Consider the following 115,343-nt stretch of genomic DNA (forward strand, 5'->3'; position numbering starts at 1 on the left):
ATAAAGCGGCAGGCTCTTTAATGCCTTAAATTGCGCTGCTATGGCCTTGCTTTGATATTTGCTGCAGGCTGCAACCGTTTGCTCGGCGGTAAATGCTGCCGAATCTGGAAGTTCTTTAATGGTCAGGCCAATGGTATCGCGGATGCCGCCATGAATCATGCGCCAGCGGTGATACTGGTTTTGATCGGCTTTGATTTCACCCTGCATTTTGCCGTTGATGCTGGTAAAGCGGTTTTCTGTAGCCCATGACGTCGGAATATCCAATTTTGAATAATCTTCCAAGGCATAGATGCACGGTGAGTCGGCAGTTGGCGTCAGCTTGGCATTGCAGTCTTCGCCGTATTGGATTTGCTGGAACAGCATAATTTTTTCATGATCATATTTTCCGCTGTTTTGGTTCTTCCACAAAATGTCAAAATCGCCGGTTTGCGTCAGTTTTCCATCAGCTACGGCAGGTTTGCGCTCTCCCTCAATAATCAAAGGGCCGGCCATGCCGCTGGACACTTGGATGGCTGTAGAACCGTGAACATGCGAGTGATACCAAAAAGTGCCGGCAGGGTGGTTCGGCTCAATTTTAAATTCGTAGTGAAAATCTTCATTCGGTTTCAGCATCAAAAAGACATTATCGCTATTGCCTTGCGGACTGATCCATAATCCATGCGTATGCAGATTGGTGGTATTGAAACAGTGGCCTTGATTGATATTGCTGATGCTCTCTGGACACGTTTCTGCAGATTCTTCCGGAAGATGATTGACCAAGTGGATTTTTAAGCTTTTGCCTTGTTTGGCGCGGATTTGAGGGCCCACCAACACATCACTGACGCTGTCATCTGCATTTTTGCTGTTCCATAATTCAGGCTTGGTCAAATAGCCGCGCAGATGCAGCGAATCATTTTCTCCCGTTTCCGGATCAAACAATTGCTGATTTTTGTAGGCGATAATTAATTCATGTTCACCTGCGGCATTGGCCTTTAGCCGTGGAGGGTTGGAAATCACAGCAGGTGAATCAATGTCTTCTTCTTGAATCAGGGTTTCTGCAGATTCTTGATTGCTGTCACCGCATGCATATAAGGCTAAGCAGCCCAGCAAGCCGGCTGAGCCAATCATGGTTTTAAATTTATTCATAATTTCCCTCCAAAATAAAATGACGCAGCGACAGCCGTTTTAGTTGTATTGAAGTCCGCTATCTTTGCGGTTTAAAACTTATGGCTCCATTTCAGCTGGAATATGCAAGCGCATTCCATGCCGGCTGCTTTTACGCCTTAAACCTTTTTTCTTTCAATTATTGTCGTTGCGTTTTTCTGATGAATTTTTTGTTCAGCTTATTATTGAAGAGTTTTAAAAACAGAAGATATCCCCAAAATGGGGGATAATTTGGGTAATGTGCTTCAATGTTTTAATTCTAAATGAGAATTGAGCCTCATTTTTTTCGGCTTGAATATATTGCATGTGAAACGCTCAATGACGCTCATCTGGGGACTGAATGATGAAACCCAGCAGCAGCGCGCTTTTGAGCGCCTTGGCTGATGAGGTGAAGCAAATTTAAGCGTGTTTCAAATGTCTTAGACTAAAGAATTAGCCTGATTTGCCGCTATTTTTCAAAAAAAATCATATTTAGAGCAAATATTCAGAAAGTAATGTAACTAGATATTTCAAAAACCCCTATTTTAGTATCTAAGCTTATGAAATATAAACGATTTGGGAAATGGGTTTTCGGCAGTGTAGTATTCAAAGCATTAGAGGCGCAGTACAAAATGATGCAAGAGGCACAAATTCAATGAATAACAATTACCGCAAACCGCTGCAAAATACCCAGCTCGAATACTTCGATGTGCGTCAAGCCGTAGAAGACATCCAGCCAGGCGCATATGCAAAACTTCCATACACGTCAAAAGTATTGGCTGAGCAGCTGGTACGCCGCTGTGATCCAGCCATTCTTGAACAATCTTTAAAAGAACTGATTAACCGCAAGCAAGATCATGACTTTCCTTGGTATCCAGCCCGTGTGGTGTGCCATGACATCTTAGGTCAAACAGCATTGGTTGACCTTGCTGGCCTGCGTGATGCCATTGCTGACCAAGGCGGCGACCCGTCAAAAGTCAATCCAGTGGTTCCAACCCAGCTGATTGTCGACCACTCATTGGCTGTAGAATTCGGCGGTTTTGACCCAGATGCGTTTGAGAAAAACCGTGCAATTGAAGACCGCCGCAATGAAGACCGTTTCCATTTTATTGAATGGACCAAAACAGCGTTTGAAAATGTCGATGTAATCCCTGCTGGCAACGGCATCATGCACCAAATCAACTTGGAGAAAATGTCTCCGGTGATACAAAACCGCGGCGGCATTGCCTATCCGGATACTTGCGTCGGCACAGATTCGCATACGCCGCATACCGATGCGCTCGGTGTGATTTCGATTGGTGTCGGCGGTTTAGAAGCTGAAAATGTCATGCTGGGCCGTGCGTCTTGGATGCGTCTGCCGGACATTATTGGTGTGGAATTTGTCGGTCAGCGTCAAGCAGGCATCACGGCAACAGATATCGTTTTAGCATTGACTGAATTCTTGCGTAAAGAACGTGTGGTTGGTGCATATTTAGAATTCTTCGGTGAAGGCGCAGACAGCATGTCAGTCGGTGACCGCGCGACGATTTCCAACATGACGCCTGAATATGGCGCAACCGCGGCGATGTTCTACATCGACCAAAACACCATTGATTATTTAACGCTGACTGGCCGCGAAGCCGATCAAATTAAATTGGTCGAAACTTATGCCAAAGAAATTGGTCTTTGGGCGTCTGACATGAAGCAAGCGGAATATCCACGCGTGTTGCGTTTCGATCTTTCTACGGTGACCCGTAACATTGCTGGCCCGTCAAACCCGCATGCACGTGTATCGACAGCTGACTTAAAAGCCAAAGGCATTGCAGGTAATTTAGAAGCAGCCCGTGCGCAAGAAGCTGAAGGTTTAATTCCTGATGGCGCAGTGATTATTGCGGCCATTACGTCTTGTACCAACACCTCTAACCCGCGTAATACTGTTGCGGCAGGTTTGTTGGCGCGTAAGGCGAATGAGCTTGGCTTAGTGCGTAAACCGTGGGTGAAATCATCATTTGCACCGGGTTCTAAAGCAGCGGCTTTATATCTTGAAGAAGCTGGGGTATTGCACGATTTAGAAAAACTCGGTTTTGGTATTGTGGCCTATGCATGCACGACCTGTAACGGCATGTCGGGCGCATTGGATCCCAAAATTCAGCAAGAAATTATTGACCGTGACCTGTATGCAACTGCAGTACTTTCAGGCAACCGTAACTTTGATGGCCGTATCCATCCTTATGCAAAACAGGCATTTTTGGCTTCGCCTCCGCTTGTCGTAGCGTATGCGATTGCAGGGACAATTCGTTTTGACATCGAAACTGATTCTTTGGGCAATGACAAAGACGGTAATCCAATTTACTTAAAAGACATTTGGCCGTCGGATGAAGAAATTGATGCATTGGTCAAAGTGGCTGTGAAGCCTGAACAATTCAAGAAAATTTATATCCCAATGTTTGATTTGGGTGTGAATGCGAAATCTGAAAGCCCGCTATATGACTGGCGTCCGCAAAGTACCTATATCCGCCGTCCGCCATATTGGGAAGGCGCACTTGCTGCACCGCGCACTTTAGCCAATATGCGTCCGCTTGCAATCTTGGGTGATAACATCACCACAGACCATTTATCTCCATCGAATGCGATTGTGTTGGATTCTGCTTCGGGTGAATATTTGAAGAAAATGGGCGTGCCTGAGGAAGACTTTAACTCTTACGCAACGCACCGTGGTGACCACTTAACTACGCAGCGTGCAACATTTGCCAACCCGAAATTGTTCAATGAAATGGTGGTGCGCTCTGACGGTACGATCAAGCAAGGTTCGAAAGCGCGTGTAGAGCCTGAAGGCGAAGTGATGCGTATGTGGGAAGCGATTGAAACCTACATGAACCGCAAGCAGCCACTGATCATTATTGCAGGTAAAGACTATGGTCAGGGTTCTAGCCGTGACTGGGCCGCTAAAGGTGTGCGCCTTGCTGGTGTAGAAGTGATTGTGGCGGAAGGTTTTGAGCGTATTCACCGGACTAACCTTGTGGGTATGGGCGTGCTGCCGCTTGAGTTTAAAGCGGGCACTGACCGTAAGACGTTAAAACTTGATGGTACTGAGTTGTATAGCGTGATTGGCAACATTGCACCGCGTTCGACCTTAACTTTAGTGATTGAACGTGCAACGGCTGACGGTAAAGAAGAAATTGTTAAAGTGCCAGTGACTTGCCGTTTGGATACTGAAGAAGAAGTGTCTGTATATGAAGCGGGCGGTGTATTGCAACGCTTTGCACAGGACTTTTTAGAAGGGAATGTGGCTTAAGTCTTTAAGTTAGAAATCTCCCCCTAACCCCTCTTTGAGAAAGAGGGGGAACTCCCTCCTTTAAAAAGGAGGGTTGGGGAGGATTAAAGTTATTGATATTGTTTAAAAAAGACCCTACATTTATGTGGGGTTTTTTTATTTGAGGTTAGTATGTGGAAACTATATTAAATAATAAGAAAAAAAGAAATTCCTAGTAGATATAAAAGTTTTGGGGCATTTAAAGCTGTAATTATTTTTGATTATAAGTTTATTTATGAAATAGTTGTTCCTGAATATAAAAAAAATTTATTAAATAATCATCAAGTAGATATTATTAAAACTTTTAAAGATAAAATAAAAAAAACTATTTTTTTATTGGAGCAGGAGTTAAAGCGTAGTGATGTGGATATTGAGATAAGGCGTCTATTTGAATACAAAATTGACCGTAAAAAAGGATTGTTGAATTATGACAAAGATGAAGAAATAGTTGAATATTGTAAGAAAGAATTTAGTTGTTTTTTTGGTGAATTTTTACTACAAAACTCTAATAAATATAATGAAATTATTGCTGTTATTGTTGATTTGTATTTTATTGAATTAGATTATTATGAGTATTTAGGTAAGTGTTCACGGGATAGAATTCTTAATAATTATCTTTATAATGATATTGTTAAAATATATGAAGAAAAAAACATTAAAATTATTGAAGAAGATTCGGAATTTTATAAATATAAAATTAACTCAATTAATGAAAATTTTTCAATAGTTTGCAATCAAGCTAATAAATATTTAGTGGATAAAAGACTAGATATAAACTTTTGTTTATCAATTCGTAGATTTTTATTGGAAACTCTATCGTACTATTACAAGAAAGGGGTTATTGAAAATCTTGCTTTTAGGGTTGATGGGGTGCGGAAAGGTTTTTTAATTTTTGATTCTATTGATCGTGGTGCTAAATTAAAAAATGAAATAAGTACCTTACCGAAAGTTTCAAAATTTTTTGATTTAAATAATTATGAAAATGCTTTATGGATACAACATAATCGGTTGAAAAGACATCTAATATTTGAGGAGATATGTGATGATTTTGAGTTGCTTAATGAGAATATTGTGACTCAACTTGTTCATTTGGAATATTTTATTGAGAATGATCAATATTTTATATCACATCTTGATCATGAGTATATAGTTTACTCTTTAGACGAATACTCTGAACGTTTAAAAAATTCTAATGTAAAAGGTCATCGAAAAGTTAAAACTTTTAAAATAGACAATTCTCGGATTCCTTTTTTTGATAAATTTAAAAACGAATATTTTTTGTTTATAGTTTTAAATAGTTACTTTAATCATAAAGAATTGTTAAAAGAGTATTTTGAAACAGTAAGTGATTTTGTTTGAAAAACATCCATAAAATACCTATCATAGGATATATATCAAAACTGATGGAGTAGCCCGATGACTACCGCAAAAGTTTTTATGACAGGACGCAGTCAAGCCATCCGCTTACCGAAAGAATTTCGTTTTGAAGGCAAAGAAGTTGAAATCTTCCGCCGTGGTGACGAAGTGATATTGCGCGAAAAACCAGTCACAGCAGAGCGTTTATTTAATGTCTTGGCGCAAATGCCAGATGACTTTTATGCAGAAACAAGAGTGGATGAACCACCGCAAGAACGAGAAGAGTTCTAATGCCAACACAATACCTATTAGATACCAATATTTGTATCTATATCACCAAACATCAGCCTGAAATTGTCCGTCAGCATTTTGAAAAACATTTACCTGACGGCAATATTTTTATTTCAGTCATCACTTTGGGGGAATTATGCTTTGGCGCAGAAAAAAGCCAATGGAAACACAAAGCCTTAAAAGTTATAGATGAATTAACCGCTATTATCCCAGTTATCGAATTAGATGAAACCGTTGCAGAACACTATGCGCAAATCCGAAAAGACTTAACGGCTAAAGGGCAAATTATAGGAAACAATGACTTATGGTTAGCCGCACATGCGCGAACAAATAACTGGGTGATGGTCACCAACAATGAAAAAGAATTTTTAAGAGTAGAGCAGCTGCAAGTTGAAAACTGGCTTACCAAAAGTTTATAAAGCTGTCAAATTCATTATAAAAATTATACTTCGCCCAACTGCCACTATCATTTGTCGAAATGACCAATAGATAATCATCATAAGAGGGATATACTGGTTCTACCATTTCTAAAAACACATGGAGAACAAAAATGGTTACTGCTGGCTCAAAACCCGGAACAGGCTTCTATTTTTGTGTTCAGTGCGGCAAACGCACATACTTAGAAATTGGTACAGACCGTTTACCCCCGTGTACCAAATGCCATGGCACTGAATTTAAAAAATAAATTTGCCAAAGCAATATGTTTTAAACAGATAACCCTGCTTTAAACATAAGCCCCGTCACAAGATGGGGCTTTTTATTGCCTTCTAAGCATGCTGTAATAAAAATAAGCAGCAAATTCATAAAATAACAAAAGTATCAAAAGGCAGAGGGGCATTATGGAAACAATCTTAGGGTTATGCATTGGCATTGGGTTAAGCGCCGCCTGCGGTTTTCGTGTATTTGTTCCTTTGCTGGTGATGAGCATTGCATCCTTAACCGGCCTGTTTGAACCCATGAAAGGCTTCGAATGGCTGGCAATGCCATCGGTCTGCATTGCATTAGGCTTTGCAACCGTCTGTGAAATTGCCGCTTACTACATTCCTTGGGTAGACAATGTTTTAGATACGATTGCAACCCCTGCATCCATGGTCGCGGGCACTTTGGCCACCATGGCGGTCAGCAGCGGTGAAATGTCGCAGTTTGCCAGCTGGGCGGCGGCCATTATTGTCGGCGGCGGAACGGCAGGCGTAGTGCAAATGAACACTGTCGCAGCGCGTGCAGTATCGACAGGTACAACAGGCGGCATCGCCAATCCGCTGATTTCAACAGGTGAATTGATCGGCGCCGTGCTGCTGTCGGTTTTGTCGTTTATTGTTCCTGTGCTGGTGGTGTTGCTGGTGATCATTGCTATGATTTTAATTGTGCGCTGGATACGCCGTAAACGGATGGAAAATATCCATACGCCTGCAGCCTAACTGGACTCAGTGGCTTTGGGTGTGCAGCGCTGTAATCCGTTTTGATATGATTCATGCGGTTTTTCGGAAGGCTGTGGATATTCAAGCATGTACTGCATATATAGAATAATAAGAAAAATTTATAAATAGCGGCTTGTTTTATATAAGAATAAAATAATTAAAAAATGAAAAACATACACAAAAACTGATTGATTTTCACTCAATAAAGGCATAATTTTATTATGGAATTAAAGCCATAATTTTTATATGGGTTTATTCATTGCCGAACTTAAAAAAATTAATATGGGGAATGCTGCATGATTAAATTTATTGTCGATGAAAACGCTTTGCCGAATGGTGTGCATAAAATTCATAATGCATCGGAAGGCTGCGAAGATCTGCCAAAATTTGATGACCAGATTTTAATTGGCTACTTTGCAGATTTTAAACTGGCGTACAAGCGGGCAAGAATGAATTGGCCGATGGAAAAAATCGACGGCTGCAGCAAATGCTGTGAACAGTGACGGACGCCGATGTGAATGCTGCAAGACAACTCTGCCATGGGGCAGAGTTTTTTTTTTAACAGCCATCGATTAGGCAGACTGCAGCCCATAATATGAAGCTTAAATATGGAATACTCAAATTTTAAGCCTAAATTTATCAAGCGCCGTATAAATAAGGAAATCAATAATGCGCAAAAAAATCAAAAAGCCAAGTTGGCCGCTGAAGGCTGGCTTATTGGCAGCGCTAGGGCTGAATGTATTTTCCTATGCTGAAACGCCCTCTGTTCAGCCCGTATCTGCAGAGCAACTGCAGCTGCAAAAAGATCAGCAGCAATATCAAGCGTATATTCCACAAAGCTTCGTACTGTATGAAGCGCTAAAGGGTGACTTGAATAAAGACGCTAAAGCGGATTTGGTGCTGATTGTCAAAAGTACAGATTCAAAAATGAACGAAGCCAATCAATTTGGCGAACAGGTCGACCGCAACCGCCGCGGCATTATTGTGCTGCTGTACGACGGCGGAAAATACAAAAAAGTTATGCAGAATCTGGCGGCCTTTTCATCTGAAAATGAAGACGGCGGGGTGTATTTTGCGCCAGAGCTTGTGCCATACATCGAAAAAGGATTATTGAAAATTCACTATGCGCATGGCCGCTATGGCTACTGGTCATATAGCTTTCGTTTAGAAGGCCAAGATCTGCGTTTGATTGGCTATGATGATTCCTCTAATCATGGGCCTTATATCGATAACAAAACCAGTATCAATTTTTTAAGTCAGAAAAAATTGTACAGAGATAATATCAATAAAAATAATGACGATGCAGAGCCGCGCTTTAAGGAAAGTTGGCGCCGAATACATGCGGCCCCCATCTATCTGTCGCAAATACACGATTTTGATGAACTGACGCTTTCAGCGCTTGAATAAAAAACGGCGGAAACCGCATAAAAAGCTTAAAATAAAAGCAACAGCCGGCAGCGGAGAAAGACCATGAATATCACACAGCTCAGTGACTTTCTGCTCTATTGCATGTTAATCAATTACATCATTTTAATGATTTGGTTTATCGCATTTATTTTTGCCAAAGATTGGATGAAACGTCTGCATGGTCAATGGTTTCAAATCAGCGATCAGCAATTTGATGCAATCCACTATGGCGGCATGGCCGTATATAAAATTGGAATTTTATTGCTGAATTTGACGCCCTATATTGCATTAAATATGTTGCATTAAAATTATGCTCGACAGTATGCTCAAGTCAAAGATGAGTGATTCAATGCAGCGGGGTTGGAATGAACGGAAAAACAGAATGCCGGACATGCTTGGTGTGCAAAAAAAGTTTTTCTTTGAAAACACTGATTCCAATCGGGACAGTGCGCAAGGTCATTACTAAAGAAATAGCCAAAGACTACCCAGATTGGACGGTGCAGGACTATATTTGCCAGTCCGATTTGACCAAGTACCGCATGCAGTATGTTCAGTCCATACTCAGCTCCGAGCAGGGCGAGGTATCGAATTTAGAATATGAGGTTCTGAACAGCATGCAGCTGCATGACCTGATCAGTAAAAATGTCGAAAACAAACTGGATCAACAGTGGAGTTTCGGCGAACGGCTGGCCGATAAAATTGCTACATTTGGCGGCAGCTGGGCGTTTTTAATTTGTTTTGGCTTGTTTCTAGCGTTGTGGATTATGGTGAATACCGTGATTATGGTGAAGCATCCCGCAGATCCGTATCCTTTTATTTTACTGAATTTGATGCTGTCCTGCCTGGCGGCCATTCAAGCGCCGATCATTATGATGAGTCAAAACCGTCAAGAAGCCAAAGACCGCATGCGTTCGGAAAATGACTATCAGGTGAATTTAAAGGCTGAGCTGGAAATCCGGAATTTGCATGAAAAAATTGACCACCTGCTGATGCATCAATGGGACAGGCTGGCAAAAATTCAGGAAATTCAGCTGGATTTACTGTCAGAAATGAGTAAAAAGAAAGATTAGCGCTGATTTAGAGCCTCATTTTATGCAATATGGCGCTTTATCGCAGAGAAAATATTTCTAATAAAGCATTTTTAGCGCAATAAAAATCTTAAAAAATGGGCTTAAAGGGAAAATATACTTTTATGATGTGGGAATGCGAAAAAAAATCCTAAAATGAATGAAAATTGCTGAATCTTCGGAAATTAATCCCTCAGTGCATTCGCTACTATAGATCTCAAGGGTGTGACAGAGATCGAAAAGAGCAGCATGCTGTGAGGGCGCAAAACGCGAGAGCAGTACTTACCCACAAGGTCTCGATTCGGCTTAGGACGCTATAAATCACAAGTTTATAGGCTATAAGATCATGACTTACCAAGTCAGGATAGTTGAAGTAAACAATTCAGTTTTCTCTTACACCGCCCTAAAAATTCGCAGCAAAGCACAAAACATTATAACAATCTCATTCAAATAGCACTTTGCATTCTTTTAGAACACTACCTGTATATTCTCAATTTTTTATTTAACTTTCTTATTCCGCTTTTGCATTTTTTCCTTTCTTGTCCTGCAAAATAGTTACGGCAATTGTGTGCTGAATGAATCCGGTTCATCCAGAATTTTGCTTAAAGGCACTGTAAATATCAAGCTGCAGTGTTGAAAGAATATGGCTTATTTCATTTTTTTAAATATTACTGTGCCGAAAGTCATTAAATCACCTTTTTTAAAGTGATGGGATTCATTTAAGCATTTAAAAACAAAATGATAGTGCCTTTTAAACTATTGGTAAAATTTAAGCAGAGTATAAAATCAGGCAGAATAACAATGACAACCTATGATTTAGAGATCCGGCATCCGCACCATCATTCAGATGATGAAGCAGAGTTTTTTGAAGAAATGTCTGCTGAAGAAATTATGGAAAAATTCAACGGAATGAACTGGAAACAGCTGCAGATTTTAATGCTCCAGATGCGGGGCGGAAAGGCTGTATTTACTGTGACTGACAATGAACAGAATCTTGCTGTACAGATCAGCTTAATTGAAATACCGGAGACGGGCGCTTTGGCATTTAATTTTGACAGTGATATTGAAGTTGAGGTTGAACGGTCAAATTTATTTGGCTTGCTGAAATACAGCACAGTCAAAGATGCCGCTTTTCAGCATTTAAATTTAACCGCTACGCGGGATTTGCTCGATGCATTTACACATGGTGAATTGGAGGCCATTCGGGCGCTGTATACAGAACAGCATGCATCTTTGGCAGAATAAGCCGCAAGTCTTGCGTTGCGCGGGCTATCTTCACATTCACGCTGTATGGGGCTGGATTTTTTTAAAAAAAACAGCCATTAGAAAATGTTGAATAGGCAAAAGCATTAGTGGCATTGTTGGGTTGAATAAAATTTCATTAATTGTGTTTTTATGCGCTGATAAATCCGTTTTTTGTTCTTATTGGAAATAATTTTTCAATATTTAGGATTAAGTGGAAAATTTTATTAAAAAATACAAAGATTTCGCACGTTCAGGGAAACAATCCCGCTGGCTATTGTCTACTATAGATCTCAAGGGTGTGACAGAGATCGAAAAGAGCAGCATGCTGTGAGGGCGCAAAACGCGAGAGCAGTACTTACCCACAAGGTCTCGATTCGGCTTAGGACGCTATAGATCACAAGTTTATAGGCTATAAGATCATGACTTACCAAGTCAGGATAGTTGAAGTAAACAATTCAGTTTTCTCTTACACCGCCCTAAAAATTCGCAGCAAAGCACAATAAAAAGATCAATCTATAAAAAATTAAAAAGTGCCTCGGCTTTTCATCCCAAATCCTCAAATTTAACTGGATTGATGCTCAATGATTCATGCCTGTCTTGAATACTGTTGCGCCAATTTAGAAGATTGACACACGAAAAGGCAGTTGCTATGTTGCGGCAAATTTTATCCCATGCTGCTGCGCTATGCCTTTAGACGAAAATTTTGTATATATGCCCCCGCAAGAACCGTTGATCATCGTCTATGAAGATGATGATCTGGTGGTGATTGATAAGCCGGCAGGGCTGCTGTCTGTGCCCGGACGCCTGCCTGAGCATCATGACAGCGCGTATTTGCGGGTGGTGGATGTTTACCCGAATGCCAAGATTACTCACCGCTTGGATATGGCGACCTCAGGAATACTGATGTTTGCAAAGCACCGTGACGCGGAAGTGGCAGTCAGCAAAATGTTTCAGGCGCGTACGGTCAAAAAAAATTATATTGCCTTGGTGCAAGGCCAGCTGCACGGCGAAGGCAGTGTTAATGAACCTTTAATTGCGGATTGGGAAAACCGCCCGCGCCAAATGGTGCATGATGAACTGGGCAAACCGGCGCAGACTTTATATCAGGGGCTGAACTACGATGAAACCCAAGACATTAGCCGTGTTTTATTAACGCCCATTACGGGCCGCTCGCATCAGCTTCGGGTGCATATGATGCATATTGGCCACCCCATTACCGGCGATAAAATTTATCATCCGAACGCGGCGCAAAGCCCTTTAAAGCGCATGGCGCTGCATGCCTGCTATTTGGCTTTTATCCAGCCTTTAAGCGGGGAGTCTGTTGAAATTAAGGGGAATGTTCCATTTTAATATGCATGCCGTTTTGCATGCAGCAGCGGCCTGCGTTGCAGCCGGCCGAACCGAAGCCTGTTGAATCTGGGGTGGCAAGTATTCAGCCGCAGATTTTCTGGGTATTGCCCAAACCGGCATAAATCCATTTTGCATTAAAAAAAGCGTAATACATTCAACACAATTAAAATGAAATTTTGAATTTTATGAATGGATTATAAAAAACAAATTGTTTTGCAAAAATCTTAAAGGCCGCGCGGTGAAAAACTTAAATCCTTTATCAACATAAGCTTTTAGAAACAGGATTGGCTGAATCTCCATTGATCATCTTTTATGAGCAAATGTTGCAACATGGTTCAAGATCGCCTATTCATAGTGAATAACATAAAAACTGCAGCGCTGGGCAAAAGCGGCATGCCGCAGCTTAAGCAGAGGAGCTGCAATGACACAGACGATTTTAATTACATTGCTTGCAATACTGAGTGCGGCGCTGCTGTTTGTCTGGCAAAAAAATCAGAAAAATAGCCGCTTGCTGCAGAATCTGCAGGATAATTTAAAGCATGCGCGCAATGAGCTGAGCGAGCAAGAGCAGCTGCGTGATGAGATGAATTATGAGATGACACAGCTGCGCATTCAGCTCAGCAGCCTGAAAGTGACGGTCAACCGGCTCAGCCAATATCAGCATGTGTCCGATATAGAACAGTATGTCTTGAACCGCAGGCTGCAGGTCGACAGTTGTATCGAGCTGACCAAAATGAATGCAGAAATTCTGCTGAATGAAATTCAAGAGAAAATTGCTCAGGTTAATGTTTTTCTAAATGAGCATCAGCGTAACACACAGGCGCTGACTGAGCAGAAGGCGCAGGAAAAACTGAGGGCATATTGGGCACACGCTCAGGCGCTGCAGGAACGCGATGATATTCTTCAAGCGCTTGAGCGTAAAATTAACGGTTATCAGCGGCATTATTTTGCGCCTATTCAGCAGCTGCAGCATCAGCTGATTGGCCGTTATGGCGCATCAGATGCCGCGCAGCATCTGCAACAGGTAAGAATGAAAATTGAGCAAGCCAATACTGCAGGGCAGGTTGCTGAATGCCATTATTTAGATGAAAACCGCAGGCTGGCCGCTATTGCACTGGTCACGCTGGTGTTTAATACCAAAGCGGAGCTGTATTTAGCGCTGCTGAATAGTGAAAATTTGGGCCAGCTGCTGCAGGAGCTGCGCGATGATTATCTGCTCATCAACTTTCACGGCAATCACTTCAGCAATGCGCAGCTGCATGAATCATATCTGAATTTAAGGCTGGAAGAGCTGAAGTTTATGGCCTTGATGCAGGCTGAGCCATTGACCAGCGGGATTGAGCCGGGGACGGCGCCGTGATAAAAAAAGTTGTGCAATAAATCTCCAAACAGCAGCAAATTTCGGCTAATCTAAAAGCGGTACAGCAAAAGCACAATAAGGATAATGTATGACACGCGATTACCAGCAATTTCCAGACGATGATAACGGCAATGTATTGTGGCAAATGCATGAAGACGGTGATGACCTGAGCGTGCCGCATGAAATTGAATATTCCATTGCTTTTCAGCACGAAGAAAAAGCGGACCAATGCGCCATTTACCTGCTGAAAGAAGAGCAGAAAATCAGCCTTTTTGAAGATGAGGAATCAGGGGAATGGATTATCACGATTTACGTCTACATGGAACCGGAGTATGCGGATATTGTTGATTTGGAAGAATGGTTTACTAAAATAGCAGGCCAGTTTTCGGGCGAATATGACGGCTGGGGCTGTATGGCTTACGTCTATGATGATGAGCCTGACGATGAAGCTGAAGACGATGCCGATGCGGATGGAAAGCCGAATTAAGCAAAGATAACGCAGTGCAAAAGCCTTGTGAAAAACACAGGGCTTTTTTTTTTGCAGTAAAAACACCGTATCGCAAGCATGGCCAAGCCAGTATTTGGCAGCCGGATATCAAATCAAAAAGGCGTTCATTTATCCTACAGAAAAGGCATAGATCATTTTAAGACAGCCTATTACATTCAGAATAATAGAACATGATCATGGAGAACAGCAATGAGCAATACCATACAGCTGCATCGTGTTTTCAGCGCCCCGCCAGAGCGGGTGTTCCGTGCATTTACCGACCCTGACGCCTTGGTGAAGTGGATGGCGCCGCATGGCTTTACGGCTCATGTTGAACATTCGGATGTCCGCACCGGCGGCAGTTACCGGATGTACTTTACTAATTTTTCAACGGGAACCAAGCATTCCTTTCATGGCGACTACCATCAGGTTGTGGACAATCAGCTGCTGCGCTATACAGACCAGTTTGATATGCCTGAATTGGCCGGTGAAATTGAAGTGACAATTGAGCTGAAAGCGGTCAGCGTTGGCACTGAAGTCAAAATCACTCAAGCGGGCTTGCCGGATGTGATTCCCCCCGAGGCATGCTATTTAGGCTGGCAAGAGTCGCTGCAGCTGCTTTCACTGCTGGTTAACCCCGCCATTCCAGATGAGTGAAGTCGGTATATGGATATCAAAATTAAACGGATTTATGATCAAGCCGATGCTGCAGACGGCAAACGCATCTTAGTCGACCGCTTATGGCCCAGAGGCATAAAAAAGGAAGATGCCCAGCTGGATGGATGGGCCAAAGCGCTGACCCCATCAAATGAGCTGCGCAAGTGGTATCACCAAGATATTGAACAGCGCTGGAGCGAATTTCAGCAGCGCTATGCAGCAGAACTGGCCGCGCAGAATGAAGCGCTGCAGCAGCTGCGTGATTTGGCGCAGAGTGAAAAAATTACGTTGCTTACAGCCGCTAAAAATGCTGGTAAAAGCCATGCAGATGTGCTGAAACGCCTGTTAGAGCAATAAGTATTTACTATGAATCATGTTTTAGATTTTAAGGGGTTATCCCAGTATTGGATTTGCTCAATTCAATAGGAAATTTATGGAAGGCAGATGATTCAAATCGGCTGATCCTAAATGGCAGATGGGCTGCCTTGATAAGTGATAAGCCATAAACTTTTTATGTGATTAAAGCGCTTGAAAAATTAAAATGCTATAGTGCTTGTTTTGAGCAGCATGCAGGCTCATTTTTACTTTGTTTTTTTATTTTTTGAGGTCGCTATGTCTTTACCCCAATGCCCAAAATGTCAGTCAGAATATACCTACGAAGATGGGGACTTGCTGATTTGCCCTGAATGTTCTCATGAATGGAAAGAAGGCGATGCGGCTGCAGAAGATGCGCAAAGCGTCATTAAGGATGCCAACGGCAATATTTTGGCGGATGGCGATACGGTCAGTGTAATTAAAGATTTAAAAATTAAAGGCTCTTCTTCCGTGGTCAAAGTCGGCACCAAAGTCAAGAATATCCGCTTGCTGACAGATGCCGCGGATGGCCATGATATTGACTGCAAGATTGATGGTATTGGCGCGATGAAATTAAAATCGGAATATGTCAAAAAAGCCTAAGCTTAAATTGAATTTATTGCGTGACGAATGCGCTGTTTGATGCAAATCATTCAGCGCATTTTTACGAGACAAGGCATAATAGCTGAAAACGTTTAAGATGATTGTGACTATGCCGCATATCCACTTGGAATATTCTGAAAACCTTCAGCCTCTTGATGTCAAAGGTACGCTTACCGCATTAAACCGCGCTTTTTTTGAATCAGGCTATGTTTCCGATATCAACGATATTAAAAGCCGCGCAGTGTGCCAGCAAAACTATGTCATTGGTTTAGGCGAAGCCAGCGGTGAGGCTTATTTGCATGTAAAAGTATCGCTCTTGTCGGGCCGGAGTACTGCCGTACAGCAGGAAATTTCAGCGCTGTTGCTGAATGTGCTGCAGCAGCAAGTGCCGCCTCATGCTGGCTTGCGCATTCAAATGTGTGTAGAAATGCTTGAAATGAATAAAGAAACTTACAGCAAGCAGGTTGTCAAATAAGGCCAGCAGCTAAAAGATACGGCAAGCGCCGTATTTTTTTGACTTAATTTTTAAATTAACATTATGAAAAATAATAAAATTTAATAAGTGTTTTTAAAGCAGATAAAATGGCTAAAAGCTGTAATAAAAAAATATTGTTTTCTTTGATAAATTTCAATTATATTCATAAAAATAGAATAAATTTTAGACAATATGCATTCTATCAACGACAAACTTTATAATGAGAAGAGGTGTAGGATGGCGGGGTGGTATGAAATTAGTCAGGCCAGTGATGGCCAATACCGTTTTGTATTAAAAGCGGGCAATGGTGAAATTATTTTGACCAGCGAACTGTATAAAGCAAAAGCTTCGGCGCACAATGGCATTGAATCTGTACAGAAGAACAGCGCAGATGATAGCCGTTATGAGCGTTTGGAAGCAAAAAATGGCAAGCCGTATTTCAATTTGAAGGCGGCCAATCATCAAATTATTGGCACCAGTCAATTTTATGGCAGTGAACAGTCGCGGGATAAAGGCATTGAATCTGTTAAAAATAACGGCAGCAGTGAAACGGTTAAAGATTTAATCGGCTAGTTTGACGCTGCATCATTCTATCGTTGAGTGAAGCTTGATGTATCTAGCGGCAGTACGCGGAAAAAAAGCATGCCACGGCATGCTTTTTTTCACCGCAGATCGGGTGTTCTTGAAATGTTTTTGGCAGGCAAGAGGCCCTTGAAAAGATGAAAGCTTTAAAAATCTTACTGGCCGGCATGGCAGTTCTCAGCTTGCTGATATTTGCTGCTTCTCCTTATTGGGCGCTGTATCAAATCAATCAGGCCTATCAGCATAATGACGCTGCCCGCATGTCTCAATATATTAATTTTGCAGAAGTTAAAGCCAGTTTAAAACCGCAAATCCAGCAAAAAATGAATGCTGCTGCAGGGCTGGAGCATTTGCCTGAAGGATTGCAGCAATGGGGCGCTGAGTTGAGTCATTCCATCAGCTCTCATGCTGTGGATGCCGCTGTAAATGAGCAAACCATATTTTTATTGATGCAGGGGAAAGGGCTGAAAGAATCGATCCAGCTAAGCCTGTCAAAAAACCGTGAAGAATTGTCCAAATCACTTTTGAAGTCAACAGTGCTACCTGACATGCATGGTGATGAAAGAGCAATGAATACTCCGCCAAAAATGCGGGAAATGGCTGATGTGCAGCCGGAATCTTCGTCAGGCGCCCAGCATCCATCAGCAAAAGCCAAACCGCACATGCATGCACATTATACCGGGTGGAACAGTTTTGAAATTGCCGTGCCGAATGACTCCGGTTCTATGACGCGTTTTAAAATGCAGCGTTCACAGCTCAGCTGGAAAATCACAGCCATTGAATTGCCAAATTCAAAATAGTCCGGCAGCCGGTGTAATCAAAGGTTTTCGGCTGTACATTGAGTTTTTAGTTAATTCGGTGTTAAGCCATAGGATGAGACAATAAAAAGAATCATCTAAAGAACAGCCATCTCTCTGTATGAAAAATAAAATAGTCAATGTACATATTGCTTGCTGGTTTAGGCCCTTTGACTCAGCGGCAAGCATCAGAAAAGATTTGGCCTGATCACGTGAAGGGGGAACTAGCGCTTAATTCAAATATTGTCGCAGCGCTTTGACTTGAGCAGAACAGAATTAGTCAAAGTTATTTTAATTCTGTGAGTCCAGCGCTTGTACAGCTGGAGCTGTTCAACAGTAAACACGCAAGCAGTAAAGTTATGCCGGCTGGTGGCATAAAATTCTATAAATTTACTCAAGTCGTTTATAGGCCATGATGATTGTGCATAGTTCGATTTTTAGCCTATATTAAAGAAGGGCTTAATGCATGTGTTTTGAACATTGATTCATGCTGGCAGCGCTGTATTTTTCATAAATAGACAATATAACTATGAATAGATAATAACTTTTGAAGGATGTATGCCATGAATAAACAACGTCAGCATCTGCAAAAATATTTGGTATTGGGCTTTATGTTTTTCAGCCCATTCAGCGTTGCTGAAACTATACAGGGAATCCATTTTGTGCATAAGGACTGGGAGCTGGCCTGTGACAATACCGGGACATGCCGTGCCGCAGGCTATCAGGCAGATGACCATTTAGACCGGCCAGTTTCGGTGCTGTTGCAACGGGCCGCAGGATCAAACCCGCCAGTCACCGCACGGCTGAAAATAGATTCAGATCATTTGCCGGCACAGCGTAAAAACGTGAATGTCAGTATGCTGGGACGCAGCTACGGCACTGTGGCTATTCATGAGCAGACCGGAGAAGGCACGCTGAGCGGACAGCAAACTCAAGCGCTGCTCAGGGCTGTACAAGGTTCAGCGCCTATTATTTTTACAGCCGATCAGGTTGAATGGGCGTTGTCCACAGAAGGCGCCAGCGCGGTACTGCTGAAAATGGATGATTTTCAAAAAAGGATTGGCACTGCATCTGCTTTGCTCCGCAAAGGCAAGCTGTCCAATGCCGGGGTATTAAAAATACAGCCTTTGCCTTTAATTCAGATCAAAGGTTATAGCCGAGGCATCGCCAAGCGTTTGGATGTAAATACAGCGCCAGCCAAGCAGCTGGCGGAACAGCTGAAAAAGTCAGTCAATAAAGACCAATGCTGGACGCTCTATGAACAGAATTATCTGCCGGATGATCAAATGGCTATTTATCCGCTAAACCGAAATCATGTGGTCGTTGAAGCGCCATGCTGGCGCGGCGCTTACAATTACGGCTACGGTTATTGGGTGATGGATAAAGCTTTGAAGCAAACGCGGCAGCTGGTAACGGCATCCGGTTCCAGCTTCAGTGAAGGGCAGATTTTTGCTTCGCAAAAAGGAAGGGGCATTGCTGATTGCGGCTCGCAAGAAGAATGGGCATGGAACGGCAGCCGATTTGTGCAAACTTACCGGGCGATGCAGGCGCAATGCAAAGGCTTTGCTGGCGGCGCTTGGCAAATGCCGATCTTCATTTCAAAAGTACATGCTGCGCAGTAAAAAGCGTCCGGCAGGACGCTTTTTTTGATTCCAGACGGCATTCACTCTGCTTGAGGCTAAAAGCGTTTAGGGATTTTCTGTCCGTTTGGCACAGGGGTTTCTGCATTTTTCAGCACGCCAAAAAGCCATATTTCTGCATGATGCACGGCTGTTTTTACATCATCGCCCAAGGCCAAGCGTCCAGCAATATAACTGGCCAGTGAGCAGCCTGATCCGTGATATTCACCAGCCAATCTTGGACATTGTGTCTCGGAAATCAACTCGCCCTGAATATATAAAGCATTGCGGATAAAATCTGGTGTATCTTCATGACCGCCTTTGACCAATACGGCTTGTGCGCCCATAGCAAACAGCTTTTGGGTTGCCAGATTCAGATCTTGCTCGCCGGTTAAGGCCTTTAACTCAACGGTGTTGGGAGTAATCAGGCTGGCCAGAGGAATCAGCTCAGCAAATGCTTGAACTAAGGTGGCCTGATTGCCCAATGAACCGCCGCTGTTGGCCACTAAAACCGGGTCTAAGACATATAGATATTGCGGCTGTTCACGCAGAAACTCTGCCAGCGCCGCAATATTGTCTGTTGTCCCCAGCATGCCGGACTTTACACATTGAATAGGCAAATCATTCACCACGGCGTGAGCCTGCGCCAGCAGCAGTTCTTTAGATGTGGCGCTGAAACCAAAAACTTGCTGTGAGTTTTGAATGGTCAGGGCTGTACAGGCGATGGCGGCATGCGCGCCGCTTTGGCCAATAGCTTCAATATCAGCTTGCAGGCCAGCGCCGCCAGAGGGGTCTAAACCGGAAAAGCACAGTACGGTCGGTCGCACAATGGTGTCCTTCTTATGCAAAATTTGAGTTAGTATAGGCAAGTTTCAGGCAACACTCGAGTGCATTTTGCGGAGTGGCGAATAAGGTGCGGCGCGTGATTAAGAATATTTTGATTGATTTGGATGGAACATTGACCGACCCTAAGGTCGGCATCACGGCATCGGCGCGCTATGGGCTGGAAAAAGTAGGTCATCCAATTAATGAACATATCAATATTGACTGGATTATTGGCCCGCCGCTCAAAGCTTCTTTGGCCAAAATTCTGAATGTGGCCGTTGACGATGATTTAGCCGAACAGGCTTTACTGGGCTATCGAGAACGTTTTTCGGTGACGGGCCTGTTTGAAAATCAGGTCTATCCGCATGTACCTGAAACCTTAGAGGCCTTAACGCAGCAAGGCCTTAAACTGTATGTCGCGACTGCCAAGCCGACGATCTATGCCAAGCAAATTTTAGAGCATTTTAAATTGGCGCCGTATTTCAGCAAGATTTACGGCAGTGAGCTGTCGGGTGAGCGCACCAATAAGGCGGAGCTGATTGCCTATATTATAGATCAGGAACAGCTGGCTGCCGCAGAATGCCTGATGGTTGGCGACCGTGAATATGATATTTTAGGCGCGCGCCATAATGGCATTGACAGTATTGCTGTGACCTATGGTTACGGCACAGCAGAAGAACTGGCGCATGCGCAGCCCAAAAAACAGATTGAATCTTTTGCAGATTTGGCTGAGGTTATTCCATCGCTTTGCAGCCAGCCGGCTTAAAGCGACGGGCTCGCTTTTTCAAGCGACAGTACGGCCGCCAGCGCAATCAGATACAGCACAATGAGGCCAATCATCAGAAGGCGAAAAGTATGTGAAGCCTGAGCGGGCAATTTCTCATGCTCGATGGCTTCGCCATCTTTTAAAAAGATTTGCACGATGCGTGCATTGGCGCTGAGCGCCATCTCCCGAATGGCTTGAATTTCAATCCCGTCTGACCGCATTTCGGTACGGTCCATAAGCTGAATAAAGACAATGGGCTGCCCAAAGTCGTGCCATTTTAAATTGGCCTGCTGTAAAAGCTGAGCAAAATGCTGTTCTGCAAGGGGATAATTCAGCGCAAAACTGTCCGAATAGTCAAAAGAAATAGGGCAGATTTCTTGCGCAAGAATGTCGTGGCTTGATGAACGCAACAGCATTTGCTGCTGTGTGATTTGCACCCAAAGGGCTTGAGGATAAATGCTTAAATAATCTTGAATCATTGATTTTTCTGTTTTTTTTATTTTTAGATAAACAGTATCTCACTGAATTTATAATAAATGAAGCCATTTAAAGTAAAAATTATTTCTGCTGGTTTTAGATCTGCGGCCTCAAGCCTTATGTGAAGGCTATGGCCATTATTTGCAGTACAGCCCTGCGCGCATTTTATTTTGTAAGTTGGCTTGTGTCTTCAGATCTAATTTGAAAAAATTTGGCTGAATCCATGAAAATTTAGAAAAAACAAATGCCAAACTCATTTTTATCTGCTCATGCATGGCTCAGGCCGCTTGCGCCGCGCGACCCGCATGAAAAGCACCGCGTCGCCACTTCCTTAGAGCTGCTGTTTGATCTAATTTTTGTGGTCGCAATTGCGACGGCGGGACAGCAGCTGCATCATGCCATTGTTGAAAACCATTTAGCGCACGGCTTAACGCTTTATGGCATGGTGTTTTTCGCGCTGTGGTGGGCATGGATGAATTTCAGCTGGTTTGCCTCTGCTTATGATAATGATGATGCGCTGTACCGGATTTTAACGTTTATACAGATTATTGGCTCATTGGTTATTGCGGCTGGCATTCCTAGCGCATTTCAGCAGCAGGACTTTGATATCATTATTATCGGCTACGCCATTATGCGCCTGAGTCTGGTCACGCAATGGCTCCGTGTTGCAAAACATGATGCTGAACGGCGCAAAACAGCGCTGCGTTATGCCTTCGGTATTATTCTGGTGCAATGCGGCTGGCTGCTGTTTCACTTTTCACCTATCCACTTTACGGTTTATTTATTTGTGCTGCTGGCGGCGGCTGAGCTGTGTGTGCCTGTTTTTGCAGAGGCTGCCAGCAGAACACCGTGGCATGCGCATCATATTGCAGAGCGCTATTCACTGCTGACAATTATTGTTCTGGGTGAATCGATTGTCGGCTGTTCAATTGCAATTACGGATGCGCTGAACAATCAGCGCTTCAGTACCGAGCTGATTTTTCTGATGATTGGCGGCTTGCTGATGATGTTTACCATGTGGTGGGCCTATTTTGACAGTGAAATTGCAGAAAGGCTGAACAGCCGTAAGATGGCTTTTGCATGGGGCTATGGCCATTTTTTTGTTTTTATCAGTATTGCGTCTATTGGCGCAGGCTTGGCGGCGGCTGTTGATGTGGTATCGCATAAGGCGCTGATCAGCTCAGTTCAAGAAAGCTATTTTGTGGCAGTCAGTTTAGTGCTGTATACGGCAAGCCTTTATGTGCTGCACGAGGCGCACCATCAGCATGGGTTAAAAAAATGGATTTACCCGCTGACAGTGGCAATTGTTCTATGTATACCCGCTGTGATTGAGCCTGTGGGCTATGCGATTTTTGCCATGGCTGTGGTCTATGCGCTAAGGCTGATTTTTACAAAATCTTGTTCAGTAAGGGCATAATTTTTATAGCCAATATTTTAAAGCGAATCAAAAAATTAGCATGAGCGTAAACAGAATTTTGCTGTAAAAACGGCCGATTCAGCAGAAGGTGGGTGAATTTGTAAGATCTTCTTTATGGATGAAATGGTTCTTGCTGCTAAACAACTGAATCTGGCGGGCACTGGCATTGTATTTCATGTCTGGTCGTGCCCGCTGTTCAATACAGGTCAATCCATTTTCAAAACCCCGCTGTTCAAGCGGGGTTTTGAATTGCGCCATGCGGCAGAACCCATGTTTTTTGGATGGTGTAATGGCCTAGCCTGTAGAATATTTTAAAACTGATAATATTCAGAGCGGCCATTGAGCTTTTAGCTTCAGTTCCAGTCTGTCTAGGGTGCATTATTTATAACTGCTTAATGTATCCAGTATTCAAAAATGCCATTCAAAGAACACAGGCCAAGGCTGCTCAATTTTCAGCTTTAGACTAAATTTTGAGCCTGTCCCAGCATATTTTTATTGACGTTATCTTCTAAAATAGAAAATAAGCGTTCCTGAGCTTCATCTGTGGCCCAGGCAATATGCGCTGTGAGCATGACATTCGGATGATTCGTCTTCAGCAGGATGTGGTCTTTAGCGGGCGGCTCCTGATCCAGCACATCTGCGCCAAATCCAGCGAGCTGATGATTTTCTAAAGCATGAAGAATATCCTGATTATTAACCAGGCCGCCGCGGCCGACATTGATCAGGATACTGTCTTTTTTCATCCGTTTCAGAATACTCTGATCAATCATTTCACGAGTTTCATTGTTCAAGGCGCAATGCAATGACAGAATGTCGGCCTGCTCAATTGCCTGATCAAAAGAGACATAGCCTTCACGGCAATCTGCCGCATTTTTGCGCTCACTGAAAATAACATTCATGCCAAAGGCCTGCGCTTTGACGGCTAAAGCTGCGCCAATTTCACCTTTGCCTAAAATCACCAAGGTTTTGCCTTTTAATTCACGTATCGGTGACGCCAAATAAAAGGACAAGGGGCCTTCAGACCATGAACCGTTTTGCACGGCATTAAGCTGGGCGCCAAAATTTTTGATTAAATTCATCATGAGAATAAAAGCATGTTCCGCGACAGCATCGCCTGCATAACCGCGAATATTGCAAACTTTGATGTTTTTAGCTTTAAGCAAATCCAGATTGACATGATCATAGCCCGTAGAGCATAAGGCCAGCAGCTTAAGGTTCGGGTTGTTCGCTAAAATCTGTTCATCTACTTTTAAGTCACTGATGATAATCACATCTTGGTCATGGACTTGAGTATAAAATTCCTGCTGGCTGAGCTGTTCGTATTCTGTGTATTCTGCTGGAAAATCAAAATTAAACGCTTTATTGATTAACACGCCTTTTTCAGCACAAGTAATTTTTAAAGTTTTCATAAATCCATATCTAAATGAAAGAGTAGAGGGGAGAGCGACTTATTTTTTGATCAAATTGTAAGCCATTTTTGTGTCGTCCAATTGCACTAAAGACGCATGCCTTGCCGACAGAGGATCTTTGTTTTCAATGGCCGTTAAAATAGCTTTATGCCGTGGCAGTGAATGGCCTTGCAAATTGGGCCGGAGGCTGGTCACTTGAATCGACTGCTGCAGCGGTAAAACCAGCATTTTTGACATATAGGCGAGCAGATCGTTATGAGTCGCTTTGGCAATTGCAAGATGGAAATCGATGTCGGGCTGTATAAAATCTTCTACGGTCGCTGCTTTTTCCATGCCGTCGTATGCTTTTTTAATTTGTACGATATCTTCTTCAGTTGCCGTACTGGCCGCTATATAAGCCAACTCAGGTTCTAAAACTCGGCGAACAGTTGAAAGCGTTTTAAAAAATTCATTTTCAGGTGTGGATTGGATGAGCCAAAAAAGCACATCAGGGTCTAATAAATACCATTCATCTTTGGGGCGAACGACGGTGCCAATTTTAGGGCGTGAATAAGTCAAGCCTTTGGCATTAAGTACCCGTATTGCTTCACGAAAAACTGGACGACTAACCTGAAATTCCTCACATAGCTCTGCCTCAGAAGGAATCTTTTCATTTTCGGCAATTTCGCCGGAAACGATTTTCAGACCCAATTGCTGCACAATAAGCGCATGCTGGCTTTTACTTGGAACGGGGTTTTTATAGTCGGCGTTACTCATATTCTGCAATTAATCATATTTGACCATAGTATGGTATAGATGACCCTGCGAATTAACAAGATCATCTATTTTTTAGCCACTTAGTGTGAATGACGCGGGACTTCTGAACCTCGGCAACCGACAAGAAAGTCAAAGTCACAGCCTTCATCAGCCTGAAGCACATGATTCACATACAGCTGACGGTATCCGCCAATAAAGTTAGGCTTAGGCGGCTCTGATAAATTGGCCAGACGATGCTGCAATTCTTCATCGCTGATATCTAAATGCAGTCTGCCTGCATAAGCATCAAGTTCGATAAAGTCGCCATTTTGCACAGCGCCTAATGGGCCGCCTGCCATCGCTTCAGGTGCAACGTGCAGCACAACGGTGCCGTAAGCTGTTCCGCTCATGCGGGCATCGGAAATACGGACCATATCGGTGATGCCTTTTTCAAGAATCTTTGGAGGCAAGCCCATATTGCCGACTTCGGCCATGCCCGGATAGCCTTTGGGCCCAGCATTTTTCAGTACAAGGATGCAGCTTTCATCGACATCTAGATCAGGATCAGCAATACGCGCTTTATAGTCGTCAAAGTTTTCAAATACCACCGTGCGGCCGCGATGTTTCATTAATTCCGGTGAAGCCGCGGAAGGTTTTAACACCGCGCCTTTAGGTGCAAGATTGCCGCGCAAGATGCACATTCCGCCATCTTTGCGCAGCGGGTTATCTATTTGACGGATCACTTCATCATTGTAAATCGGTGAGTTTTGACAGTTGTCCCAGATGCTTTCACCGTTGACGGTCAGCGCTTGCGGATGCGGCAATAAATTATGTTCACCCATGCGGCGGATGACTGCAGGCAAGCCGCCGCTATAATAAAATTCTTCCATCAGGAAACGGCCTGAAGGCTGTAAATCGACAATGGTTGGCATGCCGCGGCCGACACGGTTCCAATCATCCAGTTCTAAATCTACCCCAATACGTCCAGCGATGGCTTTTAAATGAATCACTGCATTGGTCGAACCGCCAATGGCTGCATTTACTTTAATGGCATTTTCAAACGCTTCTTTGGTTAACACTTTAGACAGCGTCAAATCTTCTTTGACCATGTCTACAATCCGCATGCCGGATAAATGCGCCAAAACATAACGGCGTGAATCTACCGCAGGAATCGCCGCATTGTGCGGCAATGAAGTGCCTAAGGCTTCAGCCATGCACGCCATTGTCGATGCCGTGCCCATGGTATTGCATGTGCCTGCTGAACGCGACATGCCCGCTTCTGCAGACAGGAATTCATTCAGGTCAATTTTGCCGGCTTTTAATTCTTCGTGCATTTGCCAAACAATAGTCCCTGCGCCGATGTCTTTGCCTTTATGTTTTCCGTTAAGCATCGGGCCGCCAGTCACCACAATTGCCGGAACATCACAGCTTGCAGCGCCCATCAGCAGTGCAGGGGTGGTTTTATCACAGCCTGTAAGCAGCACAACGCCATCCATTGGGTTGCCGCGAATGGCTTCTTCTACATCCATACTGGCCAAATTGCGTGTCAGCATAGCGGTCGGGCGTAAGTTGGATTCGCCATTCGAAAAAACTGGGAACTCTACGGGATAGCCGCCCGCTTCTAAAATCCCTTTTTTTACATGTTCGGCAATCTTACGGAAATGCGCATTGCACGGGGTCAGCTCTGACCACGTATTGCAAATGCCAATAATTGGGCGTCCATCAAATTCATGATCTGGAATCCCTTGGTTTTTCATCCAGCTGCGGTACATAAATCCGTTTTTATCTGTCGTTCCGAACCAGGCGGTTGAGCGTAAAGGTTTCTTTTCTGACATCTCAATATCCTTATATAGTATTACTATTTAAATAATATAAAGCAAAATACACTAAAAAAAATCTTTTTAAAAGGGTTTGAAATTTAAATAGTAATACTATATTTTAAATTATAGAGATTTTCCTTTGGCATGATGCCTAAGAATAAATATATGAAAGGTGGAGTCGAATATGGATTTCGAAAAGGATGTTATACGGACGGTGACATATAAGCTGATCCCTGCATTAGTCATACTTTATCTTGTCGCCTATATCGACCGGGCGGCGGTCGGCTTTGCTCATTTACATATGGGCGCAGATGTCGGCATTGGTGACGCGGCCTATGGGCTGGGCGCTGGCCTGTTTTTCATTGGTTATTTTCTGTTTGAAGTTCCCAGCAATTTACTGTTGGATAAATTCGGTGCGCGCAAGTGGTTCACGCGAATTTTATTGACATGGGGCTTAATCACCATGGCAATGGCGCTGATTGAAGGCCCGAAAAGCTTTTATGCGCTCAGATTTTTACTTGGTGTGGCTGAAGCCGGATTCTTTCCAGGTGTCTTATATTTAATTACCCAGTGGTATCCGGTACGGCACCGCGGAAAAATCATGGGCATGTTTGTCTTGTCTCAGCCGATTGCAATGATGATTGCAGGCCCATTGGCAGGCGCATTGCTTGGCATGGACGGGGTAGCGAATCTGCATGGATGGCAATGGCTGTTTATTGCTGTCGGTTTACCAGCGGTTATTCTTGCTTTGCCTACCTATTTGTACTTGCCGGATGATATCAATAAAGTTAAATGGTTAAGCGATCAGCAGAAAATCTGGCTCAAAAATGAGTTGGTTAAAGATGAATCTGAATATGATCAAACACGGCATGCCAATCCGCTGCATGCATTAAAAGATAAACGCGTATTAACCCTTGCGCTTTACTATCTTCCCGTCACCTTAAGTATTTACGGCCTAAATCTATGGCTGCCGACCATTATTAAACAGTTTGGCGGCGGAACAGATCTGCAAGTGGGCTTTTTGTCCAGCATTCCTTATGTGTTCGGCATTATCGGCTTGCTGATTATTCCACGCAGCACCGACCGTTTAAACGACCGTTACGGGCATCTCAGTTTTCTGTATGCCACAGGCGCCTGTGCGATGTTCTTGAGCGCGTGGTTAAGCTCGCCTGTCTTGCAGCTAGCTGCACTGTCTGTTGTCGCTTTTTGCCTATTCTCCTCGACTGCGGTTTTCTGGACTTTACCGGGACGTTTTTTAACAGGGGCAAGTGCTGCTGCCGGCATTGCATTAATTAATTCAGTCGGCAATTTAGGCGGCTATCTTGGGCCTTATGGCATCGGGTTATTAAAGGAATATACAGGCAACATGGCTGCAGGCTTGTATTTCCTCTCTATCGTTATGGTCTTCGGCCTGATTTTGACTTATTTCGTTTACTCAAAATTGGAAAGAAACAAATCTCAAAAATTGAATGTTAATAAACAAGCGTAAAGGGAATTCCGAATGAATGTTATTCAGTTTGAAAATCAGCATGATCAGCGCGCTGTCGGTATTGTGGAAAATAATACGGTTAAATGTGTGAACGGCGTAGAGAGCGTGCGCGATTTAGCTTTAATGGCCATTAAGAATCAGTTCAGTTTGGAACAGCAAGTGCAGCAGCTTGGCTATAGTGATGAAAGCTATGACTATTCATTTTTATTGGCAGAATTAAAAGTCCTTCCGCCTTTAGATCATCCTGATACGGCGCATTGCTTTATATCCGGTACAGGCTTGACCCATTTGGGTTCAGCATCTACGCGCGACAAAATGCATCAGCAGAATTTAAATGATGCTGCATCAGTGACCGACACCATGCGCATGTTTCAGTGGGGCGTTGAAAAAGGCAAGCCTGCCGCAGGTGATGTCGGCGCGCAGCCTGAATGGTTCTATAAGGGGGATGGCTCTATTGTTGTTCGCCCCGGTACAGATTTGCCGTTGCCTCCATTTGCAGAAGATGGGGGAGAGGAGCCAGAAATTGCAGGCTTATATGTGATCGGTCCAGATTCAAAACCGTACCGCATCGGTTTTGCGCTGGGGAATGAATATTCCGATCACGTTATGGAACGCCGCAACTATTTATATCTTGCGCATTCTAAATTACGTTTTTGCAGTTATGGGCCAGAGCTGCGCACAGGTGAACTTCCCAACCATTTAGTCGGCACAAGCCGTTTGCGCCGCGATGGAGAAGTCATCTGGGAAAAAGAGTTCTTATCAGGTGAAGACAATATGTGTCACAGCCTAAGCAATCTCGAATATCACCATTTTAAATATCAGCAATTTTTAAAACCTGGGGATGTGCACATTCATTACTTCGGTACTGCGACGCTGTCATTTGCAGACGGTATGCAGGCGCAAGTAGGCGATGAATTTGAAATTGAAATGAAAGAATTCGGCCATCCGCTGAAAAATAAGCTTGCACATACTCAGCCTGAATTACCAATTGGTTCGGTTATTACACTTTAAGGACACCGCGATGATTATGGGAAAAAACTTTATTGCAGGCCAGCGCAGCGCGCTGGGAAGTGAAATCCTGCACAGCATCAATGCCTCAACAGGCGAAGCGCTGGCCTATGAATTCCATCAGGCCACAGAGCAGGAAGTCAGCCAGGCCTGTGAAGCCGCCAGCCAAGCGTTTAAAAGCTACCGCCGCACTTCGCCTGAACAGCGCGCTCAGTTTCTTGAAGCGATAGCCGATGAACTGGATGCGCTGGGGTCGGATTTCCTTGATACCGTTTCCCAAGAAACAGCCTTGCCGATTGCCCGCCTGCAAGGCGAACGCGGCCGGACCAGCGGCCAAATGCGCTTATTTGCCAAAGTCTTGCGCCGCGGGGATTTCCTCGGAGCGCGCATTGATACGGCATTGCCTGAGCGCCAGCCCATGCCGCGTGCCGATCTGCGTCAAATTAAAATTGGCGTGGGCCCCATTGCGGTCTTTGGCGCCAGCAACTTCCCGCTGGCATTTTCAACCGCCGGCGGTGATACCGCTTCCGCTTTAGCCGCGGGCTGCCCCGTGGTGGTCAAAGCGCACAGCGGCCACATGGCCACGGCAGATTTGGTGGCGCAAGCCATTGAGCGGGCGGCAGAAAAAACCCAGATGCCTAAAGGCGTATTCAACATGGTCTATGGCAACGGTGTGGGCGCATCGCTGGTCAAGCATCCGCTGATTCAAGCGGTCGGCTTTACCGGCTCCCTGAAAGGCGGCCGGGCGCTGTGCGATATGGCCGCGGCCCGCCCGCAGCCCATCCCTGTCTTTGCAGAAATGAGCAGCATCAATCCAATGCTGATGCTGCCTGCCGCGCTTAAAAGCCGCGGAGCGCAAATCGCTCAGGATCTGGCTGATTCTGTGGTAATGGGCTGCGGTCAGTTCTGCACCAGCCCGGGCTTGGTGATTGGGATCAAATCACCAGAATATGGCCAGATGATAGAAGCCTTGGCTGATATTCTGAATGCCAAGCCAGCACAGACCATGCTGAATGCCGGCACATTAAAAAGTTATGCTTCAGGTCTGGAGCATTTAGCGGCGCATGACGGCATTCAGTATTTAGCCGGTCAGGCGCAGCAAGGGAATCAGGCGCAGCCTCAGCTGTTTAAAGCTGATGTGCAGCTATTGCTGGCAGCGGATCAGCTGCTGCAGGAAGAAATCTTTGGCCCGGCGACCATCGTGATTGAAGTGGAAGATCAGGCGCAGCTGATTCAGGCGCTCGACAGCATGAACGGCCAGCTAACGGCCTCGCTGATTGCGGATGAAGCGGATTTAGCTGAGTTTGCAGAAGTCGTGCCAGTACTGGAAGAAAAAGCTGGACGTTTATTGCTGAACGGCTATCCAACCGGCGTGGAAGTGTGCGATGCCATGGTGCATGGCGGACCGTATCCGGCAACATCAGATGCGCGGGGCACGTCTGTCGGTACGCTGGCCATCGAGCGCTATCTGCGCCCGGTGTGCTATCAGAACTATCCGCAAAGCTTATTGCCGGAAGCCTTGCGTGATGAGAATCCGCTGAATCTGCTGAGACTGGTCAACGGCGAGATGACCCGGAACGCAATCTAAAAAAAGAGAGGCCCTATTCGGGCCTCTTTTCAATCACAAGGATGAGAAAATGAAAATAAATACATTTAAACAATTAGGCCTGCTGTCTGGAATTGTATTGGCGATGAACTGCTATGCGGACTCACTGCCATCAGCCGAGAATAAGCAGCAGGAATTTTATATAGGCACGTGGACCGCAAGCGCTCCAGATGGGCTTGGTGCTTTAAAATCAGATTTTCCAAGCCAAGGCATTTATAAGGTCCGTTTAAATGCAGACGGGACTTTATTGCCGGTAAATTATGTTGAAGCGGATAATCCATCATGGCTGGTCATTGATAAAAAGAACCAATATCTTTATGCAACAAATGAAGACAATGCCGATGCTGACGGCTCTGTTTCAGCATTTAAAATAGATCAGGAGGGCAATTTAACCTTCCTGAATGCAGTCAATAGCTTGGGGCAACAGCCGACACATGCTGAAATTTCGCCGGATAATCATTTTCTGTTTGTCGCGAATTATTCTGCCCGGCCTGCTCATGCAGGTGTTGCTGTATTTGCAATTCTTGACAATGGTTCATTGGGGCCGGCAGTACAGAACATTCCTTTCTTGAAGGGAAGCAAAGCCTTGCCTGAGCGCCAAATAGATGGTCATGCGCATTCCATTACCTTCGATCCAGAGGGTAAAAAAGTCTATTTAGCAGATTTAGGAAGCGATCTGATTCAGGCATATGACTATCTTCCTAAAGCAAAGCATCCCTTAAAAAGAAATGAAACGTCAGATTTGCATTTTCCGGCATGCAGCGGGCCCCGTCATTTGAGATTTAGTAAAAATGGCGATTACGCATATGCTTCCACAGAAATGGGCGCTCAGGTTGTAGTCTTTAAAAGAGCAGATGGAAAATATACCAAGATTCAGCAAGAAAATTTAACTGAGCAGAACAGTGCGGATTTTAAGGGCGGCGCGGGGCTGCTTCTGTCTCCAGACCAACGGTTTTTATATGTGGGAAATCGGCGTAAAAGCAATGAAATTGCAGCCTATTCAGTTGACCAAGAAACAGGACGGTTAACTTTGGTTGGACGTTATTCGAGCGGCGGTATTGAGCCGCGCGCATTCGATATTGATGCAACCGGTCAGTATTTAATTGTAGCCAACGTTTTTAGCAACACGGTGAGCCAATTCAAACGCAATATAGAAACAGGGGCATTAACTCCAACACGTATGGCTTTACAGATTGGCTTGCCCACAGATATTAAATTTATTTCGAAATAAACGGGTATTAGGAAAAAAAGAGAGGCCCTATCCGGGCCTCTTTTTTTTAGATTGTGTTTCGGGTCATCTCGCCGTTGACCAGTCTCAGCAGATTCAGCGGATTCTCATCACGCAAGGCTTCCGGCAATAAGCTTTGCGGATAGTGATGTGCAGATGTTATTGGGTTAAGAATAGAGTTTCCTTAATTTTTTGGCATTAAGATAGTCTGTGGAATAATAATATCAACTTGAAATTATGCAAATTAGGGTCTTCTCTATCTTTATATTTAACGGTTATTTAAAGTTTTATATTATTGCAAAATGAATTACATTATTTTTTTGTTTTGAACATAAAAAAACCGCCATTCATGGCGGTTTTTTTATGATATTTTATGCGTTGCATGATGTTTAAAAGTAAAAATTTACCTTTAAAATCAATATGTTACCAGCTTAATGCGCCGCCGGTTTGGTAGTCTGTTACGCGAGTTTCGAAGAAATTCTTCTCTTTGCGCAAGTCCATCATTTCTGACATCCACTGGAATGGATTATTTACGCCAGCAAATTGTTCAGGCAAGCCCAGCTGAGCTAAACGGCGGTTACAGATGAATTTTAAGTATTCTTCCATCATTGCTGCATTCATGCCCAATACGCCGCGCGGCATAGTGTCGCGTGCGTATTCAATTTCAAGCATTGTGCCTTCCAAAATCATTTGAATGATTTCTTGCTGGAATTCGGCTGTCCATAAACCTGGGTTTTCGATTTTGATCTGGTTGATCATATCGATACCGAAGTTCAAATGCATAGACTCATCACGCAAAATGTACTGGAACTGCTCAGCAACACCATTCATTTTATTACGGCGACCCATCGACAAGATTTGGCTGAAACCGCAATAGAAGAAGATGCCTTCAAGCACGCAATAGAATGCAATTAAGTTGCGAAGCAAGATTTGATCGTTCTCAGGCGTACCGGTTTGGAAAGTCGGGTCGCTTAAAGACTGAGTATATTTCAGGCCCCACGCTGCTTTACGCGCAACAGACGGCACTTCGCGGTACATGTTGAAGACTTCGCCTTCATCCATACCCAAAGATTCGATACAGTATTGGTAAGCATGTGTGTGAATCGCTTCTTCAAATGCTTGGCGCAAGATGTATTGACGGCATTCAGGGTTGGTGATGTGGCGGTAAATCGCTAATACCAAGTTATTCGCCACCAAAGAATCGGCAGTCGAGAAGAAACCTAAAGAACGCATTACAATCGTACGCTCATCTTCAGTTAAGCCGTTTTCAGACTTCCAAAGCGCGATGTCATGGTTCATGTTGACTTCTTGCGGCATCCAGTGGTTTGCGCATCCGTCTAGATATTTTTGCCAAGCCCATTCGTATTTGAACGGTACCAGCTGGTTTAAGTCAGCGCGGCAGTTGATCATTGCTTTGTCGTCAACCTGTACACGCTGTGCGCCCATTTCAAGCTCTTCCAAGCCAGGCGCGGCATCAAGTTGCTCTAGGGCAGCAGATGCTCTTTCCATTGAATCGGTTGGATTTGATCCGCGACTTCCAGCGGTTCGAGCGGGTTGTGCAGCTGCCACATGCGACGATGATTGGAGTGCATCAGATACCACTTGCGAATCAGCCGTTTTTTTCGGCTCGACGGGCGCAGGCTGGTGAGCTTGTGCAGCTTGTTTCGGTTCATCATCTTCGAAATCGTCCCAACTTAGGATAGACATAACAATTCTCTCTTCGTTGCTTTATATCTTTTATAAGACATCCAGCTGTTGAAGCTAAGACATCCTACTATACGCTCATTCTGTGTAAGCAAAATTAAGTTTTGTCGATGGATGCTCTAATTTTATTCGGAAGAGCAAATATCCCCACTACTTATTTTGATTGCGCTGCTGTTCCCGAATTTTGACCCATGCGTAAGTCAATGGAACATAAAAACAAACAATGAAGGAAACCACCAAGGCAATAAGGCCTAACAGATAGTTATGCGTCATATGGGGCATAGCGGGTTCCTTCATTTATCTTTTATTCTGAAATCCTCCCTAACCCTCCTTTGAAAAAGCAGGGAACTCCAACCATCGAAAGTATGGAAGTCCCCCTTTGGGAAAGGGGGATTCAGGAAGGATGTGAAACCTGTCAGATTACTGACAAGCCTCACAATCAGGATTATCAATTGAACATGCCATCGGCACTGGTGCAGCTTGGCCAAAACCGTCGTCTTCAACAGATGCTTCAGGTTTTTTCGCTTCAACTGCTGGAGCTGCTGCAACCACAGGCGCTGCGGCTGCAGTCGCTTTGACTGCATTCAATGCGCCAGTATTAATAGTCGATTTTTCTGCAGAAGTTGCACCCAATGCACGAAGGTAATACGTGGTTTTCAGACCGCGCAGCCATGCCATTTTGTAAGTCATGTCCAGTTTCTTGCCGTTTGCACCTGAGATGTAAAGGTTCAGAGACTGAGCTTGATCGATCCATTTTTGACGGCGTGATGCAGCGTCCACAATCCAGCGCGGTTCAACTTCAAACGCAGTCGCGAAGATTGCTTTCAGCTCTTCAGGAATGCGTGAGATTTTTTGAACAGAACCTTCAAAATGTTTCAGGTCGTTGACCATAACAGAATCCCAAAGGCCCCGGTCTTTCAACGCACGTACCAAGTACGGGTTGATCACTGTGAATTCACCAGAAAGGTTGGATTTCACATACAGGTTTTGGAATGTCGGTTCAATCGATTGCGAAACACCGCAAATGTTTGAAATGGTTGCTGTTGGTGCAATTGCCATTACGTTCGAGTTGCGCATGCCGTCTTTTTGAACTTTTGCGCGTAATGTATCCCAGTCCAAACGCTGCGTGCGGTCTACTTCAAACATGCGTTCAGGGCGCGACTTAGCAACTAGATCTAAAGAGTCGATCGGCAGGATGCCTTGATCCCACAATGAACCTTTAAATGTTTCGTATGTACCGCGTTCAACGGCTAAATCGCTTGATGTCGCAATTGCGTAGTAGCTGATCACTTCCATAGATTCGTCAGCAAAATCAACAGCTGCATCTGAACCATAAGCCAGTTTCATTTCATATAAAGCATCTTGGAAGCCCATGATGCCCATGCCGACTGGACGGTGTTTCAAGTTCGAATTGCGCGCTTGCGGCACAGCGTAATAGTTGATGTCAATCACGTTGTCGAGCATACGCACCGCAGTTTTCACTGTGCGCGCCAGTTTTTCACGGTCCAGCACACCGCCTTGAACGTGCTGTACAAGGTTAATTGAGCCTAAGTTGCAGACTGCAATTTCATCGGCATTGGTGTTCAGCGTAATTTCTGTACACAAGTTAGATGAGTGAACTACGCCCACATGCTGCTGCGGAGAACGCAAGTTGCAGACATCTTTAAATGTGATCCAAGGATGGCCTGTTTCAAACAGCATAGACAGCATTTTGCGCCACAAATCTTTTGCACGGATTTTTTTGTGCAGCATATTTGTTTCTTTCGCAATCGCTTCGTAGTGCGCATAGCGCTCAGCAAATTCTGCGCCAGTTAAATCATGCAGGTCCGGTGTTTCAGACGGCGTGAACAGTGTCCATTCAGCATCTTCAAATACACGCTGCATGAACAGGTCTGGAACCCAGTTTGCAGTATTCATGTCGTGCGTACGGCGGCGGTCATCACCTGTGTTTTTACGCAGCTCAAGGAATTCTTCAATGTCCAAGTGCCAAGTTTCAAGGTATGCACAGACTGCGCCCTTGCGCTTGCCGCCTTGGTTGACTGCTACAGCGGTATCGTTCGCTACTTTCAGGAACGGAACAACACCCTGTGATTTGCCGTTTGTGCCTTTGATATAAGAGTTCAAGGCGCGAACAGGCGTCCAGTCATTGCCTAAGCCGCCAGCCCATTTAGACAGCATTGCGTTATCACGCATTGCGCCATAAATGTTGTACAGGTCATCGCCGATTGTTGTTAAGTAGCAGCTCGACAATTGCGGACGGAGCGTGCCTGAGTTGAACAGTGTCGGCGTAGAAGCCATGTAATCGAAGCTGGACAACAAGTTGTAGAATTCGATTGCGCGGTCTTCACGGTTTTCTTCATTGAGCGATAGGCCCATTGAAACACGCATGAAGAACAATTGGGGCAATTCAAAGCGTACGCCATCTGAATGGATGAAGTAACGGTCAAATAAGGTTTGCAGGCCGAGGTAGGTAAATTGGTTTGAGCGTTCAGGCTGAATCGCAGCGGCCAATTTAGCCAAGTCAAAGTTAAGCAGTTCAGCTGAAAGCAGATCAAGCTCAATCCCTTTTTTCAGGAATATCTCTAAAGCATCGCCTTCGTCAGTATCTGTAGCCAGACCCAAGAATTCCAAACCAGTCGCAACAAGGTTGTCACGCAGCAGGCGCGCAGTCACGTAAGTATAGTTAGGTTCTTGCTCAATGCGGGTACGGGTCGCCATCATCATCGTGGTTGCGATGTCTGATTCTTTTACGCCGTTATATAGGTTTTTAACGGTTTCATCGATAATGGCTTGAACATCAATGCCTTCCAAGCCTTCAGCCGCTTTGGCAATATGGGCTTCAAGCGCGCTGAGATCCAGCGGGCGAAGCTGGCCATCAGCAGTGGTGACTTGCAGTGTAGGGTGATGATTTGCGCCAGTCAGCTTGCGCGCTTCAGCACGCTGGTCGCGGTAGATCACATAAGAACGCGCAACTTTTTGTTCACCTGTGCGCATCAGCGCCAGTTCAACTTGGTCTTGAATTTCTTCAATGTGGATCGTGCCGCCAGAGGGTAAACGGCGGTTAAACGTATTCAATACCATCTCGGTAAGTTGAGAAATACGGTCGTGGATACGGCTAGAGTCAGCACTCTGCTGGCCTTCAACAGCCAAGAACGCTTTGCCGATCGCTACAGAAATTTTTTCCGCATCAAAAACGGCAACATCACCGGTGCGCTTGATCACCTGCAATTGGCCTGGGGTAGACGTGATTACGCTCATGTCAGCATAGCTCCATTGTCATCTATTGTTATGTTTATAGACCGTTTGAACCGGGCAAAAACTATGCCACAGTGTTTGAGGTTTAAACACAAGACTTAGTGGTTTAAAAATGAATTGGACACAAGATACGGGAAAATTTAGGTCAGATCAATATTGACATTTTATTAAATATTTTGATCTGTTTCGATGAAAATCCTTCTCGAAAAAATCCCTATTTTTTATCTTTCTTGTTTAAGCCTTATTGGACAAGGGCATAGCATAGCAAAGCTGGGTTTAAGTGCTTATAGATAACCTTGTGGATAAGTTGAAAAGCTAAAAACTTATTGAATCTTTATTCATCTGATTGCTGTAAATATAGGCGTTGGCTGTTTTTTATTCTTTTTGTAACTGAATGTTTGCGACAAAGCCTCTAAAAAGGGCATTTCAGAAAAATATAGCGAATTCAATGCTTAAAACTTTTAACAAATTGCAGCCTTGATGTATCAGTTTCGTGAACAGCATCTTGTTTACAATGTAAACGTGTGTATATTGCAAAATATATTGAATTGTATCTCTTGGATTTTTAAGGGATACATCCAGTCAGATAAAGGGGCACTCTATGAGCCAAGAAGAAAAGTTACCTAAAATTTTAATCGTTGAAGACGATGAGCGCCTTGCTCGCTTAACTCAAGAATACCTTATCCGCAATGGGCTTGAAGTAGGGGTTGAGCCAGACGGAAACCGCGCAATCCGCCGCATTATCGCAGAACAGCCGGACATGGTGGTTTTGGATGTCATGCTGCCGGGTGCGGATGGCCTAACCATTTGCCGTGAAGTGCGTCCGCATTATCATCAGCCTATTTTGATGCTGACTGCGCGTACGGAAGACATGGATCAGGTGCTCGGCCTTGAAATGGGTGCAGATGACTATGTTGCTAAGCCTGTACAGCCGCGCGTATTGCTGGCGCGTATCCGCGCCTTGCTGCGCCGGACAGATAAAGTGCCTGAAGATGAAGTGGCGCAGCGTATCGAGTTTGATGATCTGGTGATTGATAATGGCGGCCGTTCAGTGACATTGAACGGTGAGCTGGTTGACTTTACCAGCGCTGAATATGATTTGCTGTGGCTGCTGGCGTCAAATGCCGGCCGCATTCTTTCGCGTGAAGATATTTTTGAGCGTCTGCGCGGTATTGAATATGACGGTCAGGACCGTTCAATTGATGTGCGCATTTCCCGCATCCGTCCAAAAATCGGCGATGATCCGGAAAATCCGAAACGCATTAAGACTGTACGCAGCAAGGGCTATCTGTTTGTAAAAGAAACCGGCGGCATTTAATTCATGCCGTCCTTTTGGGCTCAAACAGGACACATTTAAGTGTTGAAGCACAGTATTTTTTTGCGCATCTATGCAGGACTGGTCATTTTGGTGGTCTTGGTGGCTTTGTTCGGCTATTTGCTGGTACAGATCATCAATTATCAGCGTGCGCAGGAATACCGCGAATCCCTGACGGATGGCATGGCCTATATCATCAGTGAAGGCATTGCCCGTCAGCCCAATGAGCAGCAGCGCATGGATTGGATCTCTGATGCATCCAATCTGCTGGAATTGCCCATTTATTATGTCAAAGCCAATAAAGTTGATTTAACCCGCGCTGAATCCAGACGGATTGAAGAGCGCAAGGCAGTGGTGCGCTGGGATGCGCAAACCAATGTGGCCTATATTATTATTGGCCTCAAAGATGATGCGAATCACCTGCTGTATATTAAAGCGGAAAATATCACTGAACGGCAAATGAAAGCCTTGCCTGTCTTTGTGCTGGATTATTTGGTTTATTATCCGGGACAGGAAAAAGAATATTTAGCGCGCATTCAGCATTATTTCTCATATCCAATGGAAATTGTGGATGTCAAAAGCCTGCCTTTGGATTCTGAGCAAATTGGCCGCTTAAGGCTGGATCACAGCATTATTCTCTACCGTGACAGCGCAACAGTTCGCGGCACCACTATTTCTATTGTTTCGCCTATTCCAAGTTCAACGTCAGAAGTGCTGATGATGGGCCCTGTGCCTTTGTTCAATTGGATGCCTTTTCAGCTGGCTGCCGGCATTACCTTGCTCAGCTTATTTGTATTGAGCCTTGGCGTATATGGCTTGCTGGTGCCCATGCAGCGTAAGCTGCGCGCTGTCAACTATGCGTTGAATAAGATGAAAACAGGCGATATGTCTGTGCGCCTGCCGGTCGAAAGCACCGATGAAGTGGGTTCATTGGCGTCCAGCTATAACTCTATGTCAGACCATATTCAGCGTTTGATTGAAGCGCAGCGCGAGCTGATGCGTGCGGTATCGCATGAATTGCGCACACCTGTTGCGCGGATCCGTTTTGGCATGGAGATGCTGGCGGACGAAGATGACTATGAATACCGGCAGCAACAAGTTGAGCAGATTGATAAGGATATTGAAGCGTTAAACACTTTAATTGATGAGATCATGACCTATGCCAAGCTGGAGCAGGGTACACCGTCATTAGATTTTGAGCAGATTGTACTGTTTGAAGTGCTGGATCAGGTGATTATTGAAACTGAAGCGCTGAAAACTGGCAAAATTTTAGAACTTCAGGCGCCGCCATTGGCGGTCGTTGTAGATGCTGAACGCCGTTATTTGCACCGTGTTGTGCAGAATCTGGTGGGCAATGCGGTACGTTATTGTGATGACCGCGTTCTGATCAGCGGGGGCTTGAATGAAAATGGCATGGCCTATATCAGTGTTGAAGATGACGGCCCCGGTATTCCTGAAGATGAGCGTTCGCGGGTTTTTGATGCTTTTGCGCGGTTGGATAACAGCCGTACCCGGGCGTCAGGCGGTTACGGATTAGGTTTATCGATTGTCAGCCGGATTGCCTATTGGTTTGGCGGGACAATTACGATTGATGAAAGTCCGAGCTTGGGCGGCGCGCGTTTTATCATGACGTGGCCGGCAACGCGTTTTAAAGACAGCAAGCGTAAAGCGGGGGATGCATCTAAAGATCTGGATGCAGAAAGTTAGCATGTTGCTGAATTACCGATAGAACGAAGATCAATCTGCAGTGCTAGGAAGCTTCGTTTTTTAAAGATGAAAAACCTGTAAAAAAAGCCATTCAGATGAATGGCTTTTTTATTTGAACACTATTTTTTAGCTGCAGGTTCTGTCAGTAAAATAATTTTTTGAATGAACCGGATGGCTGATTGAATTCACGCTATTCATGAAGCGTTGCGTCAGGCGCAATAATTTGTTTACCGTTTTTTAAGCCGGCCAATGCATTGGTGTTGAAATCAATCAGCAGTGAATTGTTTTTAGCATCAATCGCATAGCGGCTAATCAGCCTTTCATCGCCATTGAGCGTTTCAACCTTGTATTCGTCAGCAATGTTCATGATGCCGTCTAGATTTGTTGTTGCGGAGGCCTTGTCTTGGCGGAACAATTCATAGATATCACGCAAATCAAAAATGGCATTATCAGCGTCTGGATGCTTTTCTACATAATTTTCAATGTGACGGATAATCAGCTGGGCAAACAAAAAATAGTCAGGCTTATGCGTAAACTCTAGGTTCATGTATTGCTCCTTTTTGTAGTGATTTGAATGTTTTATATAGAAATAGCACAAAAAATTTAAATGCGGACATTTAGTTTGGATTTGTTGCAAAAAAATACAAATGGGCTGGGGAAATGCCTGCCTGTATGCTGCCGATGTGATGGATCAGCTGCAGCTCGGGATATCAATATCGGCAGGTAGGTGAAAAGTAGGGGAGGAAGACTGCGTTGATTTTTATTATTTAGTTAAATTATTGCATTGTGAGAATTTTATTGAAAATATCAATAGTATGGCTGATTGGTGTGTTGGTTTGATTGGCTTTTTGATATTGCATTTAATTTACTGTGAAATATCTTCTTTAACGTGGATGAAATAGAAAATTTGTAAAAATAATCATAACTTGAAAGTTTATTTAATAAAGCGATAAGTCGTTGTGAAATACTGCTTTAGTCGAGCAATAAACTGAAAATGCCTAAAAAATCATCCCAAAGACTAAGGCTTATAAGCTAGCAAGATACATCATCAATCAGGTACAATTGGCGGGATTAATTTTGTGTTTGGTGTATTTGAAGGCCAATACATGCATTCTTTGTTAATAAATTAGGCCTGCCAGGAGTTATCCCCGCATGAGTGCCATTACTCCATACGATTGGGCAATTATTGCCTTCGTGATCGGCGTTACATTTCTATGCGTCTTTATGCTCACTGTCCCGTTACTCCTAGGGGGTAAATCATGGGGCCGTGCTAAGCAAGAGCAGTTTGAGTCTGGTGTAGTAGGTGCAGGCGGAGCGCGTATCCGCTTGTCTGCAAAGTTCTATTTAGTTGCAATTTTCTTCGTTGTATTTGATATCGAAGCGCTGTATCTCTATGCATGGTCTACGTCTGTGCGTGAAGCAGGCTGGTTCGGCTTTACGACGGTAGTCATTTTTGTAGTCGATTTATTGATTGCATTGATTTATGCGGTGAAAGTGGGCGCGTTGAATTGGGCGCCAACCGACCGTCGGAAAACTGCAGCTAGAGAAATGAAAATTGGCTCACCAGCCATGAACATTGCTGAAATTACCCGCTTTAACTCAATTGAAGAATTGGTAATTGACCCTACTGGTCAAATCCCAGCTCAATCCTCTGGCCGTGTGAAAAAATCAGCGGCTGCATCGTCTGACAAGGAGTAACCCGGGAATGAAATATACATTAACCCGTGCGAATCCGGATGCTGATCAATATCCGCTTCAAGAGCGTCAAATCGTTACAGATCCGCTTGAAGAAGAAGTGAATAAAAATGTATTCATGACCCGTTTAGAGGACTTGATGCATACAGCAGTAAACTGGGGCCGTAAAAACTCAGTTTGGCCGTTCAACTTTGGTACATCTTGCTGCTATGTAGAATATGCAACAACCTTAACCGGCGTGCATGACTTGTCACGTTTCGGTGCTGAAGTTATCCGTGCTTCACCGCGTCAGGCCGATGTGATGATTATTGCAGGGACCTGCTTCATGAAAATGGCGCCGGTTATTCAGCGTTTGTACGAGCAAATGCTTGAGCCGAAATGGGTTATTTCCATGGGTGCATGTGCAAACTCAGGCGGTATGTACGACATTTACTCTGTTGTGCAAGGCGTGGATAAAATCATTCCTGTGGATGTGTACATTCCAGGTTGCCCGCCGCGCCCTGAAGCGTTAATTCAGGCATTGATGCTATTGCAAGACCAAATTCAACTGGAGCGCCGCCCTTTGTCTGCGGTTATCGGTGATGATCTTCAGCCAGTGTATAAGCCAAAGATGCAGCCCGAACGTGACCGCAAGCAAGCACAGCGCATTGCTGTGAAAAATCTGCGCTCTATGGATGAAATTAAATAATTTAGACGATAAATGTTTGATGCACCCGGTCTGGGTGTAATTGTCGTTTAGGTTGACTGAATTTGTATTAAATAGGAAGCCAAGCCAATGGCTGAAACTGACATTGCTATGCCAGAATCGACTCCAGTCGATTCACGCCCTGCATTTGCAATTGTAGAAGAGCTCAAAACCAAATTTGGTGAGAACTTCTGCGTGCAAACGACTTTTGAAGACTTTCCAACAGTCTGGGTTGAGCGCGCACGTGTACAAGACGTTTTAATGTTCTTGCGTACAGTGTCACGTCCATACGTGATGCTGTTTGACTTGTCTGCTGTAGACGAGCGTTTGCGTACTCACCGTGACGGTTTGCCTGCGTCAGACTTCACAGTGTTCTATCACTTGCTGTCGCTTGAGCGCAACTCGGATATCCGGATTAAAGTTGCGCTGTCTGAAAATGATGTAAATCTTCCGACTGCAACCAATATTTGGCCAAATGCCAACTGGTACGAACGTGAAGCTTACGACATGTTCGGCATCAATTTCGAAGGGCATCCAATGCTCCGCCGTATTTTGCTGCCGACTTACTGGGAAGGTCACCCGCTTCGTAAAGAATATTCTGCGCGCGCGACTGAATATACGCCGTACATGCAGAACCAGGCAAAACAGGATTTCGAACAGGAGCACCTGCGTTTCGTACCTGAAGATTGGGGTCTAAAGCGCGGCAATGCTGACGAAGACTTTATGTTCCTGAACTTGGGTCCGAACCATCCATCTGCGCACGGTGCGTTCCGTGTAATTCTGCAGCTGGACGGTGAAGAAGTGAAAGACTGTGTGCCAGATATCGGTTATCACCACCGCGGTGTGGAAAAGATGGCTGAACGTCAAACTTGGCATTCATTCATTCCGTATACAGACCGTGTCGATTACTTGGGCGGCTGTGCGCAAAATATGCCTTATGTCATGGGCGTAGAGCAAATGGCCGGCATTACTGTGCCTGACCGTGCGCAATGTATCCGTGTCATGATGTCTGAATTGTTCCGTATCAATAACCATTTATTGTTCATTGGTACAGCCATTCAGGATGCCGGCGGTATGACGCCTGTATTCTATATGTTCGCGGACCGTCAAAAAATCTATGACGCAATCGAAGCGATCACTGGCTACCGCATGCACCCAGCATGGTTCCGTATTGGCGGTACAGCGCATGACCTGCCAAATGGCTGGGAAAAGCTGATCCGTGAAATTTTGGACTGGATGCCGGGCCGTTTGAAAGAGTACTACACCGCAGCATTGAAAAACTCAGTGTTCATCGGCCGTACACGCAATGTCGCTCAGTATGATGCGAAATCTGCATTGGCTTGGGGTGTGACAGGTACTGGCCTTCGCGCTACAGGCATCGACTTTGACGTGCGTAAATACCGCCCTTACAGCGGTTATGAAAATTACGACTTTGAAGTGCCTTTAGAGTATGAAGGCGATGCGTATGCGCGTGTGATTGTTCACTTCCGTGAAATTGAAGAATCACTGAAAATTATCAAGCAGTGCTTGGACAATATGCCTTCTGGCGCATACAAAGCAGACCATCCGCTGGCTGTTCCACCGCCAAAAGACAAAACATTGCAAGATATTGAAACTTTGATTACGCACTTCTTGAGCGTGTCATGGGGTCCTGTAATGCCGGCAGGCGAAAGCTCTGTAATGGCGGAAGTGGTAAAAGGCGCGTCGAACTACTACTTGACTTCAGACAAGTCAACAATGAGTTACCGTACCCGTATCCGTACACCGACTTTCACCCATTTACAGCAAATGCCTTCTGTGATTAACGGCAGCTTAATGTCTGACTTAATCATTTATTTAGCGACAATTGACGTCGTAATGGCTGACGTGGATCGCTAAGGGGTAATCGCATTATGATGATTTTGACAGATAAAAAACCGCGTGTGAATGTTGAAGGAATTTTGACTTCGGACGAAATTCACGAAATCGAACATCACATTGGTCACTATCCGTACCCGCGCGCCGCATGTTTAGATGCGCTGAAGTGTGTACAGCGCCGTAATGGCTGGGTAGATGATGCGCAAATGAATGCAATTGCTCAGCTGTTAAGCATGAGCGTTGCAGATTTAGAAGGCGTTGCGACTTTCTATAACCGTATTTACCGTCAGCCGGTTGGCCGTCACGTAATTTTGTTATGTGATTCGATTGCTTGCTTCTTGATGGGTGCGGAAACTTTGGCAGAAGCATTCCAGCGTGAATTAGGCATTCAATTTGGTCAAACGACTGCAGACGGCCGTTTTACATTATTGCCAATCTGCTGTTTGGGGAACTGCGATAAAGGTCCAACCCTAATGATTGACCAAGATACGCATGGTTTGGTTGAAGTAACTTCAATTAAACAGTTGCTGGAGAAGTATCTATGAATACTGAACCAAAACCGATTTATGGCGACGGTAACCCGGAAACTCACCCATTAACATGGCGCTTGAGCAAACAGGAACATGTTCGCAGCGCAGATGACTATGAAGCGCTTGAAGGCTATGCCGGCTTTAAAAAAGCGATCGGCATGCAGCCGAAAGATGTGTTGGATGTAATTAAAGCAGCGACTGTAAAAGGCCGCGGCGGTGCAGGTTTCCCAGCTGGTATTAAATGGTCATTGATGGCGCCGAATGACGGCGGCCCTCGTTACCTGATTTGTAATGCTGATGAAATGGAACCGGGCACTTTCAAAGACCGTTTGCTGATGGAACAGCTTCCACATCAATTGATCGAAGGTATGTTGATTGCAGGTTATACCTTAGAGGCAACTCAAGGTTATATCTTCATCCGTGGTGAATACATCGAAGCTGCTCAATACTTAAATGAAGCATTAGAGCAGATCCGCGCTAAAGGCTACTTGGGTGAAAACATCCTCGGAACTGGCTGGAACTTTGATTTGCATGTGCATACCGGTGCAGGCCGTTATATTTGCGGTGAAGAAACTGCATTGATTAACTCGCTTGAAGGCCGCCGCGCAAACCCGCGTACCAAACCGCCGTTCCCGCAAGTGGCAGGCGCTTGGGGCCGTCCGACAATTGTCAATAACGTAGAAACCTACAACAACTTACCGGCAATCATGCTCCGCGGTCCAGAATGGTACGTGGGCTTGTCTGAAGGCAAGTCAAAAGACCCAGGCACAAAAATTTACGGCGCTTCAGGCAAAGTAAAATTCCCAGGTCTTTGGGAACTGCCATTCGGTACAACTGCGCGTGAAGTGATTGAAGATCATGCTGGCGGTATGCGCGATGGCCTAACGCTGAAAGCGTGGCTGCCGGGCGGCGCATCAACAGACTTCTTGGCTGCTGAGCACATTGACCTTCCTATGGATGCCGAAAGCATCATGAAAGCCGGTTCACGTTTAGGTACGTGCCTGCTGATGGTGGTAGATGAAACGCAGTGCATGGTATCTGCAACACGTAACTTAGAAGAATTCTTTGCACGTGAATCATGCGGTTTCTGTACGCCGTGCCGTGATGGCCTGCCTTGGGCGGTAAAAGCGCTGAAAGCGCTTGAAGACGGTACCGGTAAGAAAGAAGATATCGATCACTTACAAGAACTGACGCGTAAGTTATGGATTGGTAAAACTTTCTGTGCCCACGCACCGGGTGCAATGGAACCGCTTATGGGCGCACTCAAACATTTCCGTGGCGAGTTTGAAGCGAAAGTAGTGAATGCTGCCGCTCAAGCTGGCACCGCCGAACAAGTTTAAGGAATTCGACTATGGCTACAATTCATGTCGATGGAAAAGACTACGAAGTAAATGGCTCGGAAAACCTGCTGCAAGCATGTTTGAGCCTGGGTATTGATATCCCTTACTTTTGTTGGCATCCATCCTTAGGTTCTGTCGGTTCTTGCCGTCAATGTGCCGTAACTCAATACGCCAACGCTGAAGATACGCGTGGCCGTTTAGTTATGTCATGTATGACGCCTGCTGCTGACAATACCTTTATTTCGATTGAAGACAAAGAAGCAAAAGATTTCCGCGCTTCGATTGTTGAATTCTTAATGACCAACCACCCGCACGACTGTCCAGTCTGTGAAGAGGGCGGGCACTGTCATTTGCAAGATATGACTGTAATGACGCAGCATGACCGCCGCCGTTACCGTTTCACCAAGCGCACGCATTATAACCAAGAGCTCGGCTCATTCATTTCTCATGAAATGAACCGCTGTATCGCATGTTACCGCTGTGTCCGCTACTACAAAGACTATGCGGGCGGTACAGACTTCGGTGTGTATGCAAGCGCGTCACGTGTTTACTTTGGCCGTCCAGAATCAGGCACTTTAGAGTCTGAATTTTCGGGCAACCTGACTGAAGTATGCCCAACAGGCGTATTTACAGATAAAACGCACTCAGAACGCTACAACCGTAAGTGGGACATGCAGTATGCGCCAAGCGTATGCCAAGGCTGTTCTTCTGGCTGCAACATCTCTCCGGGTGAGCGTTATGGCGAATTGCGCCGTGTGGAAAACCGTTTCAATGGTGAAGTTAACCAATACTTCCTTTGCGATAAAGGCCGTTTCGGTACAGGTTATGTGAACCGCGCTGACCGTCCGCGCCAGCCGCAATTCCGTAATGGCGAAATGGTTGAAACTGTTTCTGTCGATACGGCACTGGATACGGTGATTGCGAATATTCAAGGCAAAAAAGTCTTAGGTATCGGTTCACCGCGTGCATCGCTTGAATCAAACTTCGCGCTTCGTGAATTGGTTGGTCAAGACAACTTCTCTACCGGCTTGTCTCAGAAAGAACAGGGTCTGGTTGAGCTTGCAGCTTCAATTATGCAGACAGAGGGTGTTTACAACCCGAATATGCGTGAAATTGAAAGCTATGATGCCGTGCTGATCTTAGGTGAAGACTTAACGCAAACTGCGCCACGTATGGCTTTGTCTGTTCGCCAAGCTGCGAAAAACAAAGGCAAGGAAATGGCTGCAGAGCGCCGTACGCAAGACTGGCTGGCTGAACCTGTGCAGCGTATTGCTCAAGATGAAAAATCTCCGATTTACATTTTGGCGGCAACACAAACACGTTTGGCTGATGTTGCGACTGGCGAAGTTGTTGCTTCTCCAAATGACATTGCGCGTCTAGGCTTTGCGGTTGCAGCGGCAGTTGCGGGCGAAAGCATTCTTGGTTTGGCGGATGATGCGAAAGCATTTGCGCAAACCATTGCAGATACGCTTAAAGCGGCGAAAAAACCGTTGATCATTTCAGGGACAAGCCTTCAGGACGCTGCCATTATGGAAGCTGCCGCACAAGTTGCGCAGAACCTTGGCAATGCAGGCCTGACATTGACTGTTCCGGAAGTAAACTCGATGGGTATGGCAATCTTTGGCGGTCAAAGCTTAGAACAAGCTTTCGCTCAAGATTACGATACTGTGGTTGTGGTCGAAAATGACCTATATCGCCGCTTACCGGCTGCGCAAGTGAATGCTGCGCTTTCAGGCAAAGAAGTGATCGTGTTGGATCACTCTGAAACTGAAACTGTGAAGAAAGCCGATATTGTACTTTCTGCTGCAAGCTTTGCTGAAGGCGACGGTACTGTTGTGTCTCAAGAAGGCCGGGCACAGCGTTTCTACCAAGTGTATGACGCTAGCTATTACAAACCGGAACTTGCAATTAAAGAATCTTGGCGCTGGCTGCATGCCATTGAAACTGGCGTGAAGGGCAAGGCGATTTCTTGGACATTGCTGGATGATGTGATTGAATCCGTGGCGAAAAATGTTCCTGCACTTGAAGCTATTCAAGATGTAGCGCCGGATGCGGGCTTCCGTGTTCATGGCTTGAAAGTTGCGCGTGAACCGCGCCGTTATTCTGGCCGTACAGCAATGCGTTCACCGCTATCTATTCATGAGCCGAAACAGCCAGTGGATACGGATACTGCATTAACATTCTCAATGGAAGGTTATGTCGGTAATGAAACACCGTCTCCGCTAGTGCCATTCGCTTGGTCTGCAGGCTGGAACTCTCCGCAAGCTTGGAATAAATTCCAAGATAAAGTGGGCGGCCATTTAAAAGGCGGTGATTCAGGCATCCGTTTATTTGACCGTTTGCCAAAACGTCCAGCGCGTACTTTTGTTGCGCCAGCTGTAGCGGCTGTCAACGCGGAAAGCTTCCGTTTAGTGCCTATGCACCACATCTTCGCTTCGGGTGAATTCACTGTAAAAACACCGGCAATGGAATCGCGTATTCCTGAAGCTGCATTTGCAGTCGGTGAGCAGGATGCTGCGCGCTTGAATGTTCAAACCGGTCAAAAAATTACTGTGCAAGCTGGCGAGACTTCAATCGTGCTTCCAGTTCAAGTGATTGATTATTTACCTACAGGTTATATTGGCTACCCAATCGGTCTGGCACCGACGGTATCTCTTGCAGAGCCTGTTTCAGTCGCGGTAGGAGTGTAATTCATGGAACAAGAATTAATACGTCAAACGCCGCTGTGGGCTGAGAACTGGCCAATTGCCTATTCTGTGCTGCAAGCGATTGTCATCTTGCTGGCGGTGGTGCTGATTGCGGCTCTAATGTCGTTCATTGAGCGCCGCTTGCTGGCTTTATGGCAAGACCGTTACGGTCCGAACCGTGTCGGTCCGGGCGGTATGTTCCAGATTGTTGCCGACATGCTGAAAATCATGTTCAAAGAAGACTGGACACCAAAATTTGCTGACAAGCTGACTTTCCGTTTAGCGCCAGGCGTTGCAATGGGGACAGCTGTGCTTTCCTTCATGGTTATTCCGATTTCACCTTATATGGGTGTTTCGGACATGAGCATCGGCCTATTGTTCTTTATGGCAATGGCAGGCATTGCCGTGTATGCCGTATTGTTCGGCGGCTGGTCATCAAACAACAAATACGCGCTGCTTGGCGGTTTGCGTTCTGCGGCTCAAACTATTTCATATGAAGTATTCTTGGGCATCTCGCTGATGGGCGTTGTGGCGATTGCCGGCTCATTCAATATGCGTGAGATTGTAGAAGCGCAGCGTGATGTTTGGTTTGTGATTCCTCAATTCTTAGGCTTCTTGATTTTCGTTGTGGCCGGCGTTGCGGTAACGCATCGTCATCCATTTGACCAGCCGGAAGCAGAACAAGAATTGGCGGAAGGCTACCATGTCGAATACGGCGGTATGAAGTGGGGGATGTTCTTCGTTGCAGAATATGTCAACGTGGTGCTGATCTCCGCTCTGATTGTCACTTTATTTTTTGGTGGCTGGCTTGCGCCTTTCAACCTTGAAATTCCGTTTATTCCAGATGCGTTCTGGTTCATTATTAAAACAGCATTCTTTGTCATGATGTTTGTCTTGGCGCGCGGTTCATTAATGCGTCCGCGTTACGACCAAGTGATGAACTTTGGCTGGAAAATTTGCTTGCCATTGGCATTGGTCAACTTACTTGTGACCGGTGCTGTGATTCTGATGAATCAGGCCTAAGGCAGCAGGAGAACAAAATGTTTAAGTTTCTAGCTGGATTTGGGTCAATTGTACGTTCACTGTGGATGGTTTTCTCACACGTGACACGTAAACGTGACACCATTTTATATCCGGAAGTGCCGGCTGAAGATATCGTACCGCCGCGTTTCCGTGGCCGTATTGTGTTGACGCGCGACCCAGATGGCGAAGAGCGCTGCGTAGCATGCAACCTGTGTGCGGTTGCTTGCCCTGTCGGCTGTATTTCACTGCAAAAAGCAGAGCATGAAGATGGCCGCTGGTATCCGGAATTTTTCCGTATCAACTTCTCCCGTTGCATTTTCTGCGGTATGTGTGAAGAAGCGTGTCCAACGACTGCCATTCAGCTTACTCCAGACTTTGAGTTAGGTGAATACGTTCGTCAAGACCTTGTATATGAGAAAGAACACTTGCTTATCTCAGGTCCTGGTAAATACCCTGATTACAACTTCTACCGTGTAACCGGTATGGCTGTGACAGGTAAAGACAAAGGTCAAGCACAACGTGAAAGTGCGCCTGTTGATGTACGGAGTCTATTACCATGATGTGGCCGTTTTATTTGATGGCGCTTGTGGCCATCGTCTCTACGATTCGTGTTGTGACCAACACGAATCCCGTACACGCTTTATTAAGCTTGATTGTTTCATTGCTCGCTGTTGCCGGCATGTTCATGATTGTTGGCGCGCCGTTTGCCGGTGCGCTGGAGATCATCGTTTACGCTGGCGCAATCATGGTGCTTTTCGTATTCGTCGTGATGATGCTGAACTTGGGTCAGCAAACAGTGGAACAGGAAAGCAAATGGCTGACTTCATCTGCGTGGGCTTATCCTGCGCTGATGAGCTTTCTGATGGGCCTTGTGCTTGTCTGGATGCTGGGCTCTGACTACACCAAGCCATCTTTGGTGATGGGCGCTGAAGTTGTTGGCCCGAAAGCTGTCGGTACAGCACTCTTTACTCAGTACTTATTATTGGTCGAAGTTGCCGCGATGCTATTGCTTGGTGCACTTGTTGCAGCATTCCATTTGGGCAAACGTGAACCAAGTGCAGAAGAGGAAAAAGAATAATGGGCAACATCCCTTTAGAACATGGTTTGATCGTTGCAACCATTCTTTTTGCACTGGGTTTTTACGGTGTAATGGTGCGACGCAACTTACTATTTATTTTGATGAGCCTTGAAATCATGATGAACGCGGCGGCTTTAGCGTTCGTTTTGGCAGGCAGCGCATGGGCGCAGCCAGACGGCCAAGTCATGTTCATCCTGATCTTAACGCTTGCTGCGGCAGAGGCTTGTATCGGTCTTGCCATCGTCCTTCAGTTCTATCATCGCTTCCATCATTTGGATGTGGATGCTGCTAGTGAGATGCGCGGATGAGCTATTTATATTTAACAGTATTATTTCCGCTCATTGGTTTTATCCTTTTGGCGGCAGGACGCAACAATCTTCCTGAAAAAGTTGCAGCCATTATTGGGGCGGGTTCAGTTGGCCTTTCTGCATTATTTGCACTGATTGCCGGCTTGGACTTTGTGAATAACGGTTCTGTGGCGACAACACAGCACTTGTGGACATGGTTCAGCGCGGGCAACTTGGCGCCGGGCTTTACGCTTCACCTTGACGGTTTATCATTGTTAATGATGGGCATGGTGACAGGCGTCGGTTTCTTAATTCACATTTTCGCGACATGGTACATGCGCGGTGAAGAAGACTTCGCGCGTTTCTTCTCTTACTTCAACCTATTTGTAGCAAGCATGCTGCTTTTGGTGTTGGGCGATAACTTAGCGTTATTGTTCTTGGGTTGGGAAGGCGTTGGCCTGTGTTCTTACTTGCTGATCGGTTACTACTATCAAAACCCTGCAAACGGTTTTGCTGCGATTAAAGCATTTACCGTGACCCGTATCGGTGACGTATTCCTGCTGATTGCATTGTTCCTGATTTACCAGCAGTTCGGCACATTAAACATCGCTGAAGTGGTTGCGGCTGCGCCGGCAGTGTTGGCGCAAAGCTCATCAATTGCAATTTGGACTGCACTTATGCTGTTCTTGGGCGCAGCTGGTAAATCAGCTCAAATCCCATTGCAAACATGGCTGGCGGATGCGATGGCAGGTCCTACACCTGTATCTGCATTGATCCATGCTGCAACAATGGTAACTGCGGGTGTTTATCTGTGCTGCCGTATGTTCTCAGTATTCGAGCAAGCGCCAGAAGTGATGATGTTCATCTCAATCACAGGCGCTGTTACCTTGCTGGTGGCTGGTTTCGCTGCATTGGTTCAGACAGACATCAAACGTATTCTTGCTTACTCTACAATGAGCCAGCTGGGTTATATGTTCATGGCTGTAGGCGCTGAAGCATACCAAGCAGGCCTGTTCCACATGCTGACTCACGCATTCTTCAAGGCATTATTATTCTTGTCTTCAGGTGCGGTGATTCTGGCTTACCATCATGAACAAAACATTTTCAAAATGGGCGGCTTGTTCCACAAGAACAAATTCCTGTTTGCTTGTTTTGCGATTGGCGGCGGCGCATTGGCTGCAATCCCATTCATCACTATCGGCTTCTTCTCGAAAGATGCGATTTTAGGTGCGGTATGGGTGAAAGGTCAGGCGGTTGCTGTTTATGACTGCTTGTACTGGACGGGTGTTGCAGGTGCATTCTTAACGTCAATTTATACATTCCGTTTAATCTGGGTTGTATTCTTTGGCAAAGAAAACACGCCTTACCATGAAATTAAAGGTGTGACTTACTGGGGTCCTTTGGCGATTCTTGCAGTATTGTCTACTGGTTTGGCTTATGTATTAAAAGCGCCGGTAACCAATATTTTAAACGCTGCCAAAATTCCAGCATTCAATGTTCCTGAAGCTTTGGAACATGGCATGCACAGCGCTGAGTACACTGCTGTGGGCATTGCGCTTGCAGGTTTAGTCATTGGCGTAATTCTGTTCGCATTTGCATACAGCGCTGTAAAAGCTTTTGCAAAAACTTCACTGGGCGCTGGCCTTGCGAGCATTTGCCGCAATGCACTGGGTTTCGATGCGCTATACAACATCGTATTCGTTAAACCCTATTTGCTGATTGCGAAAATCTTAGGCCGTGACCCGATTGATGGCTTATGGCTGGTTCTGCCTGCACTTGTAAAAGGCGGCAACAGTTTCACCAGCTCACGTCAAACAGGTTCATTGCGTGAATACGCATCAAGTATGGCACTGGGTATTGTTGTCTTACTGATGATCCTGGTGGTGATTCAGGTTGTGGGGAAATAAAATGGAAACTAATAATTTAATTTTACCCGCTCTGGTCCTTATTCCGTTCATTGCAGGTTTTGCATGCTGGCTGGTCGATAAGCTCGATAAGCACTTGCCGCGCTATATCGCGCTGATCGGTATGCTGGTGACTCTGGTCTTGACCATTGTTCTTTGGCAAACGGGTACATATAACTATGAACTTGGCGGCGCAGCTCCAACTTGGGCGGCTGAGTTTAAATTGCCTTGGATTCAAACCCTAGGCATCAACATTCACTTAGCTGTGGATGGCTTATCGCTTCTGATGGTCGGCTTAACTGCACTCCTCGGTGTGCTGGCAGTGGGTTGTTCATGGGGTGAGATTCAGAAAAACGTCGGTTTCTTCCACTTAAACCTTCTATGGTCTTTAGGCGGCGTGATCGGTGTGTTCTTAGCGATTGACATGTTCCTGTTCTTCTTCTTCTGGGAGATGATGCTGGTTCCAATCTATTTCTTGATCGCACTTTGGGGCCATCGCGGTGCAGAAGGCAAGTCGCGCGTTTACGCAGCTACTAAATTCTTCATCTATACGCAAGTTGCCGGCTTAATCATGCTGATCGGTATCCTTGGCCTTGTGGCTGTTGGATATTCGATGAATGGTGAAATCCGTTTCGACTACAACTATCTGATGGCTGTAGCGAATACGATTGATGCCCAAGCGCCTGCGCTGGCATATGCCTTCATGATCTGCATGTTCATCGGCTTTGCGGTAAAACTTCCAGTTTTCCCACTGCACGGCTGGCTTCCGGATGCGCATGCTCAAGCGCCGACAGCAGGTTCTGTCGACTTGGCAGGTATCTTGATTAAAACTGCGGCTTACGGTCTGCTGCGTTTCGTGATTCCATTTTTCCCAATGGCATCTGCGCAGTTTGCGGACATTGCGGTTATTTTCGGTTTAATCGGTATTTTCTACGGCGCTTGGTGTGCTTTCCAGCAAACAGACATGAAACGTCTGCTGGCCTACACGTCGATTTCACATATGGGCTTTATTTTGCTGGCGATTTACGCAGGCAATATTTTGACCTTCCAAGGCTTAATGATCATGATGCTGGCGCATGGCCTGTCATCTGCTGCCTTGTTCATTATGTGCGGTCAAGTATACGAACGCCTGCATACGCGTGATTTGCGCCTGATGGGCGGTATGCGCGGCCAGTTCAAATATCTTGCATTTTTCTTGATGTTCTTTGTTGCAGCGCTTGTGGGTATTCCTGGTCTGGGCAACTTCATCGGTGAATTCCTGATTTTGATGGGTTCGTATGCGAAATTCCCTGTGTTTACAATTTTGGCTGCGATCAGCCTTGTATTCGCAGGCTTGTACGGCTTGATCCTGATTCACAAAGCGCTATTCGGTACGCCGAATGAAGAACAGCAAAAGCACTATTCAAGTCCTTTGAAAGACTTGAATGCACGTGAAATTGTGATTCTTTTAATTTGTGCGCTGAGTCTGGTTTGGCTGGGCCTTTACCCGCAAACTTTCCTTGACGTTTCTAACTCGAGCATGGCGTGGCTGGCGAATAGCTACATTCCTGTTCAAGAAACAGTTGATACAGTGCAGCAAGCTGTCGTTTCAGCTGAAAATGTGGAGATCCAATAAGTCATGAACTTCACAATGTCATTTGCAGAGCTTATGCCTATCGCGCCAGTCATGATCGTCGCTTTAACAGCGGTGGTGGTGATGCTGCTGGTAGCCATCAAGCGAAATCATAATTTAGCTGCAACTACATCCGTTATCGGTTTGAACCTTGCTGCGCTTTACATTATTTTCGTTGTGCTTGCAGGGCAGTTTGCGCCTGCAAATGTAATGAACCTATTCATCGTAGATCCGTTTACGATGCTGTATCAGTTTGTGATTATTGTGGCGTCGCTTGCGTGCTGCACACTGTCACATGCTTATATTGAAACTTATAAAGACAACCGTGAAGAGCTTTACATTCTGATGCTTGCGTCCGTGACCGGCGCATTGCTGATGGTGGCAAGCACGCACTATGCATCGTTCTTTATCAGCCTAGAGTTAATGTCAATTCCTGTTTACGGCTTATTGGCATATACGCATCAGCGTTCTCAATCGCTAGAAGCCGGCGTGAAATATCTTGTGCTTTCAGCGACTGCGTCTGCAATGTTGCTGATGGGTATGGCTTACATCTATGCATACACAGGCACACTGAACTTTGTTGCTGAACCAGGCAAACTGTTCACAACATTCAGCCAGCCAGCAGTGGTATTGGGCCTCGCATTGATCATCTTTGCTGTCGCTTTCAAACTGTCGCTTGCGCCATTCCATAAATGGACGCCGGATGTGTATGCCGGTGCGCCAGCGCCAATTGCGACATTCCTTGCAACTGTTGCAAAAGTGGCAATGATTGGTCTATTTGTCCGCTATGTATTGTCTTCAGGCTTAATCCTGTCAGATAGCTTTGTGATCATCCTGACGATTCTTGCCGTGCTTTCTATTCTTGCAGGTAACTTGCTGGCGGTTCGCCAAGTGAACCTGAAGCGCATTCTTGCGTATTCATCAATTGCTCACTTCGGTTATTTGCTGGTGGCGATTGTCAGCGCACGCAACACAGACTTTCTTCAAGTTCAAGGTTTCGCGACTTTTGAATCTGTAAATGTCTATGTGATCACTTATGTGCTAACAACGATCGGTGCGTTCGGTGTTGTAACCTTAATGTCCAGTCCATACAACAATACAGATGAAGCGGGCAGCTTGGCCGAGTACCGCGGCTTGTTCTGGCGCCGTCCAGTGTTAACTGCGACGTTAACGGTCATGATGCTGTCGTTAGCGGGCATTCCATTAACAGCAGGCTTTATCGGTAAGTTCTTGGTGATTAAAACTGCAGTTGCCGGCCAATCTTGGTTCTTGGCTGCAATGGTGATCATTGGTTCGGGTATCGGTTTGTACTACTACCTGCGTGTCATGGTTGTGATGTACATGACTCCACCTGAAAACCCGCGTATCGACGCTGTTGACCATTGGGGTCAAAAAGTCGGCGGTATTATGGTTTTAGGCGCAGCAGCTCTTGTACTGTTGATCGGTGTCTATCCAGATCCAATTATTGCAATTTCTAAAGTGGCTTTCTTTGCCATTTCACCTGAATTGCAGCAATTTATTCTGGCATTGGTACAAAGCGGTTTTAACTGATTAATATGAATTAATTCAGTTATTACAAAAAAGCCCTCGACTTAGAGGGCTTTTTTATTTTTATCATTCGTTAAATGCCCTTATAATACGAAGAGTTTAATCTTAACCTTTTAGGTGTTCTCCCGTGGCTATCCATGAAATCCGCCATCCGCTCATCCGCCATAAACTTGGTTTATTGCGCCGTTCGGATATCAGTACTAAAAACTTCCGCGAACTTGCTCAAGAAGTCACCATGCTTCTGACCTATGAAGCGACTAAAGACTTGCCTGTTTGCGATCATGAAATTAATGGCTGGAATGGTAAAGTCAATGTTGACCGTATTGCCGGTAAAAAAATTACAGTCGTTCCTATTTTGCGTGCGGGTATTGGCATGCTGGAAGGTTTCTTAAATTTAATTCCAAGCGCAAAAGTTTCGGTATTGGGCTTAGAACGTGACGAAGAAACTTTAGAAGCGCGCACTTACTACAAAAAATTAGTGCCGGATGTACAGAACCGTATTGCGATGATTATCGATCCAATGCTTGCAACTGGCTCTTCACTGGTTGCGGCAATTGATGTATTGAAGTCAAGCGGCTGTAAGGATATCCGTGTGATGGTTTTGGTTGCGGCGCCAGAAGGCATTAAGCGCGTTGAAACTGCGCATCCTGATGTGACTATTTTCACGGCTTCTGTTGACCAAGGCATTAATGAAAATGGCTATATCGTTCCTGGCTTAGGCGATGCAGGCGACAAAATTTTCGGTTCAGTGCAAAAAGACTGATTTTTGAAACTGAATAAGAAAGAGGCTTTTAAAGCCTCTTTTTTATATAATGCTGAATAAGGCATTTTAAAAATAGGGCAGTAAAATGAAAGATGAAGTATATCAGGGTAAAATCAAACAGTATGATCCTGAAAAAGGTTATGGTTTTATTGGTTCAGCCGAAGGGGATGTGTTCTTTCATATTTCAGATTTCCCCGCAGCGGATGGTGAACCAAAGCGCAATGAACGTGTGAAATTTAACGTTGTAGACAATGGCGGTAAATTTAAAGCGGTTAAAATTGAACGTGCAGAAGACAATTCTGCAAAAGCAAAAAAATCTAAAGTAGTTGCGAATAACAAATCAATTACGTCTGCGCTGTTGTCAAATTTACGTAAATAAGAAAGCTTGAAATTTTGATATTCCAATAGGAATTGAGTGAAATATGATGTAAAAAAAGCGCCGTTAAGGCGCTTTTTTTATTACAATTATTAAAAATATAAAGATAGGATGAATGATGTTTCAAGAGGGGAAAGTTAAAAATTATCAAGCAGAACGCGGCTTTGGTTTTATACACATAGACGGGGAGTCTAAGGACTTATTTTTTCATATTAAGGATATGCCTAATCGGAATATTCAACCGAAGATTGGTGAAAAGCTGAAGTTTCGTGTTGTAGAAGAAAATGGCAAATTTAAAGCAGGTAATATTGTTCGTTTGGATCTGAAGAGTGATGATAAATTTGAACCAGTTGACCAGCAATATCAATCTTCAGGTCAAACAGCCAATCCCGATAACTGCATACCAGCAGTAGAAAAACCGGCATCAACTTATGCAAAATTGTTTACGCTGATTGGTGCTGTAATAATCGCAATTTTAGCTTTTTTGCTATATGGAAAAATTCAAGAATATAATGCACATAAAGCTGAACGTGTGCAGCAAATGGTGCTGGAACAGGAAAAGATTATTGCCAAACAGCGTCAAGCGCAAGGAAATTTACCTGATCGAGTTCTGTCAGAACAAGGCCATAAAAATTTAGAAAATCATCCCGAAGTTTTGATAGGAACTCGCCCTAAACAAGATGTTAAAAATAATGAAATAACCAAGCAAGCGAGTTCTAAGCCTATTGATCCAAAGTGTTATGAGCGGACACGTTGCGGTCAAATGACTTCAAGATCAGAAGCTGAGTGGTTTGTAAGAAATTGTCCAAATAATGAAATGGATGGTGATGGTGATGGAAGACCCTGTGAAAATGATTCACGGTGGTAACGATTGATATAAAAAAGCGCCGTTATGGCGCTTTTTTTACATAGGCAGAAACTTATTATTTTTCACAGAATTTCATAAAAGCCTTTAAGCCCGGCCCTTGATATTTCTGACGGTGCACCAGCATAAACAGCGGGCGGGTCAATTGCCAGAAAGGGGTATTTAAAATAACCAATTGGCCTTTTTCACGCAGCGGTTCAATGGCAAGTTTTGAAATGCATGACATGCCTAAACCGCCTGCAACAATTTTCAGAATTGCCTCATTATGGCCTAGAGTCAGGCGGATATTGGCATCCGGCAAATCCTGCAAAATCGCATTATCAAAGACTTCGCGTGTGCCTGAGCCTTCTTCACGCAATATCCATTCAACACTTTTAAAGTCATCAATCGTTAAAGGCCGGCCCAGCTGTGCAAGCGGGTGATCGGGTGAGCAGCACACGGCCAGTTCATCATCACGCCAGTGAATGCATTGCAGCTGCGGCAAATGGCAAGAGCCTTCAATTAAGGCTAAATCCAACTGAAATTGATTGACGGCTTCAATCATCTGGCGGGTATTGCCGACTTGCAGCTGCAAATGAGCTTGAGGCTGAATTTGCAGAAAATCCGCCATCAGGTCAGGCATTAAGTAATCACTGATTGTTAAGGTTGCGCCTAAGCGTAAATCAATGCTTTGCAGTTCACCTTTGGCGGCCTGTTCGAATGATTCGCAGCGGCCAAGAATTTCCAGTGCTTGAGGCAGTAAAAAACGGCCCAAGTCATTGAGCTGCAATCGTTTGCCTAGACGGTCAAACAGCGGTGCACCTAAGCCGTCTTCTAGATCTGCTAAAGCCATACTTGCAGCGCTTTGCGTGAGCTTAACGGCATCACTCGCTTTGGTTACCGTACCTTCTTGAGCAACTGCTACAAAAACAGCCAGCTGGCGTAAAGTCATGCGCATGAATATAGCCTTAACATTTAAAAAATATTAATAATTTAAGCCGTCATGCTAACATGAGCACAGTCATAGATGCCACGTTGAAATCATGTCAATTGAGAAATTTAGCTTAGAAAAAGTCTTATCTGTACACCGTTGGACCAATACTTTATTCAGCTTTACGATGACGCGGCCAGCCCATTTTAAATTCACTGCAGGCCAATTCGCGCGCATTGGCTTAAAAGTAGGAGATGATTTGGTGGTGCGGGCTTATTCTGTGGTGTCGTCGCCATTTGATGAAACTTTGGAATTTTTCTCAATTGTGGTTCCTGATGGGGCGTTTACTTCAAATTTACAGCATCTCAAAGTCGGCGATGAGCTGTATCTAGAAAAAATTCCGTATGGTTTCTTAACCTTGGCGCGTTATCAATTGCCGCTGCCGCAAGACTTGTGGCTGTTAGGCACAGGGACCGGTTTAGCGCCATTTTTATCTATGCTGCAAGATTTTGAAACATGGAAAAAGTATTCAAAAATTAATTTGGTCTACAGTGTGCGCACAGCGGCTGAATTGGCTTATGCGGACAGAATTCATGAAATTGCAGAAATTTTTGGTGAAGGGTACACTGGTTTTCAGTTTATTCCGATTATTACCCGTGACCCGAATGCCCCATTGCATGAGCGCTTACCTGCGCTGATTGCAAACGGAGCGCTTGAAAAAGCTGCGGGCATGGCGCTGAACCCTGAAAGCAGCCATGTCATGCTGTGCGGTAACCCGCAAATGGTGGATGATACGAAAGATGCTTTAAAAGCGCGCGGTTTAACCATGAACCGCCGCGGTGAAGGCAATATCGCAGTTGAAAATTATTGGTAAGTACCCTCAGCACTCCTCCCTTTAAAAAGGGAGGTTGGGAGGGATTAAAATTATAAAATTCTTCTCAAATCTTTGAATCCTCCCCAAACCCCTCCTTTAATAAAGGAGGGGCTTTTTACAGATATAAAAAATCCTCCGCACAGGAGGATTTTTTATTTGAATCTTTTAATGAACAAACATGTCCATATATTCACGGATTTCCTGAATGGCCGTGTCGACATCGGCAGTCAGCCATGTCGGCTCAAAGATGCCTGCATAGTGATCCATGCGTTCTTGCGGCACGACTAAACGTACCGGACATTCTTCTTCCAGCAAGCGCCAAGGAATTATCGGCACTTCATTGTCCAGATAAGCCGTGACATTGCGGATATCTATCACCATTGCATTCACGCAGTCTGGAAACGGCATGACAGAAAATTCTTCAGTGCGGCGGCGGAAAAACTCCAAATCGCCCCATTTTAAGACATAGCTGGGCTTACTGAATTCAATAATGCCAATCAGATGCTGATCACGGGTGTAATGTAAAGCACATTGATAAGTGACGTCAGTGTCAAGATCAAGCGTTACACTTTGCTGACGGTACGCCATATAGAACGAGTGCACAAAAAATGAGGTGCATAATTATAGCGCATTTATTCAGTCAAAGGCAGTCTTTCCATTTTTGCGCCATGAAAGCCAGCGGCTGAATAAACCATGCATTTTTTCAATGAGATAGTACAGCCATTTTGGACGGTTTGACTCAGAATTCAAAACTGGTATGGCTTATGCATAACTTTAAGCATTAAAAGAAACATAATTTAGAGGTGCGTATGTCAAATGCGAAAAGCGCAGCGGCCATGCCTGCAGCAGAAACTGCATCAGCGGATTATTTTGCGCAAAGACAATTGAAAAAAGGCGCAGTCGGCTGGCTGCTGCTGGTTGGGCTTGGGGTGGCCTATGTCATTTCAGGGGACTTTGCCGGCTGGAATTTTGGTTTGGCGCAAGGCGGCTGGGGTGGCATGTTCATTGCGACAGTCGCTGTGGCATTTATGTACCTCTGCATGTGCCTGTGCATGTCTGAAATGTCGACCATGCTGCCGACTGCTGGCGGCGGTTACAGTTTTGCCCGTACTGCATTTGGCCCAATAGGCGGATACCTGACGGGCACGGCCATTCTGATTGAATATGCGATTGCTCCGGCAGCCATTGCCTGTTTTATTGGCGCATATTGTGAATCCTTATTCGGCATTGGAGGCTGGATCATTTATCTGGTGTGCTATTTGGTTTTTATGGGCATTCATCTTAAAGGCGCAGGCGAAGCCCTGAAAATTATCTTTGGCATTACGGCAGTGGCGGCTATTGCGCTGATGGTATTTATCTTTGCCATGCTGCCATCGTTTAACAGCGCCAATTTATTTGATATTGCGGTGACATCTGAGGCCGCAGGCGCCAGCAGCTTTTTACCTTTGGGCTATTTGGGCATTTGGGCGGCGGTGCCTTATGCCATTTGGTTTTTCTTGGCGGTAGAAGGCGTGCCTTTAGCGGCTGAAGAAGCGAAAGAACCGCATAAATCTCTGCCGCGCGGCCTTATCGGTTCCATGCTGATTTTGGCCTTCTTTGCTTTAGCGATTTTATTCTTGGGGCCAGGGGCTGCCGGTGCAGATGCGCTGAAGGCATCCGGCGCACCATTGGTTGATGCGCTGAAAGCTGTGTATGGCGCAAACACTTGGCTGGCGAGCTTCGTCAACTTTGTTGGCCTTGCAGGGCTGGTTGCCAGCTTTTTCTCTATTATCTATGCCTATTCACGTCAAATTTTTGCCCTGTCCCGTGCGGGCTACTTGCCGAAATCATTATCGTTAACCAATAAAAATCATGCGCCGCATTTGGCTATTATCATTCCCGGCGTGATCGGCTTTTTAATGTCTTTATCCGGTGAAGGCGACCTGCTGATTTTAATGGCGGTCTTTGGCGCGACAATTTCCTATGTACTGATGATGCTGTCTTATATTAAGCTGAAAACATCGAAAGCAGACCTGCCGCGCCCCTATTTGGCGCCGGGCGGCATTGTGACAGCGTATATTGCATTGATTTTAGCAGCGGTTGCTGTGGTGGCGGGTTTTGTCGTCGATCCCAAAGTCTGGCTGATGGCTGCCGCGATTTATGCAGTCTTTATTCTGTACTTTTTATTGTACAGCCGCCATCACTTGGTTGCAGGCACGCCAGAAGAGGAGTTTGCCAATATTCAGCACGCAGAGCAGGAATTGAAATAAGGCGCAGGATAAAAGGATCTGAATGATGCTGTATCAAATTCATGTAGCAAGTCAGCATTATGTTTTTCAAGACTTGAAAACCTTAATGGCCAAAGCAACGCCTGCGCGTACCGGTGACCAGCTGGCTGGCATTGCGGCGCAGGATGCAACGGAACGGGTCGCTGCGCAAATGTGCTTGGCGGATGTGCCTTTAAAGCAGTTTCTGAATGAAGCGCTGATTGACTATGAGGCGGATGAAGTTACCCGCTTGATTATGGATGAGCATGATGCTGCGGCCTTTTATCCGATTGCCCATTTTACTGTAGGCGATTTTCGTGACTGGCTGCTCAGTGATGATGCCGGCACCGAAAAACTGCAGGCGCTGCAGGCAGGGCTGACACCTGAAATGACAGCGGCGGTCAGCAAAATTATGCGCAATCAGGATTTGATTTTAGTGGCGAAAAAATGCCGTGTGGTGACGCAATTCCGCAATACTATTGGCTTGGAAGGCCACTTGTCGACACGCCTGCAGCCGAATCATCCGACTGATGATGTGTTGGGCATTTCTGCCAGTATTTTAGACGGCCTGATGTATGGCAATGGTGATGCAGTGATTGGCATTAACCCTGCTACAGACAATTTACAGAATTTATCTGAACTGCTGAAATTATTGGATTACATCATTCACGAGTATGAAATTCCAACACAGTCCTGTGTGCTGACGCATGTTAGTTCCGGCATTCAGCTGGCCAATAAAAATGTCCCCATAGACCTGATGTTTCAGTCGATTGCCGGTTCGCAGGATGCCAACACCGCATTCGGCATTAATTTGGCGATGCTGCAGGAAGGCTATGACGCGGCTTTAAGCCTGAAGCGCGGCACGGTGGGGCAAAATGTGATGTATTTTGAAACAGGTCAGGGCAGTGCGCTGTCCAGCAATACGCATCATGGCGTTGATCAGCAAACCATGGAAACGCGGGCATACGCCGTGGCGCGCAAATTTAAGCCATTTTTAGTCAATACCGTGGTGGGCTTTATTGGGCCTGAATACTTGTACAACGGCAAGCAGATTATTCGTGCAGGACTGGAAGACCATTTCTGCGGCAAGCTGCTGGGCGTGCCGATGGGCTGTGATATCTGCTATACCAACCATGCTGACGCTGATCAGGACGATATGGATGTGCTGCTGACCTTATTGGCAAATGCCGGACTGAATTTTATGATGGGCATTCCCGGTTCAGATGATGTGATGCTGAATTATCAGACCACCTCATTTCATGATGCACTGTATATCCGCCAGCTTTTAGGTTTAAAGCCAGCGCCTGAATTTGGCGCTTGGCTGGAACAGCAGGGCATTTTAAAGCAGCAGCTTCATCAGCTGCAGTGGCCTGCGCAAGTACCTGAAAAATTTTCTAAACTGCTGATGTCTTAGCCGGAGCTGACGCGAATGAAATTACATCCGGATGTTCAGTTTAAAACTCAATGTGAAAGCAATGCTTGGGAAAAATTAAAACAGTTTACTGATGCGCGCATTGCTTTGGGGCGCGTGGGAGGAAGTCTGCCGACACGGCCTGCTTTGGAATTTCAATTGGCGCATGCGCAGGCGAAAGACGCGGTGCTGAAAGCGCTGGATGTCGAAAGCATGATTAGGCAGCTGTCTGAATTTCAGATGAGCGTGCTGCAGATTGAAAGCTGCGCAGTTGACAAAGACCTGTATCTGAAGCGTCCTGATTTGGGGCGGGAGCTTTCAGAAGCCTCTCGGCAGCTGCTGAGCGACTATGCCCAGCAGCATGATGAAGGCTATGACGTAGCAATAGTTGCCGGAGACGGCCTGTCTGCCCGTGCGATTGAAGACAATGCGCCGTATTTTATCCAGCAGCTGCATGACGCTTGCCTGACGCAGGGCTGGAGTGTTGCGCCCTTGGTGCTGGCGACTGGCAGCCGAGTGGCATTAGGGGATGAAACCGCCCAAATATTGCATGCCAAAATGCTGGTGATGCTGATTGGAGAGCGTCCGGGTCTAAGCTCACCTGACAGCATGGGGATTTATTTTACATGGCAGGCGCATAAAGGCTGCCATGATGCTATGCGCAACTGCATTTCTAATGTGCGTCCTGCAGGGCTATCGGTTACGGTAGCGATTCAGCGCCTGCTGGGGTTAATGAAAAAATCTGCGCAACTGGGACTGTCTGGCGTGCAGCTGAAAGATGAACATGAGATGACGGCACTCAGCGCTGAAGATACGCGTCCGAAGCGGCTATTTTAAAACAGCCTGCAAATGCTGGATATAAAGACTATTTGACTTGACTGGATATCGGCGGTCTTTGAAAGCCTAATTTTCAATGCATGATGAAGGCCTCTATTGCGACGCGCGGCTTGCAGCCATGGTCATCAGCAGTACATCGGCCTATACATAAACCGTCAAGTCCGTTCACCTGCATTGGACAGACCAAATGACGGCTTTGTGCGGACAGGATCTACAAGTATTTTTTAAGCTGCGGCTGAGCTTCAGTTTTTTTACAACTATTCACCATCCTGTAAAGCTTCTTCACATAATACGGTGACTGGAATTGATAGTATAAAAAAACAGCAGTAGATAACAATTATTTAGAGGGGAAAATTATGACGCATGATTTTAATAAACCGCCCCATACTTCGAGTTCGGAAGAAACCACTCAGAAGAAGCGCATACCGGTATATATATTGGTCTTGATAGGCATATTCTTTGTTGCGCTGATTATTTATATGTCGGCAGATATCAAGCCTACACCAAGCGATGCGCCTCCAGGACATCCTAATCCAGAAGCACAGCCAGCCACTCCGAACAATACCGCTACAGCTACTGCGGGGGACGAAGCCGCTGCGGCAGACCGCAATACGGCAACTGCTTCAGATCATTGATCATAGACAATTTAAACGCAAATCAAATGCCAAGCCTTAGCTATAAAGCTAGGGCTTTTTTGCAATGGATTGTGCTCTTTTGTAGTAGTTCTGCATTTCAGTGTTGATTAAAAAATACCCAAAAACTAAGGTGGATTAATACGCTAAAAATCTTGGGCTGTGCAATAGATTACGAAATTCAGTCAAATACTTGCTTAAAAATAGATGATGTCAAAAAGATTGAGATGAAGCGATAACGATGAAGTAATAACAATGAGGGCTTAAAAATGAATGATTATCCTGGCGGTTCAGGACGATTTGATGCCATGTATTATTGGGATCAATTTCATCCTATTCTGAGTGCGGTCGCAATTCTTTTTATCGGCTGGATTGTGGCCTTGCTGATTGCAGGCGGTATGAAGAAAGTGCTTGAAAAACTGGGCACAAATCAAAAGCTTTCAAGTGCTACGGGGCACAGATCCAATATTGAAAATATTGTTTCCCGAATTGTATTTTGGATCATTTTAATTATTGCGGTCATTGGCGCATTAAATGTGCTGAACTTAACCAGTGTCAGCGGACCATTCAGCAATATGATTCAGCAATTCCTGCTGTTTATTCCACAGCTGCTGGCTGCGGCTGCCGTGGGCTTTATTGGCTGGATTATTGCCAATTTGGTGAAAGTCGGTTCGCAAAAGCTGCTGAATAAAACCCAGCTGGATGAAAAGCTCAGTTCAGAAGTGGGTGTCAGTCCCATTAGTGAAAATATCAGTGAAATTGCATATTGGCTGATTTTGCTGCTGTTTTTGCCGATTGTGCTGTCTATTTTAGGGCTGAATGGCTTGCTCTATCCGGTACAGAATATGGTCAATGAGGCTGTGCTGTACTTGCCGAACATTTTTATTGCAGGGGTGATAGTTTTTGTCGGCTATATTTTGGCAAAAATTGTCCGGGGTATTATAGAAGGGCTGGTTCGCAGCTTGAATCTGCAGTCGCAGGCTGAAAAAATCGGCTTATTCAAGAATTCTAATTTACCGCATTTATTAGGTTCGTTTGTTTTCGCGGTCGTCATTATTACTGCATTAATTGTGGCATTTGAAGCGCTTGGCATCGAGGCCATTTCACAGCCGGCAACCGCCATGCTGCATGAAATCATGTTTGCAATTCCTAACATTATCGCCGCAGGTTTAATCTTAGTCTTGGCGTATGTCGTTTCGCGCTTTGTTGCAAAGCTGGTCACGGAGGTAGTGGCCGGAACTGGCATAGACCGCGTTCCTGAAAAATTGGATGTACAGCGGTTTTTAGGTGCAACCAAACTGTCCGATGTGGTTGGCTATTTGATTGTTTTCTTTACCATGCTGTTTGCCGTCTCCGAAGCGGCCAACCGTTTGGGCTTTGAGCAAATCAGCGGCCTGATTGCCATGTTCATTCAATTTGGCGCCAATATTTTGCTGGGTGCAGTCATTTTGGTCATTGGCTTCTGGCTGGCGAATATTGTGGCCAATGTGGTGCAGCGCGGCGAATACAACAGTTCTCGCTGGCTGGGCAATTTAGTGCGTGTCCTGATTATGGGCTTGGTTGTCGCTATGGGCTTGCGTGCCATGGGCATTGCAGATTCTATCGTGAACTTGGCTTTTGGATTGACGCTGGGTGCGGTCGCGGTCGCTTTTGCCTTAGCTTTTGGTTTAGGCGGGCGCCAGCCGGCAGAGCGAGTGCTGACCGACTTGATCGATAAGGCCAAAAAAGAAGGCAATCAGCCAAATCCAGTTAAAGATCAGGCGCGTGCCTGCGGGTTCGGAACCTCTGCTTCATCTGCAACGGCTCAGTCTAAATCGCTTGATGACGGCTATACTGTTCAGCATCAGGAAGCGCCGGGTGTGGTGGAAAAAGAAACTGCAACACCGGATCAATTGGATGTCGATCCGGCAACGCAGCCGCTCAATAACCCTTTCGGCTCGACCGGTGAAAAAGAAGAGGGGATTGATACGCATACCCCATCTAAAAATGACCCCGAATAACCTGTTCAATACATAATGAATCGGTCACTGTAATCAGTGGCCGATTGCTGATTTTAAAGAGGTGAAACATGTCAAAGAAAGCGCCAAATAAAGTACTTGCTCCGATCGTTATTGCGGGGATTACCATTGGTTTTTTAGCCAGCGCCTATAAGTTCATTTTTGCAGCCAAACAGCGCACTGAAATAGAGCATGAGGATTCGATGATTGAAAAAAATGATCATGAATCAGAAAAATAGTGTTTGAAAATTAGACTTTTTTTGGTATTTTTATACTCATAACTTAGTGAATTTCATAATAATATTAATGGAATATAGCTGTTTAACTGTAATTGGGCAGTAATATTGCTGTTCTATAATTGGTCAAGGAATGACAGGAATGAGGGTAATTAAAATGCTAAATAAAATTATGTCGGTAATGCAATTCAACGCACAGGTTCCAGCGCCGCATATTGCGGCTGCAGTGGCGAAAATGGAGCAGGCGGAAAACCGTTTGGCTGGTGCTAAAGGAATCACATTATTTCAAACTGATTATCTGGAATAACATGTAAAGCAATACAGCGCATCTAAAAAATGCAGAATTAAAAAGCGATTGAAATGATTTCAATCGCTTTTTAATTTTCAGCCCTTTCCTATCTTATTTAAACCAGCAGCGTAAATAAAATGGGGGGGAACAATCCGTTTGTCTGGGCTGCATCAGACGTATTCAGAGGCGGCATGCGCAGACGACCAAGCCCATTGGAAGTTGAAGCCGCCTAAATGTCCTGAAACATCTAAAATTTCACCGATAAAGAACAGGCCTTTCTGCTTTTTGCTTTCCATAGTTTTTGAGGAGACTTCTGCAGTATCAACTCCGCCTAAAGTTACTTCTGCGGTACGGTAGCCTTCTGTACCGGAAGGTTTTACCTCAAAGGCAGACAGCCGCTGTGCCGTTTTTTCTAGCTTTTCATCACTGATGTTGCCAATGGCGGTATCGGCGCTGTCCGGCCAAATCAGGTTTTGCAGCTCAAGCACGACACTTTTCGGCAAATGCTCACTCAGCAAGGTCCGTAGCAAAACTTTAGGCTGGCTCTGTTTTTTTGTTTTGAAAAAGTCTAGCAGATCGATACTGGGCAAAAAGTCAATTTTAAAACTCTGTCCTGCATCCCAATAGTTGGATAGCTGCAGTGAGCTTGGGCCGCTGAGGCCGCGGTGTGTGAACAGCAGCGCTTCGGTAAAACTGTTCAGCGCATTTGAAAGCGTTGCCTCTACGGCATTGCCGCTTAAACGGGTTGTCACTTCCTTGAAACTGTCCGAGAAGGTAAATGGCACAAGCCCCGCGCGGGTTGCGTATATATGATGGCCAAACTGTTTGGCAATATCATAGCCAATAGCTGAGCCGCCTAAAGTAGGAATAGACAATCCGCCGGAAGCAATCACGACTGACTCAGCTTCAAAATATCCTAGGGATGACGCAACTTGAAATCCTTGATCATTCAGGGCAGTGACGGCTTTGACTTCGCAGCTGGTTTTAATGTCTACTAAACCTGTTTTGTCACATTCTGCCAATAGCATGGATAAAATTTCTTTTGCACCATTTAAGGTAAACAGCTGTCCATGCCTGCGCTCTTGGTAAGCAATGCCGTAGTCACAGACCATGCCGATGAAGTCCCAATTGGTATAGCGCGACAAGGCTGAAATCACAAAATGCGGATTATGCGAAATAAAATTTTCAGGTTCGACATACAGGTTGGTAAAGTTGCATTTTCCGCCGCCGGACATCAGAATTTTTTTGCCGACTTTGTTGGCTTTTTCAACTACCAGCACTTTGCGTCCGCGCTGCGCCGCTTTGTAGGCCAGCATCAAGCCAGATGCACCTGCGCCTATAACTACGACATCGTACAGATTTTTTGACATGAGCAAGCCTGCGGGAGAATGAAAAGACGCGGATTATACCCTGTTTCGGCTTAATTTTCAGTGAAAGCCAAAGGCGGTATTTTCAGAGGTGCGGCAATGCTTGAATTCTTCCCTGCAGGCCGCCAGTGTGCAGAATGAGAACCCGCTGATGTGCGGCAATTTCACTGCGCAGGATCATTTGCTCAATGCCGAAGAACATTTTAGCGGTATAAACCTGCTCTAACGGGATGCCGTGCAGCCTTTCAAACTGCTGAATGAACTGCATCAGTTCGGCTGTGGTTTTGGCATAGCCGCCGTGACAGAATTCATCGGTGATGCGCCAATTGCGCCGCTGCGTCCACTGCTGTATTTCCTGCGAGAGAAAATCTCCCTTGAGGGCGGAAAAGCCTAAAATATGCTGATGTTCGGCGCTGGCTTCAATTAATCCGGTCAGGGTGCCGCCAGTGCCTGCAGCGCAGCAAATCAGGTCAAAATTTTCTAAATCCGCTGGGCTGAGAATTTCTGTACAGCCTTGAATGGCCAGTCTATTGGTGCCGCCTTCGGGAATGATGAAACTCTCTGGAAATTCAGCCCTGAGCTGTGCAAGAAAGCCGGCAGATTGCTTTTGCCGGTATTGTTCTCGGCTGACAAAATGCAGCTGCATGCCGAATTTCTGCGCCGTCCTGAGCGTTGAGTTGAGAGGGCGGCTGGCCAATTCTTCACCGCGGATCACTCCAATGCTTTTGAAGCCATGCAGATGCGAAGCGTAGGCTGTGGCGGCAATATGGTTGGAGTAGGCGCCGCCAAAGGTCAGGATTTGATTAAAACCGTTACGCTGCGCTTCTTTAAAATTGTATTTCAGTTTGAAAAATTTATTGCCGGAAATTTGCGGATGCACCAAATCCAAACGCTTGACCGTCAGCGTCATGCCATGCATCTGCAAGGTCTGATTGGGTACCGCATGGGCAATGGCATCAAACATAAGTACGCGAATTGGATCAGGCAAAGGAATCGCCTGTATTGTAGCGGATTCCTGCAGACGAAGGGGATAGGTGCATTAATGGGCAGAGTCCGTATCTACCGACGCCACCACAGACATGCCGGGACGCAGGCGTTCAAAGCCTTTTTGATTCGGGTCAATGGCGATGCGCACAGCAATGCGCTGCACCACTTTCGTAAAGTTGCCCGTCGTATTGTCAGTTTTCAGTACGCTGAATTCAGAACCTGCCGCTGGGGAAATCCGCTCGACTTTACCGCTGAACTGCTGATGATTCATCGCATCCACAGTAAACCATGCCTTTTGGCCAATCTGCATATTGGAAATTTGAGTTTCTTTGAAATTGGCGTTAACCCAGCGCTGCTGAGGAATCAAGTACATCAGCTGCGTGCCTGCAGACACATATTGCCCAACGCGCGGACTTACTTCGCCCAGTTGGCCGTCCAGCGGCGCAACAATCACGCTGTAGTCTTTTGTTGTGACGGCTTGATCAAATTGCGCTTTGGCGTTGGTCACTTGCGCTGTTAATCCGGTTTGCGCCACTTCCGCTGTTTTTAAGGCTTCCATAGCCACTTGAATATTGGCATCGGCCTGATGGACAAGAGCCAAATTGTTTTTGACATCTGCACGGGCTTGATCCTGCTCAGTTTTAGACGCTGCACCGCTGTTGCCCAATTGCGCATAGCGCTGCAGCTGATTGACTGAGAGTTCATAAGCCGCTTGCGCCTGATCAGCTTTGGCTTGGGCCGCCGCAATATCGGCTTTACGCTGCTGAATGGCTTGGCTTTGGTTTGCGAGGCTGTTTTTTGCCTGTTCTACGCCGGATTCAGCTTGTGTAACTTTCTGATCATAGGTGGTGGTGTCTATGTGCATTAAAGGCTGGCCTTTTTTCACCGTTTCAAAATCAGTGACCAGCACATCCTTTACATATCCGTTGATTTGTGACGAGAGAATGGTGGTCGTTCCTTTCACATAGCTGTTTTCTGTAGACTCGACTGCAGAGTGGAAGGGGCCGATTTTCCATGCCCATAAAATTAAGCTGATGCCCGCCAGCAAGACAAAGAACATCAGCACCAAAATACGCTTATTGGTGGGAATCAGCTTGCTTGATGGCTGTGGAGCCGCGGCGGGTGCTGAAACTGTATTCTCTGCCGGCTTTTCTTGTTCTGACATGGGTTTCTCTATCTCTAATCTAACGGTCTTAATGTGGTTTTGAAAGCATTTGGGTTGGATGTTTGAACACTGCGGGTTTAGAGGCTAACTGGAATTGGGCAGCAGGCTTTGCTTATAGCTGCGGTACCGGTTAATGCCGATAACAAACAGGCCCCAGAACAGCAAGACCACGGCAAAAAGCTGGTTGAGGAAAATCACATCGTTATACGCGCGGACTTGCGCTTCTTTGGTGACGGTTTGATTTAAAGTGCGCAGCGCTTGGTTTTGCTCAAGAGCAGGGTCAAGCGTATATTTTTGACTGTTTTGCGCATAGATTTGCAGACGCTGCGCCACTTGCGGGCTAGTATTGGGCAGATCTGCAAAAATTTCCGCTTGATAATGCTGGGTGCGCATTTGCTGGTAAGTCGAAAAAAAAGAAGAGCCCATTAATCCGCCAAAAGTTTGACTGGCAGAAAACAGCACAATAAAGGTCACCATATGGTTTGGGCCGCGCTGCAGCGCATTAATAATGCCGGTCAGCAGCAGCGGGCCAATAAACATGCCGCTGGCAAAGCCGACTAAAAATTGGCTGCGGTAAAAATTCTCGGGACGTACGTCACTGGTCAGGTGATGGTCCAGCGCGCAGGCAATAAAAATCAAGGCCACTGCGCCCAGCAAATGCCATATGGCTTTTTCTCGGGAAAAGGTCAGGGCGCTGAAAATGGTGCCGCTGAGAATGCCGAAAAAAATCACCAGATAAAAGTTTACAAACTGATCTGGGCCCATGCCCATGGTTTTTAAAAAATTCACGGCCGCGTAGCTTTGTTCGGACATCACAAAGCGGATTGCGAAAGCGCCTAAAATAAAACGCACAGTCGATGATGTGCCGAGCCAGCGGGTGATAATCAGCGGATTGACCCGGTAATGCTCATAGGTCAGTCCCACGGTAATTAAAATCAGCGCGCCAATCAGCAGATAGGCCAGCCAGTCGGCGTTCAGCCACCACTGGATAGGGCCTTGGGTAAAGACAATGCATAAGAATGCAAAGCCGGTCGCCAGCAGGATGAAGGTGAAAATATCTTGAAACTCAAAGACATCAATACGCAGGCTGCGCGGCAGCTTTAAGGAAACCACCATCGCCAGACAGCACAGCGCCAGCCCCAGTTCAAAGGTATACAGAAGCGCCCAGTCATTCACATCAACCAAATAAGGCGACATGATCCACGCCAACGGAATGCCTAATTGCTGGACGCCTAAAGCCAAATACAGGCCCCGTCCGAAATTGGCCCGGCTGAAGGCCTGCATAATGTAATACATGCCTAGAGAGCTGAGCGGTGCAGCCACTAAACCGCTCACAATGCGGACAAAGACCGCCATTTCAAAGGTATGAACATAAAGGTGCAAAATCAGCACGCTAATGAACATGACTAGGCCGATTTCGGAAAATAGCCGCAGCCCATACTGCTGCCGCGCCTTAAATAAAATTAAGTTTGAGCTGACATTCGCCATGACATAGGCTGCTGGAATCCATGCGGCTTCTGACGGGGTCAAGCCATATTCACCTTGAATCAAGGGTAAATTCGCCGTGATGAAACCGTTGCTGAGGCTGCCGGAAATGGCGACAAACAGGCCAATGAAAAAATACAGCAAGCGTTTATAGGTGGGGTGCGCAATGGCTGCCGGAGAGCCCGGCAAAGTCGGTTTTTCTTCTGGCGTCCAGTCTGGAGCAGGTTCCAGTAAACGAGGCTGTTTATCCATAAACTGCAGTTACCCTCGAATGCCGTTGAGCAGCAAGTCTACGGCCCGGGCCGCTAAGATTTCCTGATCTGCATCTGTATGCCCTTGCAATGCCGCCCTTAAAATTGACGTGACCATGGAATAATCGCGCGGGCTAAAATCTGCTCGGCAAAGGCCATTGGCAATTGCGGTATCAATCAGCGGCTGCAGAATCTGGTCACGGCGCTGATAGATTTTCACCATGGCCGGATCGTTGCGGTCAATCACCCGCCAATATTCCATTAATGCGGTTAAGTAGGGAATATTATGAATATGGTCCTGTATTAAAAGGATAAAGCCATCGTCATATTTTGAATGATTGCGCGCCCGGTTCTCTAAACGGTCAAGCGCCTGTTCCATCAAGGCCAGCACCAGTTCACGCCGGTCTGCAAAATTTCGGTAAAATGTCGCCCTGCCGACTTGCGCTTCATCAATGATCAGCTGCAGCGGCGCATTAATTCCATGGGTGCGGAAAATACGGATCGCTGCAGAAAGCAATTCCTCACGGTTTTGCGCTGCGCGTTCTTGGCGTAAAGACATAGGGCTTCTTATTCGAAATTCAGCTGAATTTGCATATTTAACGGACAAATTTGTCCGTTGTAAATATTAATCATTGTGACTTTTTGTAAATTGTACTTCAGTGTTTAGATAACAATTTGAAAGTTAAATTAATTTGTAAACTTTAAGGCATCTGCCATACGGCAAAAAAAGAGCTGAAAAAATATACAGCAGTGCTATGCTGAGAGATATAACGATAAACATGGAGGGGATAGGATGAAAATTTTATCCGCAGCCATAATGGCCTGCATGCTGCTCAGTGTTGCAGGCTGTGATGCAAAGGAAGATCTGAATAAACCCCGTACAGAAGTGCGCACTATGATCATCGGCGGTATGCCTGTGCATGATCAGGACTACCGGATTCCGAAAGATTCTGCTGTGTCGGTTCAACAGCATCAGCAGTAAACATAGCGCTGTGCCGTATGATGAAGACAGAGGGAGGGCATATTGTCAGTGCATGGTAGTGCATGGTGCAATGTAAGAAGTAAAAGATGCGTGGTGCTGCGTCAGATAAGTGAAAAATTTGAAGCAGACGCTTTACTTCTTGCAAGCGTTTGTTGAATTAAAGCCTTACAAACGCGGAAAAGGCCTTGCACTCGCCCAATATGCCCGAACTGTGATGGATGGCTATCCAAATTTTTAAATTAAATCGACCTGCCAGTTCGATGCTTGAATCTCTAAATTATTTTGACGAAGCAGCTTGCTGATGTCATCCGCCTGTTTTTGAAGATCAGCCACAGAGATGGTTTTGATCCAGCGGATTTCACTGGAGCTGTAGCGTCCATTTTCGCGCCGTGAATTGTCTATCGCCTGCTGCAGAATGGGGTGCTGGCTGGTGAGCGCATCACGCTCAATAATTAATTCTAATAGTTTCTTACCGCTGCTGGCTGCGGCTTGGGCATTGGTGGCGTGGATACGCTGAATTAAAGCATGCAGTTCGCGGTTCACGGCTGATGCTTCCTGAATCAGCTGATTCGGATCTTCACTGGGCGTATCGCCTTCCTGCACTAAAATATTGCTGTTAATACGTTGCTGCAGCGAGGCCAGTTTGGTTTGCAGGTCGCTCCGTAGCAGCAGCGCTTCCGCTAATTTCATAATTTTTAGATCTTTTATTGCTTATGCCTGATCATGCAATAGATTTATGGGTCAATCAATAAAATAACAGTGAATTATTCGGTGAATTTGTCAAAGTCTTGTGAAAAATAGGGAGATATTCAGCAGGCATGCTTGTAGAATTGCCACGGAATTTATTTTATAGGTGTTACCGTGGAATCATTTTGGATTTTGGGCTCGATTGCATTTGCTTTGATGTTAGGTGCAATGAGCCCCGGGCCTACTTCTATTTATGTGGCTAAAAATTCAATTGCGATTTCACGCAAGCATGGCTTATTTACCGCTTTAGGCACCGGGACTGGGGCGGCCATCTTTGGTTTGCTGGCGGTATTAGGCCTGCAGGCCTTTTTATTGGCGGTGCCATCGGCGTATTTAGCATTAAAAATCTGCGGCGGGTTATATCTGCTTTGGATGGCCTACAAAATTATTAAGCATGCCAAAGAACCGATTGATGCAGATGGGGATGTAGCGGCACAAATGACCTTGCGCCGCGCCTTTATGACCGGTTTAATTACGCAGCTGTCAAATCCGAAAATTGCGATTATTTTAGCCAGTATTTTTACTGCGCTTTTGCCGAAAGAGATTCCGTTCTACTTTTATTTTGTGCTGCCGGTATTATGTTTCTTTATTGATGCAGGCTGGTGTTCGCTGGTGGCTGTTGCATTGTCTGCCGAAAAGCCGCGCCGCGTATATCTGAAGTTTAAAGCGGTTTTTGACCGTACAGCAGGCGCAGTGATGACGGCGCTGGGGCTCAAGCTGATTTTTGGGATGAAGTAATTTTTAACACATCCTTGCACTGATCCTCTCCTTAAAAAAGGAGAGGAGTCGCCTTGTAAATCAATCCTTAAAATGTACAGGAATCCACTGATAGCTTTTTCCATCTGCGGAATAGATATGCCCAATGCCGGGGAAGGGCGAGTGCGGCGCGGCAATGGTTTGCCCATGTTTGGCATAATCAGGGAATTGCTTTAAACGTGTCTGAACCGCCATTTTAGGGTCAATATCATATTCAATTGCAGTTTCAGGCCGATCAAATTGAACGGTATGGGAATGCACAATGTCTCCAATAAAGATCACATCCTCTCCAGCTGTTTTCAGCTTATAGCTGAAATGTCCTGGCGTGTGGCCCGCCGTGCTGATGACTTCAAACTCACCAATTTTGTCTCCCAATTTAAAGGTTTTAAATTGCTTCTTGGCTTGATATGGCGCAAGTGCGGCTTTAATTTTCTCTACTGTGCCAAGGTAGTTTGCTCGTTTATCTGCAGTAATTTTTTCAGCCTGTTTCGGGTTTAGCCAGTAATTGGCTTCATCGGCAGAAACGTAAATGGTGGCGTTTGGGTAGTTCGCAATGCCATTTTTACTGACGCCGCAGGAATGGTCGGGGTGTAAATGGGTCAGTAAAATTGTTGTCACTTGTTCAGGCTGATAGCCCGCGGCTTTCAGGTTTTTGAGTACCGAACCCAAGTGCGCGCCAAAGCAGTCGGCCGTGCCGCTATCCACCAAAGTCAGGGATTTTCCTGTATTGACTAGAAACGCATTGACAGAGGTTTGCACGCCTTTGGCCTGATCTGCATGATATTTCTTTAAAATTTCTTGGACTTTGTCTGGTGATATATCTTTAAAAAGTGCGGGCGACATAAAGTTGGTGCCGTCCAGCAGGGCGGTAATTTGGGTATTGCCCAGCTGATGCTGATAAAACCCTGCAACTTGCTGCTGTTGCGGAATGTCTGCTGCGTGGACCTGCATGTTGAATCCAAGTGCCGCGGCAGCGCATAAAGAAGCAAACAAAGATGTCTTTAAAATATTCATAGCAATTCTTATTGGTCTGTGGCTAATGTTATTTTTAACATGTAAAACGCTTAAAAAGAATAACTATCCCTTTGGGATTTTTGATAATTCAATGCAGACAGGAGTATCTGTATTAGAAAAATAGCTCAAATCTGTATATTGACTTTATTGAGATGGGAAATCTGATTTTATATTTAAAATATTTTATAAATTAAAAGCTTAGCAATATTTCACTTTTAATTGAATACACGCTAACATGATGCAAATTGGCATATTTAGGTGGCGGTATGGGTTTTTGGAAAAAGAAAAATAAAGCAAGCTTTGTGTATTTCATTATCACGTCTTATTCGTTGCTCGGCTTTGGGATTGGCTATGTGATTTGGGAATTTGTTTTGAAGTAACGGATACATAATGTTAAAAAGCCTCTAGAAGTAGGGGCTTTTTTGTGGCTGATTGATGCGTGCATTTTAAAGGTTTGTTGGTAGTTCTTTCTCCTTTTGGGAGACGGTTGGGGGGATTACAGTTTTGATGCCATTTTATACTTACATTGGATTTCCCTCTCCTGTAGGAGAGGGCTAGGGAGAGGTTTTAGTAGATTAGTAAACTTGATTAAAATCTTTCTTATGAATTTTGATCTCCATTGTATTTTCTCGATCAAGAGGTTGTTTTTGACGTAAATCTTCAACGATTGAGAATACAGTTGAGAAGATAGCCGATCGTGTAAATTGAAGTAAATTTAGAAGACTACTTGCAAATTCGCTGATTTTTACATAAGTATGAGTTGAGTCATTGGAGAGCTCAAATGAATCAGGAACTAAAAATAAAATGTGGTGTTCTAGAGAATTTCGCCATTTTTTATAAAATCCAAATTGTCCATTTTGTTCATTTAGATCGTATATAAGACTATTAATTGCAATCAAAGCAAAATTATCTTTGCTTTCTAAAATAGATTTATTTTTATGCCAAAAGTTATTAAATGCAGTATTTTTTTCAATTTTAAGTAAAAAGTAATGACATAAAAATATTGCTAGTTTATCTAATATTGAAAAGCATAATCTAAAACAAGTTCTTAATTTTTCTGATCTTATATTGATGATTTCTTTTTCATTTAATTCAGAATAACAGCTTTCAAAATCAAGCTTAGAACTTTCAGTAAATTTAGATTCATAGTAAAGAACACGAACTAACGAAAACTCAGCTTTAATACGATTTAAGTATTGTTCGTACTGAAGAATATTCTGAGAAGAAACGACGTTTTCAAATAAAGTTAAAGTGTCTCGTTCATTTACTATGCATGGACAATACATACCGTGAATATTCAAAGTTAAATTTTCTTTGATACACCATTGTCGGAATTCAGTCATTGATGAATTTTCTTTAGATGTCTCTAATTCGTCAAGATCTAAATTTTTGGAATTTAATTGTTCAGTTAAATAATCTATCTTATGATTATAATAGGGAATCCAAGCTTTAGGGATTAACGGAGATTCGCTAGCAAATTTATATCCTTTTATTATTTCAGTAATCATTTTTTCAGTGCGATGATCTAATAATTGATCGAATTGCTCTAAACATGATGTTCGATTTAGCCAAGCTTGAGGGTATGGGGTATTTTCTTTAATTACTGAATTATAGAGTTGCAGGGCTTCCGAAAATCTAAATTGTTGTTTGAGAACATTTGCAAGATTAATTATATTTTGTTGATATAAAACGTAGTTATCTTCTTTTTTAATTAATTTATAAGCCTTCCAATATAAATTTTTTATAACATTAAATAATTCTATATTTTTGAAATTTACATCATCTTCCGAATAACCACAATCATTAGCTAATGCAATTTTTCCATTTGCTAAATTGTAATAATAGTTAATATTCGATTGGTTTTCATAATACTCTGAGTGAGTCTCTAAAATTTTAATACCTTTAGAAACTGCATTCTTATTTCTTAACGATGTACCTACGTCTATAAATTGCCCTGCTAAATTAAATAATAAATGTAATACTGATTCGGAAGTTTCATACTTTTCGAGTTCATTTAATATCATCTCCGAACCTAACAATGCTTCATCATATTGTTCAGTATCAATTGAATAAGAAATAGCATTTATAGCTTCATTGATTTTTTTTAATTCCAATTTCATTTGATTTACTTAAATAAAAAGCCCTACTAAAATATAGCAGGGCTTTTCATAAGTGTCTAAAAATTAAGACACTTTATCACCAGCTTTAGCGCCGCTTTCAGGTGAAATCACCCAAAACCCTTCGCCATTACCCGCAGCTAAAACCATACCGTTTGAAATACCAAAACGCATTTTACGCGGTGCAAGGTTTGCCACCATCACCACCAATTTGCCTTTTAAATCTTCTGGTTGGTAGAACTCACGAATACCACTGAATACATTACGCGGTTCAGCTTCACCGACATTTAAAGTCAGTTGAAGCAACTTGTCAGAACCTTCAACGGTAGCCGCATCTAAAACTTCCGCGACACGCAGGTCAACTTTCATAAAGTCTTCGATGCCAATAATTTCAGCTTCACCCACTTTAGGCTCAGGTTTCTTTTCTACTTTCTTCTCTTTTTTCTTTTCAACTTTTGCAGGTTCAGCTGCAGCCGCTAAAGAGTCTTTAGACGCATCGACCATAGCAGCAACTGCTTTCGGGTCTACACGCTGCATCAGCGGCTGGAACAGCGCAATTTCATGATCAACTAAAATTGTTTGCGCAGAAGCAAAATCGAAAGATTCCAGTTTCAAGAAGTCCTGAACTTGCGCTGCAAGCGTTGGCAATACAGGTGCAAGATAAACAGCCAATTGACGGAACAGGTTGATGCCGACAGAACATACGTCATGCACTTGCTGTTCTTGACCTTCTTGCTTCGCAAGCGCCCAAGGTTTTTTCTCATCAATATACTGGTTGGCGCGGTCTGCCAACGCCATAATTTCACGAATTGCCGCAGAGAATTCACGCGCTTCATACGCTTTAGCAATCGAATCGCCCGCATCAATAAAGCTTTGAACCAATTCAGGCTCTGCACATGCGGCAGACAATTTATTGTCAAACTTCGTGTTGATGAATTTTGCACAGCGGCTGGCAATGTTCACCACTTTACCGACTAAATCTGAGTTTACTTTTTGCACGAAATCATCAAGATTCAAGTCAGAATCTTCAACTTTGTCAGAAAGTTTAGACGCGAAGTAATAACGTAAATATTCAGGGTTTAAATGCTCTAAATACGTTTCTGCTTTAATGAATGTGCCGCGGGATTTCGACATTTTCTGACCGTTTACAGTCAAGAAACCGTTTACGAATAAACCTGATGGCGTGCGGTAGTTTGCGCCTTCCAGCATTGCAGGCCAGAACAGCGCATGGAAATACACGATGTCCTTACCAATGAAGTGATACACCTCATTTTTAGAATCTTTTTTCCAGTAATCATCAAAACTTAAATCTGGACGCTTGGTTTTTACGTAGTTTTCAAAGCTCGACATGTAGCCAATCGGCGCATCTACCCAAACATAAAAGTATTTGTTTGGCGCATCTGGAATTTCAAAACCGAAGTAAGGCGCATCACGTGAAATGTCCCAATCATTCAAGCCATTGTCGAACCATTCATCCAGCTTGTTGGCAATTGAAACAGGCAGGCGGCCTTCATCGCGTGTCCATTTTTGCAGGTATTCGGCAAAGTTCGGCAGTTTAAAGAAGTAATGATCTGAAGATTTTTCTACAGGCGCCGCGCCGCTTAATGTCGACTTCGGATTCAGCAGTTCAGTCGCGTTATAGGTTGTACCGCAGACTTCACAAGAATCTCCGTACTGATCTTCTGCCTTGCATTTTGGGCACGTGCCTTTAATGAAGCGGTCAGACAGGAACATGCCTTTTTCAGGGTCAAATAATTGAGTCACAGGGCGTACAGCAATGTTGCCTGCTTCACGGTTCTTAATATAAATTTCTTCTGAACGGGCTTTGTTTTCAGCGCTGTTGGTCGAGTCATAGTGGTCGAAATGCACGCCAAAACCGTCAAAGTCACGGATGTGTTCTTTTTGCACATTGGCAATTTGCGCTTCCGGGCTAATGCCGTTGGCTTCGGCACGCAGCATGATGGCTGTGCCGTGAGCATCGTCCGCGCAGACATAAGTCACTTCATGGCCCATTGCACGCATGGCACGAACCCAGATATCTGCTTGGATATAACCAAGTAAGTGACCCATATGGATCGGGCCATTGGCGTATGGAAGGGCGTTAGTGACTAAAATATTACGCACGGATATAACTCTCTCATTCGTATTTTATATAAGGCCAACGATTTTACCTTAGATAGGGAGCGGATGCACAACGGAATAAGTGAATTCTTTGCAAAAGATTTTGGAAATATGATGAATACATGAATGCTGTCAGTGCGATTTAAAGTATTTTGATAAAGGTGAAAACATAAAAAATAAGAGGCCTGACTTTGTCCCCTAAAAGCATAAAAAAATTTACGGATTTTTCTCATTCAATTTTATATGGGATATCCCGGTTTTTGGGTCATACGGCTATTTTTATGATTGCGATGATCATGATGCTCTATCTTTCGCTGTCTATATGGCTTGGAAATATCAGAGATCATGTAAATGAAGCAAGATTGGCGCAAAGCGAACAGTATGATCGCCAGCGCTTTCCCTCTTTAACTCAACCTATATTTTTCTATCAGAGAATGCATGTAGGGGATTCAGGTAATTGGGTTGTTGTTTATCCTTTGGATGAACACACCAAAAAGCAATTTTTATTGAGGTTGCAGCATCAAGAAAATCAAAACGAAAGTACACAAATGGAATGTATTAAACCCACCGTCAAAAAACGCTGGAAAAGCTGGCATTCAAATATTCATTATGTACAGCCAGCAGAATGGTTAAGAGCGCATAATGATTATAAAGCTCATGATTCATTTATTGTGTATGGTTCAGAGAAGCCGATTAAAACAGTAGAGCAAGCATGCTCACAGCAAAATTTTCTCAGGTTGAATGATGCTGAAAATTACGCGCATGATTACTGGGCGATTTCTGAAAGCCAAGCATTGCTGTTCAGTGTGTATAAAATACGCTGAATCCAGTTTAGATTTCCATGAAATGCGTGGCTGACGCTGTGTGCATACAATAGTAAAAGCGGTTAAACCCTATTTTCTTCTATATTCGTTAGGCAATAACAGGGATAATGCGACATTCAGCCCGTTTTTTGAGAGTATAAGCCCATGATCGATGATGATTTCGATTTCGACCAGCCGGTGACCCGTATCCCGCAAAATGCAAGCGCTAAAAAACAGCTCGGCAATCAGATCTTAAAAGAAGCGCAGCAGTATTTGGCTTCTATGGGTGCAGCGCCGCATAGCCATTTGGTCAGTGAGTTAAGGAAAGGGGAGCCTCAGGAGGCCTATTTTGCCGTGCTGGCGGATCAAATTGAATTCGAAAGCGATGCGCCCATTGCCAATGATGCGTTAAATCTGCTGTACTTTTGGAAAATGGCTTATGAACAGGAAGAAGATAAAGCTGAGTTTAGCCTGCTGGATCTGATTGAAAGAGATTACTTTAAAAATGAATTGCTGACAGCTGTAGATGCCTTGCAGATTGGCGGCAATTTGCCGCTGCACCGTCAAGTGATTGAGCAATGCTTAAAGATGTATCAGCAGCAGTGCTATGCCGGCTGTGTCACCGTGCTGTATGGTCAAATTGAAGGCATTCTCACAGAAGCTTTAGCGGAACGCGGCTATTTGCAGCTGAATCAGACTAAATATATTGATGTTTATAAAATTGTACCCGGATTAAAAGGTCATGAAGTTAAAGGGCTATGGCATAAAGTGAAAATTGCCAGCGACATCAACCCTTACTTTTTAGAACTGCAAGCCTTGAAAATGGACAGCAGCTCCTCTGTGACTGCAACGCGCCATAACATTGTGCATGGTTCAGACGTGGAGCATTTTAACCGTGAGCGCAGTTTCATTCTGTTTATTTGGCTGTTTGCGATGGTCAGCTTTATCAGCACGGTGAAGAAATAAAAAGCTGATTTCATCGTTATATAAAATGCTGTATTTCAGTTTGTCATAAAGTGTTTCAAAATGATGCTGTGAACAAATTTTGCGCGTATTGGTGGTATATCTATTGTTAGACAATTTATAAGATCAATGAGAGCAGGGTATGAGCAATAATCAGCTGGATGAATTGAAAAACAAAGCTGCTGAACTGGGGGATGAAGTAAAGCATTCCGCGAAAGAGGCGCAGCTGCAAGGTGAAAAAGCGCTGGATGATCTTAAGCATTCTGCTAAAGAAGTAAAGCTTGAGGCAGAGAAAAAAGTGGACGAATTGAAGCGTGATGCAGAAGTGCGGCATGCGGAAGATAAGGCGGCTGTGACTGAAAAAGTTGAAGATCTGAAAGTCAAAGCTGAAAGCGCTAAAGTGGCAGCACAGGAAAAATTTGATCATCTGAAAGAAGAGGCGGGGCACAAGCTGGATGAAGCTAAGCAAAAAGCGGCCGAACTTAAGCAGGAGGCTTCGGTTAAGCTGGATGAGCTGAAAGTTCAGGCCAGTGAAAAGTTTGATGAGCTGAAGAAAAAAGCCACAGAGACTTTAGGCAAGTTTAAAAAAGATGATCAGGCTTAATTGATGCCGCTGTAAATACAAAAGCTTTAAATGAAAAAAATCCATTGCCATTAAGCGATGGATTTTTTTTAGTAAAGATTAAAAGCGCAAACACGTATTGCTATTAAAAGCTGGGCATCTGCAAATTCAGGGCTTTTACTGCGCTTGGTACAACATTATTTATTCAAATTTTCAGTTTGAATCTGGCTGATTTTCCCATTCACCACAGTAATGACATAGCGCATGTTTTCAATTTCATAGGTGTAATCAATCGCCAGTTCTTCTGTTTGATCTTTCTGCGGCGCTGCGTATGAATTTACTGTAAGTGGGGAGACCTTAATGCGCGCTTGCATTTCTTCTACGGAATCACCTAGGGTAATTGACTGGCGCTCCGCCGTAACAAAACTTTCGACATTGGCCGCATGACTGAAACTTGCAGTCAAAAGAAGGATAAACAGTAATTTTTTCATTTTCATTCCCCTGATAATACATAAAATGCATTTCTGCAAAGCAGTCCAGTCTCAGCTTCTTTGGGCTTCGTTGCACATCATCGTCTTTTATATGTTTAATGAGGTGTGCATGAGTTCAGCTGATTGCAGAAAAGCAGTGCTTGCGCTAAATAAAAGCATACAGAATGGCGCATGGCTCTGAGATAAAAGCGCGCAGCGCCCAATATTGAAATTTATATCAAAAAAACATCAAAACTGTATTGTTGAAATGTATCTAGAATTAAACGAAAACCTAGTGTTTTGCTTGGTTTTTTGGCTTTATCCTGCAACTTCTTAAATTCGATGCTTAACCTAGACCGTATTTGTCGTTAAACTATCAATAATTTGCTGTATTTCTGCTTTTTTGGAGTAATTCTATGTCGTGGCTGTCTTCGCTTAAATCGGTCTTTTCGCCCTCGCAGGAGGTGAAGGAAGAAGAAGTCCAGCAAGTGCTTCAAAGCTATATTTTGCCCAATTCAGAGCATGCGCTGAAAGACCGCATTACCCAAGTGAATGTGCAGGGGCAAGTACTGCAGATCACCATTAATACCTTTCCCTCCGAAGCGGATGATCTGCAGAAGATTCATGATGATTTGGCGGACGCGCTGGATAAATGCGGCATTACAGAATTGAATATGCATGTCATTCAGCAAAAAACCGGCCATACTTCAGGCGGCTGCGGTCATCAGCATGCCGAAGGCGAAAGCTGTTCGAGCCAGCCTAAAGCGCAAAGCGCAGCGCTTAAGAACAGCTTGCCGCCGGTTGTAGACGCATCGGCAGCGCCTGTACAAAAAGCAGAAGATACAGATCCGAATAATCCGCCTATTCAAAAAGCAGCACCGCAGCAGCGCGATGTGCCGAAACATCCGCGTATTCAAAATGTCATTTTAGTGTCATCAGGCAAAGGCGGTGTCGGCAAATCAACAACCACGGTCAATTTGGCGCTGGCGCTGCAAAAACTGGGCCTGAAGGTCGGTGTCTTGGATGCCGATATTTACGGTCCAAGCATTCCAACCATGCTGGGCAATGCAGGCCGTACCCCGATGATTGAAGCGGAGCATTTTATCCCGCTGGATGCTTATGGTTTGGCGGTGCTGTCTATCGGCCATCTCACTGGCGATCATAATACCCCAGTTGCTTGGCGCGGCCCGAAAGCGACAGGCGCGCTTATGCAGCTGTTCAATCAAACTTTATGGCCGGATTTGGATGTGCTGATGATTGATATGCCGCCGGGTACAGGCGATATTCAATTGACCATGGCGCAGCGCATTCCTGTGACGGGCGCTGTGATTGTAACGACACCGCAAAATGTCGCGCTGATGGATGCAACAAAAGGCATTGAACTGTTTAACCGTGTACAGATTCCAGTGATTGGTGTTGTCGAGAACATGTCGACACACATCTGTTCGAACTGCGGCCATGAAGAGCAGATTTTTGGCACGGGCGGCGGTGATAAATTGTCAGAACAGTACAATATTCCTTTGCTGGGACGGTTGCCGTTAAATGTGCAGATTCGTGAAAATGCTGATGCCGGCAAACCTTCTGTAGCGGCTGAAGATGAAGCGGCTGAAAGCTATATGGCAATTGCAGAAAAAATTGCTGCCGGCTTAACCCTTGCAGAAAAAGATCAGAACCGTATTTTCTGATTTGGTCAAAGCAAAAAGCCCAGCGTTTTACCGCTGGGCTTTTTTGTACCGATTTAAGAGGGTGAATAGGACTGATTCTGTTTTTTAGCTTGCATGATGTTGACGCTAATGGCGATCACAACCATCACCATCCCGACAATATCCGTGATGGTTTCTGGAATAATCAGGCACAAGGCGCCAATACCTAAGAAAATCCTCCAAAACCAGTTCATGCTGACTTTGAAGTAGCCTTCAACTGCCGCGCCAAGCGCTAGAATGCCGACGACAGAGGTAAAGACAATGCTGACGATGGTTGTCCATGCAGGGAATGCAAACTCACGCGCATTCACCGCGGCATTGGTTGTATCAATCATGAGCATGGCGGGGTTGTAGACGAACAGGAAGGGCACAATAAACCCGGCTAATGAAAGCTTCAGGGCTTGAAAGCCGGTACGCATCGGGTCGCCGCCTGCAATGCCTGCACCGGCAAAGGCGGCTAAGGCGACAGGCGGTGTAATATTGGCAAACAGGCCAAAATAGAACACGAACATATGCGCTACAAGTGTTGGAATGTCAAAGTTAGCCAGCGCCGGCGCCGCCATGGTCGCTGTAATGATATACGCAGGAATTGAAGGCAGTCCCATGCCTAAAATCATCGATGCAATCATGGTAAAGAAGAGGGTCAAAAACAGGCTGCCGGCGCCAATGCTCATGATTGATGAGGTCATGACAGAGCCAAAACTGGTTAAACTCACAACACCAATGATAATGCCGACTACGGCGCAGGCTGCCATTACCGAAAGGGATTGCTTCGCGCCGTCAGCGAGCGCTTCCAGTATGTCTTTGAAGCCCATGCGGGTTGATTTGCGGAAACTCGCCACGACCACGGTCAAGACAATGGTATAGACCGCGGCATAACTCACAGGGATGGACTGAAATAGAAAAAAGACTAAAGCCACAATAGGGATAAGCAAGTGCCCGCGTTCTTTTAAAACATCTTTAACATGCGGCAAATCAGCTTTAGGCACGCCTTTTAAATCATCACGCCCCGCGCGGAAATGGACCTGCGCCATCACTCCTAAATAGTAAAGCAAGGCAGGTAGTGTTGCTGCAAGCGCAATGGTGCCGTAACTTACCCCTGTGGTTTCAGCCATGATAAATGCACTGGCGCCCATGACAGGCGGTAAAATTTGCCCGCCCACAGAGGCGCTGGCTTCTACCGCGCCGGCAAAATTTTTGTGGTAGCCAATTTTCTTCATCAGCGGAATTGTGAATGAACCTGTCCCTACGACATTGGCCACGGCTGTTCCATTAATGCTGCCCATAAAGCCGCTGGAAATTACTGCGACTTTTGCAGGGCCGCCTTGCTTATGTCCCGCAAGCGCCATCGCAAGATCATTGAACAGCTTGCCCATGCCTGACTTCGCCAGAAAAGCGCCAAACAAAATAAACAAGAAAATAAAGGTGACCGACGCGCCGATTGCGGATGAATACAGCCCTTCGGTTTTTAAATACATTTGCCCGAAAATATCACTGATGCTGTATGGACGCGTCAGCAGGCGGTCAGGAACCCAGTCGTAGTGACTGAAGAATGGATAGGATAGAAAGATTAGCCCTAAAATAGGCAGCATCCATCCCATGACTCTCCGGGCGCCTTCAACCACCAGCACTACAGCCAAAATGGCGAAAACAATATCCAATGTGTTTGGAATGCCGCCACGCGTTGTCATAATGGCTTGATATTCTTTCCAAATATATAAAAAAGTTGCCAGCGAGGCTAAGGCAAGCAGCCAATCTAGCCACGGAATGCTTTGCCGGGAACTGGACTGGCGGGCGGGGTAGAGCAGAAAAACCAAAACTAGGCCAATCGCAACGTGGGCCGAGCGCTGAATCAGTTCAGGCAGCGGGTTAAAGGTAATAAATAGGTGAAATAATGAATAAAAAATGGCCACTGCAGCAATAAACCAAGCCACAGATTTATTGCTTGGCGTACGGGTTACCGACTCGCGGTCAAACTGTTCTAGAATGGCTTGCTGCTGCTGTGCATCTAATTGTTCAGGGGTAACTTTATCTTCATTTTGACTCATAGGCATTCTCCGATCTGCCATGCTTTCCACAAGGGGCGCTGTTGTGATGTGATCTGCACCACGGTGTAATCGGGGTGTTGCTGATAAATAGGCCAAAGCTTTTGATCGATGATCAAACTTCCTTGCATATTTCTGGAAATGATCCAGTTGATTTGTTCAACTTGCCGATCCACCTTCATACGGATCATGCCGTTTTTTTGAAAAATGATTGGATAATCATTTGGTGTTCCTGCGCCGAATGAAATCAGGTCGGTATAACGCAGTTTAAAATGCTGCGGTTCACGTTGATAGTTTTCAATCCAGCGGGTTTTTTCGACCGAATGTCTCCATTGCAAATTGAATTGTTCCGTTGAAATGCGGCAATGCGTTTGTTCAGCCTGTACATCCGTATAATGAACAGGAAACAGCAGCAGCCCGCATAAACCGAGCAGAAAAAGCGCAGCGGGCACTGCACTTTTTTTCAGTTTCATTTTTTCGCTGCAAGTTCATCGTAATAACGCTTAGCGCCAGGGTGCAGCGGGGCAACCACGCCTTTTTGCGCGGTCTCTAAATTAATTTCTGAGGCTGCCTGATGTGAGTTGGCTAACTGGCCCAAGCTGTCAAAGAACGTTTTAGTGAGCTTATAGACATCATCTTCTGACAGGTCAGAGCGGACCACTAAAGCATTCATAATCGCTGCAGTCGGGATGTCTGCTGCATTACCATAGGTGCCTTTCGGAATATTTAGCGAAAGGAAGTAGGGTTGATTTTTTGCAATCTGTTTGACTTTATCAGGGTTGATGCCGACCAGCTGCAAATCAAAGCCTTGCTGCAATTCCATCAATGATGAGTTGGGAATGCCGCTGGTTAAGAAGGCTGCATCAATTTTTCCGCCTTTGAGTGCGTCAGCTGCTTCGGCATAGCCTAGATAATCAACTTTTACATCATTATATGTAATGCCAAAACCATTCAAGAGGGTTCGCGCATTCACTTCAACACCAGAGTTTTGGGCGCCGACGGCAATACGCTTGCCTTTTAAGTCTTCAAGATTTTTAATGCCCGATTTTTTCGATGCGACGATTTGTACATAGTTTGGATACAATGCTGCAATTTGCTGAACATTATCAATTTTACCGCTGCTGAAACTGCCTGTGCCATTCAGCGCCTCAGTTAAGCTGTCACTCATCACGAAGGCCATTTCTACTTTTTTCTGTTTGAGCAAGTTAAGATTTTCAACAGAAGCCCCAGTGGTTTGAGTTTTAGAGTTGACGCCATAAGTTTTATTGTAAATTTCGGCCAAACTGGTGCCAATCACATTGTAGGGGCCAGATGCGCCGCCTGTAGCGATGTTGACGAATTTGGTCTGAAGTTTGTCTGCAGCCTGCGCGCTCGCTTGAGTTTTCTCATCCTTTGCCGTATTGGTTTTATTGTCGCTTGAGCATGCTCCTAAACCTGCAAGCGCAATTGAAAGCACTGTGAGTTGAGTCCATTTTTTCATATACTTTTCCTCGTTTTATTATCCTGAAAGCCATGCAGCCGGCTTTTTTATTCTTGATAGCGCGTTATCAGATGAATGAACAAAAAATACGCATATTTTAGAAAGTAACTGATTAAAAATCATTTGAATAGTTTTTTTTATTAGTTTGGATTATTCGATTTATAAAATCATTGATCAGAAAAATGAATGGGTCAAGCAGGCCATCAAGCTGAAGACCGGCTTGATTCAGGATGATGCGGCTTTAATGTTGAATAGGGCCGATTAAATTAAAAAAGTGTTACCAGCGTTCATGAAATTTGATTGCTTTCATTATGGTGAATTATTAAACTTATATCATTATATATGCTGGCCTGTGAATATGATCACTTGGTTTTTCATTGGCTTAGTGGTCACCATTTTGCTGACTCCTGGCCCGACCAATACCTTGCTTGCTTCCTCCGGCATCCAAGTGGGCGTACGCAAATCTTTTCGCCTTATCCCAGCAGAAGCGTTTGGCTATTTAATCTCCATCAGCCTTTGGGGCTTTCTCATTGGAAAAGTGTCTGCGCAATTGCCTTTGCTGCCCACTGTTCTGAAATTATTCAGCGCTGCCTATATTTTGTTTTTAGCTGTGCGCTTATGGAAAACGGCAAATGCGGCTGAGGATTATCATCAGGCGACGATTGGACCGGTGCAGCTGTTTGCGGCAACACTGCTCAATCCTAAAGCGCTGCTTTTTGCTTCCGCAATTTTCCCGCCAATAGTCTGGGTTGATGGTCGCTATTATACCGCGCATATGATGGTGTTCTTACTGCTTATTGTCCCGATTGCTTTTTTATGGACAGTGCTGGGTTCAATTCTGACATCGAATAAAATCAGCTGGCTGAATCAATGCAATCTGCAAAAAACCGCTTCACTGGTCTTAATGAGCTTTTCAATTCCGCTCAGCTATTCTGCATTATTAAAGCTTTAAGCGTAAAACTGAGATTGCGATGCTGAAGCAATAATATTGAGATTTGCTGCCAGCTGACGTCTAGATACTAAAGTAAGCCGCAGACATTCCGTCAAATCAGCAGGCTGCGGCGTTGACTTATTTTCATTGCTGCCGATTTCAGTTAAAGTACCATGCAATAATTGAATTAACGCTTTTTTTGGATAGAAATACATGGCTATTAAGTCTGATCGTTGGATTCGCGAAATGAGCGAAAAACACGGCATGATTGAACCGTATGCAGAGAACCAAGTCCGTTACGATGAAAATGGTGAAAAACTGATTTCATACGGCGTATCCAGCTATGGCTACGATGTGCGCTGTGCACGTGAATTTAAAGTTTTTACCAATGTGCATTCTGCGATTGTTGATCCAAAAAACTTTGATGACAGAAGCTTTATTGATATTGAATCAGACGTCTGCATTATTCCGCCAAACTCATTTGCCTTGGCGCGGACCGTGGAATATTTCCGTATTCCACGCAATGTTTTAACCGTTTGCCTTGGCAAATCGACTTATGCGCGCTGCGGTATTATTGTGAACGTCACACCGCTGGAACCTGAATGGGAAGGCCACGTGACTTTGGAATTCTCAAATACGACAAATTTGCCTGCACGCATCTATGCCGGTGAAGGCGTTGCGCAGATGCTGTTTTTTGAATCAGATGAAGTCTGTGAAACCTCTTATAAAGATAGAGGCGGTAAGTATCAAGGCCAAACAGGCGTTACATTGCCAAAAGCTTAATTTATAAAGATTCTAAGTTTTGTACGACAAAAAAGCAGGATTCAGATCCTGCTTTTTTTCGTGATTCATTCATCGGAAAGCAGGGCATTTCAGCTGGATTATTTTGCAATTGCGCATTTATTCAGCATAATTAAAAGTTAAAGTGGCTTGGCATATCTCCATCATGGACCCGATGGTATAAAACTAACTAACATGCCAAGAAAGGAATAAATATAAGAAAGATGCCGTGCATCTGAAGAAGGAAGGTCGAGATGACTGGTTTAAAAAAAGCTTACACATTCCGCCAGAACTGTGTGGCGGCGGCAGTTAGCCTGTTGCTGGCGCAGTCCGCTTATGCACTTCAAGATTTGTCAGATGCGGCACTGTCAGAAACCACAGGCGAGGGCGTGGCATTGCTTCCAGAAGGCTTTAAGATGGTTTTTCAAGGCGCAAATGATGCTTCTACTGCTTCCAGCTATAACCGTAATCTGACAGGAACCGATGCCGTAAAAGCGGAACAGTACGATACAGGCTTTATCCGTATTATTCCTGTAGGCGAAAATTATTCAAAATATGCAGGAATTACCTCTGCTGTGCTGGGCGCTAAAAGAACCAAGGCAGATATCTTCATTTATGGCTTGGCGTTATCTAAAACAGATAGTGATTTAAACAAGCGGTTCAGCAATGCCGGCTTTAATTGGGGCACTGAAGCCAATCCTTGGCTATTCAGGGCGGGTACAGCAACAGGCATTCGCCAATTTCAATCCAGCAATGCCAGTGCAGATATCAGCTATTTAACCTTGGAAGCGCCATTAGCAACTGTGGCTGCATCAGAAGATGATAACAATATTAAATTGGGTTTTTGGCTGGATGCTTTTTCCCGGACGCTTAATTCCAGCAACAAAGTGGACCCGATTACAGGCGCGCCAGTCACAGCAAATGCCGCAGCTGATGCAGATTTGCTAAAAGAGCAGCGTATTCGGCTGCAGTTCGTTGCTAATGGCTTAAGTTTAAATGGTTCTCAGGTTCGCTTATTTCAAACACAGGCATCAACAGTCGCGCAGCAGAACCAAACATTAGGCATGGCCAGTATTATTCGTCTCAATACCAATGATGATCCATCCGCTTTGGTTTATGCCAACACAGATGTGAATAAGACTTTGCTGAATGCAAAAGGCTTGAGAATCAGCACTGCCGCATCCGATGATGGAACGGCTGTAACCCCAGCTTTAGACCGTTCATTTGCCCCGGTATTTGATTCGAATGAAGGTCTATATTTATACAGCCCTAACATCAATTTGGTTTTAGGTAATATGTATCAGCCTTTTGTTGTGGGTTCAGAAGGCAATAACATTATTCTGGAAGTTACTAGAATACCTGACATCCCTGAAATATATAAGAAAATTTATACTTACTATGCCAGCACCGATAGTTCAAATACAGCTTTAACCGCAGCGCAGAAAGCTGAATACAAAGGCTCAACGTGTAATGTCTCCGCCTGCGGAGATGTCTTAACCGTCGGAACAGGAACATCTGCAGTCACCTATCAAGGCAATAATGCAACACATAGCAGTATTGCGATCGGCAGTGTAACGCTGGATAAAGCTACGAATTTATTGAAGGCCAATGATGCAGCGGCTTCTACGGGAGTGGTTTTTAGAAGCGCTGGAACCGGGTCAACAGCAGTCAATTTGGGCTCTGCTGTTATTGATGGCGTGCTGATCCAGCATTTGAAATTTAAAACAACGGGCTTGTAAAGGGGAAATATAATGAAAAGATCTTTACTTATGCCATTGGTTTTATCCTCTCAACTTTGTTCTGCAGGGCTAATTGGGCTGAATAGCGATGAACTGGTGAATGTAACAGGCAAAGGCGGGGCTGACTTAAGCTGGACACTTTCATTAAATCAGCAGTATGCAACGGATATGAGTTTAAAAAATATATCAAAATTGAATGGCACGGATAAAAATGGGCGAGCTATTGTTACTGAAGCCTATTATAAAATGCAGTCTACCGATTGCCCATTGCTTGAGCTGTGCAGGCTGGCGATTTCACCAAACAATCATGTGGAAAATGGACAGAAAAAGTGGCTGGTCTTTAAGCAGTTTCAAGGTACCCTGCAAATCGAGAAATTCTCTTTGGAAGGCACAACAATTTTAAATAAAGACGGCAATCCGCAAACAGCTATGCTGCTGAAATTCTATGATAATTATCCTCTGAAAATCAGGAATCTGGGTTTTTCCAGCCTTTCTGTTGAGTCCGGTGATACAGGCTATTTAACGACAACAAAATACAGCACCTATGATTCTGGAAAAGTTGTTCCAAGCTTTGATAATGGGCAGGAACAAGGTTTTATGGGGCTGAATATGCATGGCAATTTGCACATGGATGGAAATTTGAAGATTTTCAGCTACAACTGTTCAGGTGGAACGGGAAGCCGCTGCTAATCGTAATGATTTCAAAAGGATGTTGATATGCACAAAATAATAAAACTAAATTTGCTGGCAGCATGTGTTTGTATTGCGAACCAAGCCTATGCGCTTGAAGTATTAAACGATCAGACACTGGGCGCAGTTACAGGCCAGGACGGCATTTCCATTACACATGAAGTTTCACGCGTAGAAGCGAATCAGATTAATTGGGTTGATTATTCAGGTACGGGAACAACTCCAATAAAGCTGGGCCTGCATGATGTCACAATTCAATCTGCTGCCGCCAATACCAATATTCAGTCTAAAGTTGATTTGGATGTCGGTGTAACCAATGCGGATAGCTCAGGGCGAAAAGGCACAGGGATTGAGTTAACGGCAAGCATATCGCCATTCATTGCCACGGCTTCAAAAATAATGCTGATGTGTGAACCGAATTGCACATCAGGAGAAACCAGTCAAAATTTAGGGTCTTTAAGTTTTTCAACTATTTCACCCTTAAAGGTGTATTTGGCGACCACCAATGGGCTGTTTAACCGTAACGATAAAGCGCATTTGGAATTTAATTTGCAAAATGCCAGCATCAGCTATGGGCAAAATGGACAAAATTTAACGTCTAAGGACTTTAACTTTAATTTTACAGCCGATGGATATATGTATATCGATGCTGATGAAGGGATTGTGCTGACAACTAAATCAAGAGATGGCAATACCGATCACATTGTCAGCTTAGACCGTGTTGAAGATAAAACAGATGTACACAGCAGCCGTACAGGTACAGCAACCAATCCCGGTTTAAATATAGATTTGCGCTATGGTTCAGATACATCCAATCAACGAAATTTAATCCGTATTGGCGCATCTGGTGATTTAACCAATGCAAAAATTCTGTTCAATTCGAATCAAACAGGAATAGCGCAATTCACTCAGGTGAATCGAGGCAGTGGCAGCGCTGCAGAAACAGTAGCTACTGCGGCAACAGGCTATGATTTTAAAAATACTGGCGGGCTGCACTTCGGCTTGTCAGCAGATTTCCTTCACAGCGGCCTGAATCCCACGGTATTTGAACTTGGCCATACAGGGACAGGCAGTTACGCGATTGAGTTTTCAAATTTAACGCGCCTGAATGTGCGAACTGCGAATGATGCGTCGGCTGCAGTAAATACTCAGAATGCATATATCGATTTGGGCGATATTTATATTAATAATATTCGAACGAATTCATTGGGCTTTGTGGTCAATGAGCAAATTAAGAATATATTAGGGGCTTCTGCTTACGAGCAAATATATAATCCATCGCAAACCGCCAATGCGCAGAATATGGTTTTAGTGGCAATTCGAGGCATGGATTTTCAAGCCATTGCCCGCAAAGCTCGCTTTATTTCAGATAATTCAATTGCAGACATTAATGCCGGATCAAAAACTGCTTCGACTTGGGGTTTAGGCATTCCCATCTATAATTTGAATGCCAATGCCGCCATTTATTCAAAAGACTATACCAATAAAAATAATGTGACGAAAACGGGACTGGGCTATGATTTAGCCATGTCGACAGATGGGTATGGTGTTGACACTAAAACAGGTACACCAAATACCACATCTATTATTGTGATTGATGGCGCGCAAGGGAGTCATGGCGAAGAAGTTAACTATTATGCCGGTTTAAGGAATATTGATTCTTATATCAAGGCCAAAGGTGTGATCGGTTTTGAAGATAAAGAAATCTATATTAAAGCTGATAGCCTGCTTATGGCGGCCAAAGCTGAGGTTGCAATTGGACAGCTGCCAGGATCCTTATATAACTGTACAGCTGGTCAGACGACATGTGCTAAAAAAGTCGTACCAATTGATAATTTTGCCAAAAAAGATGATGTTTTGACGACGATCGCTTTTAAACTGGATGGAAAGGGCGAGCTGTTTATTATTCCAGGTTTAGAAAGCGCATCTGGTACACCGGATACGAATTTCCTCTCTTTAAAAGCCAACTTTGAATTTAACGCACCGAAAGATGCAAATGACCAAGGAAGCTTTGTCAGTTTAATTGATTCAGATGTGCAAGGTACAACCACCAAGACTTCAAGCCTGAATTTGAATAAAATCCAAGGGCATATCGGCGTCAATAGTGAAGTGCATATGCAGAGCGATACAGTTGTGCTGGATAATCAGGTGCAATTCAACTATAAAGCGCTGGCCGGCGGACAAGGAAAAGCTTTTACAGCTGAAGTCGCTATGTCTCCATCGTCTGGCGCGATGCAAAAAATTGCAGATCTCGCGATTACTGGCGGTACGATGCGGAGCACCTTGGGAATTACGCCAAGATAAATTAAGAAATAAAAAAAATCAGGGAAATATGATGAAAAAAACAATTCTAGGTGTTTGGATCGCGTCCGCATTAAGCTTTTCAACCATGCCGCATGCTATGACGAATTTGGATGACCAGTCGCTTTCTGACGTAACTGGCCAGTCTTTGCTGAATATGACTTATGTTCAAGGTACAAATTCTGGCTCTATGCAACAATCAAATATGGGATTTTATCGGCTCTCACTAGAAGGGCAGCTGTCACTGAATGCCAATATTAAAAAGCTCCAATTAGGCTGCGGCGGATCTAAAGGCGCGGGCTGTGATATTGATATTGATAATATTGCACTTACTGGCATTACAACATCTAAGGAAGCAGGGGCTGGCGCAAGTACAGACTTTGTATTGAATAATCCATTTATTGAATTTGCAATAGATAATGCCGCAACTTCTTCAACGCGATCGGTAGCCGGATTCCGCCTAGGCGCATTATCTGCACTCGGCATTATGAGTATTGGTTCCAATGCAGATTTAACACAATTGAGTGATGATACGGGTATTAACACGCTGAGCGGTGATATCGGCATTAGGGTGACAAATGCGACCTTAACCAATGTAAGCGCTTGTGTTATTTCAACAACGGCGGGATGCTGGTTGAACGGTACTGCTAATGTCGCAGATTATAGTACAACGCTGATTGCAAAACGCTCCAAGACATTTAGCTTGACAGGAATGACCGCGCAAGCATCTTCATCTTTATTAGGTTTGAAATTAACCAATGTTAATATGAATGAGATTCCCTATGCCACAACCCATCAATTGATGATTGCTGATACAGATGCTAGCGGGAATTATATTGCAACAAGCAATGCCTCTTTGTCTTTGCAAAGTAAAAATATTTATTGGCAAAACGTTTCCGATGGCTCTTGGCGTACCATAGCCGCTGAAAAAGGCTGGTGGATTTCCTTGCCGACGACTCAGTTTGCGGACTTGCAAATGACCCAAGCCGTCAAGTTAAATGCTTTTGCTGCCATTGGCGGCGCATTGGGGCAAGAAGTAAATTTGGCTGGTGTTGATTTAGGGCAAACCCCTATTTCAAATTGCTTTGGCAGTTTAAAATTCTGTTAATAATACAATTTATCCTAGAATGTAAAAATCCCGCACTCAGCGGGATTTTTACATTAGCTAAAACTTATTTTGCAATTTTAGCCAGCAGTTCTTCTTTAGAAATGTTGACAGATTCGGCATCGCGGCGGCCTTTATATTCAAAAGTGCCAGCATCCAAGCCTTTTTCACCAATGACAATGCGGTGAGGAATACCTGTAATTTCTAAGTCAGAGAATTTAACGCCAGGACGTTCGTCACGGTCATCTAAAATCACGTCATAACCGGCAGCTTGAAGTTCTGCATACAGCGTTTCAGCCGCCTCTAATGTACGCGGAGATTTATGCGCATTCATTGGTACAATGGCAACTTCGAAAGGCGCAATAGCAGATGGCCAGATGATGCCTTTGTCATCGAAGTTTTGCTCAATGGCGGATGCAACAACACGTGTTACACCAATACCATAACAGCCCATAGTCACCACAAGCGGTTTGCCATCTTTACCCAAGACTTTACAGCCGAGCGCTTCGGAGTATTTTTGACCCAATTGGAAAATATGGCCCACTTCAATACCGCGTTTAATTTGCAGTGTGCCTTTGCCGTCTGGAGATGGATCGCCTTCAACTACATTGCGCAAGTCATAGACTTCTGTCAATTGAGCATCACGTTCCCAGTTTACGCCAACTGCATGCTTATCCACTTGGTTCGCGCCGGCAACGAAGTCAGACAAAACAGATGCAGCGCGGTCTGCAATAACGGTAATGCCTTTTTCAACAAGACCTTGAGGGCCGCAGAAACCTGCTGTTAAACCTAAATCTTCCAGCTGTGTTTCTGTTGCAAAGACAAGCGGCGATGCAATTAATGGGTGCTTTTCAGCTTTAATTTCGTTCAGCTCGTGATCGCCGCGTAAGAATAAAGCAACTACAGGCGTCGCTTTGCCTTCTTCAGCCACACCTTGTACCAGCAATGCTTTTACAGATTGTGCAGGATTAGATTTTAAGAACTCTGAAACATCCGCAATCGTTTTTTGATTTGGTGTATCTACAATTTCAAGCGCTTTAGCTGGTGCCGCGCGCTCGCCGACAAGGACAGCTTCTGCCATTTCAACGTTGGCCGCGTAGTCTGATTCTGTAGAAAAGGCGATATCGTCTTCACCGCTTGAAGCCAATACATGGAATTCGTGCGAGCCTGAACCGCCAATTGAACCCGTATCTGCCTGTACTGGACGGAAGTTCAAGCCAAGGCGTGTAAAGATTTTACAGTAAGCATCGAACATGCGGTCATATGTTTCTTGCAGCGATGCTTGATCGACATGGAAAGAATACGCATCTTTCATGATGAATTCGCGTGAACGCATTACGCCAAAGCGCGGACGGATTTCGTCACGGAATTTGGTTTGCACTTGATAGAAGTTTGCAGGCAATTGTTTGTAGCTTTTTAATTCATTGCGCGCAAGGTCAGTGATGACTTCTTCGTGTGTAGGGCCAAGTACAAAGTCATTGCTGTGGCGGTCTTTGAAGCGTAAGAGTTCCGGGCCGTATTGTACATAGCGGCCAGACTCTTCCCACAGTGAGGCAGGCTGAGTCACAGGCATTAATACTTGAAGCGAGCCGGCACGGTCCATTTCTTCACGCACAATCGCTTCTACTTTATTTAATACGCGAACGCCCATCGGCAGCCAAGTATACAAACCCGAAGCCAATTTACGAATCATCCCGGCACGAAGCATTAACTGATGTGAAATAACTTCAGCATCGTTTGGGGTTTCTCTCAACGTTGCAAATAAAAAGCGACTCGCGCGCATGGAAACTGTCCTAAGAAATTAAGCGTTAAAGGGGGGATTATACAATAAAAAATGAGGTGAACATTTCTCAATGTCACCTCATTGGCATTTATTCGCCTGAATTCATCATCGATACAATTAAGAGGTGAATTTTTTGACCTGACGCATCATCAAATTTTTAAAGTCATCTAAATAGGTAAAAATGACTGGAACCACGACCAGCGTGAGCAGGGTTGAGGTAATGMCCCCGCCAATGACAGCATGCGCCATCGGCGCGCTCTGTTCACCTCCTTCACCCAAGCCCAGTGCTAAAGGCACCATGCCCATGACCATGGCGCTGGTGGTCATTAAGATAGGGCGGAGCCGTGTTTTGCCTGCAGCAATGATGGCATCAAAACGCTGCATGCCTTTATCCATAGATTTTTTAATAAAATCAATCAGTAAAATAGCGTTTTTAGTGACCAACCCCATCAGCATGATAATGCCGATAATGGAAAATAAGTTCATTGTGGAATTAAATAGAAATAAGGCGAGAAATACCCCAATGAGCGACAGCGGCAAAGAAGCCATAATGGCAGCAGGGTGAATGAAACTGTTGAATTGCGAACCTAATACAATATAAATAAACACAATAGACAGGGTGATTGCTGTCATGGCATAGCCTGCCGACTCAGCCATGTCTTTGTTGGCGCCCTGTGTTGCAAAATAATAGCCGGGCGGCAAATCAAAACTGTCTTCTATTTTTTTGATGTCCGCGCCAATATCACCTGCGGGCCGGCCGGCCGTGTTGGCTTCGACCAAAACCTCGCGCGCCAGATCGCGGCGGTTGATTTGAGATGCACCAAGGGTTTCTTCAAAACTGGCGACAGATGAGAGCGGAATTAAAATGGGCAGACCTGATGCATCCGTTTTTTGCGAGGTGATATACATGTTTTGTATATCGCTTGGCAAGCTGCGCTGGTCTTGATTCAGCCTTACATTAACATCATAGGTTTCGCCTTTTTCATCTTTCCATGTGGTGATGTTGTCACCTGCGATCAGCGGTCGGACAACATTGGCAATTTGATTGACAGAGAGGCCTAAATCACTGGCCAGCACGCGGTTGATATGGACGCCCAATGTCGGTTTCGGCTCTTTCAGCGAACTTTCTAAATCAACAATGCCATTGACCTTTGAAACTTCGCTCATAAAGCGGTCAGAAATCTTTTGCAGTTCATTTAAGTCCGGCCCTTTAATTGAAATCATCACCGGTTTTTGACCGCCTGACACAGTTTCATCTGCAGATGCGACAGACGTTACGGTAATGCCCGCGACGGGCTTCAAGCGGCTGCGGAATTGGTTGTTCAAATCGGTCAGGGTTTCTTTGCGTGCAGTTCTTGGGGTGACTGTGACTCGGAGGCTGACATGGTTTTTGCCTCGGTCTGAAACACTGTTGATTGCGCCGTACGTTGCACGCACTTCCGGGTGCTGGCGGATAATGGCATCGACTTGTTTCAGTTTGGCTTGCGAATATTCGAGTGTGGCATCTACAGGCGTTTCAAACTTAATGCGGATTTCACCTTTATCCGGTACGGGCACAAATTCTGTACCAATCAGTTTGGAGAGGCCCAGTGCGCCGAACAGTGAAGCCACGGCAATTAAAATAGTAATAAAACGAAAGCGCAGCGCCAGTTTCAGAAGTTTTTCATAATAATGGCTTAGATTGTCCAGCTTGTCTGAAATCCAATTCAGGAAACGTTTGACTGCACCCGGCTTTTTATTAGGATTCTTTTTTTCAGCCCAATGCGCAGACAGCATTGGATCGAGCGTAAAGCTCACAAACATCGAGATCAGCACTGCGGTGCTGACGGTGACGCCAAACTGGTAGAAAAAGCGTCCGATAATGCCGCCCATGAATGCCACAGGAAGAAATACTGCGACAATGGTGAGCGTTGTGGCCAATACCGCCAGGCCAATTTCTTTGGTGCCGTCCAAAGCTGCGCTCACATGATCTTTGCCCATGTCGGCATGGCGTACAATATTTTCACGCACCACAATAGCGTCATCAATCAGTAGGCCAATACTGAGAGACAGCGCCAGCAGCGTCATCATATTAATGCTGAAGCCGAATGCCCAAATAAAAGTCAGCGTACCTAAAAGGGCAATGGGTAGCGTTATGCCGGTAATGGCTGTTGAGCGGAAAGAGCCTAAAAACAGCAGCACAATCAGAATGGCCAGCACAGCGCCTTCAACAATGGTGCGGGCGACATCTTTGATGCTGCCGCGGATACCTTTCGATGAGTCCACGACAATGTCTGCTGTTGTACCATTTGGCAGCTGGGTTTTAATTTCTTCCAGCGTTTTACGGGTATTGTCCGTGACTTCAATGACGTTTGAATCTGAACTGCGCAGAATATCAATGGCTACGGCTGTTTTACCGTTTAAATACGCGCTGGATTCCATTTCCGCTTGGCTGTCTTCAATGCTGGCCACTTGCTTGAGGAAAATCGGTGCGCCATTTTTATTTGCCACTACTAAATCGCCGAAAGCCTGCGGGTGAATCACTCGGGACTTGATTTCTACAACCAGCTCAGACGTTGGCTGTTTCAGTGTGCCGCCCGGCACTTCAATATTTTCCGCTTTTAAGGTGTTCAGCACCTGATCAATGCCTAGGCCAAAGCTTTGCAGTTTCTTCGGGTCGACCTGTATGCGGATTTGGCGCTGCGCATCGCCCAGCAGGTTGACGGTGCCGACGCCAGAAACGGTTCTCAGCTGAGGCACAATGCGCTGTTCCAGATAAGAGCTGAGATCGCGCAGATCCATATTTTGGGATTCAAAGACAATTGACATGACCGGACTTGCGGTAGGGTCGTAGCGCTCTACAATTGGATCATCAATTTCGTCGCGGAATTGGGCGCTGACAGGGGCAATCTTGTCGCGGATATCTTGCGCTGCAACCGAAGACAGCACATCCAGATTAAATTCGGCAATGATCATTGACAGCCCTTCACTGGACTGGGAAATCACTTGCTTTAGGCCGGAAATGGTGTTGATCTGATCTTCCATTTTTTTTGTAATTTCAGATTCAACCGATTCCGGCGATGCGCCCGGATAATTGGTATAGATCACCACAAATGGAAAATCAACGTCTGGAAATTCTTCCACACCCATACGCTGCCAAGACGCCAAGCCAAGCACCAGCAGGCACAGCATCATCATAATGGTGAAGACAGGGTATTTGACGCTAATTCGGGTAAACCACATAACAGCTGTCCTAATTTATATTTATTCTTTGTTGATGCTGACGTCTTGCTGAATATCATCTTCCGTAAATTGAACCCGGCTGATTAAATCGCTGTTATTGAGGCCTTGCACGACCGCTGTATTGCTGCTGTAGCGCTGTTCCAGCACAGTGATGTTTAATCGGGCGATTCTATTCTGACGGATGACCCAAACATACGGTTTAGTTTGAATATTGTGAATGGTATCCAGCGGAATAATCTGGCCGCTTACCGTATCTGAACCTAAAATAGAGCCTTCGACAAAGGCGCCAATGCTGCGTGAATTGATATTTGCAGACGGCTGCGCAAAAAACTCAATTTGACGGCTGGCTGGGTCTGCAATGGGCGAAATACGAGAGAGTACGGCTGTCAGCTTGTCTGGATTGCCTTGAATCGTGTATTCAATTTTTTGACCGATTTTTAAGGCGGACTGCTGGTCGCTCGGCAGCTGCGCCTGAATTTCTAGATGGCTGGGGTCAACAATTTCAAAGAGGGTCGCACCTGCTGCCACGGTTTGCCCGGGTTCAACTTGGCGCTTAGTAATGACGCCGCTGATTGGACTGATAATGGTGCCGTCCAGATCCGCTTTTTGGGCAATGTCCACATTGGCTTGCTGCGCATTGACATTTTCCAGCTGCGCCTGATAGTCGACTTTGCTTTGCTCAAAATCGACTTTAGAAATAAATCCCTGATCCAATAAGCGCTGTTTGCGCTGCATCATCAGTTTGGCCTGATTGGCCTGCGCTTGAGCTGAAGCAAGATTGGCTTTTGATTGCGCTAAACGGGCGGCATTGTCCTGATTATTTAAACGGACAAGAACTTGACCTTTAATGACAGACTGTCCGACTTGTGCATTGACACTGGCGGCTGTCGCTGTAACTTGCGCCTGAATGCTGCTTTGATTAACTGCGCGGATTGTACCGGTAAAATCGGTTTTGCTGAAAGAGGACCCTTGCTGTACAGGCACTAAATCCTGCTGAATCAATTCAATTTTTTTTACCGTTTCTGTAGACTCAGGCGATTGGTTTTTTTGGCAGGCGGTTAGGGCGAGGCTAAGGCAAAGTATGCTGATTTTAAAAAGATGGGCTATTTTTTTTTGTTTAAAATAATTTATTTGCTGTGCTGATCGCATAGTTGTCCCTTTATCCTGCTGTCAACATTCACGTCTGAATGAATGGAATTATTCCATAGCTTTCAAACGTGAAATGATTCTGTCGTATTCCGCTGCTGAATTTCGATAGCTTGTTTGTAAAGATTGGATGTATTCTTTTTTTGCAACGATATTTTTTTGATTATTTGCAAGCATTGTTTTTAGCTGGGCGGGAACAGTTTCGCCTTTACGGAAATGCTCTCGCTCCTGACGCACGAATAAAATGCGGTCATTCTGCAGCTGTTTTAATTGCTCTTGCTGAAAAGCCAGCTGTTTGCTGATGAGCGTCAGTGAATCTTTCTTCTTGAGCATGGCTGTAGCGCTGTTTCCATAAGCGCGCTTGAGCTTGCTGTCAGAGGCCATTTGCTTGGCCTGCGCCGCCCGCTGCGGCGCTTGCTTAATGTCGGCTTCTGCATTATAAGGTTTATTGCGCTGAATCACTTGCATATTCTGATCAAGCGCTTCATAGCCGTAACGGATATGATTGGGGGTCACATTGGTGCTGATATTGGCAATGCCTTTGCTGTCGTAATAGCGGTACCAAGCCGTTTTCGGCTGCTGGGAAGCGGGGACTGCAGCAAATGCAATATTTGACAGCAAACAAGCAATAAGAATAATTTTTTTAGACATGCTCAGACTATCAATGAAAGTAAGTTTTTTCTTAAACTGACTCAGCATTGGACTCCCCAGTTTAAAGTGGACTAAATTACTTATTTTAAAGTAATAAAAATGATATATTAGTCTTAAAATTTAGAATTAAAAACCTTTAGCAGATAAAAAAAAATCGTTGGTCATTGGAAAGTGTGAAAGAGTTACTGTTATTAAGTATTATTGTGCGATCGCGCAGAAAATGCTCATTGAAAAAGCAAGTAAATATATGTTAAAAATGTTGATAACTTGTAAAAATATAGCTGCTAACAAAATATGTTTGTACATCTAAAAATGGTAGGGTCATTAAATGGACGATAAATTCCAAAATCTAAAAGTCATGGTGATTGATGATTCAAAAACCATCCGCCGTACAGCAGAGACATTGCTTCAGCGTGAAGGATGTGACGTAGTAACAGCAGTAGACGGTTTTGAAGCTTTGTCTAAAATTGCCGAAGCAAATCCAGATATAGTTTTTGTCGATATTATGATGCCTCGCCTTGATGGCTATCAAACTTGCGCGCTAATCAAAAACTCACAAAATTATCAAAATATTCCAGTCGTCATGCTTTCAAGCAAAGATGGTTTGTTTGATCAGGCAAAGGGCCGTGTAGTCGGTTCGGATGAATATTTAACGAAGCCTTTCAGTAAAGATGAGCTGCTGAATGCTATCCGTAATCATGTAACTGTATAACTTATATTAATTTTGGGGAATGGAATGGCACGTATTTTAATCGTGGATGATTCACCGACTGAAACTTTCCGTTTCAAAGAGATTTTGGGCAAGCACGGTTTTGAAGTGATCGAAGCTTCGAATGGCGCTGACGGCGTGACCATGGCTCAGGCCGAGCTGCCGGATTTAGTGCTGATGGACGTGGTTATGCCGGGTGTAAACGGTTTTCAGGCAACGCGTCAAATTGCGCGCGGTTCAACAACCAAGCATATTCCAATTGTCATTGTCAGCACCAAAGATCAGGCAACTGACCGCGTTTGGGGCAAACGTCAGGGCGCATGTGATTATTTGACAAAGCCTGTCGATGAACAGCAATTGATTGATGTGATTAAGCAACACCTCAATGCAGGATAAAGCTCTATGGCAGCAAATGGATTTATCGAATTACTTCGAATAGCAAAACGTGGCAATAAAAACTACGTTTCGACTGAAAACGAGGTAAACCGATGGTCAGGCATTGCTTTTGAGATGATGGGGCAATATTTTGTTGCCCCTTTAGGTGAAGTATCTGAAGTGATATATCCGCCAAAATGTACCCCAGTGCCAAATACGCAGTCTTGGGTGCAGGGGTTGGCGAATATTCGGGGCCGTTTATTGTCTGTGTCTGATTTAGCAGAATATATTAGCGGTCAGCGGAGCAGTTACTCACCGACTCAAAAAGTATTATGCATCAGTCATAATGACCATTATGTCGGTTTAGTCGTCGATCAGGTTTTGGGGATACAGCATTTTAATAAGAAAAGTTACTTTTCTGCAGGCACTGAATTGGACAGCAATTTAAAAGAATATTGCAAAGGATATTTTCACCAGCATAACCAGCAGTGGCATGTCTTTTTATTCAGCAGCTTAATGCAAAATCCTAAATATATGAACGCATCCATAAAATTTATAAATTAATTGTCGCACCTAAACAGATAGGTCGAAGACGGGGAGAAGCTGCATGGGCTTTAAACTTAAGAAAAAAAATACGGGCGAAAGCACTGGCCGTAAAGGCGGAAATGCTTTTTTAGCCAAGATTCAATCACAAACAGATCAGTTATCGCGCGTATTTGGTGATAGTGAAAAGTCTAAACCGCTGATCTTGGGCGCAGCCTTCTGTTTATTTGTGGCAATTTTCTTATTGCTGTATCTATTCTATAGTGTACCTCGCAATAACGACTTGACTCGAAGCTTGGGTGAATTGCGTCTATTGTCGCAAACTATTTCGCGTCAGGCGACGGAAGCGACGGCATCCGGTACAGCAGAGTCCATCAAGAAACTGACAGAATCTCAAACCGCTTTTGCTGAAAATTTAGAAGTTGTTAAAGATACGCATGCATCAACTCAGGCTTTAAAAGCGGTAGAAGATCAGTGGAAGCAAGTATCTGACAACATCACTTTGATTTCGTCGCAGCAGAAAATCATTAATAAGCTATACGACACGAACATTGCGATTGGTGAAACCATTCCAGGTATTCAGGCGGAATACAACTTGATGGTTGACCAGATGGCGCGTCAAAATATGCCGTCAAACCAGGTTGTTATCGCGAAAAACCAGGTGTTCATTGCTGAACGTATTTTACGTTCAATCAGCTCAGTCTTGACCGGTAACGAAAGTTCCCGTGAATCTGCGGATGACTTCAGTGCCGATACAGAAACATTCGGTTCTTACTTGAATGCACAGCTGGACGGCAGTGCAGAGTTGGGCGTAGAGCGTATTTCAGATCCAGCGCTGCGTGAATCATTGGCAGGCATCAAGTCTGAATATGATGAAGTATTGAAATCAGCAGCAGCGACAATTCTGAAAAACTCATCTCAGATTGTAAAAGTCCGTCAGGCATCAGCTTCAATTTTTTCACAGTCAGATGAACTGCTGAACAGTCTGAATAAACTTTCATCAGGCTCAAACTGGGCCATTGCGATTCCTGCATTGTTCCTGATTCTGTGCTTGGTCGGCTTCTTGATTACTGTATTCCGCTTGCTGTCTTTGCGCGGTCAGTCAGATAAGCAGCGCGTAACCCGCTTGCAGGAAGAGTACGACCGTAACCAAAACGCGATTTTACGTCTTCTAGATGAAATCGCCGACTTGGCTGACGGTGACTTGCGTTCATATGCAACAGTATCTGAAGATTTTACAGGCGCAATTGCCGACTCAATTAACTTCGCGATTGACCAGCTGCGTGACCTTGTATCGCGTATTACAGAAACTTCTCAGGAAGTTGCGCAATATACGGCAAATACGCAGGGGATTACCAATCAGTTAGCGGAAGCATCTGAACATCAGGCGCAGGAAATTGCCGGCGCATCTGCCGCAATTAATGAAATGGCGGTGTCTATTGACCAAGTATCTGCCAACGCCGATGAGTCTGCTGTGGTAGCAGAGCGTTCAGTACAAATTGCTGCCAACGGCGCGCAAGTTGTAAACCGTTCTATTGAAGGTATGGACACGATTCGTGAGCAGATTCAAGAAACATCAAAACGTATTAAGCGTTTGGGTGAATCTTCTCAAGAGATTGGTAACATCGTTGCATTGATTAACGATATTGCCGACCAGACGAACATTCTGGCCTTGAACGCTGCAATTCAGGCATCTATGGCGGGTGAAGCAGGTCGCGGTTTCGCCGTGGTAGCGGATGAAGTACAACGTCTAGCAGAACGTTCAGCATCGGCGACAAAGCAGATTGAAGGCTTGGTAAAAACGATTCAGACCGATACCAATGAAGCGGTTATTTCGATGGAACAAACCACTTCGGAAGTTGTACGCGGTGCGAACTTGTCTAAGGATGCGGGTGTGGCGCTGGATGAAATTCAGAACGTATCCGGCAACTTGGCAAAACTGATTGCGAACATTTCTGATGCGGCAAAACTTCAGTCTGCTTCTGCGGGCCATATTGCCACCACGATGAACGTTGTACAGGAGATTACATCTCAAACTACAACCGCAACCTTTGATACTGCCCGTTCGGTGTCTGAATTGGCGAACATGGCCGAATCATTACGTGAATCTGTATCTGACTTTAAACTTCCTGAATAAAGTTAGAAAGTTTTGGGGGGAGATGCGCCTTGCTTAAGGGGGAGGCGCATTGGGGAACACAGATCGAGCATCGTCAAGATGAACTCAATTGCTTTAAGTTGAGTCTCGCGTGATGGTTACAATTAAGTTTGAGCACCCAGTTTGGTGGCAAAAACGTAAGAAGCCTTAGCTATGAAAGAAATATTAAAAAATTTAGTAGAAACGACTACGCTTCCGGAAGATAGCTATCTTGATCAAGATGCAGAAATTTTAGAAATTTTTGTTGAAGAAATAGAAGAAATCTTCGCTGAATTAAATTCTTTATTTACGGGTTGGCTAGCAGAACCGAACAATCCAGAAACGCTGACTACGATTCGCCGTCATTTCCATACCCTAAAAGGGTCTGGCCGCATGGTGGGGGCGAAATCTGCCGGTGAAACGGCGTGGGCAGTTGAAGATACGCTCAACCGCGTTCTTTCGGGCGCTATTGTGCTGACGCCAGTAATACAGAAATTTGCTCAAACAGTTTCAAATGTCTATCAATATAAGTTATACCCGCGGTTTAAAACTGTGGAAGAGCTGGATGTCGACTTGCGTCCGCTTGTTTTGTTGGGCCAGCAGCTGCAGCAGGGTAAAAGTCTAGAGCCGGCATTAGAAGAACTATTAAGTCTGGCCGATACATTGAATTCTCCAAACGCTAAAACAGGCCTTGAATTAGCAGAGGCGCTAGAAACCGCAGCTGAAAGCGGTTCTGCTGTTGGAAGCAATGATAGCTATATTGAAGAAACAGTTTCGATCTTTATTGAAGAAGCGGAAGAGCATCTTCATACAATCGATCAGTTCTTGAAAAATGATAACGAAAAAATTCAAGATTATAATGGCTTGATCCGCGCTCTTCATACATTGCGCGGCAGCTCATCCATGGCGCAAATTGACCAGATTTTTGAAGCAAGCTCAAAAGTAGAAAATTTGTTTAAGACCTTGCTGCAGGAAGATATTGTCTCAAGCTCAAAAGAAAGCGCTTTGCTGGTTCAATATGCGGAATTTGTGCGGGATTATCTGCATACTTTGCGCAAGGGTTCAAGCGAACAGCTGGATGCCATTTATGAGACCTTTAATTCAGCGTGGACTGATTACGGCTTTGCCGCTGAAAAACTCAGCGAGGACAGCAATCCGCAAGGCTTAGTGTCTAAGCTGATTGAATTGAATATTGATCAGCTGCTGGATGCCGAATTTGAATTTGACAGCCGCGCTAAAGCAGAGTTTCCTGAATATCTTAATTTGCTGAGCGCGCAAGCGCAGCTGCTGCTGGAACACACCAGCAACCGTGCATCTGCGGGCATTCATGAATTCACTGCAGAGCTGAAGCAAGGCTATGATGTGCTGGCCGAAAAGCCTGAGCTGATGAACTTTGAGTATGCATACGAATTGTTTGCACAGGCGCATCAGGAATTTATCCATCTGTTCGATACCTTAGCTGCAGGTCAGCGGGTGGTATTAAATGCAGACGCGCAGAAACTGCTGAATGAACTGTCGGCATTTGTACAGCAGGATATAGATCCGGCGGCAGCCCAAGCGAAGCATGCGGAATCTGCTGCCATTAATGCGGCGGCTGAGACTGCAGCGCCTGCAGGTGTCGATTATGCGCAATTGAGCCAGCGTATTGCTTCTGAGAGGGCTCAGCTTCAATCCGCTGAAGCAAACAAAAACTTTGATGAAGATTTGCTGGAAATTTTTCTTGAAGAAGCGGATGAACTGCTTGCCGGTATTGATGCAGATTTAAGCACATGGACAAAAGATCAAAGCAATATTGGCGCTTTGAACAACTTGATGCGTTATTTGCATACCTTAAAAGGCGGCGCAAATATGATTTCAGCATCTCATGTGGGCTTAATCGCGCATGAGCTGGAATCGGTTTATGAACGCATTATCCGTCAGCAAATTGCCATTAATCCGGCGCTGATTCAAATTATACGTTTAGTGCAGGATGATGTATCTGACCGGATTCAAATCATCCGTGAGCAAAATACTGATTATCCGGCTGACGCAGTGATTGATATTATCAAAAATATTCAATCTATTGCTGAAGGGCAATCAAGCGCTGCTGCAGTTAAAGCTGCGGCATATGATGCTGCGCCAGCCGTTGAGGCTGAGCTTGCGGTGGATGATGCGCCATCTGTTGATAGCGGCATTGACCGTATTGAAGCCGAGATTGAAGCTGAGGCCCATGTACAGCCGGCAGAGACTGCGGTACAGATGAATGAACCGCAGCTTGTTTCAGAACAGGACGAAAGAAATACTGCTGTAAAACCGGTTTTATCTGAAGAAGATGAAGCGCTGCGTTCAGTGGTAGAAGAAACGTTCTTGGAGGAAGCAGAGGAAGTTCTAGATCATACCGAGCAATTACTGGCTCAATGGTTCGAGCAGCGTAGCGACCGTAGCATTTTGCTTCAATTACAGCGTGCAGCCCACAGTATTAAAGGTGGCGCGCGCATGGTGGAAAATGAGCCTGTTGCGGCGATATCCTACCAGTTGGAAACGACCTTTGAACAGTTTGCCGTCTATCATTTTAACTCCAATGCTTATGATGATTTGCTGCAAACCACGGTCAGCTGGCTAAAACAGGCAATTTTTGACAAAGATTACAGTAATTTCGACAGCATTAAGTTCAGTCTCGATGCCATTGAATTTGTGGATGTTCCGGCACAGCTGCCGAATAGCTTTAACCGGTCGGAAAAAACGGCTGCAGTGCGCGGTTTTGAATTTATTCAAGGCGATGGTGTTGAGCCTCCGTCAATGCAAGGCGAATGGACGGATGCGCTTAAAGCGGACAACAGCAATGAAATGATCCGTATATCGGCTGATCTTGTCGAGAAAATGATTGACTTGGCTGGTGAAAACTCCATTAACCGTTCGCGGATTGAGATGGATTTAGGCCAGCTGGGCAATACGCTGAACGAAATGGAATTGGCGATTAAGCGTTTAGCCGATCAGCTGCGCCGAATGGACGGTGAGCTGGAGTCTCAGATTATTGCAAAGCATGGTACTGAGCATTCACGTTACGCTGATTTTGACCCTTTAGAGATGGATCAGTATTCATCTTTGAACCAGCTGTCTAAATCTCTAGCGGAATCAGCATCGGATTTGGTGGATTTCAAAAGCACGCTGTCCGAGAAAATCCGCGACACGGAAGGCCTGTTGCTTCAACAGTCACGCATTCAAGCAGAAATTCAAGAAAGCTTAATGCGTACCCGTCTTGTACCGTTCTCACGGATGCTGCCGCGGTTGCAGCGGATTGTGCGCCAAACTTCATCGACTTTAAACCGTCCTGCAGAATTGATTGTGCAAAACACAGAAGGCGAACTGGACCGTACAATTTTAGAACGTCTGGTTACGCCTTTTGAGCACATGCTCCGGAACGCAATTGACCATGGTTTGGAGGATACAGTTGACCGTTTGGCGCTGCATAAGCCTGAAGTCGGCAATATTATATTGAACATTAGCCGTCAAGGTACAGATGTGCTTGTATCATTCAGTGATGACGGCAAAGGCATTGATGAAGCAAAAATCAAAGCTAAAGCCTTGAGTCAGGGCTTGATTAAAGAAGATCAATTCCTGGAGAAACAGGAAGTGCTTCAGCTGATATTCCATCCGGGTTTCAGTACAGCGCAGGCGGTTACGCAGATTTCTGGACGCGGCGTAGGTCTGGATGTGGTGCAAAGCGAAATCAAGGCGCTGGGCGGCCATGTAACGGTTGATTCTGAACTGGGCAAAGGCACGACCTTCACGATCCGCGTACCGACGACGGTATCCGTCAGCGATGCCTTGATGGTGAAAGCAGGCGATCAGCAGTTTGCGATTTCCTTGGCGCAGATTGAACGTATTGTCCGTATTGCGCCTTCTGCGCTGGAAGATTATTTCGGCAGCAAGGCGGATACTTTCAAAATTGACAACAGCAGCTATAAGTTGCGCTATCTATCTGAATTTGTTTCCAATCAGCCGGTGCCGCGTTTAAGCCAAATGGCGCATTCCTTGCCGGTATTGCTGATTAAGGGCAATAGCGGTCAAACCATTGCGTTGCTGGTCGATCAGCTGATCGGTTCGCGCGCGCAAATTGTGGTGAAACCTATTGGCCATCAATTCTCTAATGTCGGTGTGATTGCCGGCGCAACAATTTTAGGTGATGGTCAGGTCTGCTTGATTTTAGATGGGCAAAGCATTGCGCGTCAGATTCAAACCACGCAGCGCGTTAAACGCAGTAAGGATCAGCGAGATCTGCTGCGTCATGGCAGCGCGCGCCGCTTAGTCATGATTGTGGATGACTCGGTCACTGTACGTAAAGTGACATCGCGCCTGCTGGAGCGCCAAGGCTATGATATTGTCACGGCCAAAGATGGTGTAGACGCCATTGAACAGCTGGAAAATGTAAAACCAGACTTGATGCTGCTGGACATTGAAATGCCGCGTATGGATGGCTTTGAAGTCACGAACTTAGTCCGACATCATGATATTCATCAAGACTTGCCGATTATCATGATTACCTCCCGTACAGGTGAAAAACACCGCGAACGCGCATTCAGCTTAGGCGTCACGCATTATATGGGCAAGCCTTTCCAAGAAGCGGAACTGCTGGCCAATATTGAAAGTTTAATTGCAGAAAAGCAGGAGTAATCCATGAGTCAGACTACTGTGTTGAATGAGATTAACCAGCAGGAGCTGCAGCATTTAATTACTGTTTCTACAGGGTTTATTGATGCGTACATCATCGATTGCCACGGTAAAGAAGCGATGCTGCTGCCGCAAAACATTGTTTTGTCTGCATTGGACAGTGAAACCCAAGTGCCGAATGTGCAGTGGCATGAATTGAAACTGCCTGTGTATGCTGTGAATGAGCCTGGGCGTAAAAATGGTGTGGCATTGGTAATTGAAGGGGATGAAGTCAATCAGCGTTTTGCGCTGATGTGCAATGAAATGCCTAAATCGATCCGTCTGCGTATTTCAGAAATTGTTGATGAAGAGCATGCGTTGACAGACCCGGCAGTTTTCCAGTACGTGCGCATGAACGATCAGATTTATCACATTCCTAATCTGGCCTATATGCAATCCGCTATCGGTCTCTAAGGGCTGAAAAGCATGGCAATAAAAAAGGAACGCTTAGCGTTCATTTTTTATTGCCTGAATGATTCAATAGCGGGATTGATTATGCGAGCAGGCCTTCTAAAATCTGCTCATAAATCTCGGCCAAAGGCTCTAAATCAGCTACATTCACATGCTCATCGACTTGATGGATTGTGGCATTCAATACGCCTAATTCAAGAACCTGAGCGCCAGTAGGTGCAATAAAGCGGCCATCGGATGTGCCGCCGCTGGTAGAAAGCTCTGTTTCAACTCCTGTGACATTGCGGATAGCATGTTTGGCAGCATTCACCAATTCACCGACTGGGGTTAAGAATGGCAAGCCGGACAGCGTCCATTCAATATCATAGTCGACATTGTGGCGGTCTAAAATTTCTAAGGTGCGGGCCTTTAGTTCATCTGCAGTGACTTCTGTGGAATAGCGGAAGTTGAATAAAGACGTCATTGTGCCGGGAACGACATTGGTTGCGCCCGTTCCTGAGTTGATATTGGAAATTTGGAAAGATGTTGCCGGAAAATATTCATTGCCGTGATCCCAAACCGTTTCGCAGAGTTCTGCAATGGCTTTTGATGCTGTATGAATTGGATTTACCGCAAGATGCGGGTAGGCAACATGGCCTTGCTTGCCTTTTACCGTTAATTTTGCATTTAAAGAGCCGCGGCGGCCGTTTTTCACAATGTCGCCTAAGGTATGAGTGCTGGACGGTTCGCCCACCAAGCACCAAGCCATTTTTTCATTGCGGGCTTCCAAGGTTTCAACTACTTTAACCGTGCCGTTAATAGAAGGCCCTTCTTCATCTGATGTAATCAAGAATGCGATAGAGCCTTTATGGTTCGGGTGCTTGGCTGTAAAGCGCTCCGAAGCGACAACCATAGCCGCCAGCGCAGTTTTCATATCTGCGCTGCCGCGGCCATAAAGTTTGCCGTCGCGGATTTCCGGTGCAAAAGGGTCTGAACCCCATGCATCTAAGCTGCCTGTCGGGACAACATCGGTATGTCCTGCGAAACAGAAAACGGGAGACTCCGTACCGCGACGCGCCCATAAGTTGTCGACGTCTTCAAAACGCATATGTTCAATAGTAAAGCCTGCATTTTCCAAACGCTCTGCCATGATGGTCTGGCAAGTGTGATCGACAGGTGTTACCGAAGGCTGGCGTAAGAGCTCTAGGCTGAGATCGAGGGTCGCTGATGAAGTCATGCTGAATCTGAAAGTCTAAAATGTCGCAATATAATAGGCGAATCAGCAAAATAAAGGAAAATTTAAACATAAAAAAACCTTATCAGCAGATAAGGTTTCTTATTGGATAGAGAAATTACATCTTGTCTTGTGTTTTCTCAGCCGTATTTGTTACCGCATCACCTGCTTTTGATACGTCCTTGCCAAAACCTTTAAATGTATTGCAGCCTGTCAATGCAAAAGCCACGATTAGTGAAGCCGCCAGAATTTTTTTCATCGTCATCTCCATTATTATGAATAATTAAATTATTCTGATGTGTGATTAAGATTAAAAAATACACTGGTTAAACTATATGCAGTTTTTATTGTGGTTAGGTAAGCAAATGTAATTCAAAATAATATCACTGATTTTATTTACAGCGCTGCAGCGTTAAGAGGCTTGGCTGACGGTACATATAATAGCGCTCATCCGTCATTGCTTTATATAGGCCGTCTGTCCACCATTTTGCATTTTGGCTACTTGCGTTCATCAGCGGGCAAATCCATTCATGGCGCTGCAGGCGATAGTACTGCGGTGTGCCGGAAGGAATCCGATGCCCCCAATGCCCTATTCTGCGGGATGGATTAACCCAGTCGGGCAGGGTGAGGCTTGATGACGGCGAGGGTAAATACAGCTGTCCTTTTAAAACGCAAAAACGGCGCTGAATCGTGCGCTCCATTGCATCTGCAAACTGAAATTGCTTTTGCGTAAAATGATGCAGTTTTCGGCTTAGGGTATCGCTGCGGTTCAGGCCATACCAAAAAGGCAGTGAATAGTCGCGTTCCGCTAAATAATATTTCAGCGCAACTTCCCAATGTTCAATTTCATTGCTTTCGGTATTAAGCAATAGGAAATCCAATTCGCCTAGCGTGCGTGCGCCGTCAATCTTTTGAATGCTATGTCCCAGCAGTTGATAAGCATGGTAGCTGCTGTCCAAAAGCCAGAACCAAATAAACATTTCAAAACGCAGACCCAGACGGGTACTTTTTAACTTTTGTAAAAAACTGATCAGCTCATCAGGATGCTGATCTAAATACTGCAAGCGGGGCCAATAACGATCTAAATGCTCACGCCAAATACTGTCATTGTGAAATTGAAATGAGTGCGTTATAGGCAGGTCTGCAGGCAGGCTGCGTAAAATATTCGGGCTGCCGACACAGAATGCCAGTTGGCGCGCCATGGGATGCGTCAGATGCAGCCAGCGTTCGTCAAGATTGGAGTCTAAAAAATCAAAGTGCATGCGTCGCCTGAGGAAAGTGCAGAATAACAACGGATAAATTGCAAAAACGCTTTATACTACCTTAATTCTGAGATTTGGGCTGTGGTATGAGAACGTTGTTTTGGCGAAGCCTTGTGGTGATTTTTGTCATACTGGGCTTTATTGGCGCAATTTTGCCAGGCATGCCGACAACGGTTTTTCTGATATTAGCCGCTTGGGCGGCCTCAAAAGGCTGGCCGCAAATGGATGCCTGGCTGCTGAACCACCCGAAGTACGGCTCAACACTGCGCGCTTGGCGTGAAAACGGCACCGTGCCGCGCAAAGCCAAATGGATTGCCAGCACTATGATGCTGATCAGCGGGGTGATCATGCTGTTCACTACAGCACCGTTAGCAGTGAAAGTATTTACTGACGTGACCATGCTGGCGGTATCGGTGTGGCTATGGCTGCGCCCAGAACCGCAGTCATTTAAAAACAGTTTAAATGCTGAAAAGACAGAGAATAAAGAATAATGCAATATACACTTGATCAAGCCGATATCACCATTGATTTAAAGCATCAAACTTTGAGCTTAAATAAACTGAAAAAGTTTTATGTGATTTCTACAGGTAAAAATGGAATCGGTGAAACTGAAAATAGCGGAAAAACGCCACGCGGCTGGCATTTGGTGGCAGAAAAAATTGGCGCAGATTTACCATTAAATACGGTATTTATTGGGCGTAAACCCACAGGTGAAA

General features: G+C 44.9%; 108 protein-coding genes and 1 pseudogene (2 of these 109 only partly in view). 76 read left to right on the top strand and 33 right to left on the bottom strand.

Annotated features, from left to right (window positions below):
- Positions 1-1,125, bottom strand: partial view of a multicopper oxidase family protein gene (locus tag AZH43_RS00270; protein WP_067665093.1) — the 5' portion only. It extends 996 nt beyond the left edge of the window; the window shows 1,125 of its 2,121 coding nt (coding positions 1-1,125); it begins with the start codon at positions 1,123-1,125; its stop codon lies off the left edge, out of view.
- 652 nt (positions 1,126-1,777) lie between these two features.
- Here AZH43_RS00270 and acnD point away from each other — a divergent pair.
- The 21 genes from acnD (at position 1,778) to AZH43_RS00370 (ending at position 19,485) form a co-directional block, all read left to right on the top strand.
- Positions 1,778-4,396 (top strand): Fe/S-dependent 2-methylisocitrate dehydratase AcnD, encoded by a 2,619-nt coding sequence (gene acnD / locus AZH43_RS00275; protein ID WP_067665096.1) that lies wholly within the window; start codon positions 1,778-1,780, stop codon positions 4,394-4,396.
- Positions 4,397-4,777: 381 nt separating this feature from the next.
- Positions 4,778-5,773: a hypothetical protein gene (locus AZH43_RS00280; RefSeq protein WP_067665099.1), complete on the top strand. Its 996-nt coding sequence runs from the start codon at positions 4,778-4,780 to the stop codon at positions 5,771-5,773.
- A gap of 57 nt (positions 5,774-5,830) precedes the next feature.
- A complete protein-coding gene (locus AZH43_RS00285) occupies positions 5,831-6,061 on the top strand; it encodes an antitoxin (protein ID WP_067665102.1) in 231 nt (76 codons plus the stop codon).
- Entirely contained in the window at positions 6,061-6,480 is a 420-nt protein-coding gene (gene vapC, locus AZH43_RS00290; protein ID WP_067665105.1) for a type II toxin-antitoxin system tRNA(fMet)-specific endonuclease VapC, read from the top strand. Before AZH43_RS00285 ends, vapC begins: the two co-directional genes overlap by 1 nt.
- A 104-nt stretch (positions 6,481-6,584) precedes the next feature.
- A complete protein-coding gene (locus AZH43_RS17975; protein ID WP_227509757.1) occupies positions 6,585-6,746 on the top strand; it encodes a zinc ribbon-containing protein in 162 nt (53 codons plus the stop codon).
- Between the two features lie 154 nt (positions 6,747-6,900).
- Positions 6,901-7,479: a DUF4126 domain-containing protein gene (locus tag AZH43_RS00295; RefSeq protein WP_067665108.1), complete on the top strand. Its 579-nt coding sequence runs from the start codon at positions 6,901-6,903 to the stop codon at positions 7,477-7,479.
- A 296-nt stretch (positions 7,480-7,775) separates the two neighbouring features.
- Positions 7,776-7,982 carry a hypothetical protein gene (locus AZH43_RS00300; RefSeq protein ID WP_067665111.1) on the top strand — a complete coding sequence of 69 codons (207 nt, stop codon included), beginning with the start codon at positions 7,776-7,778 and terminating at the stop codon, positions 7,980-7,982.
- 166 nt (positions 7,983-8,148) lie between these two features.
- Positions 8,149-8,886, top strand: a complete 738-nt coding sequence (locus AZH43_RS00305; RefSeq protein ID WP_067665114.1) for a hypothetical protein — start codon at positions 8,149-8,151, stop codon at positions 8,884-8,886.
- Between the two features lie 63 nt (positions 8,887-8,949).
- Positions 8,950-9,192 (top strand): DUF6868 family protein, encoded by a 243-nt coding sequence (locus AZH43_RS00310; RefSeq protein ID WP_067665117.1) that lies wholly within the window; start codon positions 8,950-8,952, stop codon positions 9,190-9,192.
- A 59-nt stretch (positions 9,193-9,251) separates the two neighbouring features.
- Positions 9,252-9,956, top strand: coding sequence for a DUF1003 domain-containing protein (locus AZH43_RS00315; protein ID WP_067665120.1), 705 nt, complete (start codon positions 9,252-9,254; stop codon positions 9,954-9,956).
- A 798-nt stretch (positions 9,957-10,754) separates the two neighbouring features.
- Positions 10,755-11,198: a hypothetical protein gene (locus tag AZH43_RS00320; RefSeq protein ID WP_067665123.1), complete on the top strand. Its 444-nt coding sequence runs from the start codon at positions 10,755-10,757 to the stop codon at positions 11,196-11,198.
- A 684-nt stretch (positions 11,199-11,882) separates the two neighbouring features.
- Entirely contained in the window at positions 11,883-12,548 is a 666-nt protein-coding gene (locus AZH43_RS00325) for an RluA family pseudouridine synthase (protein ID WP_067665126.1), read from the top strand.
- Positions 12,549-12,969: 421 nt separating this feature from the next.
- On the top strand, positions 12,970-13,908 hold the full coding sequence (locus AZH43_RS00330; RefSeq protein ID WP_067665129.1) for a hypothetical protein: 939 nt from the start codon (positions 12,970-12,972) through the stop codon (positions 13,906-13,908).
- Between the two features lie 88 nt (positions 13,909-13,996).
- Positions 13,997-14,395 carry a ribonuclease E inhibitor RraB gene (locus tag AZH43_RS00335; RefSeq protein ID WP_067665132.1) on the top strand — a complete coding sequence of 133 codons (399 nt, stop codon included), beginning with the start codon at positions 13,997-13,999 and terminating at the stop codon, positions 14,393-14,395.
- Positions 14,396-14,605: 210 nt separating this feature from the next.
- Positions 14,606-15,052: an SRPBCC family protein gene (locus AZH43_RS00340; protein ID WP_067665135.1), complete on the top strand. Its 447-nt coding sequence runs from the start codon at positions 14,606-14,608 to the stop codon at positions 15,050-15,052.
- 9 nt (positions 15,053-15,061) lie between these two features.
- A complete protein-coding gene (locus tag AZH43_RS00345; RefSeq protein ID WP_067665143.1) occupies positions 15,062-15,409 on the top strand; it encodes a DUF488 domain-containing protein in 348 nt (115 codons plus the stop codon).
- A 255-nt stretch (positions 15,410-15,664) separates the two neighbouring features.
- Complete coding sequence (locus tag AZH43_RS00350) at positions 15,665-16,009, top strand: zinc ribbon domain-containing protein YjdM (protein WP_067665493.1); 345 nt, start codon at positions 15,665-15,667, stop codon at positions 16,007-16,009.
- Positions 16,010-16,118: 109 nt separating this feature from the next.
- Positions 16,119-16,484 carry a 5-carboxymethyl-2-hydroxymuconate Delta-isomerase gene (locus tag AZH43_RS00355; RefSeq protein WP_067665496.1) on the top strand — a complete coding sequence of 122 codons (366 nt, stop codon included), beginning with the start codon at positions 16,119-16,121 and terminating at the stop codon, positions 16,482-16,484.
- 237 nt (positions 16,485-16,721) lie between these two features.
- Entirely contained in the window at positions 16,722-17,057 is a 336-nt protein-coding gene (locus AZH43_RS00360) for a YegP family protein (RefSeq protein WP_067665146.1), read from the top strand.
- Between the two features lie 146 nt (positions 17,058-17,203).
- Positions 17,204-17,866, top strand: coding sequence for a DUF2939 domain-containing protein (locus AZH43_RS00365; RefSeq protein ID WP_067665149.1), 663 nt, complete (start codon positions 17,204-17,206; stop codon positions 17,864-17,866).
- 560 nt (positions 17,867-18,426) lie between these two features.
- A complete protein-coding gene (locus tag AZH43_RS00370; protein ID WP_067665150.1) occupies positions 18,427-19,485 on the top strand; it encodes a DUF1176 domain-containing protein in 1,059 nt (352 codons plus the stop codon).
- 56 nt (positions 19,486-19,541) lie between these two features.
- On the opposite strand, the gene AZH43_RS00375 is transcribed toward AZH43_RS00370, so the two are convergent.
- On the bottom strand, positions 19,542-20,309 hold the full coding sequence (locus AZH43_RS00375; RefSeq protein ID WP_067665153.1) for a hydroxymethylpyrimidine/phosphomethylpyrimidine kinase: 768 nt from the start codon (positions 20,307-20,309) through the stop codon (positions 19,542-19,544).
- A 95-nt stretch (positions 20,310-20,404) separates the two neighbouring features.
- On the opposite strand from AZH43_RS00375, the gene AZH43_RS00380 reads away from it, so the two are divergent.
- Complete coding sequence (locus tag AZH43_RS00380) at positions 20,405-21,073, top strand: HAD-IA family hydrolase (RefSeq protein WP_067665499.1); 669 nt, start codon at positions 20,405-20,407, stop codon at positions 21,071-21,073.
- Here AZH43_RS00380 and AZH43_RS00385 read toward each other — a convergent pair.
- Positions 21,070-21,552: a hypothetical protein gene (locus AZH43_RS00385; RefSeq protein WP_067665156.1), complete on the bottom strand. Its 483-nt coding sequence runs from the start codon at positions 21,550-21,552 to the stop codon at positions 21,070-21,072. The genes AZH43_RS00380 and AZH43_RS00385 overlap by 4 nt on opposite strands.
- Positions 21,553-21,794: 242 nt before the next feature.
- On the opposite strand from AZH43_RS00385, the gene AZH43_RS00390 reads away from it, so the two are divergent.
- Together AZH43_RS00390 and AZH43_RS00395 are read left to right on the top strand one after the other, a co-directional pair.
- Positions 21,795-22,967, top strand: coding sequence for a low temperature requirement protein A (locus AZH43_RS00390; protein ID WP_067665159.1), 1,173 nt, complete (start codon positions 21,795-21,797; stop codon positions 22,965-22,967).
- 114 nt (positions 22,968-23,081) lie between these two features.
- Positions 23,082-23,282 (top strand): hypothetical protein, encoded by a 201-nt coding sequence (locus AZH43_RS00395; protein ID WP_067665162.1) that lies wholly within the window; start codon positions 23,082-23,084, stop codon positions 23,280-23,282.
- Between the two features lie 143 nt (positions 23,283-23,425).
- Here the strand turns inward: AZH43_RS00395 and AZH43_RS00400 are convergent, their stop codons facing one another.
- The 3 genes from AZH43_RS00400 to AZH43_RS00410 all read right to left on the bottom strand — a co-directional run bounded on the left by AZH43_RS00400 (position 23,426) and on the right by AZH43_RS00410 (position 26,946).
- Positions 23,426-24,376 (bottom strand): NAD(P)-dependent oxidoreductase, encoded by a 951-nt coding sequence (locus AZH43_RS00400; protein WP_067665164.1) that lies wholly within the window; start codon positions 24,374-24,376, stop codon positions 23,426-23,428.
- Between the two features lie 39 nt (positions 24,377-24,415).
- Positions 24,416-25,132 (bottom strand): FadR/GntR family transcriptional regulator, encoded by a 717-nt coding sequence (locus AZH43_RS00405; RefSeq protein WP_067665167.1) that lies wholly within the window; start codon positions 25,130-25,132, stop codon positions 24,416-24,418.
- An 80-nt stretch (positions 25,133-25,212) separates the two neighbouring features.
- Complete coding sequence (locus AZH43_RS00410) at positions 25,213-26,946, bottom strand: IlvD/Edd family dehydratase (RefSeq protein WP_067665170.1); 1,734 nt, start codon at positions 26,944-26,946, stop codon at positions 25,213-25,215.
- Between the two features lie 169 nt (positions 26,947-27,115).
- On the opposite strand from AZH43_RS00410, the gene AZH43_RS00415 reads away from it, so the two are divergent.
- Genes AZH43_RS00415 through AZH43_RS00430 form a run of 4 tightly spaced genes read left to right on the top strand, consistent with a single transcriptional unit; the run spans position 27,116 to position 32,265 of the window.
- Positions 27,116-28,420, top strand: a complete 1,305-nt coding sequence (locus tag AZH43_RS00415) for an MFS transporter (protein ID WP_067665173.1) — start codon at positions 27,116-27,118, stop codon at positions 28,418-28,420.
- A gap of 12 nt (positions 28,421-28,432) precedes the next feature.
- Complete coding sequence (gene araD1, locus AZH43_RS00420) at positions 28,433-29,431, top strand: AraD1 family protein (RefSeq protein WP_067665176.1); 999 nt, start codon at positions 28,433-28,435, stop codon at positions 29,429-29,431.
- A gap of 10 nt (positions 29,432-29,441) precedes the next feature.
- Positions 29,442-31,016, top strand: a complete 1,575-nt coding sequence (locus AZH43_RS00425; RefSeq protein ID WP_067665179.1) for an aldehyde dehydrogenase (NADP(+)) — start codon at positions 29,442-29,444, stop codon at positions 31,014-31,016.
- Positions 31,017-31,065: 49 nt separating this feature from the next.
- Positions 31,066-32,265 (top strand): lactonase family protein, encoded by a 1,200-nt coding sequence (locus AZH43_RS00430; RefSeq protein WP_081406736.1) that lies wholly within the window; start codon positions 31,066-31,068, stop codon positions 32,263-32,265.
- 46 nt (positions 32,266-32,311) lie between these two features.
- Here AZH43_RS00430 and AZH43_RS18590 read toward each other — a convergent pair.
- From AZH43_RS18590 to AZH43_RS00440, 4 genes and pseudogenes are all read right to left on the bottom strand, one after another.
- A pseudogene (locus tag AZH43_RS18590) lies at positions 32,312-32,410 on the bottom strand (ketoglutarate semialdehyde dehydrogenase); the annotation flags it as partial.
- 275 nt (positions 32,411-32,685) lie between these two features.
- A complete protein-coding gene (locus tag AZH43_RS00435) occupies positions 32,686-33,969 on the bottom strand; it encodes a ribonucleotide-diphosphate reductase subunit beta (RefSeq protein WP_067665182.1) in 1,284 nt (427 codons plus the stop codon).
- 147 nt (positions 33,970-34,116) lie between these two features.
- A complete protein-coding gene (locus AZH43_RS19035; protein WP_264753337.1) occupies positions 34,117-34,248 on the bottom strand; it encodes a hypothetical protein in 132 nt (43 codons plus the stop codon).
- Between the two features lie 138 nt (positions 34,249-34,386).
- Positions 34,387-37,224 (bottom strand): ribonucleoside-diphosphate reductase subunit alpha, encoded by a 2,838-nt coding sequence (locus AZH43_RS00440; RefSeq protein ID WP_067665184.1) that lies wholly within the window; start codon positions 37,222-37,224, stop codon positions 34,387-34,389.
- Positions 37,225-37,822: 598 nt separating this feature from the next.
- Here AZH43_RS00440 and bfmR point away from each other — a divergent pair.
- Together bfmR and bfmS are read left to right on the top strand one after the other, a co-directional pair.
- Entirely contained in the window at positions 37,823-38,539 is a 717-nt protein-coding gene (gene bfmR, locus AZH43_RS00445; protein ID WP_067665187.1) for a response regulator transcription factor BfmR, read from the top strand.
- Positions 38,540-38,578: 39 nt separating this feature from the next.
- Positions 38,579-40,243, top strand: coding sequence for a sensor histidine kinase BfmS (gene bfmS, locus AZH43_RS00450; protein WP_067665190.1), 1,665 nt, complete (start codon positions 38,579-38,581; stop codon positions 40,241-40,243).
- A gap of 190 nt (positions 40,244-40,433) precedes the next feature.
- Here bfmS and AZH43_RS00455 read toward each other — a convergent pair whose 3' ends face one another.
- The gene (locus AZH43_RS00455; protein WP_067665196.1) at positions 40,434-40,790 is read right to left on the bottom strand and encodes a hypothetical protein; all 357 of its coding nucleotides are present in this window, start codon (positions 40,788-40,790) and stop codon (positions 40,434-40,436) included.
- Positions 40,791-41,395: 605 nt separating this feature from the next.
- Here AZH43_RS00455 and ndhC point away from each other — a divergent pair.
- The 16 genes from ndhC (at position 41,396) to AZH43_RS00535 (ending at position 58,496) form a co-directional block, all read left to right on the top strand.
- Positions 41,396-41,941: an NADH-quinone oxidoreductase subunit A gene (ndhC, locus tag AZH43_RS00460; protein ID WP_067665199.1), complete on the top strand. Its 546-nt coding sequence runs from the start codon at positions 41,396-41,398 to the stop codon at positions 41,939-41,941.
- Between the two features lie 7 nt (positions 41,942-41,948).
- Entirely contained in the window at positions 41,949-42,626 is a 678-nt protein-coding gene (locus tag AZH43_RS00465; protein WP_067665202.1) for a NuoB/complex I 20 kDa subunit family protein, read from the top strand.
- An 87-nt stretch (positions 42,627-42,713) separates the two neighbouring features.
- Positions 42,714-44,501, top strand: coding sequence for an NADH-quinone oxidoreductase subunit C/D (gene nuoC, locus AZH43_RS00470; protein ID WP_067665205.1), 1,788 nt, complete (start codon positions 42,714-42,716; stop codon positions 44,499-44,501).
- Between the two features lie 14 nt (positions 44,502-44,515).
- The gene (gene nuoE / locus AZH43_RS00475) at positions 44,516-45,025 is read left to right on the top strand and encodes an NADH-quinone oxidoreductase subunit NuoE (RefSeq protein ID WP_067665209.1); all 510 of its coding nucleotides are present in this window, start codon (positions 44,516-44,518) and stop codon (positions 45,023-45,025) included.
- Entirely contained in the window at positions 45,022-46,350 is a 1,329-nt protein-coding gene (gene nuoF / locus AZH43_RS00480; RefSeq protein ID WP_067665212.1) for an NADH-quinone oxidoreductase subunit NuoF, read from the top strand. The genes nuoE and nuoF overlap by 4 nt, the downstream gene beginning before the upstream one ends.
- An 11-nt stretch (positions 46,351-46,361) precedes the next feature.
- Entirely contained in the window at positions 46,362-49,040 is a 2,679-nt protein-coding gene (gene nuoG, locus AZH43_RS00485) for an NADH-quinone oxidoreductase subunit NuoG (RefSeq protein WP_067665215.1), read from the top strand.
- 3 nt (positions 49,041-49,043) lie between these two features.
- On the top strand, positions 49,044-50,060 hold the full coding sequence (gene nuoH / locus AZH43_RS00490; protein ID WP_067665218.1) for an NADH-quinone oxidoreductase subunit NuoH: 1,017 nt from the start codon (positions 49,044-49,046) through the stop codon (positions 50,058-50,060).
- A 17-nt stretch (positions 50,061-50,077) separates the two neighbouring features.
- Complete coding sequence (gene nuoI, locus AZH43_RS00495; RefSeq protein WP_067665221.1) at positions 50,078-50,620, top strand: NADH-quinone oxidoreductase subunit NuoI; 543 nt, start codon at positions 50,078-50,080, stop codon at positions 50,618-50,620.
- Positions 50,620-51,138, top strand: coding sequence for an NADH-quinone oxidoreductase subunit J (nuoJ, locus tag AZH43_RS00500; protein ID WP_171254411.1), 519 nt, complete (start codon positions 50,620-50,622; stop codon positions 51,136-51,138). The genes nuoI and nuoJ overlap by 1 nt, the downstream gene beginning before the upstream one ends.
- Complete coding sequence (gene nuoK / locus AZH43_RS00505; RefSeq protein WP_067665227.1) at positions 51,138-51,446, top strand: NADH-quinone oxidoreductase subunit NuoK; 309 nt, start codon at positions 51,138-51,140, stop codon at positions 51,444-51,446. Before nuoJ ends, nuoK begins: the two co-directional genes overlap by 1 nt.
- On the top strand, positions 51,443-53,332 hold the full coding sequence (nuoL, locus tag AZH43_RS00510) for an NADH-quinone oxidoreductase subunit L (RefSeq protein WP_067665229.1): 1,890 nt from the start codon (positions 51,443-51,445) through the stop codon (positions 53,330-53,332). The genes nuoK and nuoL overlap by 4 nt, the downstream gene beginning before the upstream one ends.
- A gap of 1 nt (position 53,333) precedes the next feature.
- Positions 53,334-54,944: an NADH-quinone oxidoreductase subunit M gene (nuoM, locus tag AZH43_RS00515; protein WP_067665232.1), complete on the top strand. Its 1,611-nt coding sequence runs from the start codon at positions 53,334-53,336 to the stop codon at positions 54,942-54,944.
- Positions 54,945-54,947: 3 nt separating this feature from the next.
- On the top strand, positions 54,948-56,492 hold the full coding sequence (nuoN, locus tag AZH43_RS00520) for an NADH-quinone oxidoreductase subunit NuoN (RefSeq protein ID WP_067665235.1): 1,545 nt from the start codon (positions 54,948-54,950) through the stop codon (positions 56,490-56,492).
- A 124-nt stretch (positions 56,493-56,616) separates the two neighbouring features.
- The gene (gene upp, locus AZH43_RS00525) at positions 56,617-57,252 is read left to right on the top strand and encodes a uracil phosphoribosyltransferase (protein ID WP_067665238.1); all 636 of its coding nucleotides are present in this window, start codon (positions 56,617-56,619) and stop codon (positions 57,250-57,252) included.
- Positions 57,253-57,337: 85 nt separating this feature from the next.
- Entirely contained in the window at positions 57,338-57,631 is a 294-nt protein-coding gene (locus AZH43_RS00530) for a cold shock domain-containing protein (protein WP_067665241.1), read from the top strand.
- A gap of 112 nt (positions 57,632-57,743) precedes the next feature.
- Complete coding sequence (locus tag AZH43_RS00535; RefSeq protein ID WP_227509755.1) at positions 57,744-58,496, top strand: cold shock domain-containing protein; 753 nt, start codon at positions 57,744-57,746, stop codon at positions 58,494-58,496.
- Between the two features lie 55 nt (positions 58,497-58,551).
- Here the strand turns inward: AZH43_RS00535 and gigC are convergent, their stop codons facing one another.
- A complete protein-coding gene (gene gigC / locus AZH43_RS00540; protein WP_067665247.1) occupies positions 58,552-59,430 on the bottom strand; it encodes a LysR family transcriptional regulator GigC in 879 nt (292 codons plus the stop codon).
- An 85-nt stretch (positions 59,431-59,515) separates the two neighbouring features.
- On the opposite strand from gigC, the gene AZH43_RS00545 reads away from it, so the two are divergent.
- Complete coding sequence (locus tag AZH43_RS00545) at positions 59,516-60,277, top strand: ferredoxin--NADP reductase (RefSeq protein WP_067665250.1); 762 nt, start codon at positions 59,516-59,518, stop codon at positions 60,275-60,277.
- A gap of 165 nt (positions 60,278-60,442) precedes the next feature.
- On the opposite strand, the gene AZH43_RS00550 is transcribed toward AZH43_RS00545, so the two are convergent.
- The gene (locus tag AZH43_RS00550) at positions 60,443-60,865 is read right to left on the bottom strand and encodes a hypothetical protein (protein WP_067665253.1); all 423 of its coding nucleotides are present in this window, start codon (positions 60,863-60,865) and stop codon (positions 60,443-60,445) included.
- A gap of 221 nt (positions 60,866-61,086) precedes the next feature.
- Here AZH43_RS00550 and eat point away from each other — a divergent pair, with 221 nt between their 5' ends.
- The 7 genes from eat (at position 61,087) to AZH43_RS18615 (ending at position 67,943) form a co-directional block, all read left to right on the top strand.
- Positions 61,087-62,526 (top strand): ethanolamine permease, encoded by a 1,440-nt coding sequence (eat, locus tag AZH43_RS00555; protein ID WP_067665256.1) that lies wholly within the window; start codon positions 61,087-61,089, stop codon positions 62,524-62,526.
- Positions 62,527-62,551: 25 nt separating this feature from the next.
- Positions 62,552-63,937, top strand: coding sequence for an ethanolamine ammonia-lyase subunit EutB (locus AZH43_RS00560; protein ID WP_067665259.1), 1,386 nt, complete (start codon positions 62,552-62,554; stop codon positions 63,935-63,937).
- Between the two features lie 15 nt (positions 63,938-63,952).
- Complete coding sequence (gene eutC, locus AZH43_RS00565; RefSeq protein WP_067665262.1) at positions 63,953-64,771, top strand: ethanolamine ammonia-lyase subunit EutC; 819 nt, start codon at positions 63,953-63,955, stop codon at positions 64,769-64,771.
- Between the two features lie 356 nt (positions 64,772-65,127).
- Positions 65,128-65,406 carry a hypothetical protein gene (locus AZH43_RS00570; RefSeq protein ID WP_067665266.1) on the top strand — a complete coding sequence of 93 codons (279 nt, stop codon included), beginning with the start codon at positions 65,128-65,130 and terminating at the stop codon, positions 65,404-65,406.
- Positions 65,407-65,672: 266 nt separating this feature from the next.
- Entirely contained in the window at positions 65,673-67,403 is a 1,731-nt protein-coding gene (locus tag AZH43_RS00575) for a mechanosensitive ion channel (RefSeq protein ID WP_067665269.1), read from the top strand.
- Positions 67,404-67,471: 68 nt separating this feature from the next.
- On the top strand, positions 67,472-67,639 hold the full coding sequence (locus AZH43_RS18610) for a hypothetical protein (protein ID WP_162840070.1): 168 nt from the start codon (positions 67,472-67,474) through the stop codon (positions 67,637-67,639).
- Positions 67,640-67,793: 154 nt separating this feature from the next.
- On the top strand, positions 67,794-67,943 hold the full coding sequence (locus AZH43_RS18615; RefSeq protein WP_162840071.1) for a hypothetical protein: 150 nt from the start codon (positions 67,794-67,796) through the stop codon (positions 67,941-67,943).
- A gap of 152 nt (positions 67,944-68,095) precedes the next feature.
- On the opposite strand, the gene AZH43_RS00580 is transcribed toward AZH43_RS18615, so the two are convergent.
- The 5 genes from AZH43_RS00580 to AZH43_RS00600 form a co-directional block, all read right to left on the bottom strand.
- A complete protein-coding gene (locus tag AZH43_RS00580; RefSeq protein ID WP_067665272.1) occupies positions 68,096-69,295 on the bottom strand; it encodes a BaiN/RdsA family NAD(P)/FAD-dependent oxidoreductase in 1,200 nt (399 codons plus the stop codon).
- A gap of 82 nt (positions 69,296-69,377) precedes the next feature.
- Positions 69,378-70,256, bottom strand: a complete 879-nt coding sequence (locus AZH43_RS00585; protein ID WP_067665275.1) for a 1-aminocyclopropane-1-carboxylate deaminase/D-cysteine desulfhydrase — start codon at positions 70,254-70,256, stop codon at positions 69,378-69,380.
- Between the two features lie 75 nt (positions 70,257-70,331).
- Positions 70,332-71,444, bottom strand: coding sequence for an HlyD family secretion protein (locus tag AZH43_RS00590; RefSeq protein ID WP_067665276.1), 1,113 nt, complete (start codon positions 71,442-71,444; stop codon positions 70,332-70,334).
- Positions 71,445-71,528: 84 nt separating this feature from the next.
- Entirely contained in the window at positions 71,529-73,181 is a 1,653-nt protein-coding gene (locus AZH43_RS00595) for an MFS transporter (RefSeq protein WP_067665279.1), read from the bottom strand.
- A gap of 9 nt (positions 73,182-73,190) precedes the next feature.
- On the bottom strand, positions 73,191-73,739 hold the full coding sequence (locus tag AZH43_RS00600) for a TetR/AcrR family transcriptional regulator (protein ID WP_067665282.1): 549 nt from the start codon (positions 73,737-73,739) through the stop codon (positions 73,191-73,193).
- 234 nt (positions 73,740-73,973) lie between these two features.
- Here AZH43_RS00600 and AZH43_RS00605 point away from each other — a divergent pair, with 234 nt between their 5' ends.
- Positions 73,974-74,162: an NF038215 family lipoprotein gene (locus tag AZH43_RS00605; protein WP_067665286.1), complete on the top strand. Its 189-nt coding sequence runs from the start codon at positions 73,974-73,976 to the stop codon at positions 74,160-74,162.
- A gap of 234 nt (positions 74,163-74,396) precedes the next feature.
- Here the strand turns inward: AZH43_RS00605 and AZH43_RS00610 are convergent, their stop codons facing one another.
- Positions 74,397-74,852 (bottom strand): DIP1984 family protein, encoded by a 456-nt coding sequence (locus AZH43_RS00610; protein ID WP_067665289.1) that lies wholly within the window; start codon positions 74,850-74,852, stop codon positions 74,397-74,399.
- Between the two features lie 171 nt (positions 74,853-75,023).
- Between AZH43_RS00610 and AZH43_RS00615 the strand changes: the two genes are divergently transcribed.
- Complete coding sequence (locus AZH43_RS00615; RefSeq protein ID WP_067665292.1) at positions 75,024-75,647, top strand: LysE family translocator; 624 nt, start codon at positions 75,024-75,026, stop codon at positions 75,645-75,647.
- 60 nt (positions 75,648-75,707) lie between these two features.
- Here AZH43_RS00615 and AZH43_RS00620 read toward each other — a convergent pair whose 3' ends face one another.
- Complete coding sequence (locus tag AZH43_RS00620) at positions 75,708-76,673, bottom strand: MBL fold metallo-hydrolase (RefSeq protein WP_081406742.1); 966 nt, start codon at positions 76,671-76,673, stop codon at positions 75,708-75,710.
- Here AZH43_RS00620 and AZH43_RS18595 point away from each other — a divergent pair.
- Together AZH43_RS18595 and AZH43_RS18810 are read left to right on the top strand one after the other, a co-directional pair.
- A complete protein-coding gene (locus tag AZH43_RS18595; protein ID WP_162492929.1) occupies positions 76,615-76,803 on the top strand; it encodes a hypothetical protein in 189 nt (62 codons plus the stop codon). The genes AZH43_RS00620 and AZH43_RS18595 overlap by 59 nt on opposite strands.
- 142 nt (positions 76,804-76,945) lie before the next feature.
- Positions 76,946-77,059 (top strand): hypothetical protein, encoded by a 114-nt coding sequence (locus AZH43_RS18810; RefSeq protein WP_227509756.1) that lies wholly within the window; start codon positions 76,946-76,948, stop codon positions 77,057-77,059.
- 195 nt (positions 77,060-77,254) lie between these two features.
- Here the strand turns inward: AZH43_RS18810 and AZH43_RS00625 are convergent, their stop codons facing one another.
- Both AZH43_RS00625 and metG read right to left on the bottom strand, forming a co-directional pair.
- Entirely contained in the window at positions 77,255-78,799 is a 1,545-nt protein-coding gene (locus tag AZH43_RS00625; protein WP_067665299.1) for an LA2681 family HEPN domain-containing protein, read from the bottom strand.
- Between the two features lie 63 nt (positions 78,800-78,862).
- Positions 78,863-80,920, bottom strand: a complete 2,058-nt coding sequence (gene metG, locus AZH43_RS00630) for a methionine--tRNA ligase (protein ID WP_067665302.1) — start codon at positions 80,918-80,920, stop codon at positions 78,863-78,865.
- Between the two features lie 278 nt (positions 80,921-81,198).
- Here metG and AZH43_RS00635 point away from each other — a divergent pair, with 278 nt between their 5' ends.
- The 3 genes from AZH43_RS00635 to AZH43_RS00645 all read left to right on the top strand — a co-directional run bounded on the left by AZH43_RS00635 (position 81,199) and on the right by AZH43_RS00645 (position 83,287).
- On the top strand, positions 81,199-81,741 hold the full coding sequence (locus tag AZH43_RS00635; RefSeq protein WP_067665304.1) for a hypothetical protein: 543 nt from the start codon (positions 81,199-81,201) through the stop codon (positions 81,739-81,741).
- 144 nt (positions 81,742-81,885) lie between these two features.
- The gene (locus tag AZH43_RS00640) at positions 81,886-82,686 is read left to right on the top strand and encodes a hypothetical protein (protein ID WP_067665307.1); all 801 of its coding nucleotides are present in this window, start codon (positions 81,886-81,888) and stop codon (positions 82,684-82,686) included.
- Positions 82,687-82,825: 139 nt separating this feature from the next.
- Complete coding sequence (locus AZH43_RS00645; RefSeq protein WP_067665310.1) at positions 82,826-83,287, top strand: hypothetical protein; 462 nt, start codon at positions 82,826-82,828, stop codon at positions 83,285-83,287.
- 155 nt (positions 83,288-83,442) lie between these two features.
- Here the strand turns inward: AZH43_RS00645 and AZH43_RS00650 are convergent, their stop codons facing one another.
- Positions 83,443-83,736 carry a hypothetical protein gene (locus AZH43_RS00650; protein WP_067665505.1) on the bottom strand — a complete coding sequence of 98 codons (294 nt, stop codon included), beginning with the start codon at positions 83,734-83,736 and terminating at the stop codon, positions 83,443-83,445.
- Between the two features lie 395 nt (positions 83,737-84,131).
- Between AZH43_RS00650 and apbC the strand changes: the two genes are divergently transcribed.
- The gene (apbC, locus tag AZH43_RS00655) at positions 84,132-85,400 is read left to right on the top strand and encodes an iron-sulfur cluster carrier protein ApbC (protein ID WP_067665313.1); all 1,269 of its coding nucleotides are present in this window, start codon (positions 84,132-84,134) and stop codon (positions 85,398-85,400) included.
- A 53-nt stretch (positions 85,401-85,453) separates the two neighbouring features.
- Here apbC and AZH43_RS00660 read toward each other — a convergent pair whose 3' ends face one another.
- Genes AZH43_RS00660 through AZH43_RS00670 form a run of 3 tightly spaced genes read right to left on the bottom strand, consistent with a single transcriptional unit; the run spans position 85,454 to position 88,943 of the window.
- Entirely contained in the window at positions 85,454-87,466 is a 2,013-nt protein-coding gene (locus tag AZH43_RS00660) for a TRAP transporter permease (RefSeq protein WP_067665316.1), read from the bottom strand.
- Positions 87,463-87,936 (bottom strand): DUF1850 domain-containing protein, encoded by a 474-nt coding sequence (locus tag AZH43_RS00665; RefSeq protein WP_067665319.1) that lies wholly within the window; start codon positions 87,934-87,936, stop codon positions 87,463-87,465. The genes AZH43_RS00660 and AZH43_RS00665 overlap by 4 nt, the downstream gene beginning before the upstream one ends.
- Positions 87,933-88,943: a TAXI family TRAP transporter solute-binding subunit gene (locus AZH43_RS00670; protein ID WP_067665322.1), complete on the bottom strand. Its 1,011-nt coding sequence runs from the start codon at positions 88,941-88,943 to the stop codon at positions 87,933-87,935. The genes AZH43_RS00665 and AZH43_RS00670 overlap by 4 nt, the downstream gene beginning before the upstream one ends.
- Before the next feature lie 358 nt (positions 88,944-89,301).
- Between AZH43_RS00670 and AZH43_RS00675 the strand changes: the two genes are divergently transcribed.
- From AZH43_RS00675 to AZH43_RS00705, 6 genes are all read left to right on the top strand, one after another.
- Positions 89,302-89,895, top strand: a complete 594-nt coding sequence (locus tag AZH43_RS00675) for a LysE family translocator (RefSeq protein ID WP_067665508.1) — start codon at positions 89,302-89,304, stop codon at positions 89,893-89,895.
- 192 nt (positions 89,896-90,087) lie between these two features.
- Positions 90,088-90,657: a dCTP deaminase gene (gene dcd / locus AZH43_RS00685; RefSeq protein WP_067665328.1), complete on the top strand. Its 570-nt coding sequence runs from the start codon at positions 90,088-90,090 to the stop codon at positions 90,655-90,657.
- Positions 90,658-90,908: 251 nt separating this feature from the next.
- Positions 90,909-92,393 (top strand): hypothetical protein, encoded by a 1,485-nt coding sequence (locus AZH43_RS00690; protein ID WP_067665331.1) that lies wholly within the window; start codon positions 90,909-90,911, stop codon positions 92,391-92,393.
- 12 nt (positions 92,394-92,405) lie between these two features.
- The gene (locus tag AZH43_RS00695; RefSeq protein WP_067665333.1) at positions 92,406-93,083 is read left to right on the top strand and encodes a hypothetical protein; all 678 of its coding nucleotides are present in this window, start codon (positions 92,406-92,408) and stop codon (positions 93,081-93,083) included.
- Positions 93,084-93,110: 27 nt separating this feature from the next.
- On the top strand, positions 93,111-95,387 hold the full coding sequence (locus AZH43_RS00700) for a DUF6160 family protein (protein ID WP_067665336.1): 2,277 nt from the start codon (positions 93,111-93,113) through the stop codon (positions 95,385-95,387).
- A gap of 31 nt (positions 95,388-95,418) precedes the next feature.
- Positions 95,419-96,492: a hypothetical protein gene (locus AZH43_RS00705; RefSeq protein WP_067665511.1), complete on the top strand. Its 1,074-nt coding sequence runs from the start codon at positions 95,419-95,421 to the stop codon at positions 96,490-96,492.
- Between the two features lie 64 nt (positions 96,493-96,556).
- On the opposite strand, the gene AZH43_RS00710 is transcribed toward AZH43_RS00705, so the two are convergent.
- The 4 genes from AZH43_RS00710 to AZH43_RS00725 all read right to left on the bottom strand — a co-directional run bounded on the left by AZH43_RS00710 (position 96,557) and on the right by AZH43_RS00725 (position 103,339).
- On the bottom strand, positions 96,557-98,272 hold the full coding sequence (locus AZH43_RS00710) for a proline--tRNA ligase (protein ID WP_067665339.1): 1,716 nt from the start codon (positions 98,270-98,272) through the stop codon (positions 96,557-96,559).
- A gap of 117 nt (positions 98,273-98,389) precedes the next feature.
- Positions 98,390-101,494 (bottom strand): efflux RND transporter permease subunit, encoded by a 3,105-nt coding sequence (locus tag AZH43_RS00715; protein ID WP_067665342.1) that lies wholly within the window; start codon positions 101,492-101,494, stop codon positions 98,390-98,392.
- Between the two features lie 21 nt (positions 101,495-101,515).
- On the bottom strand, positions 101,516-102,643 hold the full coding sequence (locus tag AZH43_RS00720; RefSeq protein ID WP_067665345.1) for an efflux RND transporter periplasmic adaptor subunit: 1,128 nt from the start codon (positions 102,641-102,643) through the stop codon (positions 101,516-101,518).
- A gap of 48 nt (positions 102,644-102,691) precedes the next feature.
- Entirely contained in the window at positions 102,692-103,339 is a 648-nt protein-coding gene (locus AZH43_RS00725) for a hypothetical protein (RefSeq protein WP_067665348.1), read from the bottom strand.
- A 280-nt stretch (positions 103,340-103,619) separates the two neighbouring features.
- On the opposite strand from AZH43_RS00725, the gene pilG reads away from it, so the two are divergent.
- The 6 genes from pilG to AZH43_RS00755 all read left to right on the top strand — a co-directional run bounded on the left by pilG (position 103,620) and on the right by AZH43_RS00755 (position 112,155).
- Entirely contained in the window at positions 103,620-104,003 is a 384-nt protein-coding gene (pilG, locus tag AZH43_RS00730) for a twitching motility response regulator PilG (RefSeq protein ID WP_067665351.1), read from the top strand.
- A 24-nt stretch (positions 104,004-104,027) separates the two neighbouring features.
- Positions 104,028-104,396 (top strand): response regulator, encoded by a 369-nt coding sequence (locus AZH43_RS00735; protein ID WP_067665354.1) that lies wholly within the window; start codon positions 104,028-104,030, stop codon positions 104,394-104,396.
- 6 nt (positions 104,397-104,402) lie between these two features.
- Positions 104,403-104,939, top strand: a complete 537-nt coding sequence (locus AZH43_RS00740) for a chemotaxis protein CheW (RefSeq protein WP_067665357.1) — start codon at positions 104,403-104,405, stop codon at positions 104,937-104,939.
- 43 nt (positions 104,940-104,982) lie between these two features.
- Entirely contained in the window at positions 104,983-107,055 is a 2,073-nt protein-coding gene (locus AZH43_RS00745; protein WP_067665360.1) for a methyl-accepting chemotaxis protein, read from the top strand.
- Positions 107,056-107,226: 171 nt separating this feature from the next.
- A complete protein-coding gene (locus tag AZH43_RS00750; RefSeq protein ID WP_067665363.1) occupies positions 107,227-111,705 on the top strand; it encodes a hybrid sensor histidine kinase/response regulator in 4,479 nt (1,492 codons plus the stop codon).
- Positions 111,706-111,708: 3 nt separating this feature from the next.
- Positions 111,709-112,155 (top strand): hypothetical protein, encoded by a 447-nt coding sequence (locus tag AZH43_RS00755; protein WP_067665366.1) that lies wholly within the window; start codon positions 111,709-111,711, stop codon positions 112,153-112,155.
- Positions 112,156-112,234: 79 nt separating this feature from the next.
- Here AZH43_RS00755 and dapE read toward each other — a convergent pair whose 3' ends face one another.
- The 3 genes from dapE to AZH43_RS00770 all read right to left on the bottom strand — a co-directional run bounded on the left by dapE (position 112,235) and on the right by AZH43_RS00770 (position 114,627).
- A complete protein-coding gene (dapE, locus tag AZH43_RS00760; RefSeq protein ID WP_067665369.1) occupies positions 112,235-113,368 on the bottom strand; it encodes a succinyl-diaminopimelate desuccinylase in 1,134 nt (377 codons plus the stop codon).
- Positions 113,369-113,483: 115 nt separating this feature from the next.
- Positions 113,484-113,624 carry an entericidin A/B family lipoprotein gene (locus AZH43_RS00765; RefSeq protein WP_067665372.1) on the bottom strand — a complete coding sequence of 47 codons (141 nt, stop codon included), beginning with the start codon at positions 113,622-113,624 and terminating at the stop codon, positions 113,484-113,486.
- Between the two features lie 133 nt (positions 113,625-113,757).
- The gene (locus tag AZH43_RS00770; protein WP_067665375.1) at positions 113,758-114,627 is read right to left on the bottom strand and encodes a DUF1853 family protein; all 870 of its coding nucleotides are present in this window, start codon (positions 114,625-114,627) and stop codon (positions 113,758-113,760) included.
- A gap of 86 nt (positions 114,628-114,713) precedes the next feature.
- Here AZH43_RS00770 and AZH43_RS00775 point away from each other — a divergent pair, with 86 nt between their 5' ends.
- Both AZH43_RS00775 and elsL read left to right on the top strand, forming a co-directional pair.
- Positions 114,714-115,118, top strand: a complete 405-nt coding sequence (locus AZH43_RS00775) for a YbaN family protein (RefSeq protein ID WP_067665378.1) — start codon at positions 114,714-114,716, stop codon at positions 115,116-115,118.
- Positions 115,118-115,343 carry the 5' end (the start) of a cell wall-recycling L,D-carboxypeptidase ElsL gene (elsL, locus tag AZH43_RS00780; protein ID WP_067665381.1) on the top strand. Its footprint extends 263 nt past the window's final position, so the window shows 226 of its 489 coding nt (coding positions 1-226); the start codon lies at positions 115,118-115,120; its stop codon lies beyond the right edge, outside the window. The genes AZH43_RS00775 and elsL overlap by 1 nt, the downstream gene beginning before the upstream one ends.

Origin of the sequence: Acinetobacter pragensis (assembly GCF_001605895.1) — a bacterium.
Taxonomy (GTDB): domain Bacteria; phylum Pseudomonadota; class Gammaproteobacteria; order Pseudomonadales; family Moraxellaceae; genus Acinetobacter; species Acinetobacter pragensis.

Bases quoted from the DNA above. Each gene is read 5' to 3' on its own strand.
- acnD (WP_067665096.1), top strand. From the start codon at position 1,778: ATGAATAACAATTACCGCAAACCGCTGCAAAATACCCAGCTCGAATAC.
- AZH43_RS00285 (WP_067665102.1), top strand. From the start codon at position 5,831: ATGACTACCGCAAAAGTTTTTATGACAGGACGCAGTCAAGCCATCCGC.
- vapC (WP_067665105.1), top strand. From the start codon at position 6,061: ATGCCAACACAATACCTATTAGATACCAATATTTGTATCTATATCACC.
- AZH43_RS00295 (WP_067665108.1), top strand. From the start codon at position 6,901: ATGGAAACAATCTTAGGGTTATGCATTGGCATTGGGTTAAGCGCCGCC.
- AZH43_RS00300 (WP_067665111.1), top strand. From the start codon at position 7,776: ATGATTAAATTTATTGTCGATGAAAACGCTTTGCCGAATGGTGTGCAT.
- AZH43_RS00305 (WP_067665114.1), top strand. From the start codon at position 8,149: ATGCGCAAAAAAATCAAAAAGCCAAGTTGGCCGCTGAAGGCTGGCTTA.
- AZH43_RS00310 (WP_067665117.1), top strand. From the start codon at position 8,950: ATGAATATCACACAGCTCAGTGACTTTCTGCTCTATTGCATGTTAATC.
- AZH43_RS00315 (WP_067665120.1), top strand. From the start codon at position 9,252: ATGAACGGAAAAACAGAATGCCGGACATGCTTGGTGTGCAAAAAAAGT.
- AZH43_RS00320 (WP_067665123.1), top strand. From the start codon at position 10,755: ATGACAACCTATGATTTAGAGATCCGGCATCCGCACCATCATTCAGAT.
- AZH43_RS00325 (WP_067665126.1), top strand. From the start codon at position 11,883: ATGCCTTTAGACGAAAATTTTGTATATATGCCCCCGCAAGAACCGTTG.
- AZH43_RS00330 (WP_067665129.1), top strand. From the start codon at position 12,970: ATGACACAGACGATTTTAATTACATTGCTTGCAATACTGAGTGCGGCG.
- AZH43_RS00335 (WP_067665132.1), top strand. From the start codon at position 13,997: ATGACACGCGATTACCAGCAATTTCCAGACGATGATAACGGCAATGTA.
- AZH43_RS00340 (WP_067665135.1), top strand. From the start codon at position 14,606: ATGAGCAATACCATACAGCTGCATCGTGTTTTCAGCGCCCCGCCAGAG.
- AZH43_RS00345 (WP_067665143.1), top strand. From the start codon at position 15,062: ATGGATATCAAAATTAAACGGATTTATGATCAAGCCGATGCTGCAGAC.
- AZH43_RS00350 (WP_067665493.1), top strand. From the start codon at position 15,665: ATGTCTTTACCCCAATGCCCAAAATGTCAGTCAGAATATACCTACGAA.
- AZH43_RS00355 (WP_067665496.1), top strand. From the start codon at position 16,119: ATGCCGCATATCCACTTGGAATATTCTGAAAACCTTCAGCCTCTTGAT.
- AZH43_RS00360 (WP_067665146.1), top strand. From the start codon at position 16,722: ATGGCGGGGTGGTATGAAATTAGTCAGGCCAGTGATGGCCAATACCGT.
- AZH43_RS00365 (WP_067665149.1), top strand. From the start codon at position 17,204: ATGAAAGCTTTAAAAATCTTACTGGCCGGCATGGCAGTTCTCAGCTTG.
- AZH43_RS00370 (WP_067665150.1), top strand. From the start codon at position 18,427: ATGAATAAACAACGTCAGCATCTGCAAAAATATTTGGTATTGGGCTTT.
- AZH43_RS00385 (WP_067665156.1), bottom strand. From the start codon at position 21,552: ATGATTCAAGATTATTTAAGCATTTATCCTCAAGCCCTTTGGGTGCAA.
- AZH43_RS00390 (WP_067665159.1), top strand. From the start codon at position 21,795: ATGCCAAACTCATTTTTATCTGCTCATGCATGGCTCAGGCCGCTTGCG.
- AZH43_RS00395 (WP_067665162.1), top strand. From the start codon at position 23,082: ATGGATGAAATGGTTCTTGCTGCTAAACAACTGAATCTGGCGGGCACT.
- AZH43_RS00400 (WP_067665164.1), bottom strand. From the start codon at position 24,376: ATGAAAACTTTAAAAATTACTTGTGCTGAAAAAGGCGTGTTAATCAAT.
- AZH43_RS00405 (WP_067665167.1), bottom strand. From the start codon at position 25,132: ATGAGTAACGCCGACTATAAAAACCCCGTTCCAAGTAAAAGCCAGCAT.
- AZH43_RS00410 (WP_067665170.1), bottom strand. From the start codon at position 26,946: ATGTCAGAAAAGAAACCTTTACGCTCAACCGCCTGGTTCGGAACGACA.
- AZH43_RS00415 (WP_067665173.1), top strand. From the start codon at position 27,116: ATGGATTTCGAAAAGGATGTTATACGGACGGTGACATATAAGCTGATC.
- araD1 (WP_067665176.1), top strand. From the start codon at position 28,433: ATGAATGTTATTCAGTTTGAAAATCAGCATGATCAGCGCGCTGTCGGT.
- AZH43_RS00425 (WP_067665179.1), top strand. From the start codon at position 29,442: ATGATTATGGGAAAAAACTTTATTGCAGGCCAGCGCAGCGCGCTGGGA.
- AZH43_RS00430 (WP_081406736.1), top strand. From the start codon at position 31,066: ATGAAAATAAATACATTTAAACAATTAGGCCTGCTGTCTGGAATTGTA.
- AZH43_RS00435 (WP_067665182.1), bottom strand. From the start codon at position 33,969: ATGTCTATCCTAAGTTGGGACGATTTCGAAGATGATGAACCGAAACAA.
- AZH43_RS19035 (WP_264753337.1), bottom strand. From the start codon at position 34,248: ATGCCCCATATGACGCATAACTATCTGTTAGGCCTTATTGCCTTGGTG.
- AZH43_RS00440 (WP_067665184.1), bottom strand. From the start codon at position 37,224: ATGAGCGTAATCACGTCTACCCCAGGCCAATTGCAGGTGATCAAGCGC.
- bfmR (WP_067665187.1), top strand. From the start codon at position 37,823: ATGAGCCAAGAAGAAAAGTTACCTAAAATTTTAATCGTTGAAGACGAT.
- AZH43_RS00455 (WP_067665196.1), bottom strand. From the start codon at position 40,790: ATGAACCTAGAGTTTACGCATAAGCCTGACTATTTTTTGTTTGCCCAG.
- ndhC (WP_067665199.1), top strand. From the start codon at position 41,396: ATGAGTGCCATTACTCCATACGATTGGGCAATTATTGCCTTCGTGATC.
- AZH43_RS00465 (WP_067665202.1), top strand. From the start codon at position 41,949: ATGAAATATACATTAACCCGTGCGAATCCGGATGCTGATCAATATCCG.
- nuoC (WP_067665205.1), top strand. From the start codon at position 42,714: ATGGCTGAAACTGACATTGCTATGCCAGAATCGACTCCAGTCGATTCA.
- nuoE (WP_067665209.1), top strand. From the start codon at position 44,516: ATGATGATTTTGACAGATAAAAAACCGCGTGTGAATGTTGAAGGAATT.
- nuoF (WP_067665212.1), top strand. From the start codon at position 45,022: ATGAATACTGAACCAAAACCGATTTATGGCGACGGTAACCCGGAAACT.
- nuoG (WP_067665215.1), top strand. From the start codon at position 46,362: ATGGCTACAATTCATGTCGATGGAAAAGACTACGAAGTAAATGGCTCG.
- nuoH (WP_067665218.1), top strand. From the start codon at position 49,044: ATGGAACAAGAATTAATACGTCAAACGCCGCTGTGGGCTGAGAACTGG.
- nuoI (WP_067665221.1), top strand. From the start codon at position 50,078: ATGTTTAAGTTTCTAGCTGGATTTGGGTCAATTGTACGTTCACTGTGG.
- nuoJ (WP_171254411.1), top strand. From the start codon at position 50,620: ATGTGGCCGTTTTATTTGATGGCGCTTGTGGCCATCGTCTCTACGATT.
- nuoK (WP_067665227.1), top strand. From the start codon at position 51,138: ATGGGCAACATCCCTTTAGAACATGGTTTGATCGTTGCAACCATTCTT.
- nuoL (WP_067665229.1), top strand. From the start codon at position 51,443: ATGAGCTATTTATATTTAACAGTATTATTTCCGCTCATTGGTTTTATC.
- nuoM (WP_067665232.1), top strand. From the start codon at position 53,334: ATGGAAACTAATAATTTAATTTTACCCGCTCTGGTCCTTATTCCGTTC.
- nuoN (WP_067665235.1), top strand. From the start codon at position 54,948: ATGAACTTCACAATGTCATTTGCAGAGCTTATGCCTATCGCGCCAGTC.
- AZH43_RS00530 (WP_067665241.1), top strand. From the start codon at position 57,338: ATGAAAGATGAAGTATATCAGGGTAAAATCAAACAGTATGATCCTGAA.
- AZH43_RS00535 (WP_227509755.1), top strand. From the start codon at position 57,744: ATGATGTTTCAAGAGGGGAAAGTTAAAAATTATCAAGCAGAACGCGGC.
- gigC (WP_067665247.1), bottom strand. From the start codon at position 59,430: ATGCGCATGACTTTACGCCAGCTGGCTGTTTTTGTAGCAGTTGCTCAA.
- AZH43_RS00545 (WP_067665250.1), top strand. From the start codon at position 59,516: ATGTCAATTGAGAAATTTAGCTTAGAAAAAGTCTTATCTGTACACCGT.
- AZH43_RS00550 (WP_067665253.1), bottom strand. From the start codon at position 60,865: ATGGCGTACCGTCAGCAAAGTGTAACGCTTGATCTTGACACTGACGTC.
- eat (WP_067665256.1), top strand. From the start codon at position 61,087: ATGTCAAATGCGAAAAGCGCAGCGGCCATGCCTGCAGCAGAAACTGCA.
- AZH43_RS00560 (WP_067665259.1), top strand. From the start codon at position 62,552: ATGCTGTATCAAATTCATGTAGCAAGTCAGCATTATGTTTTTCAAGAC.
- eutC (WP_067665262.1), top strand. From the start codon at position 63,953: ATGAAATTACATCCGGATGTTCAGTTTAAAACTCAATGTGAAAGCAAT.
- AZH43_RS00570 (WP_067665266.1), top strand. From the start codon at position 65,128: ATGACGCATGATTTTAATAAACCGCCCCATACTTCGAGTTCGGAAGAA.
- AZH43_RS00575 (WP_067665269.1), top strand. From the start codon at position 65,673: ATGAATGATTATCCTGGCGGTTCAGGACGATTTGATGCCATGTATTAT.
- AZH43_RS18610 (WP_162840070.1), top strand. From the start codon at position 67,472: ATGTCAAAGAAAGCGCCAAATAAAGTACTTGCTCCGATCGTTATTGCG.
- AZH43_RS18615 (WP_162840071.1), top strand. From the start codon at position 67,794: ATGCTAAATAAAATTATGTCGGTAATGCAATTCAACGCACAGGTTCCA.
- AZH43_RS00580 (WP_067665272.1), bottom strand. From the start codon at position 69,295: ATGTCAAAAAATCTGTACGATGTCGTAGTTATAGGCGCAGGTGCATCT.
- AZH43_RS00585 (WP_067665275.1), bottom strand. From the start codon at position 70,256: ATGTTTGATGCCATTGCCCATGCGGTACCCAATCAGACCTTGCAGATG.
- AZH43_RS00590 (WP_067665276.1), bottom strand. From the start codon at position 71,444: ATGTCAGAACAAGAAAAGCCGGCAGAGAATACAGTTTCAGCACCCGCC.
- AZH43_RS00595 (WP_067665279.1), bottom strand. From the start codon at position 73,181: ATGGATAAACAGCCTCGTTTACTGGAACCTGCTCCAGACTGGACGCCA.
- AZH43_RS00600 (WP_067665282.1), bottom strand. From the start codon at position 73,739: ATGTCTTTACGCCAAGAACGCGCAGCGCAAAACCGTGAGGAATTGCTT.
- AZH43_RS00605 (WP_067665286.1), top strand. From the start codon at position 73,974: ATGAAAATTTTATCCGCAGCCATAATGGCCTGCATGCTGCTCAGTGTT.
- AZH43_RS00610 (WP_067665289.1), bottom strand. From the start codon at position 74,852: ATGAAATTAGCGGAAGCGCTGCTGCTACGGAGCGACCTGCAAACCAAA.
- AZH43_RS18595 (WP_162492929.1), top strand. From the start codon at position 76,615: ATGTTGAATCCAAGTGCCGCGGCAGCGCATAAAGAAGCAAACAAAGAT.
- AZH43_RS18810 (WP_227509756.1), top strand. From the start codon at position 76,946: ATGGGTTTTTGGAAAAAGAAAAATAAAGCAAGCTTTGTGTATTTCATT.
- AZH43_RS00625 (WP_067665299.1), bottom strand. From the start codon at position 78,799: ATGAAATTGGAATTAAAAAAAATCAATGAAGCTATAAATGCTATTTCT.
- AZH43_RS00635 (WP_067665304.1), top strand. From the start codon at position 81,199: ATGATTGCGATGATCATGATGCTCTATCTTTCGCTGTCTATATGGCTT.
- AZH43_RS00640 (WP_067665307.1), top strand. From the start codon at position 81,886: ATGATCGATGATGATTTCGATTTCGACCAGCCGGTGACCCGTATCCCG.
- AZH43_RS00645 (WP_067665310.1), top strand. From the start codon at position 82,826: ATGAGCAATAATCAGCTGGATGAATTGAAAAACAAAGCTGCTGAACTG.
- AZH43_RS00650 (WP_067665505.1), bottom strand. From the start codon at position 83,736: ATGAAAAAATTACTGTTTATCCTTCTTTTGACTGCAAGTTTCAGTCAT.
- apbC (WP_067665313.1), top strand. From the start codon at position 84,132: ATGTCGTGGCTGTCTTCGCTTAAATCGGTCTTTTCGCCCTCGCAGGAG.
- AZH43_RS00660 (WP_067665316.1), bottom strand. From the start codon at position 87,466: ATGAGTCAAAATGAAGATAAAGTTACCCCTGAACAATTAGATGCACAG.
- AZH43_RS00665 (WP_067665319.1), bottom strand. From the start codon at position 87,936: ATGAAACTGAAAAAAAGTGCAGTGCCCGCTGCGCTTTTTCTGCTCGGT.
- AZH43_RS00670 (WP_067665322.1), bottom strand. From the start codon at position 88,943: ATGAAAAAATGGACTCAACTCACAGTGCTTTCAATTGCGCTTGCAGGT.
- AZH43_RS00675 (WP_067665508.1), top strand. From the start codon at position 89,302: ATGATCACTTGGTTTTTCATTGGCTTAGTGGTCACCATTTTGCTGACT.
- dcd (WP_067665328.1), top strand. From the start codon at position 90,088: ATGGCTATTAAGTCTGATCGTTGGATTCGCGAAATGAGCGAAAAACAC.
- AZH43_RS00690 (WP_067665331.1), top strand. From the start codon at position 90,909: ATGACTGGTTTAAAAAAAGCTTACACATTCCGCCAGAACTGTGTGGCG.
- AZH43_RS00695 (WP_067665333.1), top strand. From the start codon at position 92,406: ATGAAAAGATCTTTACTTATGCCATTGGTTTTATCCTCTCAACTTTGT.
- AZH43_RS00700 (WP_067665336.1), top strand. From the start codon at position 93,111: ATGCACAAAATAATAAAACTAAATTTGCTGGCAGCATGTGTTTGTATT.
- AZH43_RS00705 (WP_067665511.1), top strand. From the start codon at position 95,419: ATGAAAAAAACAATTCTAGGTGTTTGGATCGCGTCCGCATTAAGCTTT.
- AZH43_RS00710 (WP_067665339.1), bottom strand. From the start codon at position 98,272: ATGCGCGCGAGTCGCTTTTTATTTGCAACGTTGAGAGAAACCCCAAAC.
- AZH43_RS00720 (WP_067665345.1), bottom strand. From the start codon at position 102,643: ATGCGATCAGCACAGCAAATAAATTATTTTAAACAAAAAAAAATAGCC.
- AZH43_RS00725 (WP_067665348.1), bottom strand. From the start codon at position 103,339: ATGCTGAGTCAGTTTAAGAAAAAACTTACTTTCATTGATAGTCTGAGC.
- pilG (WP_067665351.1), top strand. From the start codon at position 103,620: ATGGACGATAAATTCCAAAATCTAAAAGTCATGGTGATTGATGATTCA.
- AZH43_RS00735 (WP_067665354.1), top strand. From the start codon at position 104,028: ATGGCACGTATTTTAATCGTGGATGATTCACCGACTGAAACTTTCCGT.
- AZH43_RS00740 (WP_067665357.1), top strand. From the start codon at position 104,403: ATGGCAGCAAATGGATTTATCGAATTACTTCGAATAGCAAAACGTGGC.
- AZH43_RS00745 (WP_067665360.1), top strand. From the start codon at position 104,983: ATGGGCTTTAAACTTAAGAAAAAAAATACGGGCGAAAGCACTGGCCGT.
- AZH43_RS00750 (WP_067665363.1), top strand. From the start codon at position 107,227: ATGAAAGAAATATTAAAAAATTTAGTAGAAACGACTACGCTTCCGGAA.
- AZH43_RS00755 (WP_067665366.1), top strand. From the start codon at position 111,709: ATGAGTCAGACTACTGTGTTGAATGAGATTAACCAGCAGGAGCTGCAG.
- dapE (WP_067665369.1), bottom strand. From the start codon at position 113,368: ATGACTTCATCAGCGACCCTCGATCTCAGCCTAGAGCTCTTACGCCAG.
- AZH43_RS00765 (WP_067665372.1), bottom strand. From the start codon at position 113,624: ATGAAAAAAATTCTGGCGGCTTCACTAATCGTGGCTTTTGCATTGACA.
- AZH43_RS00770 (WP_067665375.1), bottom strand. From the start codon at position 114,627: ATGCACTTTGATTTTTTAGACTCCAATCTTGACGAACGCTGGCTGCAT.
- AZH43_RS00775 (WP_067665378.1), top strand. From the start codon at position 114,714: ATGAGAACGTTGTTTTGGCGAAGCCTTGTGGTGATTTTTGTCATACTG.